Origin of the sequence: Streptococcus sp. NLAE-zl-C503 (assembly GCF_900104285.1) — a bacterium.
Lineage (GTDB): Bacteria > Bacillota > Bacilli > Lactobacillales > Streptococcaceae > Streptococcus.
On the sequence record NZ_FNJT01000002.1, the window covers coordinates 288358 to 403700 of the forward strand.

The following is a 115343-nucleotide window of genomic DNA, read 5'->3' on the forward strand; positions in this document are numbered from 1 at the left end:
GAAATACTCGCACCGAACTGTTCTACCCAATCTTCCACAGTACCTTCAAATCGACCACCCCATAATTTTGTATTTTTCGACATATCCTGTCGTCCCTTTCTATCGCGTCACTACTCAACATTTTTCTGAACTTCTGAATAAACCTTAGTCGGAAGCCCCCAAAGCTTGATAAATCCAACAGCCGCATCTTGGTCAAAGGTGTCCGCACTAGTATAAGTCGCCAAATTTTCATCGTAAAGAGAATTTGGAGATTTCCGAGCCACTACCTGGGCATTCCCCTTATAGAGTTTAACTTTTGCAGTTCCATTGACAACTTTCTGTGTCTCCTTGATATAGGCAATCAAAGCCTGAGTTGCTGGGCTAAACCACAAGGCATTATAGATGAGATTGGACAACTCATTTTCGATAATGGGTTTGAAATGAGCCACTTCTCTCACAAGAGTCAAGTCTTCAATCTCCTTATGAGCTGCCAATAAAGTCACAGCACCTGGGCACTCATAAATCTCTCTTGACTTAATACCGACTAGGCGATTTTCCACATGGTCAATCCGTCCGACACCGTGTTTGCCTGCAATTTCATTTAGCTTTTGAATCAAAGCCGCCACTTTCATCTTCTCACCATTGAGGGAGATGGGCACCCCGCAGCTAAACTCAAGGTCAATAAATTCTGGACTGTCTGGCGCCTCTTCTGGAGAAGATGTGATTCCAAATGCTTCTTCTGGCGCTTGGTTCCAAGGGTTTTCCAAGACACCACATTCATTTGCACGTCCCCAAAGATTTTGGTCAACAGAGTAAGGATTGTCAAGGTCAGCGGGAACTGGGACGCCGTTTTCTTTGGCATATTGGATTTCTTCTTCACGAGACCATTTCCACTCACGAACAGGTGCAACTACTTTTAAATTGGGATCCAAAGCTGCAATAGAGACTTCAAACCGAACTTGGTCGTTTCCTTTACCTGTGCAACCATGGGCAATTGTGGTTGCCCCCGTCTGATGAGCTATTTCAACGAGTTTTTTTGAAATAAGAGGGCGACTCAGAGCGGATACCAAGGGATACTTCTGTTCGTAGTAGGCATGTGCCTGAAGGGCCACTAAAACATAGTCATTAGCAAATTCTTCCTTAACATCAATGACATAAGACTCAACAGCCCCAACCTTGAGAGCTTTATCGTGGATGAACTCCAAATCTTTTCCTTCACCCACATCCATACAAACAGCGATCACATCATAGTCTTTTTTTAACCATGTAATAGCAACTGATGTATCCAATCCACCTGAATAGGCTAAAATAACTTTTTCCTTACTCATTTCTCATCCTTCTTTCTATTTTTCGATAGAGGCTTTAAAAGCATCGTCAATCAATTTGTCCAACTCCCCAGAATCCTTCAACTTCTGGATGGTTTTGTCAACCGCCTCTTTTAATTCTTTACTGTCTTTTTTCATCGCAACAGCGTAGGAATCTTCTTTGTCATTGTCAACATCAAACTCAGCGATGGCTAGGTCTGGATTATTCTCTACAAATCCTTTCGCCACTGGTTCCTCAAAGATAAGAGCATCCAGTTGCCCTGATTTCAAATCTGTTATCAAATTTCCATTTTTAGGAAGTGAAACGAGAGAAGAATTCTGCAAAGTTTCTTTGACCAAAGTCTCCTGGATAGAACCTTTCTGCGCTCCAACCTTTTTCTGAGCCAAATCCTTGACTGATTGGTAATTCGTTAATTCAGATTTTCTTACAATCACCTTATTTTTCGAAGTGTAGTAGGGAATTGAAAAATCGTAAACTTGACTTCTCTCCTCCGTTTTAGAAACACCTGATATGGCAAGATCGGCCTTGCCTGAATCAAGACTAGCTAGTACATTGTCAAAACTCATTGGAGAGAATTCCACTTCCACACCTAGCTCCTTTGCGATGGCTTTGGCTAGCTCAACATCTGAACCTACAATCTGATTTTTTCCATCGACCAATTTCTGGTATTCAAATGGAGCAAACTCTGGATTTAGGGCCACCACCAATTTTCCTTTAGCCTTAATGCCTTCAACACCTTGGGACTGACTGTTACTACAAGCAAATAATAAGGGAAACATAAGCAAACCAAACATCGTCATCAGCACCTTCTTTACTTTATTCATAGAAAACCTCCTCTTATTTTTATACTTTTAAATTGTATAAATAATACACTTATCAACCTCGTTTGTCAAGTCAAAACTGTATTTTATTCCACTTCAATCAAGAAAATTCTTATTATATGATATATTTTTACATATAATAAGCTTATTTATACTATTTGAGTTTTAAGACAATTTAAAACATTGCATTGAATTCATACAAAAAGATCATTCTGAAAAGATATTTACACTTTTTGTTCTAGCAAAACAAAAAAGAGTCCTAAAGGACTCTCAGAACGTAAACAAACCCTATCAGAGTTGCAAAATTGCTCTTTTGAAGGTTGGCTATTATATAGTAGAAACTCTTAGGAATGCTGATATAATGCTATTTTTAAGAGTTTTCTACTTTCTCTAGTAAAAGAAAAAGATTGAAGAAAATTGTCCAAAATGGACTTTTTCTTCAATCTGGACACTTTTCAAATCCAAACTATTCTTTATAGAAAAACTTCCTATAAAATCGAGCAATAGTTAAAATACAAACAAATATAATTCCCAAAATAGATAATACTATGTTCACAAAACTCATTTCAGAACCTATAACATAGATATGAAAAAGAGGGGCTAGTCCTACACATAGAGACAATAGATAACTAATAAATCTTATCTCACCAATTCCTGCAAAAAAATATTTCATGTAACGATTCTCCATTTGCTCCATTAAATCAGTTTTATTTTAGAGTAGCATAAAATAAGCAATCCTTCAATAAAAACCATTGGCGAAATACTATTCTAAAGCATTGATAGCTCAGATTTCTCAGAATAGAGCTGTCCAAACTATCGAACAGCTCAAATACATATATATCCATGCAATTCTAAACTTAGAATTGCTATAAAATAAATGTTTTATGAGTATTCTAGGTCTTTGACTGCTTAAAATTTTACGTTCTGAAGGATTCTAAAGCTAGAATAGCTCAAAAATCACGAGAACTAAGGTATTTGAAGCTTAAGAGTCATACGTTCTCCATAGGATTTCTCCATTCTTATTAAGCCTAATTAAAATGTATTCCTAATAAGTGATCGTCGACTGTGTTTATAGCACTTAGTTCCCTAGATAAGACTATTTCCCTTTATCATATCTGATTTTAAGCTATTCTAAGACTTAACCTATGTTTCTATTAATTACTATTTTTAAATAATTCGTATTCCTTTTCTTTGATAAATGGAACTGAAAAATTAGAGAAAAGAAGTAAAACTGAAAACAAATAGCCTGCTTTTTGAATCACTAAAAGATATCCTAAAAACAAGTAAACTATAACATCCAATGCGAAAAGAAAAAATATTCTCCTCTTCATTAAAGTACTTGTGTCAAATAATCTGATGAATAAAAATTTTATCGTAGTATCTACACAAATTTTTATCAAAAAGATAAGAGTCAGTACATGATTATCAACTGTACCATGAAGAATAAATGGAAATATGGTTAATATGAAACTAGAAATCTCTAAGTATTTTATCCGAGGAGATTGAGACACCTTGCTTTTGAACTGACTAATTTTTTTATATTCGTTAGTCAATTTAGTATCAAAATCTTTACCAATTAAATGAAAGATTGCTAACTCTAGGATAAAAACACTTATTAATACGATATAAGTGAAAAAACTTTCTGGGAAAAATTTATTGATTAAAATTGGGAAACTCATTAACAGAACCGAATTTATGGCTAGACAGATAGATACTATTTTATTTTTCACAGAATATAGAGGCAGTGATACTATTGAGTAGATAAAAGCTAAAAAAATAAGCAAAAAATACTCCGTGTCATTTATAATCCCCTTGAATGATAAAAATATATACATCCAACATACGATAATGTGTATTTTACGAATTTTATCTACACTACTCATCCTTTTTCCTCTTATCTTTGGTTCCATTTTTAAACTATGTCAACCTTTTTCACAGATTTATTTTAGATTTCTTTTTTACTTTTTATACTACTATGATACAATATTTTTAATCAATTTCAATTTATTGTTAACTTTTTTCACAAATAAGGAGGAAATCATGCGCTACGATTTTGGAAAGGTCTATAAAGAAATACGTGAGTCAAAAGGACTGACTCAGGAGGAGGTCTGTGGGGGTATTCTCTCAAGAACCAGCCTATCAAAAATAGAAAGTGGTAAGACAACTCCTAAATATGAGAATATGGAATTTCTTCTCTGGCAAGTCAATATGACCTTTGAAGAGTTTGACTATATCTGCCAACTTTATCAACCAAGTCAACGCACAGAAATTATGCAAACCTATCTCAATATGAGCTCAATCCTAGGGACTAGTGAACTCGAAAAACTATTTCAAAAATGTCAAGACTACCTCAAAACTCACCACGACCTCCCCATCAAAGAGATACGAGATATGCTAGAAATTGTCATTTATATCCGCCAAAATGGGACTAAAAAACTGTCAATCGAAGTTAACAATACTGTAAAGAAGCTATGGAGGAAGATAGAAAAGCAGGACATTTGGTACGAGAATGACTTAAAAATCCTCAATACCATTCTCTTTACCTTTCCTATAGAGCATATCCATCTCATCACTGGAAAAATCTTGCAACGCCTGGAAATCTATAAAAACTATCAACATTTATATGACTTGCGAATGGCAATCCTACTCAACCTTTCCACCTTATACTTGTACAATCAAGATAGAAACATGTGCCAACAAATCTGCTACACTTTACTGGAGGATGCCAAGAAAAAGAAGCACTACGATAGGCTTGCCATCTGCTATGTCCGTATTGGGATTTGTACGGATGATGCTAAACTTATCCAAAAAGGTTTCTCCCTTCTGGAACTAACCGATGAAACCTCCATGCTAGCTCATCTCCAAAAAGAAGTAGAGACCTATTATCAACCGAAGGAAATATAAAAAGTCGAGGAAATTCCTCGACTTTTACATATTATTCTGTTCGTTAGTTCTTAATACCAACCGTTGTTAAGCCAGAAGTTCTTAGCAGCTGTCCATGAACCGTAACGTCCTGCAACGTAGGCATCTGCTACACGTTCTTGGTTTTCTGCTGAGTAGTCACCGTTCAAGTATGAATCTGTCAATTGGTAACGTCCGATGTAACGTCCGTTTGTAGCTGTGTAGCTACCACCTGATTCTTTTTGAGCGATCCATTCTTTGGCTTCTGCTTCAGAACCACTTACAGTTGAAGCTGTGTAGCTTTCTTCTTCATAAGAAGTGCTTGTTGTAGCAGCTGGTGCTTCGTAAGTTGTTGTTTCAGTTATTTCTTCGTAAGTCGTAGTCTCTTCGATTGTTTCTCCTGTTGCAGCTGGTGCTTCATAAGTTGTCGCAGCTGGAGCTGTCCCTTCGATGACCAAAACTTGGTCCACAAAGATCAGATGAATATCCTCTATCTTATTTTTTTCTGCTAATTTTTCAACAGTAGTATTGTACTTCTCAGCGATTTCTGAAAGAGTGTCACCTGGTTTCACTGTATAAGTGACTGTTTCATCCGCAAAAGCAAGTGATGGTGCAAGGAAAGCAAGGAAAGTTGCTGCTCCTGCAAGAGTTAATTTAATTTGTTTAGTTGTTAATGTCATTTCTAAAAATTCTCCTTTTTACTATGCTTCTATCATACCGTTTGAATATTACCGTTTCTTGACGGTTTCGTGTAGAAATATTACAAAAATATTTTATATTTACTGAAACATTGATATTTTTGTCATAAAAGACAAGATTTTATACTATTTTTATCCATTTTTTCAGTTTTATAAGGGAAATAAGCGCAGAGGTCCATTCTTTGATATAATAGATATAAGAATCTTTGTAAGGGGAAACAGATGCACTCACTTCGTTTTCAATCTGTCTTTGATATTATCGGCCCTGTCATGATTGGCCCATCAAGTAGCCATACAGCTGGTGCGGTTCGTATCGGAAAAATCGTGTCTTCTATCTTTGGTGATAGACCGACAGAGGTGGAATTCCAATTATTTAATTCATTTGCCAAAACCTACCGTGGTCATGGAACTGACCTAGCTCTCGTTGCTGGAATTTTAGGTATGGATACGGATGATCCTGACATTCCAAATAGTCTTGAGATTGCCCATAAACGTGGTATCAAGATTGTCTGGATCATTCAGAAAGACAGCAACGCTCCTCACCCTAATACCACTAAAATTACTGTGAAGAATGAACACAAGTCCATCAGTGTGACAGGTATTTCTATCGGTGGGGGAAATATCCAGGTCACGGAACTCAATGGTTTTGCCGTCTCTCTCAACATGAATACCCCGACCATCATCATCGTGCATCAGGATGTTCCAGGTATGATTGCTCATGTTACTGAAGCCCTCTCTCGTTTTGATATCAACATCGCTCAGATGAATGTGACTCGAGAGAAAGCTGGAGAAAAAGCCATTATGATTATCGAAGTCGATAGTCGAAGTTGCGAAGAGGCGATTGAAGAAATCCGAAAAATCCCTCATCTCCACAATGTCAATTTCTTTAAGTAGGAGGAAACATGTTTTATTCTATCAAAGAATTGGTCGAGCAGGCGGATCTAGACTTCCAAGGAAATGTCGCCGAACTCATGATTGCGACAGAATATCAACTAACTGGTCGGGAACGGCCAGAAGTTCTCCTCCTCATGGAACGCAATCTAGAAGTCATGAAAGCCTCTGTCGAGCTCGGTCTCAGTGAAAACAAATCCCGTAGTGGCCTAACGGGTGGCGATGCAGCCAAGCTAGACCGCCATCTCAAAAGTGGCAAGGCCTTGTCTGACTTTACCATCCTATCAGCAGCCCGTAATGCCATCGCGGTCAACGAACACAACGCTAAAATGGGCTTGGTCTGCGCCACTCCAACCGCAGGAAGTGCCGGCTGTCTACCAGCTGTTCTCACTGCTGCTATCCAAAAACTTGACCTCAGCCACGAAGAACAGCTGGATTTCCTCTTTGCCGCGGGTGCCTTTGGATTGGTTATCGCAAACAACGCTTCTATCTCAGGTGCTGAAGGTGGCTGTCAGGCTGAAGTCGGCTCTGCCTCTGCCATGAGTGCCGCAGCCTTGACCTTGGCTGCAGGTGGAAGCCCCTATCAGGCTAGCCAAGCCATTGCCTTTGTCATTAAAAATATGCTGGGCCTCATCTGCGACCCCGTCGCTGGTTTGGTCGAAGTTCCCTGCGTCAAGCGCAATGCCATGGGAGCCAGCTTTGCCTTTATCGCGGCTGATATGGCCTTGGCAGGTATCGAGTCTAAAATCCCTGTCGATGAAGTCATCGATGCCATGTACCAAGTCGGATCGAGCCTCCCAACTGCCTTTCGTGAAACGGCTGAAGGTGGACTCGCAGCCACCCCGACTGGTCGTCGCCTACAAAAAGAAATCTTCGGAGAATAACCTCATCTAATAGGAGAAACTATGTCATCAATCTCAGCCATCTTTTTCGATCTAGACGGAACTCTGGTTGACAGTTCCATCGGGATCCACAATTCCTTTACTCATACCTTTGAACAACTGGGAGTTCCGACTCCTGATGCTAAAACCATTCGTGGTTTCATGGGTCCACCGCTTGAAACTAGTTTTGCAACGTGTCTCCCAAAGGAGCAAATCTCAGAAGCTGTGCAGATCTACCGTTCTTGCTACAAGAAAAAAGGAATCCACGAAGCCCAACTCTTCCCCCGAATGACGGAATTGCTCCAAAAGCTTTCGCAAAACTATCCTCTCTATATCACCACTACAAAGAATACCCCTACTGCTCATGATATGACTAAAAATCTGGGAATCCATCATTTCTTTGATGGCATTTATGGTTCTAGTCCTGAAACGCCGCACAAGGCGGATGTCATCCGTTATGCCTTGCAGACACATCAACTCCCTGCAGATCAAGTCATCATCATCGGAGACACCAAGTTTGATATGATTGGAGCCCAAGAAACTGGCATTAAAAAGTTCGCTGTTACTTGGGGATTTGGAGAAGAGGCTGATTTGCTCGGCTATCAACCTGACTGGATTGCCCATACAATCGATGATATCATCAGTCAGCTATAACAAGCTAATAGCTTCAAACTACAGAGTAAAAAGACCAAGGTTCTGTCTATACAAAACCTTGGTCTTTGATTTATGATTAATTGCATGAGTAACTCTTACTCAATATGAGTTGTTTCATTTGCAAAGGAAATGATCGCTTCTTTAAGCTCATCTCCACTGAGTGAGCGGAACTCCTCAATTTTCTGATTGATGGCTTCTAGTGGCATGATATTTACCTTACCAACGAAAATCTTGTCCATGACTTGGTTATCAACCAATTCGGTCGAAACCAAGAGTTCCTCATAGAGTTTTTCACCCGGACGAATACCGACTTCAACGATTGGAATTTCACTTTCCGTGTGCCCGCTTAGAAGAACCATTTTCTTAGCCAAGTCATAGATCTTAACTGGTTTGCCCATATCGAGGATAAAGACTTCTCCGTCCTTGGCATAAGCGCCAGCATGGATTACCAGACGGCTAGCCTCTGGAATGGTCATGAAGTAACGTGTCATACGGAAGTCTGTCACCGTTACAGGACCACCTTCAGCAATCTGACGTTCAAAGACAGGAATCACGCTACCACGGCTACCGAGAACATTCCCAAAACGGACTGCACAGTAGGTTGATTTGCTACGTTGGTTAAAGCCAGTGACAATCAACTCTGCCACACGCTTGGTTGCGCCCATAACATTCGGTGGATTGACCGCCTTGTCAGTCGAAATCATGACCATCTTAGGTACTTTGGCCTCATCAACAGCCTTGGCAACATTGTAAGTCCCGAGTATATTGTTCTTGAAGGCTTCTTTTGGATTGCGTTCCATCATCGGAACGTGCTTGTGGGCAGCAGCATGGTAGACAATGGCTGGTTTGTACTGCTCAAACACCTGCAAGAGACGATCATAGTCCTGAATATCTGCAATAACAGGAACGTAATCAATCCCTTGGAATGTACGAATCAATTCATGGTAAACGAGGTAGATAGAATTTTCACCATGTCCCAGCAAGATGATACGTTCTGGATTGAAGCGGCTAACCTGACGACAAATCTCTGAACCAATCGAACCACCAGCTCCTGTCACCAAGATAGTCTTGCCTGTAAGCTCTGCACCCAGACGGGATTCGTCAAGACGGATTTCCTGACGCCCCAAAAGGTCTGTGATGTCAATTTTTTGGAAACCACTACCTGGTTGGTGAAGCCCCTGAACAACTGTCTCAACCTTGGGCATCTTGTAACATTTGATACCTAATTTATTACACATCTGCAAGATGCGTTCGTACTCTGATGGGTCAAGCGAAGGGATGGCTACTATGACACGCTCGATTTGGTGACGTTTGGCCAATTCAGGCAGATTATCATAGGAGCCCAAAACTGGGATTCCACCTAGTTTTTGCCCTTTTTTCTTTTCATCGTTGTCCAAAATCCCCACTAACTCGAGGTCACTAGTTGGGTGCTGGTAGCTATTCATAAAGAGGGCACCACCATCACCAGCGCCAATCAAGAAGGTACGACGGTGCTCGCCATCCCCACTACCCTGCTTGCGTTTGGAATAAATCAACTGCCAAGTAATACGAGGAAGCAAGATCAGGAAGGTACTCAACAAGATAAAGAGCACGATGAACCGGATAGAAAATAGAGGAAGAAAGGCGTAGCAAAGTCCGTAAGAGACAATGCTGCTGACGGTTACGCCAAAAAAGATTTTTAAGAAATCTGTGATTTTACTATAGCGACTAATACTCGCATTGAGCCCCCAAAATCCAATCATGATTTGATAGAAGAGGAAAGCCAAACCAGTATAGATAACATAGTCCACAGGCGCAGGATTTATAAGGCCATAAAACAAGATATAAGATACGATGATGGAAACCACCATACTAATAATATCAAATACACCCCAGAACACCTGTTTTTGCTGTTTATTTAAAATTTCAACCAGATCAATCACATAATCTGTTAGTTTTTTATTCATAGGAATTTACTCTTTCTTAAAAGAATGCAAATAAATATACTGTCATTATAACATCTTTTGGCTATTTTATCTTTTACAAGCCTATTTATTTTTTCTTAATAATTTCACAAAAATAAACTGACGTACAAAACCTGGACAAAGTGCGACGACCGCCTGAATGGCAATGCTTTTCGCATATTCCCTGTAGGAAATTTGCCCTCTTTCAAGCATGCGCTGACGAGCTTGACGATAGAGTTTAAGGTAACGCAAGCCACCTCGACGCTCAAACATCCCTGCACCGACACGAACCTTACACAGGATTTGATCCAGGTTCCCAGTCTTGGCACCTGCAGCAATCATATTGAGCCAAAGGAGGTCATCCTCCATGTAAAGGCCATCTTCATAGTTGCCCGCCTTGAGGACCATGTCCTTTTTGAACATCACGGTCATATGGTTAAAGGCGCTTCTCATCCTTTGGTAAGCCACAATGTCTGCGTGCTGAGTAGGAACACGACGGTAAGAAACAATCTCGTCAGGATTGTCAATAAATTCTGCAATATGTCCACCTAAGAGGTCCAGATTTTCCTCTTCCATTAGTTGGATTTGCTTTTCAAAGCGGTCAGCTACCGCTATATCATCTGTATCCATGCGAGCGATGATATCGTACTGACACTGTAAAACACCGTATCGAAGAGCCAAACCTAAACCTTGATTTTGCTCTAAGGGGCAACGCTTAACTGGAATTTCTGACTGAGCTTCCACTTCATCTAGCACCTGATAGAGTTCGGGCGTGAGCGGCCCGTCCTCAACAAGAACAAGCTCACTTGGTTTCAAGGTCTGGTTTTGAATACTCTTGATAGCATCTCTTAAAAACGTCGGATTTTCCTTTACATAGACCGACATTAAGACGCTAATTTTTTGCTTTTCAGACACAGTTTTTCTCCAATTTATAGATTTCCTTCCACTATTTTATCACAAAATTTCCTAGTTTCCTATTTTTATCTCAAATCAAGGAAAATTCTGGTAAAGAAATCTGTCCCCTTTCACTCTATTTTCAGTTAAATCGTTCTAGCTTTCTTAGCAGTCCTCTCCTTGACATTGTAAGAAAAAAACCTTAAAATAAGCTGTTATTAAAATCATCCTATCGAGGTTTTCATGAAAAAACGATCACTCTTTTTTGTTCTAGGAATTGTCTTAATTGGGACCGTTTTACGATCTCCTTTTACTGCTCTTCCAACTATTTTAGGAGATATTGCTCAGGGACTAGGAGTGGAGGTTAGCTCTCTTGGGATTTTAACCAGTCTCCCTCTCTTGATGTTTGCTTTTTTCTCTGCTTTTGCAAGCCGCTTGGCACAAAAAATCGGGTTGGAACATCTCTTTACTTACTGTCTCCTCCTCTTAACTGTTGGCTCTGTCATTCGTATCTTTAATCTTCCCCTTCTCTATCTAGGAACTCTGATCATCGGAGCGAGCATCGCCATTTTTAATGTACTCCTCCCAAGTATGATTCAGGCAAATCAGCCTCAAAAGATTAGTTTCCTAACAACTCTCTATGTCACTGCCATGGGGGTTTCAACGGCCATCGCTTCTTATCTATCCGTCCCTATCACTCAAGCGAGTTCTTGGAAAGGCTTGATCCTCGTGCTCAGCTTTCTCTGTCTAGTCACTCTGCTAGTCTGGTTGCCAAATCATCGCCACAACCACTATCTGGAAGGACAGCAAGAAAAGAAATCAAAAGAAAATATTCTAAAAAGTAAAGATGTCTGGGCTATCATTATCTTTGGCGGTCTTCAGTCCTTGCTCTTTTATACGAGTATGACCTGGTTGCCAACTATGGCTGTTAGTGCTGGTATTTCTAATAGTGATGCGGCTCTCCTTGCTTCTATTTTTTCATTAATCAGCATTCCTTTTTCGATGACCGTTCCAAGTCTGACGACTCGTCTGTCAGATGGTCACCGTCGAATCATGCTGGCAATTATCTCTATCGCTGGGATGACAGGAATTGCCCTGCTCTTGTATCCAACCAATAATTTCCTCTACTGGTTAGTTGTCCATCTCTTGATTGGAACGGCCTGCAGTGCCCTCTTCCCCTACCTCATGGTTTGCTTCTCTCTTAAAACCAGTTCTCCTGAAAAGACGGCCCAGCTATCAGGACTGGCGCAAACAGGTGGATATATCTTGGCGTCCTTTGGTCCTACCTTGTTTGGTTATAGTTTTGACCTTTTCCAATCTTGGATCCCAGCTGTCCTTGCCCTTCTAGTCATCGATATCATCATGACCATCTCACTCTTTATGGTGGATCGAGCGGATAAAATCCTTTAATTATTCTAAAACACTTCTCAGATATAAACAATGCAAAGCCAGACTCTGTCTGGCTTTTTAGGCGTTTCTAGCAACAAAAAGCACCATCCATCTATTAGCAGAAAGATGGCGTTTTTGATATAATAAGATGTATAGAAACTAATTGTCATGCGAAAAATAAATTAGTTTATAAGATAGCTACTATTTCAATCGAGGTACACAGAATGAATGAACAGAAATACAATTTGGAAGAGAGTAAAGCAGAGTTAGATAAACTCGTTGACTTATCAGCCGAGGAAACAGATAAGACTGCCTGTGAAGCTCTAGCAGAAAAGGCAAGAATAATTTATGGGCAACATCCTGAATCGGAATACATTGCGTTACGATACGCCATGATTTTATACAATCTTTCAAACAGGCAAAATGATATCAAAGAGCGTAAAAAATCCATATCAGAAATAGAAACTTTATCCCTAAAGTTTCTACATTCTAAAGACATTGCTTTGCTCTATGCTATGGCTTTAGTCAATTTGTCAGCTGAACAAGGAAATGTTGAGGAACGATTGAATACTGCTAATACAGTTAAACAAATTTTTGAACTCTTCAAGCAGTCTGAAGACATTGCTTTGCACTATGCTATGGCTTTAGTCAATTTGTCAAATAAACAAAGAAATGTAGAAGAACTAGGGAATACCGCCAATTTAGTCAAACAAATTTTTGAGCAATTCATGCAATCTGAAAACATTGCTTTGCTCTGTGCTAAGCTTTTGGTCAATTTGTCAGTTGAACAAGAAAATGTAGAAGATAGAAAGAATACTTCTAATTTAGTCAAACAAATTTTTGAACAGTTCAAGCAATCTGAAGACATTGCATTACAATACGCTATGGTTTTATACAATCTTTCAAACGGACAAAATGATATCAAGGAGCGTAAAGAAACCATATCAAAAATAGAAACTTTATCCCTAAAGTTTCAACATTCTGAAAACATTGTGTTACAATATGCTATGGCTTTAGTCAATTTGTCAAATAAACAAAGAAATGTAGAAGAAATAGGCGAAACTGTAAATTCAGTCAAACAAATTTTTGAGCAGTTCAAGCAATCTGAAGACATTGCGTTACAATACACTATGGTTTTATACAATCTTTCAAACGGACAAAATGATATCAAGGAGCGTAAAAAAACTATATCTGAATTAGAAGCTTTTACCTTAAAATTTCAACATTCTGAATGCGTTGCGTTACAATATGCTAGGGCTTTAGTCAATTTGTCAGTTGAACAAATAAATGTGGAAGAAATAGGCGAAACTGTGAATTCAATTCAACAAATTTTTGAGCAGTTTAAACAGTCTGAAGACATTGCGTTACGATATGCTATGGCTTTAGTCAATTTGTCAGCTAAACAAATAAATGTAGAAGAAATAGGCGAAACTGTAAATTCAGTTAAACAAATTTTTGAGCAGTTCAAGCAATCTGAAGACATTGCGTTACGATACGCCATGGTTTTATACAATCTTTCAAACAGACGAAATGACATTAAAGAGCGTAAAGAAACCATATCAGAAATAGAAACTTTAACCTTAAAGTTTCAACATTCTGAAGACATTGCTTTACAATATTCTATGGCTTTAGTCAATTTGTCAGCTAAACAAATAAATGTAGAAGAAATAGGCGAAACTGTGAATTCAATTCAACAAATTTTTGAGAAGTTTAAACAGCCTGAAAACATTGCTTTACAATATTCTATGGCTTTATTCAATTTATCACTTGAGCAAACCAACTTAGATAAATTGAATGATACGGCTTCTAAACTAAAGAAAATAGCTTTAAATTTTGAAAAAAATGAAGATATCACTTTATACTATGCTGAAGCTCTTGCCAAAATTATCACCAAACAACAAAATGAAGAGGAAAAATTTGAAATTATAGATAAACTAAAAAGATTACACGATAGATTCGTACAATCTGAAGAGATTACTGTTCAATATCTTACAGCTCGGATGGATTTGGTAAAAAATAATCAAATAGATCAATCAAATCTCCTAAACGACATCTATCACTCCTTAGAATCTATTCCGAGTATTAAAATTTTAAATATGCTCATCGAAATACTCGAAAACGAAGAACAATTTAAGCAAGATCAAGTTCAGATTTCCACTACTAATATCGTAAAAGCTCTGGATAAACTTTGTTTTGATTCATCTATTGAAGAAGGGAAAGATGAAAAAGAGAAAAATTTGCTTATTCGTACCTTAAAACTTGATATCATCTCCGATACAAAATACGATATTTTAAAAAACTGGATAGAGCATTACGGAGAAGACTCAAAAAAAATCAATAAGCTAATTAAAATTTACACGCTTGTCCAACAAATTAAGTATGAGCTTGGATTGAAGGCTGAAGACAAAAATAGGAAACTAAAATTCGGTCACTATACTTCAGGAGAAGCACTCCAAAGCATACTAGGAAAAGAGGATAAGGCTCCATTCTCCATCTCAGGAAAGACACGCCTAAATAACGCCAACTATATGAACGATCCTGAAGAAGGGATCATTCTAGAAGATATTTTAAAATTAGAAAAACGCGATCCTTTGGAACCTAGCTCTTGGTTTTTAATGAGTTTCACCAGCAAAACAGATGATCTAGCTATGTGGTCACAATATGGAAATAATGCAGAAGGGGTCTGTATTGTACTAAAGGAGAATGATTTTGCTCGTTATCATTCACTTAGTGACCTTCCTTGGTATCAAAAAAACTCAGATAAACAAATCGGTCATAAAATGAAATCAAGTGTTGAAATCCAAAACGATAACTCTCTAAATGAATCCGACAAAGAGAAGTCAACTAGAAGCAATGCTAATAAACAAAATTCTGAAGACAAACATTCTACACTGAATAATGATATGGATTATTTATATCGCGTAGCTTATGTTCATTACTCCAATGACCAATTCAACATCGAAGAAAGTGAACTATTCACCAATGAAGAAGTAACGCGATTAAAAGGATTGTTAGAGGATTTAAAATCAGAATTAAGGGACTATAAAAATTCCGGGGATCCATTCTATAAAAAAGCCATTGCTGACTGTATAGAAGAAATCCGCTACTTGTTCAAATCGATCGATTACAAGTATGAAGAAGAATTACGTATTCTGCAATACGCTAACCTAATACCAGATAATAACAAAATAAAAATTGATTATTCTCCTGAATTCGGTAAACTTTATCTGGAGAGAAAAGAAAAGATTCAAATCGGTGAAGTCATTTTCGGTCCTAAGTTTCCGAATCCTGAATACGTTACCCCTTTATTAAAACTTTTAGATAAGGAAATTAAGTATAAGAAATCTACGATAAAATTTAGATAAAGGCTGACAACATCCTCTAAACTTCTAGTTTTTACTAGGAGTTTTTTATATGTAAAATTTTTACACATATTTCTTGACAGGGCTTTCAACTTGAGATACAATATATTTGAAAAGAGTATATATAAAATTTTTATATAATATAAAGGAGGTTTCCCCATGTACTTCCCAACATCCTCTGCCTTGATTGAGTTTCTCATCTTGGCTGTACTGGAGCAGGGGGATTCTTATGGTTATGAGATTAGTCAAACCATTAAGCTCATCGCCAATATCAAAGAATCTACGCTCTATCCCATTCTCAAAAAACTGGAAGCCAGTGGCTTTCTGACCACCTACTCTAGAGAGTTTCAGGGGCGTATGCGCAAATACTACTCCTTGACCAATCGGGGCGTAGAGCAGCTCGTTACTCTAAAGGAAGAGTGGACGCTCTATACCGACACCGTCAACGGCATCATAGAAGGGAGTATCCGCCATGACAAGAACTGACTATCTGACTCAGTTAGAAACCTATCTCCATAAACTGCCTGAAGCTGACCGCATCGAAGCTATGGACTACTTTAAGGAACTATTTGACGATGCGGGTTCAGAGGGCGAAGAGGAACTCATTGCCAGTCTGGGAACTCCAAAAGAAGCTGCCCATGATATCCTCTCTGATCTTCTCGATAAAAAAGTCAATGAAGCCCCTGCTCAAAAGAATGACCGTCAACTGCTACACATTGCCCTCTTGGCCCTGCTAGTAGCTCCTATCGGAATTCCGGTCGGGATCGGCATCCTCATGGCCATCATCGGTATTTTTATCGCAGCTGTCTCCGTCATTCTAGCCTTTTTCGCTGTTTCGGTGACGGGTATCCTGCTAGGTGGACTCTTTATCATAGAGAGCTTTAGTGTTCTGGTCGAAGCCAAATCTGCCTTTATCTTGATTTTCGGGGCCGGTTTGCTTTCTATCGGTGCTTCTTCTCTTGTTCTACTAGGTATCTCCTATGTAGCCCGTTTCTTTGGCCTCCTAATCGTCCGCTTGGTGCAATGGATTCTTAAAAAAGGAAAGAGAGGTGACAGACATGCGTAAATTGACGAAAGGATTTCTCATTTTTGGTGTGGTTTCTACAATCCTTGGTTTTATCATGATCATTGTAGGCGCCCAGTCCAATGGTATTCAAAGTTTGCTTGCCATGTCAAAAGACCCCGTCTATGACAGTCGTATCGAAGAAGTGACCTTTGGAAGTGAGGTGGAAAAACTTGATTTGACCCTTGAGGAACACAGCCTAACCATCACAGAATCTGTAGATGACAAGATCCATATCACCTATCATCCTTCCGTGTCTGGTCGTCACGATCTGACTACTGGCATGAGTGACAAAACACTGAGCGTCACTGACAAACAAGCCTCCCAACATCGTTTTCTCGGTTCAGGAATCGAAGGCCTACTTCGTATCGCTAGCAACTATTCTAATCGTTTTGACGAAGTCGTTCTCTCCCTACCTAAAGGAAGAAAGCTGCAAGCTATCACCGTCTCAGCCAATCGTGGACAAACCAATATTCGTCAAGCCAATCTTGAAAACGCAACAATCAAAGCAAAAGGCTATCTCTTAAGACTAACAGAAAGTTCTATCAAAAACAGCACACTAACGACACCTCATATCATCAATATCTTTGATACCGAATTGACAGATAGTCAGGTCAAGACGGAGGGAGCACACATCTATGCTGAGAATATCCAGGTTCACGGCAAGGTTGAGCTAGAAGCCCATTCCACTCTAACACTCATTCTCTCCCAGAAAGAGACTGACCGTATCAATCTAGAAATTTCTTCTCAGCATGGTGGTATCTATCGTCAACCCAAAGAAGAACATCGTGGACAAAAAGAGAATGTACTTGCCAACCCTTATAAAACCGAAAAAGCAGATATCAAGGATTTACTCATTGCAAAAGCCAACCAGGATATCTACCTACCTAAAGAGGAGCATTCTGCTCCATCTAGAAACCATTGACAAAAACGCTTTCATCTGCTAGTCTAAAGATAGAAAACGACCATAAAAAAGGAGGTTCCACCATGACACAAGAATGGTTTGAAAGCGCCGATCTTGAGAAGAAATCAGCTCAGACGAAATCGGAAATCCAGCCCGACCAACCAGAGACTTCGGAAACTGTGGAGACCGAACCACAAGCAAGCCAAGAAACTCCTATCTCACCTAAAGAGTCGGAAACGCATGAGGAGGAAGCTCCCGAAATGGCTGAGGAAACCCAAACCGAGGAAGAGGGAGAAGGGAAAGCTGAAGAGAAAGGCAACCAAGAGAACCCTACAAAAGAAAAAAACATCCTCAGCAAGGCTTTAGATAGTCCCTATATCCCAGATATTGACCCCCGCAAAACTGCTCGATTCAAAGAAGAAATCGCACTATTTTGGACTTGGCTTCTGGACGCTATCCAAGAACCAACTGCCAGCAAGAATACGGACCAAAAGCATCGTTACAGTGTCTTTGCCCTGCTCACCTTGCTGTCATCAATCAACCTTTTCTTTAGTATCTATCATATCAAACACCTCTACTATGGCTATATGATTTCTATTGCTAATGGTTCTCCTAACCAGCTCCCACCTTTGGATCTCTTTGCTGGCCTTTCTATCTTGGTCGCTAGCGCTCTATTTTACTTTTCCATCATTTTGGGAGGCTTTACTGTCCGACGTGTGCTGGACCAGGAGAGCGACTTCACATTCCAAGAAGCCTTTGATCGGTATAGCAGACTCTTTGCTATCCCACTTGTCCTAACAGCTCTAGCAAGTTTCTTTGCACTCTTTGGTGGCTTACGATTTGCTGGTATCCTCACTCTTCTAAGCATGGCCATCTTTGCCCTTGGTAATCTCTTTGTGATTAGCAAGCCAAGTAAGACCAGTAGCCTTGACCCATTTTATCGTTTCTTACTAGCTGTCTTACTTGATGCTGCTATTCTCTTGCCCTTCTTCATTGCAGAGCTTGCGCTGACAGTGGACTACCTTCGCATCCTGACATTCTTTTAACCAAAATCCCTGCCATTTATTAATGACAGGGATTTTTATGCTTACTCTTTTTTGGACAATGGCTACTTGATGGTTACCAATCCTTCAAAGTCTTGTCCTAAGATGGCTTGTACTTCTAATTGATTAGCATCTAATTGCTGGTAAAATGCTTTTGGTAGTGACTCTAGGAATTTTTCATAATCCAAGCGAGCGATGGATTCATAGTCTTCTGCTTTGGACCCATCACCAGAAATCGTCACTAGGTCAATCTCCCAAACAAGCTCCTTGCCTGCCAGCTGATCGGTATAAGGAGCTGGTACAAAGGGTTCCTTTGGCAAAATCGTCTTGACTCCTTGGGCTAGGTGATAGATACCGTGCACCTTGCCTTGAGCATCTGGGTAAAATTTCACACTGGCAAGGTAGGCATCAGAGCCTTGAACCTTCTTGACCAACTCTTCAAAATGTGCCAATCCATCCTCAGCCAAAAAGCTCTCGAGGTATTCCTTATTGAGATAGATAGGGGCCAAGAGCCCTTGGCAATATACTAGACGAGCCGCTTTGTCAGATAGATAATGCTTGACCGTTTCTCGGAAATAAGCTTCAAAATCAAAGCCTTCTAGCCCTTCTACCACTTGCCCCAACTTGTTTGATAGGGCTTGGAGGAGAGCTTCTACAATCTCCCAGTCCGCCCTAGTAAGGAAATCTGGAATCACCACTTGATAGCCTTTTCGACTATCCGCATAGTTCACTTTAAAGAGAAATTGCGACTGACCTACAATCCCACACTCCATGTATTCGAGACGATTGAGGGGCTGACGGAGATAGACTGCATCATAACTATGCGACTCCAAGCCCTCTACCAAGGCTAAGATGGACTTGGCAGTCAAGACCTCCTGTTGCCCTAGGATGCTTTCTTTATTTGGGATAAAAAATGTTTTCGCCATAACTGGCCTCCTTTGAAATCGTTTACACATAGTATACCCTATTTTCCTGAAAGATACAGAAACAAATTTTAGATTTTTAGATAAAAAGCATAGAAAAACAGCCCCTGAGGAGCTGTTTGATGTTATACAGTAGCGACTTGATCCAAGCTTTCACCGATAGCGGCTAGGCGCTCGATCACTTCTGCTTGTGTCAATTCATTTTCTGAGACGTAGCGGTTGCGTGGGTGAACACGGCACTCGTGTGAGCATCCACGAAGGTACTTGTCTTCATTTTCTTCTGATGTTAGGATACGACGGTTACAGAAGGGATTTCCACAGTTGACATAACGTTCACATGGTGTTCCATCAAACCAGTCTTTCCCTACGATGGTTGGGTTGACATGGTTAACATCAACTGCGATACGCTCGTCAAAGACGTACATTTTCCCATCCCAAAGTTCACCTTGGACTTCTGGGTCTTTACCGTAAGTTGCGATTCCTCCGTGCAATTGACCGACGTCTTTGTAGCCTTCACGGACCATCCAACCTGAGAATTTCTCACAGCGAACGCCACCTGTACAGTAAACCACGACACGCTTGTCCATGAATTTTTCCTTGTTGTCACGAACCCATTGTGGCAACTCACGGAAGTTGCGGATGTCTGGGCGGATAGCCCCACGGAAATGTCCTAGGTCGTACTCATAATCGTTACGTGTGTCAAGGACCACTGTATCTTCATCAAGAAGGGCTTCTTTAAACTCTTTTGGAGACAAGTAAGCACCTGTTGTTTCAAGTGGGTTGATATCGTTGTCAAAATCGTTGTCTTCCAAACCAAGGTGGACAATTTCTTTCTTGTAGCGAACAAACATCTTCTTGAAGGCTTGTTCACTTTCTTCGTCAATCTTGAACCAGAGGTCTTCCATGCCTGGGAGGCTGTGAACGTAGTCCATGTATTTTTGAGTTGTTTCGTAGTCACCTGAAACGGTTCCGTTGATTCCCTCGTCAGCGACTAGGATACGACCTTTAAGGCCGATTGATTTACAGAAAGCCAAGTGGTCTGCAGCAAATTGCTCTGCATTTTCAATTGGGGTATAAAGGTAGTAAAGTAAGACACGAATATCTTTTACCATAAGATTTGTTCTCTTTTCTATTCTTAAATTTTCAGAATTTTTCATTCAACTATTCTAGTATACCCACTTGGGAAAACGAATGCAATTTATTTGACCGGAAATTGTATAGAGAGACCTGCCACTGCACTTTATCAGTAACCATAGCGAATCGCAGATAATTCTCTCAATTTTTTGATTTGCTTAGCTTGACTTTCTGACAAACTTAGCTTGTTATCAATCAACACACGTGAGATGTCGACGTTCATTTGGCTCAGAATAAATGGAGTAGAGGTTCCATCATCCTCTAATCGTTTTTGATAAATCACTAACTGATTTTTCAGGGGAGTCAGTTGAGGCGCAGCCTTTATATCTTCCAATAGATAATCTATGATGGTCATGGCTTCACAACGCCTTTCACTTCCTCCTACAAACCATTTTAATGGTGTCATTCTCATTTTCCTCCTGAAATTCGCTTATAAATTGAAACACTATAATCCCAAACTCGCCTGCCAGTATTTTACCCAAACACCCTATGTAAAAAAGTCAGTAAAAATGGTAATGTCGCTACAATATTATTGATCACATGCACTGCATAGGAAGGATAAATGCTCTTGGTATAGCGGGTCAAACCAGCAAAGATGATTCCAACTGTTGCAAAGACGAAGATATCTAACAGACTAGGAAAGTTTGAAAAATGAGGGAGAGCAAATAAAATGGACGGAAGAAGCAAATCAAGAGCAAATCTCGAATCTTTAAAAAAGGCGTGTTGCAGTAATCCTCTATAGATTAACTCTTCCATCAGTGGAATCAGAAAGAACAGGGCTATATAGATACCTAGCTCTGCAAAGTTAGTCCCACTATAACCAATCGATACAGCCCAACCTTCCGCAGTTGACTGGACATGTTTAGCTGTCTGAACGTTAAAAGAGATCTGGAGCACTACCACTAATACTGTCAAAATCGAATACCAAAGCCATTTTTTTCTTGGAATGCGAAAGAGATAACCATGGCCTGTCTTAACCAGAATCCAAATCATGACTCCGCTAAATAGCAAACTCAAGATATTTTGAATCCAGAAGAAATTGCCAATCTGGGAAGAAAATTGCCAATAATTTTGAACAATAGACGTCAGCTGAGAAAGACCAAATACGAAAAATAGGTAAGAGAAGACAGCACTCATTTTGAAAAGAAGACGATATTTTTTCATAATAAATCCCCTATAGATGTATGTGTATCACATCGCCAAAACTCTTAGAACTACTCTTTTCATTTTTACATCCTAAAAATCACTACCTCCCCTAGGAAACTAAGGAAGGCAGTGATCACATTTTTAGGAATTAGGAATGAATACACGAAATCAGTTTGTCTTATGATTTTTTGCTTTTCAAGAATTCGTCGTATTGTTTTTGCATTTCATCCAATACTTTTTGGTATGCACCTTCAGATTTCAATTTTTCCATCAATTCTGGAATAGCTTTATCAGGATCTACAGTACCAGTGTTGATAGCTGTATCGAATTGTTGCATTGTGTTAGTGATTGCAGAGATTTCAGATTTCACGCTATCAGTGTTAAAGATGAATCCAAGCGCTGGAGATTCTTTAGCTTCTGCCAATTGTTTCTTAGAATCTTCGATTTGTTGGTCTGTAACGTTTTCGTTGATGTAAAGGATCCAGTTGTTACCAGTGTTCCATCCACCCATGTGAGTGTTTCCTTTGTATCCTTCAAGGACACGTACACGGTTTTCCTTACCTTCAATTTTCTCCCAGTTCTTGCCTTCTGGACCGTAAACAAGTCCATTCAAGAGTTCAGGGTTAGTGTTCAAGAGATTCAACACTTCCATTGATTTTTCTTTGTTCTTAGAGTTGTTTGAGATGACAAAGTTAGCAACTTGAGTTGTTTGGTTTTTCTTGATGAAGTTAGTGAATGGTTTGATTTGGATGTCTTTGTTAGCTACACGAGAGAGCAAGCTGTTACCGTAGTCAGCTGGTCCTACTGTTTCTTCACGAACGAACCAAGTGTCTTGTTGAAGGTCAAATGAAGTGTCGCTTGTTGCTACGTCTTTTGGAATGTATCCTGCTTCGTAGAATTTGTGAAGAGTCTTCAAGTGTTCTTTGAAACGAGGAACATCGTAACGGTTTACGATCTTAGTAGTATCCCCTTCAAGGTCGATAACGAATGGAAGTCCGTTTGCTACTGGGTAGTCAAAGTTTTCAGAAGGGATGAAGTTCTTAGTAACTGCAAATGGTACTACATCTGGAGCTTTTTCTTTGATTTGTTTCAAGACTGGTTCAAGTGTTTCGTATGAATTTACACCTGAAATGTCGATACCGTATTTAGCAAGAAGAGTTCCGTTGAAGGCAAAGTTTTGTGAAGATGCAACGTTAGCCGCAACTGGAACAGCGTAGATCTTGCCGTTTACAGTGTTTCCTTTGATGTAAGCTGGGTCAAGTGCTTTATAAAGCTCTGCTCCTTCTTTCTTGTACAATTCTGTCAAGTCAGCATAAGCACCTTTTTGAGCGTTTACGATGTAGTTATCTGCAAAAGCGATATCGTAGTTTTCACCTGATGATGTGATAACTGACATTTTCTTACCGTAGTCACCCCATCCAAGATATTGGATATCCAATTTAGCACCAACTTTTTCTTCGATGATTTTGTTTGCATTTTCTAGCAATTCATCCAAGTTGTCTGGTTTGTCACCGATTTGATACATTTTGATAACAGGTTTTTCTCCTGATCCTGAGTCTGCAGCTTTTTTGTTGTTGCCTGAAAGGTTTCCACAAGCAGCAAGACTTGCAGCCAAAGCGACTACGCTAGCAGATGCAAAAGCATATTTTTTCCAGTTTTTCATGATAAAAACTCCTTTTTTTATTTTTAAACTTATAAACGATTTAATGATTGTAACTTCAGTCACTAGGATGAAGTTGGGAAGGGAGAAACGGTGTTTCTCAGTAAGTCCTATTCTTTCACACCACCGATGGTCAAACCTTTTACAAAGTAGCGTTGGAAGAATGGATACAGAATTGCAATCGGAAGGGTTGCAACCACAACCATGGCCATACGTCCTGTTTCCTTTGGAAGAGCAACTCCCAGTTGACCAGAAAGGCCGACTGCTTTGGCAATGTAGTCCATATTTTGCTGGATTTGCATGAGCAAATACTGTAATGGATACAAGTTGTCACTCTTGATGTAAAGAAGGGCGTTGAACCAGTCGTTCCAGAAACCAAGAGCTGTCAAGAGCGTGATGGTGGCGATACCTGGAAGTGACAATGGCAAACAGATCTGGAAGAAGATCCGGGCTTCACTAGCACCATCGATACGAGCAGATTCGAGAATGGCTTCTGGAATGGTCTTCTTGAAGAAAGAACGCATCAAGATGATGTTGAATGGTGAAAGGAGCATAGGAACAATCAAGGCCCAAACTGTATCACCCAGTTGAAGCAAGCGAGTTACCACGATATAACCTGGTACCAAACCAGCATTGAACAACATACTAAGTAGGACGAAAATCGTAAAGAATCTGCGGTACTTAAAGGTTGTCCGTGAAATGGCGTAGGCATAAGTGGTTGTGATAAAGACGTTTGTCAAAGTTCCGACTACTGTTACAAATACTGAGATAAAGAGCGCTTGTAGTATCTTATCTTTAAACTGAGCCAAAAACTCGAAACCATCTAATCCAAACTGTGATGGAAAAAAGCTATATCCATGTTGAAGGATGCTCTTTTCATCTGTGATAGAAATCATGATGACAAAGATAAAGGGCAAGATACAAGAGAGAGCAATCAATCCAGAAATAATACTGAAGAATATATCTGCCTTCTTACTAAAGGAGTGAATGCCGACATTATCAATTTTTGCTTTTTTAATTTTTTCTGCCATGCTTTCCTCCTTTCTAGAATAGTGCTGAATTTGGATCGACTCGTCTTGCAAGTATATTTGAGAAGATAACGAGAATCAAACCGACAACGGACTGATAAAGACCAGCTGCTGATGCCATACCAATATCTGCTGTTTGAGTTAAACCATTATAGACATAGACATCTAGTACGTTGGTTACATTGTAGAGCTGACCAGCATTGTGAGGGATTTGGTAGAAAAGACCGAAGTCTGCACGGAAGATGTTTCCGACTGCAAGGATGGTCAAAACAGTTATAAGCGGTGTCAACTGTGGAATGGTTACGTTGCGAATCCGTTGCCACTTGCTAGCCCCGTCCACTGTTGCTGCTTCGTAGTAAGTTGGGTCAATTCCCATGATCGTCGCATAGTACATGACACTGCTATATCCAAAGCCTTTCCAGATACCTAAGAAAAGGAGAAGATATGGCCAAATACCTAAGTCTGCATAGAAGTTAATCCCTTTCACACCAATGGTTTCCAAGAAACGGTTGATAACCCCTTTGTCAATGTTTAGGAAAGCATCTGTAAAGAAACTGATGATAACCCATGACAAGAAGTAAGGGAATAACATAGACGTTTGGAAAATTTTAACCATTCTCTTAGAACGAAGCTCGCTGAGGATGATGGCAATTCCAACCGACACAATCAAACCAATAAAGATGAATCCAAGGTTGTAAAGAACGGTATTACGAGTGATAATAAAAGCATCTTTAGAACTAAATAAGAACTTAAAGTTATCGAAACCAACCCACTTACTATTCATAATACTGTGGATAAATCCTTCGCCACTCATATGGTAGTCTTTGAAGGCGACCACATTTCCAAATACTGGGATGTAGAAGAATAGAATCAACCAAAGTGCCCCTGGTAAAACCATCAAGAGAAAAATCCAGTTATCTCTCAAGGTCTTTGAAAACTTTTTCATAATTTCCTCCCATTTTATTCCTAAAAACTGATTTCATCGAATTTTTAGGTTTGATAACGATTACATTATTAGTATACTCCTATTTGAAGGCTAGGTTAAACTACTAATTATAGAAAAAACTCCACAAATTATTTTATGTGGAGAAGTTTTTTATATAAGAAGGATGTTTCACGAGAAACGCTTTGCATGCGATAAGTGTATTTCCGCTTTACTAATTGAAAACTTGTTCCAATACTGGATGATGAAACACAACAAAATGAACCTGAGCATTTATGATAGCCCCTGATTCATTTTTATCAATCTCTGGTCTTCCTTCGGTGTGTAAAAGAGCAGGATTGCCATCCTTGTAACCAAAGAGAATCACCTCTGTCCCTGCTTCATTCACATAGCAAGCTAGGATATCGAACCGCCTAGAACCTGAACCTGCAATATAGCCATACCATTTAAAAGTATAATTCATTCCATCCACTTGTCCAAATTGCATTATCTGGTCTGGCACTGCAAGTCCATAGTACTTACCATAGGTAGCCAAATTGGTTGACTTGAATACTTCACCTTTACTATCCGAATAAGATCTCATTGCTTTTTTTATCTTGTCTCTTAGAGACCTATTATCTGCAACTGGCTTATCCTCTATAGTTACACTAGTTTTGGAAAGAAACTCCTTAAAACGCTGCGCTAAATCCGTGTTTTTAGTCTCTTCAAAATTCGCAGCACTGATAGTTTCTAGCGTCTTATCTGTATGCAAGACCTGTGCTTGCCCATCTTTCAGTGTAAATAAGTAGAAATGTTTGTCCTGATTGTCATAGTAGGCATCCAAAATCAAGTAGTCATAGGCATTGTCACTGGATACCCCGAAAAGATTCCATCTGACTCTTTTCTGGGAAACAGTTGTTGTTTCTATTTTTTTGATGAGTTCATTTTTTTCATCAAAGTTTGTATGCTCTAGTCTATGATAGGACTGCCCCATAGAAGAAGCCCAGCTTGCAAACTCTTCCTGCCACTTTTCGGTGTTGTACTGGATTAGCTTCTGAAAATCCGAGTAGTTCTTCATAATCAAGGCTTGGTCAGTCGGATTAGACAACTGAAGCTCTTCCATGGCTACAACCGTAGCAGCCATCGGTGATTGGACGGCTGCATCCTTGGATTCTTTTTCGTGGGAAAGAGCCTTTTGATAGGAGTCCGCTAGGTAGTGAAAATAGTTGGTTACTTCCTTTGTTTGTTGCTCCCTCGGTGTTGATGGATTAGGTGCTCTATCCTCTGTCGATTTATGGCAGGCAGATAAAACTAGCACACTCGCACCTAGAACTAGTAGTAGCTTTTTCATGATCAGACCTCCAAACTATTATCTTTATACCTTCATTATACTCCTACCCTATCTCCAAATCAAAAAAACATCTCCATGTATTTAAAAGGAGATGTTTAACTATCTGTGATAAATTTCTAGGTCGTATAAATCGTCGAAGCTGTCGCAATCGTATGCCACTGGTTGGCTGTTGTGGCTGCGAAATACTTGTCTCCATAAAAATCATTAAATGGAAGGATTTCGACTTCTAATTCTTCGATGCGGTCAATCTGCCCTGCCAGATAAGCCTCGATGCGACTTTCTGCGCGCTTGATCCTTTGTAAGAGTCCGCCCATACGGATATCAACCGTATCCAAACCAAAGACCTTGTTTTCTTTCAGCCATTGTTGACTAAAGAGTTTGTGGAAGGTTTCAATCTCACTTCTGAGTTTTGGTAATTCTTCTCTGGCGATTTGCTGCAAGCTGACTTTGTCACCGACTTTATAAGTTTGACGAATGCGTCTTCCCACATCTACTTTGCTACTTAAAATGCCGTTCAACTGGGCCTGAGTTTCAAATAGATAGGCATAATTCCCAGCTTTTTCTTTGATTTCAGCAAGCGTTTCAGCGGCCTGAGCGAAGTGCGGTTTGTCCTGTTCAGGTGTCATGTGTCTGTCAAGAATCGGGCAAAGAACATCCTGATAAAAGACATAGCGGTTGGGATTGATACCACTGAGATTGCCTGGCAAGTCTGGCAAGAGGTTAGCAAGGTCAATCTGCATGAAATCCTCAACTGATAGACCTGTATTGGTCTGGAAATGAGAAGACAAACGGTCTAGGTCATTGCGGTAGCTAAGTTCTGCCCAGATTTGCAAGCTGGGTAGGATAGAGAACTGGGCTGTTTCACCACCATTATCCCCCCAACCTGTCACGATGACTTCTTTGATGTCATTGGCACGACAGGCTTTGTTGGCCTCCATAGCGATGAGACGGCTGAAATGGTTGTTGGGTGTGAAACCAATCCACTTCCAAGCACCACCTGCAAAGGCGATATCTTGGCTAATCTTGTGGTGATTGCGGAAATTACGATTGTACTTTTCTTCGCTATCTTGATAATAATCCCAGTAAACCAAGGTTACACGGTCTTTGAGACGGTCTAGGTAGACACGAGTTTCCTCGGGAATTTCCACATCACAGTCATACTGGCCATCCGCTGACATGAGTTTAAAGAACATATCACTCCACATCTGGCAGTGAAAAGCATACTTGTCTGCAATATCCAGCACGCGCTCCAAGTGTTGACACATGAGGAGACTACGGTCCACAACACCGTTCAAAATGAGGTAGCGCCCCAAACCAACCAAGTGAGCTTCGTCCATCCCAATATTGACCTTGCGTGTCTGCAGTTTAGACAGAGTGGCAAACATCCCGTCAATCAAATCATAAACTTTTTCTTCACCGATAAGGAGAATGTCCTCTACATCACGGAGTTCTTGCACTTCTTTGACACCCCATTTAACGAAGGCCGACAAATGAGCCAAGGTCTGGATGCAAGGCACAAAGGTCATGTCAAACTGCTGGGCGTAAGCTTCGATTTCCTGTAACTCCTCTGCTGAATAAGCCCCACGGAAGTAACCAAAGTATGGCTGCCCCTCAATCTGATAGGTGTCTTCCATGTAAAGCTCAAATGTTGAGTAGCCCATGAGTGCCAAGACCTCAATCATCTGCTTGGCAGAAGCCACATTGAGCACCGCATTTCGAGAACAGTCTGCCATGTAGGCCAAATCCTCATAAGCTGCCTGTTCCTCAATCTCTACTTTGTCACCTTCTACTAGAGCTGTTGCTAGCACTGACAAGGCGCGGTAAAGTTGATGGGGTTTGCGATAAGTCAGTTGATAGTGACCACCCTCACCCTTGATAGAGATAGAGGCTTGGTCAGACTGAGCGACTGCAACTTCCACATCTGGTAAAGAGATATGCTTTGTTAGCAAGTCGATTGCCTGAGTTTGTTTGAAACTAAGTCCTGTAAAAATTACCATTGGTTTTCCTCCTGCAACCAGTTGACAAGGGCACCATAGAGATTGGCATCTGCATGATAGGTGCAAGCTTGGATAACTGGTGCGACTGTGTATTCTTCGTAGGTTTCGACAAAGTTATCGACAGCCTTCTTGACACCTTGGATAAAGTCTGGATTCTGACTGATGGAGCCTCCCAGACTAATGACATCTGGGTCGATGAGATACTGGATATTGAGCAAACCTTGCGCCAGATTGCGGTTCATACGCTCAATGGCTTCTTGACAAAGAGCATTGCCTGCTGCAGCTTCTTGGTAAACCTTGCGTCCGTCCCAGTCAGTTTGACCAGATTTTTCAATCACGTATCGAACCATGTTCCCTGTAGATGCTAGTTGCGACCAGTTGTTGAGCTTTTCTGCTGGTGCAATGGTTGTCATGTAGCCAAACTCTCCTCCCAAGCCGTGGCGACCTCGGTGAAGCTTGCCATTGATAATCATAGCTCCGCCGATTCCAGTCCCAATCACGATACAAGCTGCATTTTCAATCTCTGGGTGAGCCAGCAGTTCACTCAGCCCAACACAGTTGGCATCATTTTCTAGATGGATAGGGAGCTGATGATGAGCAAGAGCTTCATACCAAGAAAAGCCATGGATGTAAGGTACGGCACTGATTCCCTCAATCACCCCTGTTTCTTGATTGACCGCACCTGGTACACTCATGGCAATGCCCTTATAATCTTTCTCTGCCAAGCATTTGCCTAGCCAAGTCAGTAAATCCTCCAAGTTTTCTGGTGTCGGAGTACTTGTCTTATCTAGTATTTTTCCATCAGGAGTCAGACTGGCAAACTTAATCCCAGTCCCTCCGATATCAATGGTTGCAATCGTCATATTTTCACCAAAAAAGGGGCGAATCAGTAGTCAATCCTTACTCTTTCGCCCCTCCTTTCTATCTCATAATATTAGTTATAGAACACTTTAAAACTGTTAAATGTCTTCTTTTTTGATCAATTCTGTGCGAATTTCTTGTGGAGCCAATAGTCCTGAATGAACTGAATATGGTCGTTCAAGTAAGTCAAGCATGGTTTGTTGGTGTTCTGATATGCGCACATTTTCTTGACTCATATTATAGTAACGGAGGACATATCCTTCTTCATTTTCTGCCACTTTAAATGCTGTTGGGCAAACTTGTGGTAAGCTGAGCGCCGCATGGCTCAAGAGACTGCCCGTCGCTGCAACACTTCCTTCTTGTTTAGTAACCTGAAGACTAGTGAACGGTGTTTGGAAGGCTTTGGCACGACGGAAGGCTGAGAAGCGTTCCCCTGCTTGGTGGCATTCGAGAGCAAACTCGACTTCAAACTCACGCAAGCACTGAGCCTCTGGTGTCGGGAAGTAACCCCAGTCACCTAGCTCACCTGAGGCACGAAGGATGGTCACGGCAATGGTATCGTCGCCAAGGATTTCATACTCGTGCAGTCCTTTATTGGCCACCGTCACTCCTTTTTCATCATCATAAAGACTGACAAAGGCTTGTTGGTGTTGAGGATTTTCAGGATTTTCCCATGAAGCCGCTGGTTTATTTGGTCGTGTCACCACCTCATAGATGCTTTCAGAGTCATTGCTTGGACGTGTGTTATGAGTCTTAACCAAGAGACGGATACGGTGGTCTTTGGCTGTGTTAGTAAAGCGAGTCTTAAATCGGATTTGTGGATTATCAACAAAGACGGTCATCTCTGTTTCAAGAGGTAGGGTTGTCAATTCTTCTGAGCGTCCAGCTTCACGCGTCATAAACTCGATGATGCCTCTTTGTTCCGCATCCAGTTTTTCGTCTGCACTTACTGGAATTGTCAATTCATGCTTGAGCAAGATCTTGGCAAAACGAGCTGTATTTTCCAAAACTTCACAGCCTTTCAGCTCGGCGTAGATAGGTTCTGTTCCTTTTGGTTGGAAGTAGATGTACTCATTTCCGATGTCACCACGGTCTTCAAAGCGAACAACATCTTCATAAGCTTCATGAGTTGTCTTGTCGTAGACTGTGATGTTTTCATCCACACTAACCGTTACAAATGGCGTATCAATCACTCCATTTTGGTAAATACCGTCACGGTGTTCTTGTTCTCCTTCGAGCAATTGGAAGGTTGTCCAAGAAAGTGGTGCCAGGTGAACAGGCACTGTCACGCGCACTTGTCGAGCAATACGAGCTTGGCGGAACTTGTCTTTTGGCAAATCATACTCAAAGTTAGCTCCCAAATCTTCGATTTTCGCTTCTACAGCGTGCCCTTCCAAGTCTTCGACACGGTAGTTTGGTAAAGTCAAGGCGGCCATCTTCTTATAGCCTTCTGTTGGGTGCAATTCCTTGAAATCACAAACCGCCACATCAATCACTGTGCTGACAGTGTCAACCTTATCATGCAAGCCTGTGTTGATGACCGTAAAGAGATGGTCGCTTTGGGCTTCGTGGGTTGCAATTTTACCCTTCCACTCGTTGAGAAGGTTGGTCTTAACGAAGTTTCCGACTTGGTTAACCTTGGCAAAACGTGTTTCCATCTCACGGTGAACCTCGTCCACGCTACAGCCACAGATACTGTCATGGGGTGCATTTTGTAGAAGGACTTTCCAAGCATATGTCAACTGGTCCTTGTGGTTATGTCCGCCAGTGATGACGGTCAATGGTTCCACCACTTGTTCTAGCAGATTGCTATTTTCTTGGAAGGCTTGTTTGAGGTAAATCCGTGATGAAGAAGTATTAGCAAGTGTGTACCAACCGTCTGTTTCTTGACTGGTCAACTCACCCGTAACCGTAGATAGTTGCTCAGGCAGAGCACTTTCTACTGCGTGGATATAGTCATCAAAAGAACTATGCACAAAGGTCACATCTGGGAAGAGTTCATTTGCCACACGAATGGCTTCACTCAGATTTCGCTGTACAGGCTGGTGGTCACATCCGTTCATCATCAACCATTGGTTGGTCGAAGCGTAGTCACGCACGTCTGCCAATTTTTGTTTCCAAAAGGCCAGGGCTTCATCCTTATCAACAGGGATTTCATTCCCATTACTGTACCAGTTGGCAAAGAGGATGCCAAGGACACGACTTCCATCAGCACCCTGCCAGTACATTTCTGAAAACTGGGAAGTAAACTGCTCATCTTCGAGGACTTGGTTGTCAAATCCAATCGGCTTCACACCACGGCCAAAGGCTGCCACGTGAATGCCTGATTTTTGAAGGATTTGGGGAGCTTGTCCCATATTTCCAAAGGTATCTGGGAAATAACCAATCTGGGTTGATTTGCCCCATTTTGCACATTCTGCTTGACCAATCAAGGTATTGCGGACGTTGGCTTCGCTGGAAATCAAGTAATCATCCTGCAAGATGTAAAAGGGACCAATTTTGAGTTTGCCTTGGTCGATGTAACCTTGGACTTTGTCGCGATTTTCAGGACGAATTTCCAAGTAGTCATCGAGGACAATGGTTTGGCCATCCAAGTGGAAACTCTTGAACTCAGGGTCATTTTCAAAGAGATCAAAAAGATTGTCAAATAACTCCACCAACTGCATACGGTGGCTTTCAAAAGGTAAGTACCACTCACGGTCCCAGTGACTATGTGAGATAATATGTACGACAACATTTTCCATGAAGTAAAACCTCATTCTAACTTAAATTTTTATTTTTATCTAACTAAAGAACTGACTAGCGAATATCTAGATAATCCAAGACTAACTCACAGAACATCATATTGGCCCAAGAGAACCATTCGCGAGAGTAGAGCGTTGGATCATCTACGTGGAAGCTTTCATGCATGACACCTGTGCCACCATCGCAGGCAACCAGCTGATCGAGCAAGAATTTCTTCTCCGCCTTATCTCTTGTTGTCAAGCCCTGGATAGAAAGGGCGATTGGCCAGATATAGCGATAGAAGGTATGGGAACTTCCAAGACCACTAGCGTATTCTCCTTGGTAGAAGTATGGATTTTCAGGGCTCAGAATGGTGCGGCGTGTGGCTTGATACACTTCATCGTCAATCGCACAGTAACCAAGATATGGAGCAGCCAGTAGACTTGGTACGTTTGGATCATCCATGATGCTGGCATTTCCTAGACCATCCACTTCAAAGGCATAAATCTTTTCGCCCTTGCTATTCGTGGTGTAGGCATAGTTTTCGATACCTGCTTGGATCTCTGCTTGCAGACGTTTAGCGTCTGCGATGACACTCTCGCTATCAGCTAGATTCAATTCTGCAAAGATTTCTTGCACATACCCCAAGACAACTACGGCAAACATATTGGATGGAATCAAATAGCTATACTGACAGCAGTCATCACTCGGACGGAAGGCTGACCAGGTCATACCTGTCACGGCAAAGTCAGGTCCAAAGCCATCATTTACCAAAGTGTCTTCCTTACGGTCGGTATCCCGAACAAAACGATAAGGAGAATGATTGTGGTCTTGTTCCACTGTCCAAAGATGAAGAATTTCCTTGGTTGCTGCGACAAAAGTCTCATCAAACTGACTGGTCTCACCAGTCTCTTTCCAAAGGAGATAAGCCAACTGCAAAGGATAGCAAAGCGAATCCACCTCATACTTGCGTTCCCAAATCCAGCCGTTAAGGTCTGTGTGGTCAGTCTCATGGTGACCCTTCCAGTTCTCCTCAATGTTGAAGGAATTGGCATAAGGATCCTTGAGTACCAAAGTCATCTGACGCTTGACCAAACCTGCAATGGTCTGACGCAAGAGAGGATCTCTTTTAGCCACATGAAGGTAGGGTCTTAGTTGGGCAGTCGAATCACGAAGCCACATGGCAGGAATATCCCCTGTTAATACAAAGGTTGAACCATCTTCTAGAATCTCGACCGTATTGTCCAAGGTGTCTGTATAGCAACGCTCAAAGACATCCACCCACTCGGGATGGTCCTTAGCCCGCTCCGCTACTTCATCTAGCCATTCTCTAACAATTTCTTTCGAATAAATCATCGTGCAGTTTCCTCTTTCAAACAAGTTTCATGTTCAGTATAAAAAAAAACGCCTCCAAAAGATATACACAAACTAAAGGCGTTTTGAAACAAACTTATGAAAAAATTAAGTAGAGATTCCTATTGTTTCGTTTATTCTAAAAATCATAGTCATCATCTAGCATTGCTTCTGCATTTCCCATTAGATACCCCGCACCCACTTGAGAAAAGAAATCGTGATTAGCAGTTTCAATCGAAATACCATTCATGACAATTGGATTCACATCAGACGCTGTGATATTCGAAAAATAACTTTGAAAACCCATATTTTGTAGCGCTTTATTGGCATTGTATTTAACAAATACCTTTATTTCTTCTGCCAAACCAATAGGTGCATAGACTTCATCTGTATATGCAAACTCATTTTCCAAAAGATCATCTAAAAAACGATACATCCAAGTTGTGAACTCATGTTGTTCTGCCTCTGAGAGCTCATCAAAAGTTAAGCGAAACTTATATCCCAGATAAGTCCCATGTACAGATTCGTCCCTAATTACTAATTTGATTAACTCTGCTAGATTAGCCAGTTTATTTTGTCCACGATACCAAAGCGGTATGAAAAAGTTGCTATAATATAGGATTCCTTCTAAAAACACACTCGCAACCATCACCTGTAGAGGGGTTCCATGCTGATACATCTCATTTATCTTTTGAGCCTTATACTGCATTTTAGGATCCTGATTCATCCAATCATATATTTTCTCAATTTCCTTAAAAGTATTTAACGAAATCAATATGGTACCGTATGTCTTAGCATGGATAGATTCCATAAATGTAAAATCACTCAGAACCGCTCTCTCCTTGCGAGTTCGAACATGCTGTTTAATAGAATACAACCCCTCTTCAGATTGAAGCGTATCAAGCAAAGCCAAGCCCCCTACCGCTTTCTTGACAACCTCTTTCTCCGGATCTGATAGTTGCTTCCAATCAAGCAAATCATTTGATACTGGAACACGAGTATCAATCCAAAATTGTGCCGTGGCTTTATCCCAAACATAGTCGTCTAACTCGTCCTCAACTTCTTTCCAATTCAATGTCCGATGTAACATGTAAATCCTCCTCAAAAATTATAATCATCATCACGCGATTCTTCTATCCTATGGATAGATATCTTCCCGAGAAGCTCGTGCTTTCTCAATCTGTTCAACACTCGATCAAGTGTGGAGGGAATCTCTCTATCAACTGGGTATCTCTCTTCAACCCCGATACTCTCTAACAAACGATTGGCTTCTCTTTGTACAAGGTTCCGCGCCAATTTTTGAATGTCAGCATCTACATAAAGTTCACAAATAATCTTCCCCTCTGTTTCTAATATTCTATCAATCATTTCAACAGCCCAGGTTTGAAATGAGATTTGGTCAGCTCTATCCATTCTTGCCAAAAGAAGATTGACTTTATGTATCAGATAGTCACAATGCAACGACTCATTCAAGAGAATCATTTTCACCATTTCGCCAAGATTAGTAAAGCCCTTTTGAATCCACAATTTCATCAAAAAAGCAAGTTGACTATAAGTCATAATTCCTTCCACACAAGTAGCCATAAAGCGCTTCTGAATCGCATTTTTACTATGATATACCGTATCGACTCTTTCTAGTCGCTCCACTACCAATTTATGCTGATCTACCCACTCAAATAAGGATGCCACCTCCTGCTCGTCCTCATTAAAGGAGTATAAAATAGTATTATAGGCCTTGGTATTTACCATTTCAGTGAACTGTAGATTGTTTACAATAGCAACCTCCTGTTGCGAGCGTTCACTATGCCGTATAAACTCCTCCGCCTCTAACGACTGATAAGTTGATAAATTTGCAAGAAAGATCAGCGAGCGATTTAATTCCTGCTTTTCCTCTGCCGACAAACGATTAAAAGCAGGTTTGTCATTTTCAATTGGAATTCGATTGTCTAGCCAAAATAACGATGTCGCTCTCTCCCACGTAGCGTTATCTAATTCATCCTCAATCTCATTCCAGTTGATTGCTTTGTAATATAGAAATTTTTTTGACATCTTCTCTCCTTAAATCATACAAGATTCACAGCTATTTACACTGTTAAATTCGTCATCCTCTGTATAGGTTCTAACATAATAAAGTGATTTTATCCCTTTTCGCCATGCGTAATTCCGAAGACGATTCAAGTCACGTGTCGTTAGCATTGTATTTCCCTTAGTTTTCCATTCATATAGTCCTTCAGGTAATTGAGAACGCATAAAGAGAGTCAGACTCATTCCCTGATCAATGTGTTTTTGTGCGACTGCATACACATCAATAATTTTACGCTGATCCATGTTATAAGCAGTCTCATAAAATGGTAAGGTATCATTAGACAGATACGGAGCGGGATAAAAGATCGATCCCACCTTCTTTTCCTGCCGATTTTCTACCAACTGAGTAATCGGATGAAGAGAAGCGCTCGTTTCATTGATATAAGAAATAGAACCATTAGGCGCTACTGCTAAACGATTTCGATGGTAGAGACCATCTTTCATGACCTTCTCCCTTAGTACCTTCCAATCTTCTTTCGTTGGAATAGGCATATTCTTAAAAATGGCTGCTATCTTAGGAAATCTAAATACAAAATCCTGCTCTACATATGGTGAAAAGTAACTTCCATCGGCATAGCGTGAATCCGCAAATTCATAGAATGTCTCATGTCGCTCTCTTGCGATTCTATTGCTAGATACTAAAGAATAATAATTCAATGCTAAGAAATAAGCTTCTGTAAATTCTAAAGACTCTTTTGAACCATACTTGATTTGGTGCAAAGCGAGGGCTGTGTGTAATCCCATCGCTCCGAGTCCTATCGTATGGTAGAGACGATTTCCCTTATTTACTGTAGGAACCTCTTCGACAGACTCTAGATCCGTAACAGTCGTTAAGGCACGAACCATTGCATCAACAGAGGCAGCAAAATCTTCAGATTTTAGTAAATTAACAATATTAGTTGATCCAAGGTTACAACTAATATCCGTTCCTACCTCATGATAGGACAAATCATCATTCAATACAGATGGAGTCTGTGGTTGCAAAATCTCCGAGCAAAGGTTACTCATAATGATTTTCCCTTTGACGGGATTCGCACGATTAGCGACATCGATATTTAAAATATAAGGATAGCCAGACTCTTGTTGCAAACGGGAAATTTCCTGTTCCAATTCTCTCGCTTGAACAACCGTCTTTTCGATAGCTGGATTTACAACCAATCGGTCGTATTCAGCCGTGATATCTACATACGAAAAAGGGTTCCCATAGACTTTTTCAACATGATAAGGATTAAACAGATACATGGGTTGATTTGTTTTAATCAGCTCGTAATACTTATCCGGAACGACCAACCCCAGAGAGAGGGTTTTAACACGAATTTTTTCATCTGCATTTTCCTTCTTTGTCGATAAAAAGGCGAGAATATCCTGATGAAAAATGTTTAAGTAAACGACCCCTGCCCCATTTCTCTGTCCTAGTTGATTGCTATAGCTAAAAGAGTCTTCTAGTAGTTTCATTACAGGAAGCACTCCCGAAGAAGCATGTTCAATTCCTTTTATAGGAGAACCACTGGCACGTAGGTTCGATAAATTCACTCCAACCCCACCACCAAGTCTAGAAAGTTGCAAAGCAGAATTGACCCCACGTCCGATAGATAACATAGAATCATCAAGATCTATCAGAAAACAAGAAACCATCTCACCACGCCGTTTTTTCCCTGCATTTAAGAATGTGGGGGTCGCAGGTTGGTACCGTTGGGTGATCATTTCCTCCGCAATTTTTGTCGCTAAGTTCTGATCGCCATTTCCTAGATAGAGGGCATTAAGGAACACCCGGTCCTCGAACGATTCCAAATAGGTCTTTGAATCATCAGTCTTTAGTGCATATTGATTATAAAATTTATAAGCTCCCATAAAACTCTTAAAGGCAAAACCATGTTCCTTGATCTTTTGATATAAATCCTCTAAAAAATTACTATCAATCTCACCAGACTCCCCACGATACAAGCCCACAACCTCTTCATCCACATAATCCTCTTGAATTAAATACTGGAGACGTTCTTTCAAACTTGAAAAATGCATCGTATGAGGTTCAATTTCATTCTTTAAATAGTCCGTTAAGGCTTCTCTATCATAGTAAAGAGGAATTTCACCATCAATTGGAATGTTCACCATATTGTTCAAAACAAAATAATTCTTAGTAGCTGACATCTATTTTTTCCTCCACTTTCTCAAAACTAGCTAAAATATGTTTGGAGATCCTCTCTACATCTTCATCTGTCCCACGTAATTCAAAAACATCTATAACAGGAAAGCCAAACTGCTCTGCATATTGAAAAGCCGTTAGACAGAATTGCTTATTGAAATTTCGATTACCACTTCCTATAATTCCTGAGCAATAACGAAAATTTCCTTGATACTCCAAAAATTTTCGAAGGTTTCCCGTTAGAATTTCTTGGAAACCAGTATCAATTCCATTTCCCCCCTCTAGATAAGTTGGTAAAAAACTGACAAAGGGACCATCTACCGTAATCGCTTTTCCCTTTAAATCTTTTATATTCAAAGACTCAACTTCTCTATGATGCGTCGTCTCTATATATTGACTGACCCGTTGTACAAAAGAACTTGTATTCCCACTTAAACTAATATAATAAAATCTAATTTTTTGCATGACTCCTCCTTTTTTGGTACAATATATTGTGTTTGTTGAATACATATGCGCTATATATTGTGTTTTTATTTTACTGTATCTAAATGATAAAAAAATTGATATTCGTCAAGTTTCTATAAATTTATTCAAAATTAGGAGTTCCTATGTCCCAACCATGCTTTTATACAGTCCCTCTTTTTAGCACACTATCATATGATGAACTTCAGGGCATTCATAGTCTGTTTCACCATAAGAAATTTAAAAAGGGCGAGTTGGTTTTCTCACCCTTTGACGAAGAAACTTTAATCATTGTTAATAGAGGACAATTTAAGGTCTATCGTCTGACTAATGATGGAATCGAACAATGTATCCGTATCGTTGGAAAAGGAAATTACGAAGGAGAAAACTATCTCTTTGGAGAGAATAATCAGGATCTCTACGGGGAAGCCTTGGTCTCTACAGAAATCTGTGTCATCCATAAAAAGGATTTTCAATACCTTCTCCAGAGCTTTCCACATTTTAGTTGGCAACTTCTACGTCTTAATGCCAGAAAAGCAATCCAGACGGAAGAACAAGTCACCTTATTGGCCCTTGAAAAAATAGAACAACGCCTCGCTTGCTATCTTATTCATCTTACCGAAAAAAGTGACAATCCTAAATTCACCTTTACTTTGCCAATTTCAGAAAAGGAACTTGCTAGTTACCTCGGAACAAGGCCCGAAACCATTTCGCGAAAATTTAAGATTTTTGAAAAACATCACTATATTCGAAAGATTCGTCGTACCATTCATATCATAGATGATCAAGCTCTAAGGAATTTATATTGATCTGAAGCTTTTTTGTTCATTTCATGTTATACTATATAAAATATAAAACGTTTACAAAGAGATAATCATGAAACCACTACTTGAAACCATCGATACCCGCTTTGGGACTGCTAGCAAGCATGCCTTTTCTCGAGGAAATACTCTGCCCTACACAGGCGTACCTTTTGGGATGAATTATTTCGTTCCCCAGACCAGTGATCAGGAGGGAGCTTGGTTCTTCGATCCGCATCTACCCATCTTTCAGGGGATTCGATTGACCCACCAGCCCAGCCCTTGGATTGGGGACTACTCTTGGCTCCTTCTGACACCTGTCACAGGTCAGCTTAGGGGAGACAGTCTCTTTCACCGCCAGTCTTCTTATGATATCGAAAAAGCCTCTTTCCAACCTCATTATCTGAAGATTTTCTCCCTGCGCTATCAGATTGAAACCCAGCTAACACCGACTTGCTACGGCGCTTCTATTCGTTTGGAGCAAAAGCAAGGCAAAGCCCTCGCCCTCTACCTTTACGCAGCAGATGAACTGACAGTCAAGCAAGTAGATAAGCGGACTCTGGCCCTAAGACAAGAAGGTAAAACAGAGACCAATAAAAAACCTCTGATACTGTTTACTGCTCTACAAATGAACACGGATATTCTTGCTGTCAACCAAGAAGGTGGAGACTGGCGAATTGACCTGACAGATAGTCATGCTGAAATCCAGCTAGCAACTTCTTTCATCTCGCCTTCTCAAGCGCTGCTTAATCTACCTCAAAAGGACTTTGATAGCTGTAAAGCAAGTGCGAAAGCGGACTGGGAAAATCTCCTCCATCGTTTTGATATTATGGATACAGGAGAGGCTGACCGAACCTTCTTTGATCACTGCCTTTACAGACTCTTTCTCTTCCCGCAGACTTTTTATGAGGTTGATGAATCAGGGCAAGCCATCCACATGGATTTGTCTACTGGCACTGTCAAGCCCGGCGTCCTCTTTAGCAACAATGGCTTCTGGGACACCTTCCGCACCACCTTCCCCCTCTTTGCCCTTATCATACCGAAACACTATCATCGCTTTCTAGAAGGTTTCCTCAATAGCTACCGCGATACTGGTTTTCTGCCTAAATGGCTAGCCCCAGATGAACGTGGCATGATGCCAGGGACTCTATTGGACGGTATTATCGCAGATAGTGCCTGCAAGGAAATGGCTCCTGACTTGGAAGAAAAACTCCTCCAAGCCATGTTGGAGACAGCCACTAAGTCCGACCCTCTCGGCATCAATGGTCGTCACGGTTTGGCACAATACCAAGAATTAGGTTATCTCTCTACCGACCACCACGAAAGTGCCAACCACACGCTTGATTATGCCTATAGCGATTTTTGTATCGCCAGTTGCGCCGAAAAACTAGGGCAAACAGAGATTGCTGACACTTATAGCACTTCTTCTCAAAATTTCCGCCATCTATTTGACTCTGAGACAGGCTATATGCGTGCACGAGATCGTCAAGGAAACTTCCGCCCTGACTTTTCTCCTTATAGTTGGGGACGAGACTACGCCGAATGCTCTGCCATTCAAGCGACTTTAGGCGTCCTCCACGACATCCCAGGTTTAATCCAGCTTATGGGCGGAAAAGAAGCATTTAGCAACTATCTTTTGAAAGCCTGTCAGGACGCTCCTCTTTTTGAAACCACTGGCTATGGTTACGAGATTCATGAAATGAGCGAGATGGCTACCGCTCCTTTTGGGCAAATCGCCATTTCCAACCAGCCTAGCTTCCACATCCCTTATCTCTTCCGCTACAGTGACTACCCTGACTACACTGCCCTTCTCATCAAGACTCTGCGTCAGAAAGCCTTTCACCCAAGCTGGGAAGCCTATCCTGGCGACGAAGACAATGGCAGCCTCTCTGCTTGGTACATCTGGTCGGCTCTTGGATTCTACCCGACCTGTCCAGGCAAACCAAGCTACGACCTCGGAATTCCCCTCTTTGATCATCTCCGTGTCTACCTAGATAAGGAAAATAAATGGCTGGATATCCATGCCGAGCAAAACTACAGCCACTTCAACTTTGTCAAAGAATGTCGATTGGACAATACCCCAGTATCTAGCATTCAACATCAAGACCTCTTGAAAGCTGAGCAACTGACCTTCACTCTCAGCTGGCTACCAAATCACTCATAACCAAAAGAACCTTTGCATCGCACAAAGGTTCTTCTTTTATGAAACTTGGACCTGAAGCTGGTCAACCAGCTGCCCATCTACCGTCAAATTCAGATAAAAGTCCAAGGTTTTATCTCCTGCAAAATACAAGGTTGGTAGCGTTAGCTTTTTTTCAGTCTCGCCAACTTGAAACGCAAGGACTTGAATCTCGTCCCGATAAGCGACACCATGCACACCTGTCCCTGGTTGAATTGAAATCTTAGCTTCTAAAGGACTGCTAGATTCTCTGCGCTTCACTGTAAAGTGGACATTTTCTCCCTTGATCACAGCCAGACTTTTTTCTGAGAACTCTAGTTGCTGAACAGCTTCTTTTTTTGACAAGCTAGGTGTTTTATAAAGTGAAATCTTAGTTAATACTGGCAAATCCTGTGCCTCTGTAATGGTCACACGTATCTTCTGCGCCTCAACGACCGATCCTCGTAAGAGACGTTTGTAGCCAACAGTATAACCAGATCCAAACTCCTGCCAAACACCATCCAACTCTACCTGAACATGGAAAGCAGCGATGCGTTGCCCTAGCTTCAAATCTTCTCTTAACTCAATCACATCAAAAGTTTTAGGTGCCCCTAAATCGAGCTCCAATGGGATTGGCAGTTCTGCATCACTTGCCCAAGAACTGGTCTTCCGTCCATCTGTCAGATGATGACAGGCAAAGTCTGGCGATAGAGCCGGACCAGATACCTTGGCTCCCAGAGCCAAATCTTCTTTATAGATCTCGTTACGGTAGGCAGCAAATTCATAAAGTCGCTGGATATCCCTTTCATCAAAGAGGCCATCTTGGTTCGGTGGGATATTGAGCAAAAGAGGGGTGCCCCGCCCCACTGAGTGAAAGTAGATTTCAACCAATTCCTCAAGAGACTTAGGATCCTGATCCTCATGGTAAAACCAGCCCGGGCGAAGAGAAACATCTGCCTCACCGATTGAAAATAGCGTCCCAGAGGGGTCTCCGTGCTGTAGATAATCTAATTCCGCCTCTGTCCCCAAATGGTCGGGCTTGACCTTTTGCCACAAGGGATCCCCTGCATAGCCCCGTTCGTTTCCAATCCAGCGAATACTAGTTCCCTCAGTTGAGAAAATCAAACAATCGCCCTGCAAGTCACGAATGGTTTCAAACCAAGTCTCAAACTCATAGTTGACCTGCTGGGCCCCTTCGCCTCGAGCACCATCCATCCAAACCTCAGCGAACTTACCGGCATTGCCATAGACAGGATTTGATAAGATTTCCTTCAACTGAGCCAGATAATAGGCATTGTAATCTGCTTCTCGGTCCACATGATAGAGGGAACTGTGGGCATCCCAAGGAGATAAATAAACTCCCATATCCATGTCAAACTCAGTTGCAGCTTGGGAAACCTCAAGGAGCAAGTCCCCCTTTCCATCCTTCCAAGGACTAGCCTTGATCGAATAATCTGTGTGACCTGTCGGGTAGAGGACAAAACCATCGTGGTGCTTAACCACCAAAATCAGCTTTTTAAAACCCGTTTCTTTAAGTACCCGAACCCATTCACGCGCATCCAACTTGGTCGGGTTAAAACGCTTGGGATCCTCCTGCCCACTTCCCCATTCTTGGTCATAAAAGGTATTGGGGCCAAAATGGATAAAGGCAGCTAGTTCATCCTCTAAATAAGCTAGCTGGGCCTGACTTGGTAATGGCCCATGTGGTTTTATTTTTGTCATCATCTCATATCTCTTTCTCTGATTATTTCTCTTGCTCACAAAGTTATCCACAACTTGTGGATAAGAAAACATGCCTAAAAACTAGCTTTTCTAGACTCCGGCTCTTTGACTTTAAACCAAGCACCTTCAGCAAACTCTGCTCAAATCCCCACTGCACTAGGATTTCTACTAGAAAGCTGACCAGTTACTAGTTGCCGGTGCTATTATCAAGAACCCTCTAGGATATTAGCTGAATCTCCTGCTCTCCCCAGACTTATCCACAACTTGTGAATAACTCCTTCTTCCTAGTTCTTACCGCGTTGACTATAACAAAAAATCTAGGTACCGTCAATAAGACAAGGCTGTCTCCCTAAATACTCAGAAAAGATTCTATAATTTGTACAATATACATTTTATGCCATTCAAAAGAAAGGCTTTCAGATAGATTTCATATAATTTTCTAAGTGGCTTTCAATCATTGTTCTTCTCAATTCCTCGTCAGAAATGACTTAAAATCTGGACATTTCTTCTTAAAATGTGAAATTTAGCATAATTTTTTCAAAAAATATTATATTCTTTATAGTAGAAGTTTATACATTTATTTCCTCTAATTCCTTTTGCTATCGTATAATAACATAAAATACTACTAAAACCTTGTTTTGTCCGAATTTTTAATCATTTTTTACTATTGACACGCCTCTGAGAATATGATATAACGTAAATGTAAGCGGTACCAAAAAGGTGCCACCGTGAAAATTTTTAAGGAGGAAAACACATGTCTTCACATCCAATTCAGGTATTCTCAGAAATTGGGAAACTGAAAAAAGTTATGTTGCACCGTCCAGGCAAAGAGTTGGAAAACTTGTTGCCGGACTATCTCGAAAGGCTTCTTTTTGATGACATTCCATTCTTGGAAGATGCTCAAAAAGAACATGACGCATTTGCTCAAGCTCTTCGTGATGAAGGAATTGAGGTCCTTTACCTAGAGCAATTGACTGCTGAATCATTGACTTCCCCAGAAATCCGCGATCAATTTATCGAGGAATATTTAGACGAAGCTAACATCCGTGGTCGTCAAACCAAGGCGGCTATTCGTGAATTGCTTCACGGTATCAAGGACAACCAAGAATTGGTTGAAAAAACTATGGCAGGGGTTCAAAAAGTTGAATTGCCAGAAATTCCTGAAGAAGCAAAAGGCTTAACTGACTTGGTTGAGTCAGACTATCCATTTGCTATTGACCCAATGCCAAACCTCTACTTCACTCGCGACCCATTTGCAACCATTGGTAATGCCGTATCACTTAACCACATGTATGCAGATACTCGTAACCGTGAAACTCTTTATGGTAAATACATTTTCAAACACCATCCACTCTATGGTGGAAAAGTAGAATTAGTCTACAACCGTGAAGAAGATACACGTATTGAAGGTGGAGATGAGCTCGTTCTTTCTAAAGACGTTCTTGCAGTAGGTATCTCTCAACGTACAGATGCAGCTTCGATTGAAAAACTCTTGGTGAACATCTTCAAGAAAAATGTTGGCTTCAAGAAAGTATTGGCATTTGAATTTGCTAACAACCGTAAATTCATGCACTTGGATACTGTCTTCACCATGGTTGACTATGACAAGTTCACAATTCACCCAGAAATCGAAGGCGATCTTCGTGTGTACTCTGTCACTTATGAAAATGAAAAACTCAAGATTGTTGAAGAAAAAGGTGACTTAGCTGAACTTCTTGCGAAGAACCTCGGCGTAGAAAAAGTTCATTTGATCCGTTGCGGTGGTGGCAATATCGTAGCAGCTGCGCGTGAACAATGGAATGACGGCTCCAACACTTTGACCATCGCACCTGGTGTAGTCGTCGTTTATGCCCGCAATACCATTACCAATAAGATCCTAGAAGAATACGGGCTTCGCTTGATTAAGATTCGCGGAAGCGAATTGGTTCGGGGCCGTGGTGGACCTCGTTGTATGTCTATGCCATTTGAACGTGAAGAAGTATAATCGCTGTTCAGTATTTGTCAATAAAAAATGTAAAAAAATAGAAAGAGGAAATAATAGAATGACACATTCAGTATTCCAAGGACGCAGCTTCTTAGCAGAAAAAGACTTTACTCGCGCAGAGTTAGAATACCTTATCGGTCTTTCAGCTCACTTGAAGGATTTGAAAAAACGCAATATCCAACACCACTACCTTGCTGGTAAAAATATCGCCCTCCTGTTTGAAAAAACTTCTACTCGTACACGTGCAGCCTTTACAACTGCAGCTATTGACCTTGGTGCTCATCCAGAATACCTCGGAGCAAATGACATTCAGTTAGGTAAAAAAGAATCTACTGAAGATACTGCAAAAGTTTTGGGTCGTATGTTTGACGGGATTGAATTCCGTGGTTTCAGCCAACGTATGGTTGAAGAACTAGCAGAATTCTCAGGTGTTCCAGTATGGAACGGTCTGACTGACGAATGGCACCCAACTCAAATGTTGGCTGACTACTTGACTGTTCAAGAAAACTTCGGCCGCTTGGAAGGCTTGACATTGGTATACTGTGGTGATGGACGTAACAACGTTGCCAATAGCTTGCTCGTAACAGGTGCTATCCTTGGTGTTAATGTTCACATCTTCTCACCAAAAGAACTCTTCCCAGAAAAAGAAATCGTTGAATTGGCTGAAGGATTTGCTAAAGAAAGTGGTGCACGCATCCTCATCACTGAAGATGCTGACGAAGCTGTCAAAGGTGCAGACGTTCTTTACACAGACGTTTGGGTATCAATGGGTGAAGAGGACAAATTCGCAGAACGCGTTGCACTTTTGAAACCTTACCAAGTCAATATGGACTTAGTGAAAAAAGCAAACAACGAAAACTTGATCTTCCTCCACTGTTTACCAGCATTCCACGACACTCACACTGTTTATGGTAAAGATGTTGCTGAAAAATTTGGCGTAGAAGAAATGGAAGTAACAGACGAGGTCTTCCGCAGCAAGTATGCTCGTCACTTTGACCAAGCAGAAAACCGTATGCACACTATCAAAGCTGTTATGGCTGCTACTCTTGGAAATCTCTACATTCCTAAAGTATAAAACTTACTCGTATACACAACACAGGGGTTGAGACGAAAGCTATGATAGCTTATCAGTTCTAGCGAAAGAAAGCAAGAATCCTCTTTGACAAATTTGCCACCTTACTCTTGTCATCTTCCTGCTTCCTAGTCTCATTCTGATAAACGTCGGCTGTGCGTTCAACCCCTTTTATTAGTAGTAATGACTAATTTGTCTTTTAAAAAGACGCTACCTCCACTTCATATTTTATCATCATACCTGCCTGTAGCTCTTGGAGTTCTGTCAGGTTTACCATATTAAAGGAAGGAGAGCTCATGTCTCATAGAAAAATCGTCGTTGCTTTAGGCGGAAATGCCATCCTCTCCACTGACCCATCTGCCCAAGCTCAACAAGCTGCTCTGGTAGAAACAGCTCGTCATCTGGTCAAGTTGATTCAAAACGGAGATGAACTGATCATCACTCACGGAAATGGTCCTCAGGTGGGTAATCTCTTGCTTCAACACTTGATGGCAGATTCGGAAAAAAATCCTGCCTTCCCCCTTGATTCTTTGGTTGCCATGACCGAGGGTAGTATCGGTTTTTGGCTACAATGTGCTCTTGATAACGCATTGCTCGATGTAGGATTTGATAAAAATGTCGCTTCTGTTGTTACCCAAGTTATAGTAGACAAGGAAGACCCTGCCTTTATCAATCCCACCAAACCAATCGGTCCATTCTACTCAGAAGAGGATGCCAAAGCTGAGAGCGAAAAAACAGGAGCAACCTTCAAAGAAGATGCCGGTCGTGGCTGGCGTAAAGTGGTGGCTTCACCAAAACCAATCGACATTAAAGAAATCAACAGCATCCGCACCTTGCTCGATAATGGTCAAGTTGTCATCGCAGCAGGTGGAGGAGGTATCCCTGTTGTTAAAAATGAAAACGGTTACTTACGTGGGGTCGAAGCCGTTATCGACAAAGACTTTGCGTCTCAACGACTAGCAGAACTCGTCGAAGCTGACCTCTTTATCGTCCTTACTGGCGTAGACTACGTTTATGTCAACTACAATAAACCAGACCAAGAAAAACTTGAACACGTTACCGTCAGTCAACTAAAAGAATACATCAAACAAGGACAATTCGCACCGGGTAGCATGCTACCAAAAGTCGAAGCTGCTATCGATTTTGTAACCAACCGCCCAGAAGGCAAGGCTGTTATCACTTCCCTCAGCAATCTAGGCGCCTTGATCGAGTCCGAAAGCGGAACAATTATTGTTAAAGACTAGCCATTTTAACCCAAGTACAAGCTCTAACTAGAAGTACTCAGGTAAACCAACATCATTCGTTTTTATACTTTGTGGCATAGTTTAGGAGGAAAAACAAATGAGTGAAAAAACAAAAAAAAGGTTCCAAATGCCTTCATCTTACACTGTTTTGATCATTATTATTGCTATCATGGCAATCTTGACTTGGATCATTCCAGCAGGTAAGTATGACACGAACGAAGCAGGTGGCCTCATTGCAGGTACCTATCAAACTGTTGACTCTAATCCCCAAGGGATTTACGATATTCTAATGGCTCCAATCCGGGCGATGCTCGGTCACGAACCAACTAAAGCCGCTATTGACGTAGCCTTCTTCATCCTCATGGTTGGAGGATTTCTAGGTGTCGTCAATGCGACAGGCACATTAGATGTTGGTATTGCCTCTATTGTTAAGAAATACAAAGGGCGCGAAAAAATGCTGATCCTCATCCTCATGCCCCTCTTTGCGCTTGGAGGAACAACTTATGGTATGGGTGAAGAAACCATGGCATTTTATCCACTCCTTGTTCCTGTTATGATGGCTGTTGGTTTTGATAGCATTACTGCCGTTGCCATCATCCTACTAGGTTCTCAAGTTGGCTGTCTTGCCTCTACTCTCAATCCCTTTGCTACTGTTATCGCTTCTGATACCGCAGGTGTGTCATCTATGGACGGGGTTATCCTTCGTATCATCTTCTGGTTTGTTATGACAGGTATTAGTACTTACTTTGTCTACCGCTATGCAGAAAAGATTCAAAAGGATCCCACAAAATCACTTGTCTACTCTCAACGTGAAGAAGACCTTAAACACTTCAATGTCACTGATAACGAAAATGCTCCATCTGTCTTGAACAAGAAACAAAAACATGTTCTTGCCTTGTTCATCTTGACTTTCATCATCATGATCGCCAGCTTTATCCCTTGGGTAGACTTGCATATCACTCTATTTGAAGACTTCAAGAATTGGTTGATTGGTCTCCCTGTTATTGGTGGAGCTATCGGTTCATCTGCTCTACCATTCGGTAGCTGGTACTTCCCAGAAGGGGCTATGCTCTTTGCTGTGATGGGTATTCTTATTGGTGTTGTTTACGGCCTTAAGGAAAGCAAGATTATCTCTACTTTTATGGCTGGTGCAGCAGATCTTCTCACCGTAGCCTTGATTTGTGCAGTGGCTCGTGGTATCCAAGTTATCATGAATGATGGTATGATTACTGCAACTATTCTACACTGGGGTGAAGTCGGACTTCAAGGTCTCTCTTCTCAAGTCTTCATCGTTTTGACTTACCTCTTCTACCTTCCTATGTCATTCCTTATCCCATCTTCATCTGGACTTGCTAGTGCTACAATGGGAATCATGGCACCGCTTGGTGAGTTCGTTAACGTAAAACCTAGTCTCATCATCACTGCCTATCAATCTGCATCTGGTGTACTAAACCTTGTCGCTCCAACTTCTGGTATCGTTATGGGGGCTCTCGCGCTCGGCCGTATCAGTCTAGGAACTTGGTGGAAATTTGTTACTAAACTCATTGTCGTTATTGTCATTGTGAGCATACTTCTTCTTATCCTAGGTACCTTCCTACCATTCCTTTAGAACAAAGTGTGAGGTAAAACGAATGACCGTCTACATCACTGACTCCATTAAACAGAGCTTTATACAGAGTCTGAAGACTCTCATCTCCTACCCATCTGTCCTCCAAGAAGAGGAAAATGGGACACCTTTTGGACAAGCTATCCAAGACGTTCTAGAAAAGACGCTGGAAATCTGCCGTGAACTTGGCTTTAAAACTTATATTGATCCCAAGGGCTATTATGGTTATGCAGAGGTTGGTGAGGGAGAACTCCTTGCCATCCTCTGTCACTTGGATGTTGTGCCTGCAGGAGATTTGTCAGATTGGCAATCTCCTCCATTTGAAGCAACTATCAGAGAAGGCAAACTCTATGGACGAGGGGCACAAGACGACAAAGGTCCTTCAATGGCAGCTCTCTACGCAGTGAAAAGCTTGCTGGACCAAGGAATCCAATTTAAGAAGCGCGTGCGTTTTATCTTTGGTACGGATGAAGAAACTCTTTGGAGATGTATGGCACGCTACAACGCCCTCGAAGAACAAGCCAGCATGGGATTTGCACCGGATTCGTCATTTCCTTTGACATATGCTGAAAAGGGGCTCCTTCAAGTCAAGCTTCATGGCCCCGGTTCTGATCTTCTCAAGCTCGATGTCGGAGGTGCCTTTAATGTCGTACCAGATAAGGCAAATTACCAAGGTCCTCTTTATGAAGCGGTTTGTAGAGGTTTGAAGGAAGCAAATTTTGATCACCAAACCACAGACCAAACCGTGACCGTACTCGGGGTACCTAAACACGCCAAAGATGCTAGTCAAGGTGTCAATGCAGTCATTCGGCTTGCTAGTGTGCTCGCACCTCTCCAGCCCCACCCTGCCCTCCATTTTCTAGCCGACAAAGCAGGACAAGATGGTAGAGGGCTTGGAATCTTTGGAGAGGTTGCTGATGAACCGTCTGGTTCCCTTTCCTTTAATGTTGCAGGGTTGACCATCAATCCCGATCGCTCCGAAATTCGGATCGATATACGCATACCTGTGCTAGCAGATAAGGAGAAACTGGTGACACAGCTCACTCAGTGCGCCAAAGACTACCAACTTGACTACCAAGAATTTGACTATCTAGCACCCCTCTATGTCGCAAGAGATAGCCAACTTGTTACTACCCTTATGCAAGTCTACCAAGAAAAAACTGGAGATGAGACTCCTCCTCTCTCATCAGGTGGTGCTACCTTTGCCCGCACCATGCCAAACTGTGTAGCCTTTGGCGCTCTTTTTCCAGGAGCACAACAAACTGAACATCAGGCAAATGAAGCAGCTGTCCTAGACGATCTTTATCGCGCTATGGACATCTACGCAGAGGCGGTTTACCGTCTCGCAACCTAACCAGATAGTCGTTTCTACCCAAAAAATCCCGCAGATTTGCGGGATTTTCTCTTGCATCAATGCGCCAACATTTCTTGGGCGATTTCTTGACCAGATAGCTTATCTGGATAGTAGGTTGGCCAATTGTCCATCTCCTCAAAGAGAGCTTCTTGGCTGGTGCCTCCAAAGAAGATATGGAAATGTTCTGCCTTGACTGGGGCGATATTGTGATCGCTAAACTGAACATACTCGAACTGTCCAGCGTCCGCATCTGTCGCTTCAAAGAGGAAGCGCACACCACGATTGCCTTTCTTATAAGTCAAGATTTTTTTACCGACATACTTGTAGGTGAATTTCTTGCTTTGACCACCTTGAACAAATTCCATAGTGTTGTCCGTGATGTTGATCTTGGTCACATCTGTCTGATAGCCTTTTCTATAGTAGGCCTTGTACTCATCCTTGGTCATCTTACCAGTCAACTTAGCCTTGTAGTCAAAGACTTGATCAAAGGTCCCATCTTCAAGGAAAGGATAGACCGACTGCCAGTTACCAGCATAGTCACTCAAGGTACGGTCTTTGACATCTGCATCCTCAAAGTAACCATTTTGAACTGTCTTCGTATCCTCTGCTTTTTCAGGTTCGATTTCTGGTCCTTCTTGATCCGTTGTCTGTTTCAAAGCCTTGAGGTTTTTCTCCATCACGGAGATATAGTCCTCACCAGCCTTGGTTGCTTCTTCTGTTAGACTTTCTAGCGGATTGAGCACGTCTAGTTTGACACCTGTTTCTTTTGAGAGTGTATTGGCGAGGGCTTGTGAGGCATTTTCTTCAAAGTAGATATAAGAAATCTTGTTTTTCTTGATATACTCTGTCAATTCTGCCAAACGTGCTGCTGATGGTTCTGCATCTGGTGAGAGACCTGAGATGGATACTTGCTTGAGACCGTAGTCCAAGGCAAGGTAGTTAAAGGCAGCGTGCTGGGTCACAAAGCTCTTTTGTTTGGCTTGAGACAAGCCATCTGTGTAGGCCTTGTCCAAGGCTTGCAATTTTTCGATATAGGCAGCCGCATTCTTCTCAAAAGTCTCTTTTTTATCAGGATAATCTGCTGACAAGCTGTCACGGATATGCTCTACTAGTTTAATGGCGCGTGCTGGTGAAAGCCAAACATGAGGATCGTAGTCGTGATGGTGACCCTCACCGCCATGATCTTGCCCTTCCTCTTCTTCCTCACCACCTGGCAAGAGGAGCATATCACCTGTTGCCTTGATGGTTTTCACTTTTTTCTTATCCAAGGATTCTAGCAATTTTGGAACCCAAGTTTCCATATTTTCATTTTCATAGACAAAGGTATCTGCGTCTTGGATTTTGGCAACTGCCTTGGCAGACGGTTCATACTCATGGGGTTCTGTCCCAGCACCGATTAGAAGTTCTACATTAGCAGTATCTCCTGCGACTTGCTTTGTAAATTCGTAGACAGGGTAAAAGGTTGTCACGATATTTAGCTTCCCATTTGCCTGTTTTTGATTGGAACAAGCCACTAAAAATAGAGCACATAGACTAGCTAGTAGTAAGCTAATTTTTTTCATTTCATTCTCCTATTTGATAAAACGTTTCAGTAGACTGACTAACAAAAAGACAGCTACAAAGATAATGGTGATACTAGCGCTAGCAGGTGTTTCCGCATAGTAGGAAATATAAAGTCCTGCCACCATTCCCAAAAAGCCAATAGCGCTGGCTAGTAACATAACGGATTTGAAGTTTTTCCCCAGACGAAGGGCAATACTAGCTGGCAAGACCATAATGGTCGACACCAAAAGAGCTCCTGCTGCTGGTATCATAAGGGCAATGGCCACCCCTGTCACCATGTTAAAGAGGATGGACATAGTACGAACTGGCAAGCCATCCACAAAGGCCGTGTCCTCATCAAAAGTCAGGATATACATTGGTCGCAAGAACAAGAAAGTCAAGAGTAAAACGACCGCCGCAATGGCAAAGAGGAAAATCACCTGCTCCTGGCTAATGGTCACAATCGAACCAAAGAGATATTGGTCCAAACTCATAGAACTAGAACTTTTACCCTTACTCATCACGATAAGAGACACTGCAAGTCCTGTTGACATGAGGATGGCAGTCCCGATTTCCATAAAGTTCTTATAGACTGTACGGAGATACTCTAGAAAGACCGCAGCGATCAAGACGATAGCAATGGTTGAAATAGTTGGAGAAATTCCCAAAACCAGACCAAAGGCTACCCCTGACAGAGAAACGTGACTGAGGGTATCGCTCATGAGACTCTGACGACGTAAGATAAGGAAGGTCCCAAGAACTGGAGAAAAGAGACTCATGGCAATGACCGCCAAGAAGGCACGTTGCATGAAATCATAAGATAGCAAACTAAGCATGTTCCACCTCCTGGTCGCTTTCGTGAATGTTGAAACAACGCCACGGCGAGTCTTGGTTACGGACTAGATGGATATTGCGATCCGCATAGTCCTTAACCTCCTCAGGGTCATGGGTAATCATCAAAACAGCCTTGCCATGATGGTGGGCACTGTGGTGCATGAGTTCATAAAATTCATTTTTGCTTCCTGCATCCATCCCTGTCGTCGGCTCATCCAAGACAAAAATATCTGGGTCAGAAGCAAACATCCGGGCAATCACTGCTCGTTGCTTTTGCCCTCCCGAAAGGGAACCAATTCGTTTGTCACGGTGTTCCCACATACCAACTGAGTCTAGACTAGCCTTGATGTGCTCCTCATCATGGGCATTCAAGCGACGGAACCAGCCCTTTCTAGGATAGCGACCCGACTTGACAAATTCATAAACTGTACTTGGAAAACCAGCATTAAAACTGGCTATCTGCTGGGGAAGATAAGCGATCCTAAGCTTTTTTCCATGAGTGTTTGTCTTTGAGATGGTTACCTTACCAAATCTTGGTTGCAAGATGCCTAGACTTGCCTTAATCAGCGTCGTCTTGGCAGCCCCATTTTCACCAGTCAAGGTGACAAACTCCCCACTATCAACACTATAGTTGATATGCTCGAGGACGGGTTCCTTGTCATAATAGAAAGACAAGTCCTCTACTGTAATATACCTCATTATTTGATTTCTCCTACTAAAGCAGTTAAAAACCGCTGAATCACTTCTTGTTCATTTGGAGTAAACTGACTTGCCACTTGTTCATAAGCTAAGAGCGTGTGTTCATGATGATGGTGGTGTTCCTCTGCCACTGGTCGAGCTAGTTCTGTCAGTTGGTAAAAAATCACACGCGCATCCTTTGGATCTCTGGATGTCTCTAACATGCCCTCTTTGACCAAAGATTTGATAGCCTTGGTCACTGCTGCCTGACTGACATTGAGGCGACGGGCCAACTCCGAGTTGGTTAGGGATTCTTCTGACAAGAGCATGAGGATGTGTTCCTGAGTGTTGGTCAAGGCAACGTCACTCGTGCAATGCCCGATTAGAATTTCATGCTGGTTCTCAGATCTCAAGATCACCTCGTTTAAAAAGTTATCGATTTCCTGTGCAAGCTGTCTCATGTGTTACTCCTTCCCTAGCTATCTTTTCGTAAAAAACATAGATAGCCACCGATTCTTTACTGGTTAATTATATCATAAACCAAAAAAGAGTCAAGGGAAAAAGGCGTAAAAACGTTTCCCTAGACTCTTCTAGATGTAAAATTTAACCTATTTTTGCTTTGGTTTTCGACTCGATAAGATACCTGCCAAACCAGCTACCATTCCCATCAAGAGCAAGAAGATGGACTGTTCACTTCCTGTATTTGGGAGAGCTTTTTCTGAGACAACTGCCTTCTTGCTAAATTGACCTGCCACCTCATAAGTAAGTGGAACATTCGTAGTCGCATCGCTAGCAGCTGCATTCGTTTGAGGCGTTTCTACTGGTAGACTAAAGTTTTTAGAATCCACAGAAATCGTCCGTGAGTTCGGATTGATCTTTTCATACTGGGTCAAATCAGCTGTTTTCAGATACTCTTCAAAGGCTGCATCCATAGAAGGACCTTCTTCTCGCACACCACCTAACATCGTGTAGCCATCACCACCTGCAGCAAGGAAATCATTGGTTGCAAGATAGTAGGTTTTTGCGAGGTCTAGGAGATCATAACGACCAGTCGTGCGGTTTTTGACCTGGATGGCCAAGACACGTTTACCTGATGGTAAGTTGGTATCATAATAGACCTTCACACCTGAAACTTGCAAGAAGCCACCACTTGGTTCTAGCAATGGTTGTCCGTTCTCATCCAAGACCTTCTTGCCATCCTTATCGACCTGCAAGATAGAACCGAGTGACTTTTCAAACATATCCAAGACTTGTTGCCCAGTCACTTGGATTTGTGAAATCGTGTTTCCAAATGGAAGAACCGCAATGACATTCCCTTTAGTGATTGGTTTGCCTTTTGCAATGGTTTCACGCAAGCCACCGCCATTTGTCACAGCAATGTCAGTCGGATGGCTAAATCCTGTCTGACCATACTGATAGAGGGAGTCCGCTACGACGTTTCCGAGGTTGGTTTCACGAACCCGAACATTTTCACGATCGCCGTTGAGTTCTACAGGGCTGTTTGAAACGACTTCAACAGCATTTTCAGCATCGTATTTTTGTTTAATGTCTTTGACTAGTTTTTCAACTGTTGGATTGGCTGGTAATTTTTTAGCATCAGCAGCCGGAATCTGAGTTGGATTGCCCAAAAGCTGACGTGATTTGTAGGTGATTTTCCCAACATTATGAAGGTAGCTTCCTGTCTGGTTATAGGTAACATTGTCTCCATAAGTCGTTGATTCTACTGTATGAGAGTGACCGTCGATTACTGTTACGCGTTTCCCTTTCAAACGAGGATTTTTAGACAAGGCTTCTGCCAAGGTTGAACCACGCCATTCGACTGGGGTTGTAGTATCAACACCCAAGTGAGCAAGTACGACATAGTGTTTGTAGTTCTTGCCTTCTGCACGCGCCTTGGCTTGAACTTCTTCGATGACCTTATTGACTTCAGAGATTGGATCAGTAAAAGTTACCCCTTTAATGTTTTTAGGGTGGGTTTTTGTAGCTGTTTCAGGTGTTGTTACACCGATTACAACAAACTCATCACCTTCCACAGTCTTATCCTTATCAACGATTGTGGAAGCTTCAAAAAGACGAGCTCCATTGACATAAGTATTTGAGCTAAGTAATGGGAATTTCAGAATTTCCTTGTATTTTTTAACTTCATCAAGACCAAAGTCAAACTCATGGTTTCCTACTGCCATAGCATCATACTGCATCTGATTGAGAATTTCAGCGCGCGCTTCACCCTTAGTAGAGTTGGAAATCGGCAAACCTTGGAAGGCATCTCCAGCATCTACGACGAGAGTAGTTTGATTTGTTTTCGCGCGTTCCTGCTCGATGACAGTCGCTAGCTTAGCATCTCCAATTACTCCCTTTTCCTCTACGATACGACCGTGGACATCATTGGTGTGTAAGATAACGGTGTCTTTTTCTTCTTTAAGAGATTCAACAGGAGCTTCCTTTGCTTCCGCCGATTCAGCACTTGCGGGACTTGCCGCCTCTGTTTTTGGAGCTACAGGAGTTTCTGAAGTTGCAGGATTTGTTACTACTGCTGGACTTTCTGCAGGGGCAGCTGCTTCTTCAGCATAGACCTGTCCAGCTAAAAAAGCTGGGGCCAGTAGGGCTGTCGACAAGACAGGTAATAAGAAACGTTTATTCATTTTAAAATCCTTTTCTTTTCTTTTTCCCTTTATATTATACGATATTTCTAAAAAAAATGAAACTTTTGACCTGTTTTTCTCTTGAATATTCGCCATTTAACCAAAAAACCTGAACCAAAAAGTTCAAGTTTTTTTATCAATTTATTGAAAATCTTTGATATTTCCATCATAGATCGCCCAGTCCTTGCTAAAGAAGCGGTCATTCATCTTATAGTCTGGAGCTGGTTTCGGATCCGTCAAGAAGGGATTGACAACCTTATCAAAAGCCAGCCACCCCAACCAACCCAAGTGAATGGTGTCCTTGATAAAGTAAGGCTCTCCTCCTTTTTTTGAAAAGTCAGCAATATTGGTAAAGCCTTGACTTTCTAACTGATAACGAATTTTCTCCACTGCGTGTTGGTACATTTCTTCACTGAGTTCTGTATATTCCATCCATTTCTTGTTGACGGGCTGGATGACAAAGAGGACATTAACCTTTGATTTTGCAAATTGATTAAGAACCAACTGCAAATCATTATACTCCGATGATTTTAGGAAGTTATGATTTTTTTGATATCCTTCCCATTTTTTTAAGTCTTTTTTGACCTCTTGCGTGTAGAAGTGATTCTCCATCCCCATATCGTTATTGGTCGTATTTGCTTCTGCATCCTTACGAGCAATTTCTTCTAAAGCGTCATAGGAAAACTGATCAGGAAGATCTTTTAAATAGTTTTCCACATGTTCTTTGTACTTGAGTTTCCCCCGAATGGAAAATTGACCAAAAAGAGAGGACTGCTTTTCATTGAATCGTGCAAAGAGGTTGATGATAAGTCGATCAGCATCTGACAATTCCTCTCCTTTTGAAAGCTTTTGAAGGATGCCTTTCAAGGCCACACTCGGATTCTGCTTCAACAAACGCGTCGCAGCATGCTTAGCCGAAATGTCCCCAGATTGATTTTCCAAAAAAGCTGTCAACTGATCGCTATTAAAGAATCTCTGAAACGCTGCGGGCTCGTAATCTGTCTCTGTAAACCACTGAGGAGAGATGACAAACACCGCCTGCTTTTCCTCAATTTCTGGCAGAATCTGTTGCAAACCGAAATATTGGTTAAGCGAGGCCGCTCCTGCCTGGCCTAGAAAATAAGGGCGGTAGGGGCGATTGTATTTTTCTGCTAAAACAGCTGGATGGACACTATCAAATCGAATCCATTCACTTGACCCTAAAAAAGGGACAAAACGCATATTGGGATCCGTAAGCGCCCTCACTTTTTGGCTTCTCTCTTTAAAACTTTCCCTACTGATGGAAGCAGCAGAGTACTTCTCCTCCGTCAGATTATGGCTTGTTGTACTTGGATAAAAAAAGATAAGTAGAAGAACCAAAAATCCAGCAATGAAGATAGGCCCGAAGATCAGCCACAAGCGTTTAAGCATTCTTTAACTCCGTAATACCTTCTACGATTTTATTAGCTGTATTCCAGTCATCACGACCGAACTCCGTTACTGGAACACGAATGTCAAAACGGTTTTCAATCTCAACAATCAATTCAACAGTCCCCATGCTATCCAAGACACCGGCATCAAAAAGATCTTCATCCATCATGTCAGAAACATCTTCCATAAACAACTCATCAATAATTTCAATAACTTCTGATTTGATATCCATTTTTTATTTCCTTTTATTTTTTAAACCATAAATCATTCAAAAATCCAGAAAAGATTAAGAATGAAACCATCACGACATGGAAGGTGACAACCATGCCAAGCAACTGAATCCAGCGATTCTCAGGTAAGGAACCCTTCCCAGCTTTTTTCCGTTCTTTATTGAGCGCTTTTTTCTTACGAAGCCAAGCATCATTGATGACCAGCCCAATCCCATGAAAAAGTCCATAGGCGATGTAGTACCAGGTTACACCATGCCAAAAGCCCATAATCAGCATATTGAGAATATAGGCAACACTTGAAGTCACATTGCGATTTTTAAAGACCTTCTTTCTGGTCAACACCATCACCATTCGCATAAAGACAAAGTCACGGAACCAGAAAGACAGACTCATGTGCCAGCGATTCCAAAACTCTTTTAAATCCCTTGATAAAAAGGGCTTATTAAAGTTGATAGTACTATGAATACCCATCAAATTGGAGATGGCTAAAGCAAACATAGAGTAGCCCGCAAAGTCAAAGAACAGTTCTAAACCGAAGGTATACATCACCGCCAAAGCATAATGATTAAAGAAACCACCTGTCTGCAAGGCTAAATTTTTCAGTGGAGGCAATAACGTCTCTCCTAAAATGTGAGCCAAGATAAACTTGTAAAGGAAGCCAAGCATGATATATTTGACAGCCTCTTCTAGCATATCCATCAGCTCACTCCTCTCAGGAATGGTCTCATAATTTTCATTGAAGCGTTTAAAACGATCAATGGGACCACTTGAGAAAGTCGGCATAAAGAGAAGAAATCGCAAGAATTGCCAGACCGTTACATCCTTGATGACACCATCTCTCAACTCAACGATGACCCCAACTGCACGAAAGGTCAAGTAAGAAATCCCTAAAAAGCCAAACAAAGATTGAGATCCATGAATAGCGGGAGATACTTTCACAAAGACGATTGGCAATAGGGACAAAAAGCTAACCAGGTAAAATATCCATTTACTATCCCGTTGTTTCCTGTACCTTTTGTAGAAAGATACAAGCAGTACTTGCCAGATAACATAAAGGATAAGAGCGCTTATTTGATTCGTCTTTCCACCGACCAACATGGTGACGATAAAGAAGAGACTAACAAGCACCTCGTACAAGGCAAAACGTTTCTTGAAAAAGAGCCCGATAAATATCGGTAGGGTCGCAGCAATCACATACAAAAAATAATAAAGATTGCCATAAGGTTCCAAATGAGGTAGCTGTTTGTAAAGCTCCATCATCTATTGTTTACCTCATTAATCAAGCCCTTGATATCAATTTTACCATTAGGCGTTAGTGGCAAACTGTCTCGATAGAGAAACTTGGATGGCATCATATAAGACATCATGATATCTGCTAGGTCTTCCTTAATAGCCTTGGTAATATCGATATCACGTTCAAACTGCTCGCGGACACCGTCCTTTAGGATAACATAGGCCAGTAGATTTTGTACCTTGTGATCCTTGTTATAGCGTGGAACAGCAACAGCCGACTCGATATAGCGAGATTTGTTGAGGTTTTGAGAAACATCTTCAAGCTCAATACGATAACCGTTAAACTTAATCTGGAAATCCATTCGTCCACCGTAGAGAAGCAAGCCCTCATCTGTCATGGTTCCCACATCTCCTGTGTGGTAGGCTGGAAGACCTTCGAACTCAAAGAAGGCCTCTGCCGTTTTTTCAGGATTATTCATATAGCCTTTTGAAACAGCGGGTCCTGAGACAATGATTTCTCCCTGTTCGCCATTTGGCAGTTTATTGCCTTCCTCATCAATGATAAAGGTTGGAGAATCCGCCTTGGTATAGCCGATTGGTAGGCGTTTGAGAGTCGACAACATCTCGTCCGTCACGGCAACAGCTGACAGAGCTACTGTCGCTTCTGTTGGGCCGTAAGCATTGATGATACGGGCATTTGGGAAACGCTCTCGCAGTTTTTGAGCTGTTTTGACCGTCAATTCTTCACCATCAAAGTAGAAATGCGTGATTCTAGGCATTTTCTCACTATTAAAGTCTTCTGACAACATGGCCATATCTGCAAAGGAAGGCGTTGATGTCCAGATAGCGATTGGCAATGAAAAGATCGTCGCAAAGAGTTTTTTGAAATCTTGAGTAATAGCTGAAGGAAGAGCGAAAAGCGTACCACCAAGTGCCAAGGTTGGTGCCCAATACATGACAGATAGGTCAAAAGAATAAGGGGGCTGGGCCAGCATTTGTGGACGACTTGGCGTCGCAAATTCTTTGTCTGTAATCATCCAGTTGGTAAAACTGAGGAGATTGTCGTGGGAAATCTGCACTCCCTTTGGCTTACCAGTCGTACCAGAAGTAAAGATGATGTAGTAGTTATCATCTCCCTTGACTGGATGCGTCATCTCGTAGCTAGAAGCTTGAGCAAATGCTTCATGAACTTGCTCTAAATTCAGCATCGGTGTGCTAGTTTGCTCTAATGGAAAATCCGAGATGGCAATAATCAAACTTGGCTCTGCAACTTCTACGATAGCAGAAACTCGTTCCAAGGCCGAATGACTGTCAATTGGAATGTAGGCATGACCCGACTTAGTTAGCGCTACAAAGGTAGCCAACATCTCATATTCCTGACCACCAAAAACGACGACTGGAGATTTCTCAGGCAAGCCAAGTCGATCGATAGCTGCAGCCAAACTATCCGAATCAGCCTTTAGATCACCATAAGTATGCTCCTGACCTAAAACGTTGTAGACAGGATATGTTGGTTGTGTTTGAGCAAAGTGCTCAATCGTTTCAATCATATCTTTTATCGGTTTATTAGACACAGTTCTTCTTCTCCTTTAAACTAGAACTCATTATAAATAAAGGTTCCTTGACTCTGACCAAGGTAACTAAAAAAATAAAGCAAACCAAGTAAGATTACAAAATATAGGACGGTCTGTCCCAAAAACATATACAATTTTCTGTGTTTTCCCATAGTTAGTGTGTTCAATTTTCTATGATTTTTCAAAAAAGCTATGCAACTATGCATTTACTATCTTATCTTCCTAACATTTTACCATTTTATCAACCTTTTTTTCAACTGTTTACCATAACTTAAAAGTTTGTTTTAGCTTATTTTAAGATAAATTAAAATGTTAACAGTAAACGTAAACAAAAATTTCCATTTCTATAAATCTCCTATACCAGTCATCAGAAATTAAACAGTTTAAAAAATGACAGCAAACACACGGCTCCCCCTTTGAGCATTTTTATGCTAAAATAGTAGCTATGGATAAAATTATTAAAACTATATCAGAAAGCGGAGCCTTTCGTGCTTTTGTCCTTGATAGCACTGAAACTGTCCGCACTGCTCAAGAAAAACATCAAACTCAAGCCAGTTCAACTGTTGCACTTGGTCGTACCCTTATCGCTAGCCAGATTCTCGTAGCCAATGAAAAAGGAAATACCAAGCTAACGGTTAAAGTTCTTGGAACAAGCTCTCTCGGTGCCATCATCACGGTCGCAGATACCAAGGGCAACGTCAAAGGTTACGTTCAAAATCCAGGCGTTGACATCAAAAAGACCGCAACAGGTGAAGTCCTTGTTGGACCTTTTGTTGGAAACGGTCAATTCCTCGTTATCACAGACTACGGTACTGGAAATCCTTACAACTCCATGACTCCTCTCATCTCTGGAGAAATCGGTGAAGACTTGGCCTATTACCTGACAGAAAGTCAACAGACCCCTTCTGCAGTCGGCCTCAATGTTCTTTTGGATAAAGACGACAAGGTCAAAGTTGCCGGCGGTTTCCTTCTCCAAGTATTGCCAGGGGCCAAGGAAGAAGAGATTGCTCGCTTTGAGAAACGCATCCAAGAAATGCCAGCTATCTCAACCCTTCTAGAAAGCGATGACCATATCGAAGCCCTCCTCAAGGCTATCTATGGTGACGAATCTTACAAACGTCTATCTGAAGAAGAAATTCGTTTCCAATGTGACTGCAGCAAAGACCGTTTTATGAACGCTCTTGCCAGCCTTCCAAACTCAGACCTTGAGGAAATGAAAGAGGAAGACCACGGGGCAGAAATCACTTGTCAATTCTGCCAAACAACTTATAACTTTGACGAAAACGACCTGGAGGAACTCATTCGTGACAAATCTTAATACACCTTTTATGATTGGAAATGTTGAGATTCCCAATCGTACTGTTTTAGCACCCATGGCTGGTGTCACCAACTCAGCCTTTCGTACCATCGCAAAAGAGCTCGGAGCTGGACTCGTTGTGATGGAAATGGTCTCTGACAAGGGCATCCAGTACAACAACGAAAAAACACTGCACATGCTTCATATCGATGAAGGCGAAAATCCCGTTTCTATCCAACTCTTTGGTAGTGATGAAGACAGCCTCGCACGCGCAGCAGAATTCATCCAAAAAAACACCAAGACCGATATCGTCGATATCAACATGGGCTGCCCAGTTAACAAAATCGTGAAAAACGAAGCTGGCGCTATGTGGCTCAAGGACCCAGACAAGATCTACTCTATTATCAACAAGGTCCAATCTGTCCTTGACATCCCCCTCACCGTCAAAATGCGTACTGGATGGTCTGATCCATCCCTAGCCGTGGAGAATGCCCTCGCAGCTGAAGCTGCTGGTGTCTCTGCTCTCGCCATGCATGGCCGTACCCGCGAACAAATGTACACAGGCCACGCAGACCTCGAGACCTTGCACGATGTAGCCCAAGCACTGACTAAGATCCCATTTATCGCCAACGGTGACATCCGTACAGTTCAAGATGCTAAACAACGCATCGAAGAAGTTGGTGCTGACGCAGTTATGATTGGCCGAGCAGCCATGGGAAATCCCTACCTCTTCAATCAAATCAACCACTACTTTGAAACAGGAGAAATCCTTCCTGATTTGACCTTTGAAGATAAGATGAAAATCGCCTACGAACACTTAAAACGCTTAATTAGCCTCAAAGGAGAAAACGTAGCCGTTCGTGAATTCCGTGGACTCGCTCCTCACTACCTCCGTGGAACATCTGGCGCAGCCAAACTCCGTGGAGCTATCTCACAAGCTAGCACCCTAGCAGAGATTGAAGCCCTCTTGCAATTAGACAAAGCATAGTCTCACATCTACAACTCACAAAAACGGCAAAGCTCAAAAATGAGTTTTGCCGTTTTTATATATTTTCATCTTGTAAATCTAATTGCTTCACTCTAGCTATATAATAGGACATAATTAAAAACAAATTGAGGCTGACAATCCATATAGACCATTCATGAAGAAAATGCATCAATACAGCCAAGCTGATTGCGCCCACTACGAAACTTCCCACAACAATCCCATAATTTAAGGCCTGACGACGGTATTCTTGGAAATTTCCTTCTCTTCTAGCAATGCGATACAAAGCGGTCAGCATCTTTCGGTAATTTCCAGACGTCATAAAAATGACATAGGGATGATCTTCAATCAAACTGCCCGTAAATGTTAGCATCATCATTCCTGTTCCAAAAGCGATGAAAGGAACTTCTAATAGAGGAAATCGTGAAAAGAAAGGTAGAATAAGAGTTCCAATAAATAAAGGGAGCAGCATCTTAACCCGCCAGTAGGCCGTTTTGCGGTATTCTTTCATGTGCAATGCAAACAGAAATCCTAGAGAAAAGAAAATAATGGAGCAGAATCGTAGCATTGTATTGATAACATTTGAGTCGTGCCAATCAGATATAAGTAGGAGAATATTCCCTGTCTGTGTCGCTACCAAACTATGGTATTGAATATGGCAAAACACATCCAAAGAACCACCTACAAATCCAAGAAATACTCCCATCAATCGTGTGTTTTGAGGTAAGATTAATTTATCCGCCATGTATTATCACTCGTTTTCCTTTGATTTTTTTATTATACCACTTTCTCTTGGAGAAACTAAGTGAAAAACAGTTGACTCACTCTTTTACAGAACGATTTCTAGTAAGAGTTAAAACACCAAATTTTATTATTGAAACAAGGCAACGCTTGAAACTTTACCATCCGCACCTGTTATAATTTGGATGATTTTTCCTCCACCGATTTTAGCATTATACTTGCCATCATCAAGAGTGTAAGAGTAGCCTCTGATAGAATAGTTTTCTTTCTTTCCATCTGCAGTTTCTACTGTAAATTGGCCCCCTGATGAAACCGTAATGGTTTCGCCATTCGCTCCCTTCCAGTTGCCTGCAGCTGCTGAGAAGTCACCATCTACCATGGTTAAAACTCCCTTATAGCGTTTGTTGTGTTCAGCTTGCTTGTCCTGAAGTTTGCGGTCAGTTGTTGGATCATAGCCTGACTGGTTAGACTGAGCTTGAGAGCCTTGCTGAGTTGATGGAGCCTGAGAAGGGGCTTGTTGACTGGGAGCTGCTTGCTCTTGTCTTGATTCAGGTGCCGGTTTCGCTTGTGACTGATCTGGCGTTGTAGAAGACTGACCAGAAGATGCCTGAGCCTTTTCAGATGAAGCGGAGCTTGAAGATTTTTGAGTCTTGCTTTCTTTGCTAGAAGAAGCCGCTTTAGAACTTGATGATTGACTTGTTTTTGCAGAGCTACTAGTTTGAGTGGTTTCGTTTTTATTTCCACAAGCTCCCAGTAGCAAGGTAGAAGCCAACACAGTCGCTGCCATCAATTTGATATAGATTTTCTTTTTCATTTTTCTACTCCTTTGTAACATTTTTGAAATGTTAAGAAATGTTTTTGTAATATAATTGTAACATTAGAGCTTAAATCTGTCAACTTTTTAGAGAAACTATTTTAAAAATTGTTCCTTCTACTATTTCTATTCGTAATCGAAACGAAAAAATAGAAAAATTTCCTAGATTAGAGTCATTTTTTACCCCTACTTTTATAATCGCTTGCATTGTTCTAAAATAAAAACAGTCGCAACAGCAAAGTAACTTAATAAGGGCAAACAAAGAGGTCGGGATTTTGATCCCGACCTCGCTTTTTATTTCAATCGATAGGTTTTTCTTGGTTTCTTTTTGGGTACTCGTTTGAGTCCGACTTCTTCTACATATTCGCCGTATTTTACTAAAAAATTATTGCTGACGATAGGGCGACCTGGGGTGATGAGATTGACCAGTTCGGTTCCCTCGTAGACAGTGAACTCCTCCTCCAGCAGGTAGAGGAAGGTCGGGTTCCAGTCGAGACGGCCTTGGATTCGTTTGATGGATTCTTGGATAATGGCATAATGGTCAAAGGCGAAGGCTTGCTCCTCCAGCTCGACTCCCTCAAGGTAGCATTTGCCTGTCTGGAAATCGACATCTACAAAAACGACATCCTTGGCATCGTCACCTGCCTGAACCAGTTCTAATGCACGACTAGGTAGGTACACTAAGTGGGCAATGGTCACTGTCCAGCCTCGCGGATCACGCCCAGGGGTTGATACGGTCATTAATTGCTCGATTTTTTCCAAAGGTAGATCGAGATTGACTTCTTCTCTCACTTCGCGCTGACAGGCATGTGTAGCATCTTCTCCCTTGTCCATAAAGCCTCCAACCAGAGCCAAACAGTTTTGATAAGGGTGGGCCTTGCGACGGATCAGTAAGAGCTTGATCTTTCCTTCGACAAAGCAGTAAGCCACCATATCCACTGTCACACTTGGTTTTTCATATTGAGGGAGTTCCTGCTTGTAGTACCAGTCTAAAAACTCCTCCTGACTGGCATGGATTTCATAATATTCTTTTTCCGTCATTCCGGCTGGAATCATCGTATCTGCCATCTTATGCCTCCTTTCGAACTGCCTTGGTCCATTGGTACCAACCCACTAGACTGTTCAGTGTGTAAACCCAGTACATCCCTTGGATATGGATATTTTCACCCCACCAAAGGTATATACTAAAGAGATTGGTTGCAATCCAGAAAATCCATTGCTCGCGGTAAAGACGTGTCATCAAGAGCTGACCAACACCATTGGTCGCATCGGTAACACTATCACGGAAAGGGCGAGCACTATGGATACTTTGGTAAGCCAAGCCCATACCAATCCAGATAATGGCAGTCAAGGCCAAGTACTTGAGCCAGTCAATCACAGATAATTTCTTAGCTTCAAAGTGGGATTCTTCTGGTTTTCCTTGGTCATTGATACGATTAGACAGCCAAGCATAGAGACCAATCGGCTGCATGACAAAGAAGTAAACGGTCGTCAAAACTTCGCCATAAAAAGTCGCATTCATGGCCAAAATCAAATAGATAGCTGAGTTAATAGCCCCAAAGAGATAATTGCTTGCACGCCCTTCTGCTACCAAGATGACACAGACAATCCCAGTCCAAGATGCAAACAAGCTCAGCCAGTCATGACTTTCCGTATTTTGTGTGAACTCTAAGATCAAGGGAACACTCGACAAGGCGATGAGATACAACCACTGAAAAAGACTACGGTCGACAAAGAGATCCTTCCAGAGCAGGCGCATGATCCCTGCAAAACCGATCTTGCGGGCTTCCGCATGGACGTTTTTAAAGTTTTCGATAAATTGTGTGATTTTTTTAGTTACTGTTTTCATAATTTTCTCCTAATCTGCTTGGTAAATGGCATCGATAGCCACTTTTGCTGCTTCATAATTGCCTAGATAATCCTCCGCTAGATAAACTAGTGGAATGGTGGTTAAGTATCGCTCTCTCATCTGGTCCAAATGCTGGGAAAAACTGTGACGAACATGGTCTTCTGCCATGGTCATATCTCTAAATCCGTCATTGACATAGGAACCGACAGGCTGCACAAAGAGAATCAAGTCCCATTTTTCCTTAGCCAAGATTGAAACAAAGAGATTGTCAAAGGTTTCTCCTGATAAGTCCCCTTGATCCTCAGCCTCCATGTAGTAGTCATAATAACCCTTGGTTACCAAGGAGTTGGTATCAGCTATCACTAGGCCTCGATTGGCATTGCTATCAATTAATTTTGAGGTCTGGTCATACTGTCCCAACAGGAGATAATAGTAATCCTTTGGAGTCAATTCATCGTCGCGGACATTGTTTTTGATCTGGTACTCACGCGCGTATTCCAGACTAACGGGCACATCGTAATACCTTGCCAAATCCTTTGCTAAAGTGGTCTTCCCATTGCTGGCACTTCCCATAATCAACACTTTCTTTGTAAACTGACGACGGAAGGGTTGAGCGATGTATTTCCAATATTTGCTTGGATTTTCTCGAATCATAGTCGCTGAGATACCAAACTTTCTTTCTTGCAAAACGGTCTCAAAGCCACGATTAGATAATTCTTGCTGGTAGCCACGTTCTCCCACAAAAAAGATCAGTTCTTGCTGGGCTTCATCGTAGGAAATCTCCGATAACATCTGATCCAGCCACTCCTGCCAGCCCATAGGGTAACGAGGAAGCTTAGTTTCATCTAACTTGCAGACAGAGGTCAACTCGTCATCACGAAAAGCCTCTCTGATATAGCGAAATCGTTTTTGAAGCGTTAAGCCTATCTGCTCCCCTCGGTCTCCCTCATAGCCTGAAACGACTACCCAGACCTGATTACACTGACGCTTTGCTCGCTGGATTAAATCGATATGCCCCTGATGGAGAGGGGCAAAGGTCCCAAATACCACTGCAGTTTTCTTTTTCATAAATGTTTTACCTTTTTATAGTTTTTGATATTTTTGTTTTCTATGTTTTTATTATATCTTATATTTTTATTTTGTCAATAGTTTTTTATCATTTTTTATAAAAAAGTAGAAAAAAGAATCAGGATTGCTCCTGATTCTCCATTTTTAAGCAATATCAAATTTTAATTGACCAGCTTTGACACCAATCTTGAGAGTCTTACCTGCTACCAGTTCTCCCTTGAGGAGGAGCTCTGCCAACTTGTCTTCCACCTCTGTTTGCAGTGTTCTGCGAAGTGGGCGAGCTCCCATTTCTGGATTGTAACCGTGACTAGCTAGCAACTTCAGTGCCGAAGCTTGTAGTTTCAAGTCGATGCCCTTCTCTGCCAGGCTAGCAATCAATGGTTTAACCATGATCTTGACAATTTCCTGCATGTGTTCGCTATCCAAACTATGGAAGACCACCTTTTCATCAATACGGTTGATAAACTCTGGTCGATAAGCTTTTTTCAACTCTTCAAAGATCCGTTTTTCCATATTTTCTTGGTCAAAACGAATGTCCTTGACCCCAAATCCGACAGTCTTATCATCACGAAGGGCTGTCGCACCAAGGTTTGACGTCATGATGATAATAGTATTTGAAAAGTCCACCTTGCGTCCCTTGCTATCTGTCAAGACACCGTCGTCCAAGACTTGCAAGAGAACATTAAAGATGTCTGGGTGGGCCTTTTCTACCTCGTCAAAGAGGAGCACTGAGTAGGGTTTGTTGCGAACCTTCTCGGTCAACTCCCCACCTTCTTCGTAGCCCACATAGCCCGGAGGAGCTCCATTGAGACGGCTAGCTGCAAATTTCTCCATATATTCACTCATATCAAAGCGGATAAGGGCTGATTCGTCGTCAAAAAGAACTTCTGCCAGAGCCTTGGCTAATTCAGTTTTTCCGACACCCGTCGGTCCTAGGAACATAAAGGAACCAATCGGACGCTTGTGACTGCGAATCCCTGACTGATTGCGGCGAATGGCACGGCTAATGCTTGAAACTGCTTGATCTTGACCGATGACACGTTTATGCAATTCAGCTTCCAGGTTCAGGTATTTCTTAGCGTCAATCTGAGTCAGTTTTTGGACTGGGATACCTGACAAGCGACTCAAGGTGGTCAAAATATCAGACTCTGTAACCAAGTCTTTATAGACAGGCACTTCCTGCTCTTTTGCGATTAGCTGGCCTGCTTGTTTCCACTTACCATCCATCAAGGCCTTGTCAGCTGGACTCAAGTCGGATTCGTCCATTCTCACATGCTTGGATTTGTTTTGCACAGTTGCTGCCGCCTCATCCAAGAGGTCGATAGCAGAGTCTGGCAAGTGACGACTAGTCAAGTAACGATGCGCCATCTTAACAGCCGTTTCGACAGCATCATCTGTAATTTGCACACGGTGGTGTTTCTCATAAGTCGCCTTCAAACCTTGCAAAATGGTCATGCTGTCAGCTAAACTTGGCTCTTCAATTGTCACTTTGGCAAAACGACGAGAAAGGGCCGCATCTTTTTCGATGTGCTTTTGGTATTCTTCCTGAGTGGTTGCACCAACCGTTCTCAAAGTTCCACGAGCCAAGGCTGGTTTCAAGATATTGGCCGCATCCAGAGTCGAGTCAATACCACTCCCAGATCCCATGATGGTGTGAAGTTCATCAATAAAGAGAATCACTTTGCCATCTTCCTCGATATCCTTGATGATGTTGTTCATACGCTCTTCAAAATCTCCACGGAAACGTGTTCCCGCAACGACATTCATCAAATCAAGCTCCAAAACGCGCATCTTGGCCATTTCCGCAGGTACATCCCCACTAGCAATACGCTGAGCAAGGCCAAGGGCTAGAGCTGTTTTCCCGACACCAGCATCTCCAACCAAGACAGGATTGTTCTTGGTCTTTCGACTCAAAATCTGAATCATACGTGAGATTTCCTTGTCACGACCGATAACTGGCTCTAACTTGCCAGAGCGCGCTTGCTCCGTCAGGTCATGCGTGTAGTCCTCGAGACCGCCACTTGGATTCTGAGGCATACCCATCATATTTGCCATGGAATTTTGCTTGTCAGATACCGTGCGATGGCGTTGACGTAAAGCCTTAAGATCTTCTCTAGTCCAGCCAGCACGCTCCTCTAAATTGCGACGAAGAGCAGCAATTCTGACCTGATCTTTCTGGTCTTCATAAGAAAATCCTGCTCTCTCCAAGATGCGAGTTGCCAAGGCATTGCCGTCATGCAAAATCGCATAGAGGACATGCTCTGTCCCTAGCACCTTTGCGTGGACCGCTGAGGCCACATACTCTGCTTCTGCAAAGAGAAGCTCCAAACGATGAGAAAAAGGCAATTCCGTAAAGGTTTCGTCTTGGCTATAGTCCGTTTCAGTCAGTTCCAACGCAACCTCTTCTAAACGGTCCATTTCATAAGGATAATCATTTAGAGTCGCACCTGCCACACTGTAACTGTGATTGGACATGGCAATCAATAAATGCCAAGACTCCAGGTAACGGGCTCCAAAATGGCTTGCAACCATGTAGGCACTCTCGATACATTCATTCAATGCTTTTGAATAGTTCATCTTACTTCTCTTTTCTATCTACCTCTTGTAATAGCTGTCGGAGCATATTGGCACGGACAACTGAGGATTCTTCCCCTAGGACACGATCCGTTGCTACTGAAGTCAGCAAGGTCATCTCCTGCTTGGTCATCAAGTCCTGCTCCACCAAAAGCTGGAGAATATCCTCGTAAATCTCCTGACTAACTCGCTCACCAATCGAGTAAAGCAAATCGCGGAGCATCTCATGATGATTGGAAAACTCAATCCGGCCTATGCGAATGTAGCCTCCGCCACCCCGCTTGCTCTCAACCAAGTAACCTCTGCTTTCAGTAAAACGTGTCTTGATGACATAGTTGATCTGACTCGGCACAACCTGAAAGGTATCTGCCAACTGGCTCCGCTGCAATTCCACGATACCAGATTGGTCTAAAATCGCCTTGATATAGGCTTCGATATGATCTGATGTATTTTTAAATCTCATAGTAAATCAAACTCCTTCTTTGAACCTTGACTATCTTTGACTATTATACCGAAATTTTTGATTTTTTTAAAGGAAAAGGGAGCAAGTAAAGAATAATCTTCACCAACTCCCTATTTTTCTAAGTATTTAATCCCAATTCCGCTAAGATTTGACGCTTATAGGCAATTTTTTGGACTTCCTTGTCTTCGCTCTGGGACCAATCTAGTTTAACTTCAGAAACAATCTGTCCAGGCCGATTTTTTAGAATATAGATGCGGTCACTGAGGTTGAGGGCTTCCTCGATACTGTGTGTGATGATCAAAGTAGTCAGCTGCAGTTGCTTGTGAATCTCCAGATACCAAGCGTGAAGTTCCATCTTGGTCATCTCATCCAAGGCACTAAAGGCCTCGTCTAAGAGAAAGAGTTTGTGCCCGAAAAGGTAGGTGCGGAGTAAGGCCACACGCTGACGCATCCCTCCGCTGAGTTCATGAGGATACTTGTCCCTTACGGCTGTCAACTGGAAGGTCGCAAGAATTTCATCCGCTCGGGCAATGGCTTCTACCTTATTCACCTTTTGAATCAAGAGGGGCAAGATGATATTGCCAAGTACCGTCTTATGTTCTAAGAGCAAATCCTTTTGCAACATATAACTAACGCGCCCCTTGGGATTTTCCTCGCCATCAAGGACAATTCGCCCTGACTGAACTTCTAAAATCCCAGCGATCAGATTAAAGAGGGTGGTTTTTCCAACACCACTTGGACCTAGGATAGAAACCACTTCACCTGAAGTCACTTTCAGATTGATATCCTCTAAAATCCTCTCTTGACCATAGGCATAACTGACGTGTTCTAGTCTAATTTCTGTCATTATTTCACAAATTCATTGGTAAAGCCTTTGCCTGTCAAGTCTTCTTTAAGGATACCATTTTCTTTATCCCATTTGTAGAAGGCATTCCAGCGAGCTACGTCAAATTGTCCCCATTTTTCCTTGTCGCTTGCGTATTCTTTCGACAAGTATTTTTGAGATTCGATAACGAAATCACGTTTTTCCTTGAGTTCGGGAGCATTCTTGATGAGGATATCTGCAGCTTCTTCTGGATGTTCCATGGCATATTGGTAGCCTTTTTTGATAGCTTGGATAACTTTGCGAGCTTCTTCTTTGTTGTCTTTGAGATAGTCGTTGTTTGCGATGATGACTGGTGAGTAGTAGTCAAACTCCTTGACATAGTCTTTCAAGTACATGAAGTTAGCATCTACGCCTTGAGATTTGGCAAGGATACCATCCCAACCGTAGTAGATCCAAGCAGTGTCAAAGACGCCATTGGCAATCGGTGTGATGGAGTTTGAGTCGTTGTTTGGTACTTTTTCGACCTTCTCAAAGTCTCCGCCTTGAGATTCTACCAAGGTTTTCAACATAGCAAGCTCAGTCGGGTCATTCCAGGTTCCATATTTCTTGCCAACCAAGTCTTTTGGACTAGTGACATTGTCAGATTTACGTGAGATGATTCCTGATGTATTGTGCTCTACGATAGCGGCAACGGCAGTGATTCCTGCCCCTTTTTCCAATTTTTTAGCCATGTAGTCTTGGAAATAGATAGCAAATGGTGCCTTGCCATTGATTACCAAGTCAGATGAGCTTTCTTCTGGTGGCAATTTCAAGTCAACATCCACTCCAGCTTCTTTGAAATAACCTTTTTCTTTGGCTACATAAAGCCCTGTATGGTTGGTATTCGGTGTCCAATCTAGGATAAAGTCAATTTTTTTGAGTTCTGCTTCTTTATTGTCCTTAGAAGCAGTTCCTTGCCCACAAGCCACCAGCACGACAGCTACAAGAGCTGTCACAAGCGTTAAAAACACTTTCCATGTTTTCTTCATTTTCATTTCCTCTTTTCTTTTTCAAAAACGCTCTATTTTAAGTACGTTTCCATTTAATCACATATTTTTCACTAATATCGACCAACTTCATACCGAGAAGGCTGATAATCGACACCAGAATAATAATGGCAAACATGGTATCATACTGAAACAGTTTTTTAGACTGAATCATATAAACACCTAGTCCTTCAAAGCCTCCCAACCACTCAGATACCACTGTTGTGATAAAGGCGTAGGAGACACTAACCCTCAGACCTGCATAAAAGTAAGGCAGACTGACAGGGATTTTAAAATGCCACAGGATTTGCCAAGGCTTGGCTCGCATCAGACTAAACAAGGTCAGCATATCCTTGTCACAATGCCTAAAACCGTCCAAGATACTAACAATTATAGGGAAGGTTGTCGTCAGGATAATCAAGACAATCTTGGGCAATATCCCATAGCCTAGCCACAAGACCAAGATAGGCGCTATGGCAATGGTCGGAATGGTCTGGATAACCACCATCATAGGGTAGATAAGATCATTGAGCCAAGTCATACTATCCATAAGCACCGCCATGAGACAGGCAATCAAGACTCCCAAGACTAGACCCAGCAAAGCCACTCTCAAGGTCGCCCAGCTATGGTGCCAGAGAAATTCTCTGTCACGAACAAAGGCCTGAAGAATTTCAAAAGGGGTTGGCAGGATAAACTTGGGTAAAAGTTTGAATATTCCCGCTAACTGCCAGATTGACAAGACTCCTAGAAAACCCAATAGACTAATCTGTCGTCTCATCATACTTTTCAAGTTTCTCATCAATACTTAAAATCTCTCCTACATTTATTTTAACATTGGCAAAGACATTATCTGCCTCCTGCCCTGCCACTTCTAGCGCGTCTTTGAGAATACGCATGAGCTCATCCAACTCCCCTTCCAGGACCGTTTCAAAAGGTGTCACCACCATGGTCACGGACTGAGCTTGCAGATAAGCAATCACTTGATCGATAATAGCAATTCGATCAATCCCCTGTGATAGGGGTAAGACTTGCAAGGCAATGCTTGCTTTCATAAAAACCTCCTCTTCTCAGGTTTCCTTTTGACAAAAAGAAAAACCTTTACCATATATACGGAAAAGGTGCAGAATTCGACTAAGTATCCTTCCCTACGCTGGCATTACCCAGATCAGGTGCGGTCGAAGTTTAACACTTCCTCTCAGACTGTACACAGACTCCCGTATCTTATATGGACATATGATAACGCAAAAGCAAGGATAAGTCAAGGAAACTGCTTACAGAAAATCTTGAAAAAGAGTTTGAAGACAAATGCTTCAAACTCTATCATATCTTTCTTATTTAGCCTCGTACCAAGTTGCTCCTTCATTCTCATCAGCGATGAGTGGAACACTGAGCTGGATGGCTTCTTCCATGGTTTGTTTCACTAGTACTTTGACAGCTGCTAGTTCTGATTTCGGAACTTCAAGGACGATTTCATCATGCACTTGCAAGAGCATCTTGGTCTGATAACCACCCTCAACTAGAGCTTTGTCTAGCTGGATCATCGCAATCTTGAGAATATCTGCTGCAGATCCCTGGATAGGGGAGTTGATGGCTGTACGCTCTGCAAAACCACGAATGTTAAAGTTGCGCGAATTGATATCTGGTAGCTCTCGACGACGCTTGAAGAGGGTCTCTACATAGCCCTTATCACGCGCCTCACGCACCACCTCATCCATGTAGTTTTTAATACCTGGGAAGCGTTCAAAGTAAGTGTCGATGTAGGCTTTTGCTTCCTTACGGCTGATGCCCAGATTATTAGACAAACCAAAGTCTGAAATCCCGTAAACCACTCCGAAGTTAACCGCCTTGGCATTGCGACGGTCGTTTGCAGTCACATCCTCTGGACGTTCAATTCCAAAGACCCGCATGGCCGTCGAGGTATGGATATCTGCTCCCTCTTGAAAAGCCTTAATTAAGTGCTCATCCTTAGAGATATGCGCCAAAACGCGCAACTCAATCTGTGAATAGTCCGAGCTAAGCAGTACACTATCCTCCCATTCAGGTACGAAAGCCTTACGAATGAGGCGACCTTGTTCCAAACGAACAGGGATATTTTGCAAGTTTGGATCTACACTGGACAGACGCCCCGTCTGAGTCAAATCCTGCACATAGCGCGTGTGGATCTTGCCATCATCTAAAATCCAGTCCTGTAAGCCAATCACATAGGTAGATTGGATCTTAGCAATCTGACGGTAGTCTAGGATTTTCTTAACAATTGGCGCAATAGGAGCTAAGCGCTCTAGCACATCCACGGCTGTTGAGTAACCTGTCTTGGTTTTCTTGGTGTATTCTAGAGGAAGACCGAGTTTTTCAAAGAGAAGGATGCCCAACTGCTTAGGCGAGTTGATATTAAACTCCTCACCAGCCAGTTCGTAAATCTCTTGAGTGAGTTGCTCAATGACGACCTCATTTTCAGCTTGCATCTCAAGCAGGGTCTCTTTTTTGACCTTGATACCAGCAATTTCCATCTTGGCAAGGACAAAAGACAGAGGTTGCTCCATGTCATAGAGGAGGTCTAACTGTCCATGTTCACTGAGTTTTTCAAGTAAAACCGGCTCAGTCTCAACCAATACAGCAACCTTGCGAGCCAAATGCTCCAAGAATTTCTCTCTCTCAGGGATAGCTTTCTTGACCCCCTTGCCGTAAAAGGTCTCATCATCGACTAAATAAGTCTGACCATAGAGACTCGCAATGGTTGAAATTTCATTATTCTCAACAGTAGAGAGGAGGTATTTGGCCAAGCGACTGTCAAAAGCAGGGGCCTGCAGGTTCAAGCCCAAGCGATTTAAAAGAACCTTCGCTTTCTTAAAGTCATACACTTTCAGAGGTGTTTTTTCTAGAAATTCCTTGAGAATCGGCTCCTGCAAGAGCTCAAGCTTATCTGTAGTGTAAAGTTTATCCCCACAGGACCAGGCAACACCAACCAAGTCATCTGTATGGTAGTTCTCACCAAAGAGTTCAAAGTGGAAGATAGAGTCGGCACTCAGCATGTCTTGACTGACTTGGTCAACGATAGTGAAATTCAAGCTCTCAGGCGCATCCGTCGATGACACATTTAAAGCTTGTTTAAGCTGTTTGAAGCCCATCTCATCGTAGAATTTACCTAAGCTTTCCACATTTGGACCACTGTAGACCAAATCATCTAGTCTAATCTCAATCGGTGCCTGAGTCTCAATGGTCGCTAAGGTTTTAGATAAAAAGGCTTGTTCCTTATCATTGATGAGATTTTCCTTCATCTTAGAAGCCTTCATCCCATCGATATTTTCATAAATACCCTCGAGCGAACCATGCTCCAGCAAGAGCTTGATACCCGTCTTTTCACCGATTTTCGTGACACCAGGGATATTATCAGACTTATCCCCCATGAGGGCCTTAAGATCAATGAACTGAGCTGGTGTGAGACCCATCTTTTCCATGAGATAGTCTGGCGTAAAGGCCTCAAACTCAGCCACACCTTTCTTGGAAATCTCGACCACCGTATGCTCATCCGTCAACTGGATCAAGTCCTTATCTCCGCTAACGATTGTCACATCAAAAGAATCCTTCTCAGCCAAACGGCCTAGAGTTCCGATGATATCATCGGCTTCATACTGGGCCAACTCATAATGGCGAATCCCAAGATGGTCTAACAACTCACGAATGAAGGGAAATTGCTCACGAAACTCATCTGGAGTTTTAGCACGGCCACCCTTGTAGTCTGCATACATCTCTGTTCGGAAAGTCGTCTTGCCTGCATCAAAAGCTACCAAAACATGGCTGGGCTCAACCCGCTCCAAGACATGATTCAACATGAGTTGAAAGCCGTAGATTGCATTGGTATGAAGGCCATTAGCATTTTTAAACCGATCCAACTGCTGATAGAGCGCAAAAAAAGCTCGAAAAGCAACAGAAGATCCATCAATTAATAATAATTTTTTCTTGTCCATACACCCATTATAAAGGAAAGAGGGGAAAAATACCATCGGAAAGAATAGGCAAATGGTAGTGAAGTCCTCTTTTTTATATTCTTTCTAGATTCTAGCTCCATTACTATCCACTCGATAGCCATCCACAGTGGTATTCACTGCTAAAGCCCCTGAAGCATTGACGTAGTAATACTTTCCTCCTACTTGGAACCACTGGCTAGACTTCATAGCCCCTGAACTCTCCAGATAATACCATGTTCCATTTTCCTTGAGCCAACCTGTCTGCATCTCCCCTGATGCCTTTAGATAATACCAATGCGAGCCATCCTTCACCCAACCTGTTGACATGGTTCCATTTTCTTTGAAGTGATACCAACTGCCATTTATTTTCTTCCAACCAGTTGCGAGTTTCCCGTTCTCACGGTAATTCCAAATACCGTTTTGCTTCTTCCAACCATTCTCCACCGATTCTGTTTCCATATACTGGACGTATCTCCTCATTCCACTATAGGACAGGTAACTAAGCCACTTATAACCGTCCTTTTCTACGATTTGGTCGTAGCTAACATTTTCACCAGGATAGTAGTAGTCGATAACTTGTGCTGTACTTGACGGCTGGTTTCGAATGGCAGACTTTTGAGTAAACGTATGAGTCCCACTAGACGCCAACCCTGACCTGATAGGATTTCCAGTTCTACCACCACTCCCTACCAAGTCCTTAAAATGGATAAAGCCTGTCATAGAGCTAGCTTTTACGCTTCGGCGATTGTATTTCTCCCTAACACCATAGTTATACTCTTCGATCTCAATCGTGTCCCCTGATACATTAGATACCCAGGCCACATGCCCATAGTAACCTTCCGTAGACCAGGCGATAGATCCAACTTCTGGCTTGCTATCAACACGGTAACCTTCTCTTCTTGCGCGGTGTCCCCATTCATTCGCATTACCATAGGCAGGCGGAATCTCAAAGTCATTTACACTACTCAAACGAAAGGCTGCAAAAGAGGTACACTGGCGAGAATACATCCGCCACTGGTCGATTTCAACACTACCATTTTTGTAGTGAAGCGGGTAGTCATCACCACGCGCTACACTGTCAGCCTGAACCGATTCACCACCAAACAAAAAAGCACTCGTAACCAACAATGTAGCCAGCCCTACACCCAACTGAGTATATCCACTCTTCTTAACTTCTGATTTTAAAAACGTCATTCATTCTCCTTAATAATATAAATTTCCGAGGTTACCCTCCTTTATACTATTCGGGAGAAAAAGAAAAAAGTGAGCAAAGCTCACTTCATTTTAGGATTCTTGGTCTAGATAGCGAATCAAATTCTTCTCTGTTAAGATATCTGAGTAGGTGAAGGATTCAACATAGACGTTAGCTTGTTTGTCTCCCTCAACATCCCCAAATTCAACGATAAATAGAGACGGATAAACTTCAATTAGCTTACCCAGTCTATTTTTTTGGCGCTTACGGCCATTCTCCAAAGTCATTTCAACGACTTGTCCCTCATGCGCCTTGATCTCTTCTTTGATTTTTTTCATCTTGGCTACATCTGTAAATGCATCTGACATCTTATGCCTCCCTCTTTGAGATACTTGAAAATTTATTGTATTCTTTTTGGAAAATCAATTCCACCGTTCCACGAGCTCCACTACGGTTTTTCTCAATGATAACCTCAACCTTGTTATTTGGAATTCCTTCCTCTTCTTCACCCGCACGATCATAGTAGTCGTCACGGTATAGAAAGGCTACGATATCCGCATCCTGCTCGATAGAACCCGATTCACGAATATCAGACAAGACTGGTCTCTTATCCTGACGCTGTTCTACACTACGAGAAAGCTGACTGAGAGCGATTACTGGAACCTTTAGTTCCTTTGCTAGGATTTTCAACTGACGAGAAATTTCAGAGACTTCTTGTTGGCGGTTCTCACGACCAGTTCCTGTGATAAGCTGTAGGTAGTCGATCAAAATCAAACCAAGATTTCCAGTTTCTTGAGCCAGTTTACGTGAGCGCGAACGAATTTCCGTAATCCGAATCCCTGGAGTATCATCGATATAGATACTCGCGTTGGCTAAATTTCCTTGGGCAATCGTGTACTTTTGCCACTCCTCATCGGTCAATTGACCAGTACGGATAGAATGTGACTCCACCAAACCTTCTGCTGCCAACATACGGTCTACCAGGCTTTCTGCACCCATTTCCAGTGAAAAGATAGCTACCGTCTTGTCCAACTTGGTTCCGATATTCTGAGCAATATTCAAGGCAAAGGCTGTCTTACCAACCGCTGGACGCGCCGCTAGGATAATCAACTCCTCCTCGTGGAGACCTGTCGTCATATGGTCCAAATCACGGTAGCCCGTCGCAATACCTGTGATATCCGTTGTTTGTTGTGACCGAACTTCTAGGTTCCCAAAGTTGATATTTAGAATATCTCGGATGTTCTTGAAACCACTACGATTGGCGTTTTCACTAACATCAATGAGGCCCTTTTCAGCTTGAGCAATGATCTCATCTGCAGGCTTAGAAGCTTCATAGGCTTGGTTGACAGACTCTGTCAACTTGGAAATCAAGCGACGTAGCATAGCCTTTTCGGCTACAATTTTAGCATAATACTCTGCATTGGCAGAAGTTGGTACAGAGTTGACAATTTCAACAAGATAGGATAAGCCACCAATATTTTGGAGATCCCCTTGGCTATCCAAAATCGTCCGAACCGTTGTCGCATCAATCGCTTCTCCACGATCCGACAAATCTACCATCGCTTGGAAAATCAACCGATGGGCATACTTAAAGAAGTCACGAGAATCAATGTATTCTCGGACAAAAACGAGCTTGCTCTCATCTATAAAAATAGCCCCCAGAACAGATTGTTCGGCCAAAATATCCTGAGGTTGAACTCGTAGTTCCTCTACTTCTGCCATCCGACTTTCCTTCCTTTTACAATCTTGTCAAGATGTTGTAAACTTAACCTTCTTTTACACGAAGATTGATGACACTTGTAACATCTTGGTAGATTTTTACTGGTACATCAATCAAACCTACTGCTCGAATTGGTGCTTTTACTTGAATGTGACGTTTGTCAATATTGATTCCGAATTGCTTTTGCAATTCTTCTGCAATTTTCTTGTTGGTGATGGAGCCAAATGTACGGCCATCTGGTCCAACTTTTTCAACAAACTCTACAACAGTCTCTTCTGCTTCAAGCTTGGCTTTGATGGCTTTTGCTTCAGCAATCATTTCAGCATGAGCCTTTTCTTCTGATTTTTGTTTTCCACGCAACTCCCCCACTGCTTGAGCAGTCGCTTCCTTGGCCAAATTCTTTTTAATCAGGAAGTTTTGAGCGTAGCCAGTTGGCACTTCCTTGATTTCGCCTTTTTTCCCTTTTCCTTTGACATCTGCTAAAAAGATTACTTTCATTCTTCTTTCTCCTTTTCTTTTAGTTCATCCAAGATAAGTTGAGTCAATTTTTCTCCTGCTTCTGACAGACTCATATTCTCGATTTGCGCAGCTGCTAGATTAAAGTGACCTCCACCACCCAGCTCTTCCATAATGCGTTGCACATTGATTTTACTACGACTTCGAGCCGAGATAGAGATAAATCCTTGTGTATTTTTTGCCAGAACGAAGCTAGCCTCAATACCAGACATAGCCAACATAGCATCGGCAGCCTTACTGATAACAACTGTGTCATAAGTCGTTGAGTCCTTAGCTTGGGCAATCAAGATATCTGACCCCAACTTACGACCTTGTAAAATGAGTTCATTTACCTCGCGGTATTCTTCGAAATCTGTCGCAGCAATCTCCTGAATAGCAATACTATCGCTTCCACGTGTTCTGAGGTAGCTAGCTACATCAAAGGTTCTACTCGTTACTCGTGACGTAAAGTTTTTGGTATCCAACATCATTCCAGCCATTAGTACACTGGCCTGCATACGACTTAAACGATTTTTCTTAGAATTTTGGAACTGAATCAATTCTGTGACCAACTCACTCGCACTACTTGCTCCACTTTCGATATAGGTGATTACTGCATTCTCTGGAAAATCCTGATCACGTCGATGATGGTCAATAACAATGGTTTGAGTAAACAGTTCGTAAAAATCTTTCGATAAAGTCAAAGCTGTCTTCGAATGATCCACTAAAATCAACAACGAACGATTTGTGACTAACTTCATCGCATCTGTAAGAGGCAAGAGTTTAGTGACTCCTTCTTTCCCCAAGAAGTTGACGGCGCGCTCAATGTCTGGCGACATTTGTTCTGCATCATAAACAGCATAGCTATTTTCAGTGATATTGTTAGCAAACAACTGCATGCCAACCGCAGACCCCAAGGCATCCATATCCAGATTCTTATGACCAACTACAAAGACCTGATCCACACTGCGAATCTTATCTGAAATAGCTGTCATCATAGCTCTCGTACGTGTTCTCGTTCTCTTAACAGAGGCTGCGGAACCACCACCAAAATAGATTGGGTTCTTGGTTTCATCATTTTCCTTGACAACCACTTGGTCCCCACCACGAACCTCAGCTAAGTTCAAGTTCCTTAAAGCAACTTTCCCTATCTCATCATGATTTCCATCACCATAAGAAAAGCCCATGCTCAAGGTCAATGGCAGCTGTCTCTGTTTTGACTCCTCACGAAAGGCATCAATCACAGAGAATTTATCATTCATCAAGCCCTCAAGAACTGTGTAATCAGTAAATAAATAAAAGCGGTCCATCCCCACACGCCGAGAAAACATAGCGTATTTACTAGCAAATTCTGAAACAAAATTTGCCACAAAACTATTGATATGACTGATATCCGAGTCGGAAGTTGCATCTTCTAGATCATCGTAGTTATCTACCGAGATAACCCCAATCACTGGTCGACTGGTTACCAATTCGACAGTTGCTTCGTATTCCCCTGAAACGTCAAAAAAATACAGGACACCTGAAGCCTTGTCCATATGAACGGCATAGCGTGTTTCGCCCAAGTTAGCATAAGAACCAGGGTTCCCCACAGAAGCCTTGATAATGGTTTGAATCAAGTCAACATCAATTTCGCCTTCTTCAGTCGTCAAAATCAACTCAGCATAAGGATTAAACCATTCGACTTCGCCACTAGATAAGTCTAATTTCAGAACACCAACTGGCATTTGATCAAGCAGCGTGTTCAAGCTATCTTCCGCTTGATGGTTTACGTATTGGATTTGTTCAATTTCGCTCTTTTCATACTGTTTTTTTTGCCAGATGAATAAAAGCAGATAAAGAAGTACAAATAAAAACAAGGCACTGATTGTTACAACATTATTTTGTGAAAAAATAATCAGCATTGTTAAGGTTCCGAAAGTCGCAATCCCTAGTAGAACCGCAGAAATCGAAGTTAAATTATTTTTTTTCATTCTAAACCTCTTGCGCATTATTATATCACAAAAGCCCTTAAAAAGCGACCTTTAAAAAGTGGTAAGCCCCCTTTTCCTTATTGATTTTTTTATGATTTGACTGCAAAAAGGAGAATAAGCTCATTATCCTCCTGCACATCTATATACTCTGGTTACTGTCACTTAACGTTCCACGATAAGGGCTGTTCCCATCCCTCCCCCGATACAGAGAGTTGCTAACCCAGTTTTAGCATCACGTTTCATCATCTCATGTACCAGAGTCACTAAGATACGGCAGCCTGAAGCTCCAATTGGGTGACCAAGAGCAATCGCACCACCATTGACATTGACAATATCGGTGTTGAAACCAAGTGTTTTCCCAACCGCACAAGCCTGAGCTGCAAAGGCTTCATTTGACTCGACCAAGTCAAGATCATCAACTGTCAAATTGCCTTTTTCAAGAGCTTTGTGAGTCGCATAAATCGGTCCACATCCCATCATCTTAGGATCCAAACCTGCACTTGCATACGAATGAATGCGAGCAATGACTGGAAGTCCCAATTCTTCAGCTTTTTCAGCACTCATGACCAAGACAGCCGCCGCTCCGTCATTGATACCTGAGGCATTTCCCGCTGTAACAGAACCGTCTTTTTTGAAAACAGGACCTAGCTTAGACAAACTCTCCAAGCTAGCATCTTTTCTAGGAAATTCATCTGTATCAAAGACGATAGGATCGCCTTTACGTTGAGGAATGACCACCGGAACAATCTCTTCCTTAAAGCGTCCAGATTCTATAGCCGCAACTGCTCGTTTTTGTGATTCCAAAGCAAGAGCATCTTGATCATCCCGGCTAATACCATATTCTTCGGCCACATTTTCGGCTGTAATCCCCATATGGTATTCATTAAAGGCATCATTCAAACCGTCCTTAATCATGGTATCTACAACTTTCGAATCGCCCATACGGCCACCCCAACGGAAGTTTGGCAAAACATATGGAGCCTGACTCATGTTTTCTGCACCACCAGCTACGATAATATCTGCATCGCCGCACTGAATCGCTTGAGCAGCCAACTGCACTGCCTTCAACCCAGAACCACAAACCTTATTAATAGTAAAGGATGGTGTAAATTCAGAAAGTCCCGCATGAATACTCATTTGGCGAGCCACATTTTGTCCCAAACCAGCGCCAAGGACATTCCCCATAATCACTTCATCTACCTGCTCTGGTTTAATATTCGCTTTTTCCAAAGCACTCTTAATGACCAAAGATCCCAAATCAACAGCAGAAACATTCTTTAAGCTCCCTCCAAAGGAGCCTATAGGAGTTCGCACTGCTGAAACAATTACTACATCTTTCATAACTACCTCCATTTATACCTTGTATAATGATGCAATACAAAAGTGGTTTACAAATCAGTAAACCACTCTTATTAGTTATTTCAATTTTATGATTCTTTTACTTCGAGCAAACCAACTTCACCATCTTCACGACGATACAAAACATTTGTTGTTTGATCTTCTACGTCTACATAGATAAAGAAATCATGTCCCAACAAATCCATTTGAAGAAGCGCTTCTTCTAAATCCATTGGTTTCAAATCAATTTGTTTTGAACGAACCACTTTTGGCTGCACAACATTTGCATCTTCAACTAGAGCATCTGTAAAGAGTTGGCTTGTTGCAACTTTATTTTTATTCTTGCGTTCGATTTTTGTTTTATTTTTACGAATCTGACGTTCAATTTTATCAGTTACAAGATCGATAGAACCATACATATCTTGAGAAATATCTTCTGCACGAAGAGTAATTGACCCAAGTGGAATTGTTACTTCAACTTTTGCTGTTTTTTCACGGTAAACTTTCAAGTTGACACGTGCGTCCAACTCTTGTTCAGGTTGAAAATATTTTTCGATCTTTTCGAGTTTAGAAACTACATAATTGCGAATTGCTTCTGTTACTTCTAGGTTTTCACCACGGATACTATATTTAATCATATAAGTACCTTCTTTCTAAACATTTTTATTTTTCTAACTATATTATAACGCTTTCATTTTCATTTTGCAAATTTTTCCTCATCTTACAAGAGAAAAAGTTTTGACTTCCAAAACACCTGCTTCTTCCAGAAGCCTTTTCACACGATTAATAGTCGCCCCTGTCGTATAGATGTCATCAATAACCAAAATCTTCTTAGGAAGAGGGGCTTCCGTTTTAATATAAAAGGGAATTTCAGTAGCTAATCTTTCTAAGCGATTCTTAGAAGAACTAGCCTTCTCTTCTCTTTTCCCTAGTAAGTCTTGAAAGGAAAATCCTGCCGCCTCAACCAAACCTTCAACCTGATTAAATCCCCTCTCAAGCAATCTTTCAGGACTTAAGGGAATCACCACAAATTCATAGTCTCTATACTTTTTCAATTCCTCAGCAAGAACAGGAGCAAAAACCTTTCTAAGCAGAAAATCCCCATCAAACTTATATCGACTAAAGAAGTCTTTCATAGCTTGATTATAGATGAATATCGCTTTATGATTAACTTCGATTCCTTCTTTACACCAAAATTTACAATCTTGACAATATGTTGACAACCCTCTTTTCATGCAGTTTGGACAATGGTCTTCACCAATCTTCTCAAAAGTAGAATCACAAGCTGAGCAAAGATAGTTGTGCTTATTTTTAAACAGTAAGAGGTGACTAAATGTCAAGTCACTCTTTGTTGACTGGCCACATAATAAACAATTCATAATCCCGCCTCCTTGTTCATCTGCTTGATTTCCTTGATTGCCTTTTTGATGGAAGTATTTAATCCATCATGAAAGAAGAGCAACTCACCAGTTGGTCTGTCCATACTACGCCCAACTCGCCCACCAATCTGAATCAAGCTAGACTTGGTAAAGAGACGATGATTGGCCTCCACTACAAAAACATCCACACAAGGGAAGGTAACCCCGCGTTCCAATATTGTCGTACTGATCAGTATTGTTAGTTCTCCATCTCGAAAAGCTTGCACCTGCTCTAATCGATTTTCTGTGACAGAGGACACAAAGCCGATATCTTCATTTGGAAACTGTTCCTGCAATATTTCTTTTAGTTTCTCGCCTTTTTTAATTTCTGATGCAAAGATTAACAACGGATAACCTGTTCTTCTCTGCATCTCAATAGAGGTCTTTAACTTAGGTGACAACTGACTCTTATCTAAATAACGATTAAAATCTGATAACCAAACTGGCTTTGGAATGATCAATGGATTTCCATGAAATCGTCTTGGCAAGCTCAACCTTTTTAATTCTCCTGTGCGAACCATCTTATCTAACTCATCTGTAGAAGTCGCTGTAAGGAATATCTTTAACCCCTCCTCCTTTACACATTGGTTTACAGCGTAATAAAGCACAGGATTGTCAACATAAGGAAAGGCATCTACTTCATCCACTATCAACAAATCAAAAGCATGATAAAATTTTAACAGCTGGTGAGTTGTTGCAACTACTAGGGGGGTTCGAAAATAGGGCTCTGATTCGCCATGGAGCAGTGCTATATCGCAAGCAAAGTCATTCTGCAGTCGCTTATACAGTTCCAAACATACATCAATTCGAGGACTTGCCAAACAAACTGCACCACCATCATCAATCACTTTGGCTACAACTTGATAAATCATCTCTGTCTTTCCAGCTCCCGTGACAGCATGAACTAAGGTCGGTTCTCTCTTTTCAATTGCTCGAATCAATCCCTCGGACACCTTCTCCTGAAAAGGGGTTAACTGACCACGCCATTTGAGAACATCTTGCTTCGGAAAATCCTCCTGCGGAAAATAGTATAAAGCTTGATCACTCCTGACTCGCTTCATCAGTAAACACTCCCTACAATAGTAAGCACCGATAGGCAAATACCATTCTTCTAGAATACTACTATTACAACGTTGACAGAAAAGTTTCCCCTTCTCTTTTCTCATTGCTGGCAGTTTCACGCCCATCTGACGTTCTTCTTCAGTTAATTCTTTCTCAGTAAACAAGCGACCGAGATAATTTGGATTTACTTTCATACTTCTTTATTCGTAAAAATCTAGCGCTTTAGGTGTTTTTTTAGTACAATTAAATCATGGAATTTAGAACAATTAAAGAGGACGGGCAAGTCCAAGAAGAAATCAAAAAATCCCGCTTTATCTGTCACGCCAAGCGTGTCTACAGTGAAGAAGAGGCTCGTGACTTTATCACTGCTATCAAAAAAGAACACTACAAAGCCACCCATAACTGCTCTGCTTTTATTGTAGGGGAACGCAGTGAGATCAAGCGTACGAGTGATGATGGCGAGCCTAGTGGTACCGCTGGAGTCCCAATGCTTGGCGTCTTAGAAAATCATAATCTTACTAATGTCTGCGTAGTGGTTACTCGCTACTTTGGGGGGATTAAGTTAGGTGCTGGTGGTTTGATTCGTGCTTATGCAGGAAGCGTAGCCTTGGCAGTCAAAGAAATTGGCATTATTGAAATCAAAGAGCAGGTTGGCATAGCTATTCAGATGTCTTACGCTCAATACCAAGAGTACAGTAACTTCCTTAAAGAACATAATCTTATGGAACTTGAAACAAACTTTACAGATCAAGTCGATACGATGATTTATGTTGATAAGGAAGAGAAAGAAAATATCAAGTCTGCTCTTGTGGAGTTTTTTAATGGAAAGGTTACTTTAACAGATCAAGGTTTACGAGAAGTTGAAGTTCCTGTAAACTTAGTGTAAACAAAGGAGAAATACATGGCGTTTGGGAAATTTATTCAAGGACTTGCTGGTAACTTCAGCGAGCAAAACAAAGAAGCTCTTATCAAAGAATACGGTCAATACCTACTAGAGAATGAAGAAATCCAAAGTGGATATAAGCTCATTCGCGACGCAATCATCTTTACAAATATCCGTATCATCTTTACAGATAAGCAAGGCGCTACTGGTCGCAAGATGTCTGTGAAATCTATCTTTTTGATGAACATTGTCAATGTTGAAACGGAAACTGCTGGAGCAGGTATAGACGATAGTGAGATTACGATCACTTATTTAGAGAATGTCTTTCTAAAAGCACATAATGAGCATTTTAGTTACCACAAATTTGAATTTCCTAAGAAAACGGATATCCTTCCTCTTTACACCTATTTACTAGAACTAGCTTATCACAATCGATTAAAAATTAACGGCTTAGAGCTTTGATATAAAAAAATCCTATCGCTTCGATAGGATTTCTATATTTTACAAATAGCCGAGAGCACGTTATACTAGTATCATCTTATACAAAGAGGTACATCTATGACTATTTATAACAATATCACTGAACTAATCGGACAAACACCAATTGTTAAACTCAACAATATCGTTCCAGAGGGTGCTGCAGATGTTTATGTAAAACTTGAAGCTTTTAACCCTGGATCGTCAGTAAAAGACCGTATTGCCCTTAGCATGATTGAAAAAGCGGAACAAGATGGTATTCTAAAACCGGGTGCTACCATTGTTGAAGCAACGAGTGGAAATACTGGTATCGGACTTTCTTGGGTAGGTGCTGCTAAGGGATATAAAGTTGTTATCGTCATGCCCGAAACGATGAGTGTGGAACGACGTAAGATTATCCAAGCCTATGGTGCTGAACTCGTCCTTACTCCTGGTAGCGAAGGAATGAAAGGGGCTATTGCTAAAGCTCAGGAAATCGCTGCTGAACGTGACGGCTTCCTTCCGCTCCAATTTAATAATCCAGCTAATCCTGAAGTACACGAAAGGACAACAGGAGCTGAAATTCTAGCTGCTTTCGGTTCTGATGGTTTAGATGCCTTTGTAGGTGGTGTTGGTACCGGTGGAACGATCTCCGGTGTTTCTCACGCTCTTAAAGCAGCAAATCCAAATATTCAAGTTTATGCAGTAGAAGCAGATGAATCTGCGATCTTATCTGGTGAAAAACCAGGGCCTCACAAAATTCAAGGCATCTCAGCTGGATTTATTCCTGAAACACTTGACACAAAGGCCTATGATGGTATCGTCCGTGTAACATCAGATGATGCACTTACGCTTGGTCGTGAGATTGGCGGAAAAGAAGGCTTCCTTGTTGGGATTTCCTCAGCTGCAGCAATTTATGGAGCAATTGAAGTTGCCAAAAAATTAGGTACAGGTAAGAAAGTACTTGCTTTAGCACCGGATAACGGCGAACGTTATTTGTCTACAGCACTCTATGAATTTGAAGTGTAGTCTCCTAAATGCACTTAGCCCTTATTAAAGGGCTTTTTGTTTACTCATAACAGAGTCTACTCTCTAGACCAAAAGAAAAAGGAAGCAAATCACTTCCTTTTCTATTAATTATTCAAGGCTGCTGCCATTGTAGCTGCAACTTCAGCTTCGAAGTCATTTGCAGCTTTCTCAATTCCTTCACCAACTTCAAAGCGAGCGAACTCAACTACTGAAGCATTTACTGATTCAAGATAAGCTTCAACTGTCTTGCTGTCATCCATGATGTAGACTTGTGCAAGAAGTGTGTATGCCTGGTCAACTTTAGTATTGTCAAGCATGAAGCGGTCCATTTTACCTGGGATGATTTTGTCCCAGATTTTTTCTGGTTTGCCTTCTGCAGCCAACTCAGCTTTGATGTCAGCTTCAGCTTGAGCGATTACTTCATCAGTCAATTGTGCTTTTGATCCATATTTCAAGTGTGGAAGAGCTGGTTTGTTAACCATTGCACGGCTTTCGTTGTCTTGATCAATTACGTGGTTCAATTGTGCCAACTCATCTTTAACGAATTGAGCGTCCAATTCTTTGTATGAAAGAACTGTTGGTTTCATCGCTGCGATGTGCATAGAGATTTGCTTAGCAAGAGCTTCGTCTCCACCTTCAATAACTGAGATAACACCGATACGACCACCGTTGTGTTGGTAAGCTCCAAAGTGTTGTGCATCTGTTTTTTCGATTAAAGCAAAACGACGGAATGAGATTTTTTCTCCGATAGTTGCTGTTGCAGATACATACGCTGCTTCAAGAGTTTCACCTGAAGGCATTGTCAAAGCAAGAGCTTCTTCATTGTTAGCTGGCTTTCCTTCAGCAATTACTTTAGCTGTAGCGTTTACCAAGTCAACGAATTGAGCATTTTTAGCAACGAAGTCAGTTTCAGCGTTTACTTCAATTACTGCTGCAACGTTACCGTTAACATAAACACCAGTCAAACCTTCTGCAGCAACACGATCAGCTTTCTTAGCAGCTTTCGCCATACCTTTTTCACGAAGCAATTCAATCGCTTTTTCGATGTCACCGTCTGTTTCTACAAGCGCTTTTTTAGCGTCCATAACACCAGCACCAGATTTTTCACGCAACTCTTTTACGAGTTTAGCTGTAATTTCTGCCATTTTGATTCTCCTATATTTTTTAAAAATAGGAGAGCCGGGCTAAGCCCCGCCCTCCTAGGTAATTACTATTTATATGAATTAAGCGTTGTCGCCTTCTACAACTTCAACGATTTCTTCGATTGAGTCTGCTTGAGCTTCTGAAGCTGCAAATTCTGCTTCAACTGCTGCTGCATCTTCACCTTGACGTCCTTCAATGATAGCGTCAGCCAATTTAGCTGTGATCAATTTAACCGCGCGGATAGCGTCATCGTTAGCTGGGATGATTACATCGATATCGTCTGGATCAGTGTTTGTGTCAACCATCGCTACAACTGGGATACCCAATTTTTTAGCTTCTTTAACAGCGATTTGCTCTTTATGTGGGTCAACTACGTACATTACATCTGGGATACGAGGCATGTCTTCGATACCACCCAAGAATTTTTCAAGACGTGCACGTTGTTTATTAAGAAGTGCAACTTCTTTCTTAGGAAGAACGTCGAAGATTCCTTCTTCTTCCATACGTTTGATTTCTTTCAAACGAGCAATACGTTTTTGGATAGTCCCCCAGTTAGTAAGAGTTCCACCCAACCAACGGTGGTTGATGTAGTATTGACCTGAACGTACAGCTTCTTCAGCAACAGCGTCAGCAGCTTGTTTCTTAGTACCAACAAACAATACAACTGCATCGTTAGCTGCTGCATCACGCATAAAGTCATATGCTTGATCAGCGTATTTTACAGTTTGTTGCAAGTCGATAACGTGGATTCCGTTACGCTCAGTGAAGATGTACTTAGCCATCTTAGGGTTCCAGCGACGAGTTTGGTGACCAAAGTGTACACCAGCCTCAAGAAGTTGTTTCATTGAAATTACTGCCATGAGTATTTCTCCTTTTTGTTTTTTCCTCTTCTAGATTTCAGCTTGCAAAACGACCCAAGGGCAACAGTTTCACAATTCATCAAGAATGAGTATTATCGTTTACACGACAAGTTTTATTCTATCATATTTTATCAATATTTTCAAGTGATTTTGCTAGTTTTTGACCTAACTTAAGACTAAAAAATGAAAAGAGACTCAAATCGAGCCTCTTTATTTGGTTCATTAGTTTGGATAGATGTATGTTACGTAACCTTCAGAAGTTGTAGTTGGGTTGAACCATCCACGTTTGTTTCCGATTGTACGATCTCCACCGTAGTTTGATTCTGATACTTGAATACGAGTTGATGATGAAACTGCTGTAACAACCGCTACGTGTCCATAACCACCATCATTCCAACATGCAATCGCACCAACTTGTGGAGTTGAACCTGTATGGAATCCTGCTGCAGCTGCACTTGTTGCCCACTGAGCTCCGTTGCCCCAGTAATCTCCAGCCCAAGGTGCCAATGTTTTAGCTCCCCAAGTACATTCACCAGTTGGATAACTTGAAGCATTTGAGCTGTAAGTTGGGCGTTGTCTAGCAGGCGCTGGCGCAGGTGCTGGAGTGTAGCTTGAATCCTCATCGTCAGTTGTTGATGTTGCCTGTACTTGAGCTGAGAAACTTGTGTTTCCAGAAGCAACAACCGACTGCTGTTGGCTTGTTTGACGTGCTCTGTAAGCTGCTTCTGCTTCTGCAGCAGCACGTGCTTCTGCCTCTGCTGTTGCTTTCTTCTCTAGCAAACTAGCTTTTTCACCTTCTGCAGTAGCTTTTTCAGCAGCAAGATTCAACTCTGCAACCTTCAACTCGGCTTGCTTAGTTGTCAATGCCTGCGCATCATCAGCCAGTTTTTGTTGGTTAGCAATAACTGTATTGATTGCTTCATTATTGGCTACTTGTTTATCAGAAATTGCTTTTTTATCAGCCTTTTGTTGCTCCAACATTTTGTTGTTAGCCGATACAATCTCGCTCATTGCAGCAACACGCGAAATGGCTTCTGTGATTGATTTTGAGTTTACAATTGTATTAATGTAGCTAGTCGCAGCTCCATTTGTCTGTGCGCTACGTGCTTGTTTTTCTAAAGAAGCATTACGAGCCACGATATTTTTAGAAAGCTCTGTAATTTCTCCCTCAAGTTTTTTAGATTCAGCTTGTAATTTTTCGTTTTCGGCTTGCAAGCTTGCTTGCTCTGCTTGAATTGTTGAAACCTGACCTTGGATTTGATCCACTTGCTTTTGAGCTTCTTGTTGTTGTGCTGTTAAACTGCTAATTTTATTATCTTGAGCAGCAATTTTTTCATCAGTTGTTTCTGCACGAACAGTTGTCAATACTGCCGTTTGTGAGACCAATACTGTACTTAACAAAAGTGACGCTAAGATTTTTTTCTTCATATTCTGTCGATACTCCTTCTATTTGAGACATTACTAGTATACCAAAAAAAGACATAATAAATATTACGCCTTTGTTACATTTATATTTCTTTCTCATAGATAATATTTTTCAAAAATATATTGGAAAATCACCATCCATAAGAAGTTCAGAATCATTGATGGGACAAGGCTATAGACGATGAAAACTGGCATCGATTCTACTGTCAATCCCATAGCAAGAGCAAGGAGGTAGCTCCCCATATCAAATAGGAAACTCATTACAACTATTGTTAACATTCTTGTCCAACGGTTTAGCAAAATTACACTATTAAATTTATGGAGCGAAGCTCCTATCAAGATAAATAGAAGTGTCGCAATTCCTATCAAGTGGAAAAAATAGATATCGTACACCAAACCCACTATACCGCAATAAGCTAGATAGAGGTATTCTGAAACCTCAATTGTCTCAAACAAGAGAAATAAAAACAGAAAATGACTTGCTAAATGAAAGTGAGGGAAGAAGGATCCCGCTAATTGTCCAATATGTGCATCAATTAGTACGACAAAAGGGAGTAAAAAGAAAATACCAATTTGTTTTAACAGTCTCATTGCTAATTCCCCACTAACTCTACCACGTGAAGATTTTTGGTGTCAGCACTTAACTTTACTGTTACTTCCTTTGTTAGATAATCACTGCTGTGTGTTGTAGCAACAACCTCTCCAACAGGGATATCCTTAACATTAAAGTTTCCAAGCCCCCCTGTAGTCACCTTGTCTCCCGCGCTAATGTCGCTGTTGCTGTTTAATTGACTAATTTTAAGCAGTTCAGATTCCTTATCATAACCAACGATAATCCCGTAAATTTCAGTAGAACCATGCAGGATTTTAACAGAAATTTTGTCTGAATTTTCGGTGTTTGTCAATAGGTTGATCGTTGTTGAATGATCCTCCACCTTTGAAACACTACCAATCAAACCCCCGTTTGCAATGGCCAACATATTTTCAGAAGCTCCTTTTGAACTTCCCACATCAATTGTTAACTCTTGTTTCCAAGATACTGGAGCTCGCATAATCACATCTGCTGCAATGGTTTTTGTAGCCTGCAATTTTGACTTCATATCCAGCAACTGACGTAATTGTTCATTTTCATTTTTTAAACTTTCTGATTGATTAGACTCCACCTCTAGTTGATAAAGCTGTTTCTTTAGACTCTCATTTTCATTGTAAGTCTGCGTCAAATGTCCCAAATCCGATTTGAAAGTATCAAACCACTGAAAGGGTTTTTGAACAATTCTATCTACTAAAGAAATCCCATCTCCTAGTTTCGTCACAATAGCGCTTGAATAGGTTGTCACTAATAGAACAGAAACTGCCAGAACTGTGACAAAAACGATGATTAGATATTTTGATTTTTTAAAACGGTTCATATTCCTACCTTTATACTAAAAACCTGCTACTGTGAGCTTCTTATCAATCCTACAAACCTGCTAAGATTTTAAGAAAAACAAGAAACATCCCAGTACCAAAATCACAAGAATTGCCAGTGTATCCTTTTGACTCCATCTCAACTGTCTATACTGACTTCTACCCTTTCCTCCCTGATAACCACGTGCTTCCATGGCAATTGCCAATGAATCTGCACGCTTTAAGCTCGTCGCAAAAAGAGGAATTAAAATCGGAATCATAGCCTTTACTTTTTGAACGATGCTACCTTCGCCAAAGTCAACTCCACGCGCTTTTTGAGCATTCATAATTCTCGTTGTGTCATCCATCAAGGTTGGAACAAAACGCAAACTCATTGATAACATGAGACCAATTTCATGAACGGGAACTTTCACGCGTTTCAGAGGTGCTAAAAGAGATTCAACTGCAGCTGCCAGACTCAAAGGCATGGTCGTTAACGTTAGCAAAGTTGAAAAGAAAATAATCAACACAAAACGACAGAAAATAATCCCTGCTTGCTGCAAAGCATAATCCGTTATTCTTATAAAAGAAAACTCAAATAAGACATTTCCACTTGAAATAAAAAAGAGTTGAAATAGAGTCGTAAAAGCAATCAAGAAAAACATGGATTTTAATCCCTGAACAAAAAATGAGAGGGAAACGCCCGACAAAGCGATAAATATACCTGTTGCTACAAAAAGAATGAGATTGGCGAGGGGATTATTGGCCCAAAATACAACCAAAATCAACAGGATCATAGCGAGCAATTTACTACGGGGATCCAAGCGATGAATGATGGAATCTCCTGGTATATAACGCCCTAAAATCATACTATCCATTTAGCGACTCCTTAAACTCCTCTATCTTGATTGGTAGTTTTTTAAAAGCTACACCTCTATCTGCCAAACGTTTACAAAAGGCTGTGATTTTAGGCACACCTAACTGCACATTTTCCATAAAGGCTACATCTTGAAAAACTTCACTCGGTTTGCCACTTTTGACTAAACGCCCCTTTTCCATAACGTAAACCTGATCAGCATACTCAGCTACGTCATCCATCAAATGCGTTACCAGAACGATTGTCATTCCAGAAAGGTGAAGTTTTTTAAACAGGGTCATCAATTCTTTTCTGCCCAGAGGATCTAGCCCTGCTGTCGGCTCATCCAAAACCAAGACAGTTGGCTCCATGGCTAGCATACCCGCTATAGCCACACGTCTCATCTGGCCACCCGAAAGTTCAAAAGGACTGCGCTCAAAGAGTGACTCATTGATGCCTACCAAGGCTAACTTTTCACGCGCAATTTTCTTGGCCTCTTCCTCAGAAACTCCAAAATTTTGCGGCCCAAAAGCCACATCTTTCAAAACAGTCTCTTCAAAAATTTGGTTTTCAGCAAATTGAAACACTAGACCAACTTGCTTTCGAATCTGACGAATTTCTTTATTGGTTGATGTAGGGGTAATGACGGTATCAAAAACTCGAACAGAACCCTTACTTGGTACCAATAGGCCATTTAAAAGCTGTAAAATCGTTGATTTCCCACTACCTGTGTGCCCTACTAAAGCTGTGTAGGAACCATCCTCAATCATCAAAGAAACATCAGTCAAGGCTGATGAAGATAGGGGAGTCCCCTCTTGATAAGTAAAGCTCACATTTTCTAGAGTAATTCCCATAGCTTGTCCTCTAGCTCTCCTTCTGTCAAATAGCCATCCGGCAACTGATAGCCAGCCTCTCTCAAAGATTCTCTCAATTGATTAGTAAAAGGCTCATCTAGCCCTATCTGGTCAAGGTCATCCCGAGAAAAAAGTTCTCTTGGGCTGCTGGTTGACTCCACTTGACCTTTTTTCATGACCAAGACACGTTCACTCATCGCAACTTCTTCTAAGTCATGTGTAATGGAGACGACTGTCATCTGGTGGTCTTTTCGAATCTCTTGAACTGTCTGAATCAGTTCTCTTCGTCCCTCGGGGTCCAACATACTTGTAGCCTCATCTAGAATTAAAATAGCTGGTCTCAAGGCAACAACTCCTGCAATAGCCACACGTTGTTTTTGTCCACCAGACAAACGAGCTGGTTCTCTCTTCTTAAAGTCCAGCATCCCTACCAACTCCAAAGATTCAGCCACTCTTTTCTTCATTTCTTCACGAGGAAGTCCCTGATTTTCTAGACCGAAGGCAACATCATCTTCAACAGTTGCACCTACAAATTGATTATCTGGATTTTGAAAAACCATACCAATTTGACGACGCAAGTCCCAAACGTTCTCAGAGGACAGCAGTTGCCCATCTATCCAGATTTCCCCAGACTCTGCTTCAAGCAAGCCATCAATCAAACGGATAGTTGTCGATTTCCCACTCCCATTATGACCTACAATCGAAAGCCATTCTCCCCGTTTCACGTGAAACGAGACATTATTAACGTCATAGTGTTCCTGGTCTTCTTTGTAACGAAAAGACAGATTTTTTACTTCAATAATCGATTTCATTTCGAACCAAATGTCCCTTTGAATACATAAGCGCTACCCTTGAAATAATCATAACCAGAGTAGATAGTGAAAAACAAAGCTATATAAAGCAACAGTTGACCAATTAAATTCCAATGTAAGAGCAAAAAGATAATGGCAAACATCTGACTAAAGGTCTTGATTTTCCCTGGCATCGCTGCTGCTAGAACCGTTCCTCCCGTCTCAACGAGCAACAGCCGTAGGCCGGTCACCGCAAGTTCACGACAGATGATAATAGCAACAACCCAAGCTGGAGCCATACCTAACTCAATCAACATGATAAAAGCTGACATAACCAGCAACTTATCCGCCATCGGATCTGCAAACTTTCCAAAGTTGCTGACTACATTCCATTTACGAGCAAGATAGCCATCGAGATAATCCGTTATACTAGCAACTGCAAAGATGATCGCTGCCAGCAAATGACTGCCTTGTGAATGGTCCAAAGTCAAAATAAAAATAAAGAGAGGTATAAAGAGAATTCTACCAATAGTTAATACATTAGGAATTTGTTCTTTCTTCATTGGTTTTTCCTTAATCTGTAGTGAATGTAAGTGTTACAGTTCCAGTCTGAGTTGTCAGCTTCGAGGTGTCGATCGTTTGATTGTCCACAGTTAAAGTAACTCCCTTCACTACACCCAAAGTAATAGTCACAGGTTCTTTCGTCGAAACTGTTGTTTTTGCATTTTTATTGTCTGCGGATAGTGTCACACCACCTTCCAGCTCACTCCCTGAAACACTAACCCAGCTAGTTGCATCTGAAACTGTCAGCTGAACCGTAGCTGTTTCCTTACTCGTTTTATAGCGAGCTTCAATGCGGTTTCCTTCGCCTGACACTGTAATAGTTGATTCCGTAGTAGAAGACGAGCTAGACGTCTGACTACTAGAAGATGAACTAGTTGAAGTTGTTGAACTAGTTGAGCTCACAATACTATAATTAGGCGAAGAAGGACGCGTTGGTTGAGTCTGGATATAATTCCAAACATAATAAGTCACAAAAATTAAAATCGACAAAGCAAATAGAACGAAATAAAACAAGGGGAGATAAGACGTTTTTTTCTTATTTGATCGTCTACGACCAGACAAGTCTTCTTCATCAACATCTACCTCTTCGTAGGTAATCATGCTTCCCGAATCATAGGCATCCAAAATGATTCGCTCGTCCAATTCAACCGCCCAGGCATATTTTCTCAAAAAAGAACGAGCATAAAATGGACTAGGAAGTTGATCAAAATCATCAGCCTCCATAGCCTCTAATAAATTCATCTGAATATCCGTTTTTGCCTGCAGTTCTTCTATACTCAATCCCTGGTTAATTCTAGCTAAACGTAGAACCTCGCCAATTGTTTTTTTTCTCATACGTACCATTCCTTCTTTCTAGTATTAGTTATCTTTTAAGCTGGAAAGATTGTAAAATCAACTAGATCACCATCATCTATCAAACGATGACCTGCTTCAAGAACATCGTCTAAAGTAATTTCTTGTAAAATTTTTGGTAAATCAAAAATAGTTTCTCCTCTGTCGACTGGTTCATACTGTGTCGCAATAAACTCCAAGGAGTTCATACTACTGAAAAATTCCCCAAACATCTCACTCTTAACAAGATCGAGATGTTCCTCTGTAAGATCTGAATCTTTCGTAAAGTTGAGAATAGCCTTTCGAAATTGATGCGACAACGAAACAGGTTCTTTTGTTTCCATCGTCAACATTACAAAATGAAAGCGGCTATTCACTTCCACCTCTAAGGACAGCGAGGCATCCAACTTCCCTGTCTCATATAACTTTTGAAATCGTTCAGAAGTCCAACCAAACATCATCGTAAACAATAATCTTAGCAAAACATTATAACGGTAGCAAGCTTCTTCTGCTACCTCACCTGCTCCCCTAATTCCAACAGCAAGCTTTGGAGAAGAAACCTCCATCCGGAGACTGTCTGTTTCTTTGACAGCTTGTAAAGTAAGCTTCTCCTTCCTTACTACCATTTCTTCCAAGTTTCTAAGTTTTTTTTGCGAAAAATACTTCTCAACCGTATCTACATCAAAATTGCCAACTAAAAACAAAGACATATTGACAGGTTTGTAAAAGGCTGTAAAGTTATCTTTTAAGTCATTTAGCTGGATATTGTTAATTGATTTTTCACTTCCAACAATATCTGCCGCCAGAGGAGTATTAGGATAAAGATTTGCTAATGTTGCAAAAAACAGGCGCGAATCTGGATCATCTTGGTACATCTCACGTTCCTGTTGGATAATTTCCCTCTCTCTCTCAACTGACTCTTCTGTAAAATGAGCAACTGTTACCAACTCCTCAAGCAAATCCAAATTTTCTGATAAATGATCTATTGTTGAAAACAAATAGCTCGTCTTTGTAAAACTCGTAAAAGCATTGCTATCAGCTCCCAAGTGTGTAAAAGACTCCATAATATCTTCAGCATTTTCTCTCTCAAATAGTTTATGTTCAAGAAAATGTGCAATTCCAGCTGGATAACACTGTAAACCTTTTTCAGATAGTGTAAAGCTTGTGTCTACTGATCCAAATCGAACTGTTACAACTCCGTAAACTTCATTAAATTGTTTCTTAGGAAGGAGAGACACTGTCAATCCATTTGATAGACGAGTCTGATAAACCGTCTCCTTTACAGCAGGATAGTATTTTTCTTCAAAGGTAACTGGTGTCATTCTATTCCTTCCATAAAGTATATCGCTTGTAACCGAACACTATTTGCTGCTTTGCAGATAGCTTCTTTATCAACTTGATTTAATTTTTCAATCCAATTGTCAAAATCTGATGTAGATTTCCCTAACAAACTATTCAAGTAAACTCGCTCGATTAGTGAGCTCTGACTATCTTGCGAAAGCAATAAGGTTCTGCGAATCATCTCCTTAGTCTGTTCAATCTCCAAATCTGTAAAATTACCTTTCTTTAGTTCAAGTAATTGATGATTCATCAATTTTCTGGCTTGATTGCGCTTTTCCCGATCAATGCCAGCATACATCCTCAATTGACCACTAAATAAATCCAATTGACTGGAGATAGTGTAGGCTAGACCAGCATTTTCCCGAACATTTGTAAAAAGCTTAGAGTGAGCAAAACCACCTAACAGACCATTCATTACTACCATGGCCAAATGATGCTTGTCTCCATAGCTCGTAGAACAATGGTAAGCCAATTCCAAAACGGATTGGCCCACATTCTTACGAACCATTCCTTCCCGAAGGACATTTGAATATGGTTGTTTGTACTGAGGCTTGACATCGATTTGACGCCCAGTAAAGGAGAATGACCTCAACCACTCCTTCACTTCTACTTCATTAAAATCACCCAAGAAAAAGAAATCAATTCGATCTTTGTTCAGAGCATCTTGAAAGCAAGTGTAGCTACTTTCCGGAGACTCATTTGAAATGCGATTTCGTAAATCACTGTATCTCAATTGAAGACGCTCATCACGGAAGAACAAGCTATCCAACTCCTTATGAGCAAAATAAAATGAATCATCCATATCAGTAGCCAAACTAGCCAATAACTGTTTTCTTTCAATTTCAAATAAGGCTGGCTCAAAAGCACCATCTTGAGCTAAGGGGGAAAATAAAGTCTGTTTCACCAATTCAAATATTTGAGAAGTCAAGACATTCTTTTTACTTAAAAAATCATCCCTCACATAGGTAAATGTTAGGTCAAGAATATGTACCTGTCCCCTACGATAAGCACTCGTAGAAATATCTGTTCCATATAAACTTGCCAAGTATCTGCGAAAAGCTTGAGATGTTGGGTGAGCTTTATTGGCAGTTTCCAACATACTTGCACTTAACATGCGTCCCGCTATTGTCTCAAGAGATAAGGGAGCAGTAAAACGAATAGTGATTTTATTTGTTTTAAACTTTTTGGATTGAATAAAATTTGCTGAAATTCCAGACACCAACTCCATACCTTACCTCCTTACATATAGAGTTCTATTATACCACGAAAATCAAAATTTTTCTTGTTCTCTTTATAGCTTTCAAAAGTAAAATCGTTTTCATTTCGACTGACTTTCCTTCAGCTATTTCAGGGAAAATATGGTATAATACCAAAGATTGAGGTGAATTATGGAATACAAATTATTTGAAGAATTTATTACGCTCCAAGCCCTCCTAAAAGAGATTGGAATTATACAAAGCGGTGGTGCTATTAAATCCTTTTTAATGGAGCATCAAGTTTACTTTAATGGTGAATTAGAAAGTAGACGTGGGAAAAAAATCCGTGTTGGAGATGCGATTGACATTCCTGATTTAAAGATTGACATCACCTTGACAAAACCAAGTTTAAAAGAGCAAGAAGAATACCAAGCAGATAAGATTGAAAAAGAGCGGATTGCTAAACTTGTCAAAGAGATGAATAAAGGTGTCAAGAAAGAAAAACAAAAAACTACTTCATCACCTAAAGCCAAACAAGCTCCACGTTTTCCAGGAAGATAATCATGTGGCTCCAACATTTAATAATAAAAAACTTTCGAAACTACAAAGAGGCAAAAATTGATTTTAATCCAAAATTAAACGTCTTTTTAGGCCAAAATGCGCAAGGAAAGACCAATATGCTAGAAGCAATCTATTTCTTGGCCTTAACACGCAGCCATCGTACTCGGACAGATAGAAATCTTATTCATTTTGATGAAGAACAACTCCATCTTTCTGGCTTACTACAGAAAAAAACAGGTTCTATCCCTCTAGAAATTGATTTAACACCAAAAGGGCGTGTGACTAAAGTCAATCACTTAAAACAAGCTCGCTTATCAGACTACATCGGACATATGAATGTTGTTCTCTTCGCACCTGAAGATCTCCAGATAATTAAAGGAGCACCTTCCATTCGCCGAAAGTTTATAGATATCGAACTTGGACAAATTAAACCAATCTACTTGTCAGACCTGTCAAACTACAACCATATACTCAAGCAAAGAAATACTTACCTAAAATCCAGTCAAAAGATTGACGAAACATTTCTGTCAGTCTTAGATGATCAGTTGGTAGAATACGGTTGTCGCGTCATAAAGCATCGGATAAAATTCGTTAAAGATTTAGAAAAATTTGGTCAAAAAAAACACTTAGAAATTTCAAATCAATTAGAAGAACTGTCAATATCTTATCAATCATCTGTCAACTTTACTGATGAAGAACTGTTAATGGATTCTTTTAAAATGGCTTTAGAAAAAAGTAGATCAAGAGACTTATTTAAAAAGAATACTGGTGTTGGCCCTCATCGAGATGACATTTCTTTCTATATCAATGGTATGGACGCTAGTTTTGGAAGTCAGGGTCAACATCGTAGTCTTGTACTCTCTATAAAATTAGCAGAAATAGAGTTAATGGAAAGTATTACTAAAGAATCTCCAATATTACTACTTGACGATGTTATGAGCGAACTTGACAACACTAGACAACTAAAATTATTAGAAACGATTTCACAATCTATCCAAACCTTTATCACAACAACAAGTTTAGACCACTTGCAAAATTTGCCAGAAAATCTTAGTATCTTCAATATCCAAAATGGCAAAATATCTGTAAATCAAACTTGACACTTTTGTAAACAAAAAGAACTCCTGATTTTCAGGAGTTCTTTTTTTACTTCTTACATAGAGTAGTTTGGTGCTTCATTAGTGATTTGTACATCATGAGGATGGCTTTCTTTCAAACCTGCACCAGACATTTCAATAAATTGAGCGTTGTCATGCAATTCTTTAAGGTTAGCTGCACCACAGTAACCCATACCAGAGCGAATACCACCAATCATTTGGAAGACGATATCAGCTGCTGCGCCTTTATAGGCAACACGACCTTCAATTCCTTCTGGAACAAGTTTGTTCGCTTCATTGACAGAACCTTGGAAGTAACGGTCACTCGAACCTTTTTTCATTGCAGCGATTGACCCCATACCACGGTAAGTCTTAAACTTACGTCCTTGGAAGATTTCTGTTTCACCTGGCGCTTCATCTGTTCCAGCAAACATTGATCCAAGCATCACTGCATTTCCACCTGCAGCAAGGGCTTTTACAATATCTCCAGAGTACTTGATTCCACCATCTGCAATGATTGTTTTTCCATATTCACGCGCAACTGCAGCTGCATTGTAGATTGCTGTTACTTGTGGTACACCGACACCTGCAATCACACGAGTTGTACAGATAGAACCTGGTCCAATACCAACCTTAACAACGTCTACACCCGCTTCATAAAGTGCACGTGCACCCTCAGCTGTTGCAATATTTCCAGCAATCAAAGTACGATCTGGGAAGTGAGCACGAATCTCAGCAATTTTACGCAAGACACCTGCAGAGTGACCATGAGCAGTATCAATAACAATTGCGTCAGCTCCTGCTTCAAAAAGGGCTTCGGCACGTTCAAATGTATCTGAAGTGACACCTACCGCACCAGCAACTAAGAGACGACCAAACTCATCTTTTGCTGCATTTGGAAATTCAATCACTTTTTCAATATCTTTAATAGTAATCAAGCCAGAAAGACGACCTTCTTCATCAACTAAAGGAAGTTTTTCAATACGGTGTTCTTGAAGAATACTCTCAGCTGTTGCAAGATCTGTACCAACAGGGGCAGTAACAAGATTTTCACTAGTCATATGGTTTGAGATTGGCTGATTGTAATCTGAAATAAAGCGAAGATCTCGATTTGTTAGAATACCAACCAATTTACGATTTTCAAGTGTTTCCACAACTGGAACACCACTGATACGGTAGCGTCCCATCAGTTCGTCCGCTTCAGCAATAGTGTGTTCTGGAGTCAAGAAGAATGGATCAATAATAACACCATTTTCAGAACGTTTTACCTTGCGAACTTCATCTGCCTGTTGCGCAATAGACATATTTTTATGGATTACTCCAAGACCACCTGCACGAGCAATAGCAATGGCCATTTGACTTTCTGTGACTGTATCCATGGCGGCTGTTATAATTGGGATATTTAAAGTCAGATTATCTGCCAATTTTGTTGTTAAATCTGCATCATTAGGCAACACATGACTTTCTGCTGGAATGAGCAATACATCATCAAAGGTAAAACCTTTTTTTAAAAATTTAGTATCCCAATTAGACATTGAAGTTTCCTCTTTTCTTTCTTTTTGAGCTTGACTCTTTTTGTATTGTATCTATCATACCATTCTATGAAAATTTGTCAATTATATTTATGGTAGAAATCATAAAAAAACTATCCCTGTGATTCTATGGAAGAGATAGTTTTACGATTCATATTTTATCTATTATTTAAAATAATTTAGTCCCATTGCTCCCTTAACTTCAGATAGAGTTTGCCCCGCAACCTCACGCGCTTTCTCACTACCTTTTTGAAGCATATTGTACACTTCTCCCATATCCTTAGCAAATTCGATACGGCTCTCACGAATAGGACCAAGTTCGCGTTCTAATATTTCAAGTAGATAACGTTTCGTCTTCACATCACCAAGACCACCACGTTGATAATGTTCTTTCATATCCGCAATTTCTTGAGCATCTTCTGGACGACCAAACACATCTAGATAATGGAAAACCATGTTTCCTTCAATCTTACCTGGATCCTCGACTCGAATATGATCCGGATCAGTATACATGCTCATAACTTTTTTACGCAACGTATCCGCATCATCAGCTAGATAAATACCATTATTAAGGGATTTAGACATCTTGGCATTTCCATCTAAACCAGGCAAACGCCCTGCTCTCTCATTTTCTGGATAAATACCTTCCGGTTCCACCAAGACATCACAGTTATAAGCATTATTGAAGGAACGAACAATTTCGCGAGTTTGCTCAATCATTGGTTTCTGATCTGTCCCAACAGGAACATAATTAGCCTTAAAGGCAGTAATATCTGCTGCTTGCGCAATCGGATAAACCAAAAATCCTGTCGGAATACTTTCTCCAAACCCTTTCTGAGCAATCTCTGTTTTCACTGTAGGATTGCGCTCTAAACGTGCTAGTGACACCAAATTCATATAGTACATAGACAGTTCAGCTAACTCTGGAATCTGACTTTGAATAAAGATGGTTGATTTACTTGGATCCAATCCAACTGCTAGGTAATCCAAGGCAACATTCCCAATCGATTCTACAATCGTTTGAGGGTCTTTGGCGTGATCTGTCAAGGCTTGTTGGTCCGCCAAAAAAACAAACATATCATACTTGTCTTCTTCCTGCAGTAATACTCTATTTTTTAGACTACCAACATAATGTCCAATATGCAGTTTACCTGTTGGACGGTCTCCTGTTAAAATAATGGGTTTCGTCATTTTTTTCTCCTTCGAAATGGTCTCTTCAATTATAGCATTTTTTTGTTAAAATAACAGAAAATTATTTAAATCAAAGAGCCGATTCGTTGTAAATATAACTGTAAACTTAGTTGACATAAAATTGACAAAGAAAAATTTGAATATTTCTCTCTTTTCTAGTAGAATAAATGTATTACATATTATAGGAGAAAAACATTGCTTACAGTATCTGATGTTTCACTACGTTTTAGTGATCGCAAACTTTTTGATGATGTCAACATCAAATTTACAGAAGGAAATACATACGGATTAATTGGTGCTAATGGTGCTGGGAAGTCTACATTCTTAAAAATTTTAGCTGGTGATATCGAACCTACAACTGGTCACATTTCTCTTGGTCCAGATGAACGTCTCTCTGTTCTTCGTCAAAATCACTTTGACTATGAAGATGAACGTGCAATTGACGTCGTTATCATGGGAAATGAGAAGCTTTATAGCATTATGAAAGAGAAAGATGCTATTTACATGAAGGAAGATTTTTCCGATGAAGATGGAGTTCGTGCTGCTGAACTTGAAGGCGAATTTGCTGAACTTGGAGGTTGGGAAGCAGAGAGTGAAGCATCTCAACTACTTCAAAACCTAAATATTCCAGAAGAATTGCACTACCAAAACATGAGCGAATTGGCAAATGGTGAAAAAGTAAAAGTTCTCCTTGCCAAAGCACTTTTCGGTAAACCAGATGTTCTGCTCTTGGACGAGCCAACCAACGGTTTGGATATCCAATCAATTACATGGCTAGAAGACTTCTTGATTGACTTTGATAACACTGTCATCGTTGTATCCCATGACCGTCACTTCTTAAACAAAGTATGTACTCACATGGCTGACCTTGACTTTGGAAAGATTAAACTCTATGTCGGAAACTATGACTTCTGGAAGGAATCTTCTGAGCTTGCTGCTAAATTGTTAGCAGACCGTAATGCCAAAGCGGAAGAAAAGATTAAGCAATTGCAAGAATTCGTTGCTCGATTCTCTGCCAATGCTTCTAAGTCAAGACAGGCAACGTCTCGTAAAAAAATGCTTGACAAGATTGAACTAGAAGAAATTGTGCCATCTAGTCGTAAATATCCATTTATCAACTTTAAAGCAGAGCGTGAAATTGGTAATGATCTCTTGACAGTAGAAAATCTAACTATAAAGATTGATGGTGAAACTATCTTGGACAATATTAGTTTCATCTTGCGTCCAGGTGATAAGACTGCTCTTATTGGACAGAATGACATCCAAACTACTGCATTAATTCGTGCAATCATGGGTAACATTGACTATGAAGGAACTGTCAAGTGGGGAGTTACTACTAGCCGTTCTTACTTGCCAAAAGATAACTCTGCTGATTTTGCAGGGAACGAGTCAATTCTTGACTGGTTGCGTCAATTTGCAAGTAAAGAAGAAGATGACAATACCTTCCTACGTGGTTTCCTTGGTCGTATGCTCTTCTCTGGTGATGAGGTTAACAAACCTGTAAACGTCTTGTCAGGGGGAGAAAAAGTGCGTGTCATGCTTTCAAAACTCATGCTCTTAAAATCAAATGTCCTTGTACTTGATGATCCAACAAATCACTTGGATTTGGAATCTATTTCAAGCTTGAACGATGGATTGAAAAACTTTAAAGAATCAATCATCTTTGCCAGCCATGACCACGAGTTCATTCAAACTTTGGCAAATCATATCATTGTTTTATCTAAGAATGGCGTCATTGATCGTATCGATGAAACCTATGATGAATTCCTAGAAAATGCAGAAGTACAAGCAAAAGTCAAAGAACTTTGGAAAGACTAAATAAGACTTCAAAACTCAGTTGGGGTAGCCAACTGAGTTTTCTATCATTCTACGAGGTAACATGAAATCATTTTTAAAAACATATCGAACCTATTTTATTTCTTTCATTATTCCTGTAGTGATTATATCTGGAGTATATCTATCTCAAGGTATCTACTGGAATAGCGATACATCCCCACTATTAGGAGACGGTTTTCATCAATACGTTATTTTTGATGTAGCTTTACGAAATATTCTACATGGAAATGGTAGTTTGTTTTACACCTTTACAAGTGGCCTCGGACTAAATTTCTATGCTCTATCTAGTTATTACTTGGGTAGTTTTCTCTCACCCCTAGTTTACTTTTTTAATCTGTCGAATATGCCAGATGCTGTTTATCTGACCACTCTATTAAAATTTGGATTGATTAGTCTGTCAACCTTCTTTAGTCTAAATAAATTATTTCGATCTATCCCTCAGCCTTTAAAACTGGCTTTATCAACTTCCTATGCTTTAATGAGCTTTACCGTTAGTCAGTTAGAGATAAAAACCTGGCTAGATGTTTTTATCTTGATTCCTTTAATTATAACTGGTTTACACCTACTTATAACACAAAAGAAGCGCCTACTATACTTTACAAGTCTGTCAATCTTGTTTATTCAAAACTATTATTTTGGGTATATGACAGCATTGTTTCTTATTTTCTGGTATCTCTGCCAAATTTCATGGGACTTTAAAAATCGAAGATCATCTTTTCTTGATTTTGTTGTTACCTCCTTTTTAGCAGGAATGGCTAGTTTGATCATGACTCTTCCTACACTGTTTGATTTACAAACTCATGGGGAGAAGTTAACTACCATCACAAAATTAAAGACAGACAGTAGCTGGTATCTGGATATTTTCGCAAAACAATTCATTGGATCTTTTGATACAACTAAGTATGGATCTATACCAATGATTTTTGTTGGATTGCTTCCTTTTATTTTAACCATTCTATTTTTCACAATAAAATACATAAGGTTTCACGTGAAACTTACCTATGCAATTTTTTTCACTTTTTTAATAACAAGCTTTTACATAGAAGCACTTGATTTATTTTGGCAAGGGATGCATACCCCAAATATGTTTTTGCATCGCTATGCTTGGATTTTTTCTACTCTGTTAATTTATACTGCAGCAGAAGTCTTAAATCGCTTGAAAGAACTTAAGCTCTGGAATCTATTTGTCTCACTTTTTCTTGTACTAACAGGATTTTTGGCTACTATCTATTTCAAATCACACTATTCTTTTTTAACATATTTGAATATCCTACTCACCCTTGAATTTCTACTAGTTTATGCTCTTTTACTCCTTGCAGTCATCAGAAAATTTATCTCTGTAAATCTATTTGCAATTCTTTTGTCTTTATTTATAACAGCTGAGTTAAGCTTAAATGCTTCATCTCAAATGGAAGGAATAGCTAAAGAATGGGCCTTTGCTTCTCGTAGTGCCTATAATAGAGATGTAACCGCCATGGAATCCATTCTAAACCAAATTGACGATCCATTTACACGTACTGAGAAACTGCAAATTCAGACAGGAAATGACAGTATGAAATTTAACTATAATGGAATCTCTCAATTTTCATCTGTACGAAATCGTTCAGCTAGCACTAGTTTGGATAAACTTGGATTCAAATCCTCTGGAACCAATCTAAATCTTCGTTATGCAAATAACAGTCTTTTAGCAGACAGTTTATTTGGAATTCAGTACAATATTTCTGAAACTTCACTTGATAAGTATGGCTTTCAAGAGATTTATCAAAAGGATCATTTAACCTTATATAAAAATCAACTCTCTTTACCCATTGCCTTTGCCACTCAATCTATTTACACTGATGTAAACTTTAACAATCACACTCTAGATAATCAGGCTTTATTTATAAACCAGCTTGCTAATCTCAACTTAGATTACTTCTCCCAAATAACATATGATAAAACGAATAATTCTGAAGGTTTAACGAGCATCACAGGTTCTGCGAATGAAGATGCAAAGATTGATTGTCAAATTGAGGTTCCTCAAAATAGTCAAGTATATCTCTCTTTTTCAAATCTTTATTTTACAAACGATAAGCAAAAGAAAGTTGACATCCTTGTCAACGGTGAAAAGAAGACCTTTACAACTGACAATGCATTTAATTTCTTTAATTTGGGTTATACTGAAGAACAAAAAACTTTCAATATCAGTGTTAGTTTCTCTGGAAATTCTCAGGTGTCATTTAAATCTCCAACCTTCTATCGTTTAGATACTCAGGCTCTTACTGAGGCAATCCAAAAGATTAAAGAACAACCTGTAGAAGTATCCACCTCTAAAAATAAAGTATTTGCTACATATGAAGTAAAACAAGATACCTCTATTTTCTTCACTATTCCTTATGACAAAGGTTGGTCTGCTTATCAAAATGGAGAAAAACTTGAAATCAAGCAGGCTCAAACTGGTTTTATGAAAGTTGATGTTCCAAAGGGAAAAGGCACCATTACACTTTCCTTTATCCCAAATGGTTTTGTTATTGGAGCAGCCTGCTCACTAACTGCCCTTCTACTTTTTGGAATCTATAATCACAAACGAAGCTCATCTATGACATAAAAAATCGACCACTTACTTGGTCGATTTTTTTAATCTTCTTGCATCTTCTTAGGCTGATAAGCCAGCATGCCTAGAGCAGTAAAGAAAGCTAGTGTTATAATAAGGAAAATCACTTGGTGATGAATATTTCCTGTCATAGAGATTGTTTGTCGTAAACCTGATACAGAGTAACTCATTGGTAACCATGGATTGACACCTTTGAAGAAATCATTTGTCAAAGCAAGGGGATAAGTCCCTGCACTTGATGCTAACTGTAATAAAAGTAAAATAAGAGAGAAGAAGGCTCCTAAACGGCTATTCCAAGTTGTTAAAGCTGTCACCATAGACATAAAAGCTAAACTTGTGATTATAATTAGAAGCAAAGTTCTCATCTCATGGTTAGCAGTCAATCCAATAAGATGAACACCTCCATAAACTAAAACACCTGCTAAGACAGCTATAATCCCATTTATTTCAGAACGAGACTTCAACCAAGCCCAACGACTCTCTGGGTGACGTCCAGAAGGCAACTTCGCAAAAATCATATTAGTAGATATAGCAGCAACAAAAAGAGCAACTGATATCATATAAGGAGCCATGGCAATCCCATTTACAGGAACTTGGTCATTATCTGTTTTTGAGAGAACTAGAGGATTAGATAATGTTTCTGCATTTTCAGATTCTGTTGATGCTGATTTAAGTTGATTATTAGCATTGCCTAATCCTTGTCCTAATGAATCAACTCCTGTCTGTAAATTTTCAAGACCAGAGATTAAGCTTGTTCCACCTTCTGCTAGTTTTCCAGTACCATCTGCAACCTTCATAGCGCCACTTCCTAGTTGAGATGCTGCAGAAAGTAACTGTGTTGATTTATCTGTCAATTGACCAGAGCCAAATTGTAATTTAGTAAGACCTGCTATCAGCTCTGGACTCTTATTATTCAATTGAGTAGAACCAGATGACAAACTTTCTATACCTGATACTAATTCTGGAACTTTTCCAGCTAACATATCTACTCCAGCTGTCAAGGTTGATGTATTTTGTGTCAACTTACTTGATCCAGAAACTAATTGATCTAGACTAGTTGTTAAGTTTGCATTCTTTTCACTTAGTTGATTAGCACCTATAGAAATAGCATCCAGTCCTTTAGTATAGTTTACAACTCCTTTTTCAATTGACTGACTTCCAGGAACTAACTGATTGTCTACAGTAGTTTGCAATTTTGTAAATCCATTTGACAATGTTGTCAAGGAGCTAGATGCTACAGGTAAGAGTTGATTTGCTTTCGTCTGTACATCAGATAGATTGGTTACTTGTTGTTCTGAATTCTCTATACTTTCTTTCAATCCTCCTACTGTCGTTAAAATTGTTTTTGCTGACTCAATAGTAGAATTAGAATTTTTAGAAATGGCTTCTGTCAGTTCTTTCTTTTGTTCCTCTGTGAGAGATTGATAAGTAGCTGTTGATTGAAGGTTCGCAATAGTTTTCTCTTGTTCTGTCTGACTTTTGGTCACAATATCCTGAGCAAGAGTTGTTAGATTTTGCAAAGCTTCTGACAATGTACCTTTCAGTTGAGTATTATCTGACATTGTAAGAGCTTGTAGTGTTTTATTTAGTTCTCCTAGACTAGTTGCCAATTGAGTTATTTGTTCATTCTGTTGAGATGAGGAATTCAGTTGATTTGAAATTTCTTTAATACCAGTATTTAATTGCTCCATTCCATCTCTTAGTGCATCTGATTGATTTGATAATTGACTTGTTCCGTTAGAAAGTTCTTTCACACTACTTGTATATGCATTTACACCAACTGAAAATTGATTGAGACCTATATCCAATTGTGAAACCCCACCTGTATAGGACTTTATACCTGTATTTAGCTGATTTATACCTGTCACCAACTCAGGAGTTTTTGAAGCCAATTGACCAAGTCCAGTGTCAACCTGTGAAACTGCATTTGTATAACTTTGTAAACCACTATTAAAAGTTCCTAAACCAAGATGTAATTGCTCTATGGCAGATACATAGGCAGACAATCCCTTTGTAAATTGATTAGCTCCATTTGAAAAAGTTACACTTGAGTTAGCTAGAGTATTGAGATTTGTCGTCAATGTTTGACTTCCTTTTGCTAACTGATTAGTCCCATCAGCCAGTTGTTCACTTCCATCAGCTGCTTTATTTATCCCAGACTTCAAGTCACTCATTTTTTGAAATAGTGCCTTGGTATATGTTTCAGTTACATTCGTAGAGACGGTTTGTTTTAATTGTGTCATTGCAGAATCACTCATCTTACTTGCAATAAAACTACGGCCACTTGAAGTTTGATAATCAATTTGCATCTGTTCAGGGTGATTTGTTAGGATCGAAGTAGCTTTTTCAGATAGATCACTTGGTAAAGTCACTACCATATAATATTCGCCATCCTCTAGCCCCTTTTCCCCCTCTTCTTCATTGACAAAATGAAAATCTAAAGTCTTATTTTCTTTTAAATTAGACACCATGTCTTTTCCTATAGCCATTGTATTTCCATTATAAGAAGCTTCCTTGTCATTATTAACAACTGCTACAGGTAACTCCGATACTTGACCATATGGATCCCACATTGACGATAAAAATATGATATTGTATAAAGCTGGAATGAGAGAAATTCCTATCATTACAATAATGAATGTCGGTTTTTTAAAAATTGCTTTCCATTCTTTAAACATATTTCCTCCTTTTTTAAACATATTGTCTAAATTTTTGATATAATAGATTATACATCAAAAAATCCAAATTACAAGGTAAAAAATACTTTTTTAGACATATAGTCTATTTTTGTTTACAGGGAGGAATTATGAAAGAAAGCAACAAACGTTTAAAAACAAAACGAATTATTGAAAATGCCATGGTTCAATTATTGATGGACCAACCCTTTGATCAAATTTCTACTGTCAAGCTAGCAGAAAAAGCCGGAATTAGCCGTTCCAGCTTTTACACTCACTACAAGGATAAGTATGATATGATTGAACATTACCAAAGTAAGCTGTTTCATACCTTTGAGTATATTTTCCAAAAACATGCTCATCATAAAAGAGATGCTATTTTAGAAGTATTTGAATATTTAGAGTCTGAGCCACTTTTGGCTGCACTCTTATCTGAAAATGGTACAAAAGAAATCCAAAATTTCTTGAGAAATAAGCTTCACATTATGCTTAGCACAGACCTTCAGAAACGCTTTATGAAACTACAACTCAATCCAATTGAATTAGAATATAGTAGCATTTATCTAACAAATGCCCTATTTGGTGTTTGCCAGACTTGGATTGCTCACGGAAAAAAAGAAAGTCCGCAAGAAATGACAGACTTCCTTATGAAAATGTTAGGTGATGTAAACTAAAAAAAGAACACCAATGGTGTTCTTTTTATCTGACTCCGCCAGTAGGACTCGAACCTACGACATCATGATTAACAGTCATGCGCTACTACCAACTGAGCTATGGCGGATAAAATAGTCCGTACGGGATTCGAACCCGTGTTACCGCCGTGAAAAGGCGGTGTCTTAACCCCTTGACCAACGGACCATCTATCTGTAGCAGATATAACCATTATATCAATTTCTTACTAATTGTCAATCACTTTTTAGTTTTTTTCTCTAGAATATCTTTTAATTTGCGAACTTTCAAACGAGTAATCGGACAACGATGATCTTCATAAAAGACAACTTCTAAATTCTTTCGATCAATTTCTCTCACATTTCCCACATTGACAAGGAAAGATTTATGAGGAGAATAAAATCGCTGGGTATGTTTGTCCTTCTCCTGAATATCTGTCATGGTTCCATAGAACTCTTTGGCAAAATTCTTACCAATAATCCGCAACTTATGAGAAACACCTGTTGTTTCGATATACAAAATATCATGGTAAGGGATTTTCAAATCATTTCCCTTATAGTTGTAATCAAAATAGTCTACAACATCTTCGTTTTCAAGCAGCATGCTCTTAGTGTAAAAAATACTCTGCTCGATACGTTTTTTGAACAATTCATCATTGATGTCTTTGTCTACAAAATCTAGAGCTGATACCTGGTATTTATAAGTTAAAGTAGCAAATTCAGATCGACTAGTAATAAAGACAATAATAGCATAGGGATTGTGATGACGGATAAACTGTGCCACTTCAAATCCCTTTTTCTCAATCCCGTGAATATCGATATCTAGGAAATAAAGCTGATTTACTTCATCATTTTCGATATATTCCTTAAACTCACGAACTTTTCCTGTTGTCTTGTAAGAAATAGGAATATTTGATTCCTCAGAGATTTCATTCAATATTCTCTCAAGTCTCACTTGATGCTCAATAACATCTTCTAAAATTAATACTTTCATTCAAATTCCCTCTTAAATCTAATAATTTGTCTAAATGTGCTGTCTTCCATCTCTGTTTCCAAAATAATGTTGTCATACTTATCTAAAATCTCTTTGACACTATTAAGTCCTAGACCTCTATTTTTTCCCTTAGTAGAGAAACCTAAGGCAAATAGGTCCTCTGAAGGCGTCATAGTGATTTTACATGAATTCTGGATAACTATAACTGTTTCAAAATCCATTTTAATGACTGCAACTTCCATTTGTTTCAAGTAACTATCCGCAGCACCTTCAACAGCATTGTTTAAGAGAATACTCATGATGCGAACAAGATCAAGTAAATCCATTGACAATTTCGTAATAACATCCTTTACTTCCAATGTAAACTCTACATCATTGTTTCGTGCATAGACAATGGATTGAGCAATCAAACTACGTAAAGCTGAATCTTCTATATTATTCAAATCAAAGTAAGTATATTTTTCTGAACGCAGTTTTTGATTCGCTTTTACTAAAACTTCATTGTAAACTCTGTCAATTTCCTGTAAATTTCCACTGTCAATTGCCATTTGCATGCTAACAAGCATACCTGCATAGTCATGACGAAAACCTCGAATTTCATTATACAGCTCTACAATTTCATCAGTATAAGTCTGTAAATGCTTTTGTTCAAATTTCTTTTGTTTTAGAGCAATCTCTTTTTCAACTTGAACTTTATGAGAGTTCATTGCAAAGAAGCACAATAACATACATATAAAAATAATTGCTGCTAAAATACTCCCAAAGCTATTTAAATGAGGAAAAGTACTAACAATATCTGAAATAAACAGTACAATATGTAAAGTGAAGAAAGCAACGATAACTTTTTTTAAAAAAGGATAGAGATAATCTTTGTCAAAATATTTAAGTTCTAGATTAAAATAGGTAATAATTTTTTTAATAACAAAATATGTTAGTAATAATACTCCTAAATAAAACATCCCTTCATGTTCTATGACAAAACCATCACCTGTTATAGAGGATAGGGTTACGGATATAAAAGTATGGGTACTGTGATATAAGAGAGAAAATAGGAAACTCAGGAATATTCCCTTATACTTATCAAACTTTTTAAACCATATAAAATAAGCGTATAAAATAAATGGATATAAAAGTTTTTCAATCCCAAATCCACTTAAATATATAGAATAAAAGAAAAATTCAACTACCAATTCTACTACTACTGTATAAAGAATAAAGAAGTATTGTTCTTTTCTAGTTGTGTTACAAATCAAATTATAACTTTTACTAGTAATAAAAATATGTAATACAACGCTTATTATTGCGAAAAAATCCATTCTTTTCTCCCTTTACTTTCTTTTAAAAAAATAAAATAAAAAATTATTTTCCTTTCTAACTTCCCCACCTTGAATCTCCTGCAATTCTGCCTCTGTTACTTCTTTAAATTGTTCCAATTTAACTGTGTTTTTCATAATAAAATCTCCTGTATTGTTTTTCTTGTAAGTTAACTTACACACCTATTATACAAAATGAAGACCATGTAAGAAAAAATTCTTCCCAACTGTACATTTTTGTACCTGAAATGCACTTTTTTAAGAAAAAAGCTGGGAGTAATCCCAGCTTCTTCTCTAATGTACTGATCCCAGCAGGATTCGAACCTGCGACCGTTCGCTTAGAAGGCGAATGCTCTATCCAGCTGAGCTATGAGACCTAACATGACCATTCTATCAAAAAACAAGAAGTAAGTCAATCTTCTATTTGTGGTAAGGAGAACCCTGCTGAATTGTAAAAGCACGATAAATTTGTTCAACAAGGACTAATCTCATTAACTGATGTGGTAAAGTTAAACGCCCAAAACTAACAGAGAGATTAGCTCGATGCTTCACAGAAGGGGATAGTCCAAGACTTCCACCAATAATAAATGTAAGGGTAGAAAATCCCCTTATAGAAGCCTGTTCCAGCTTTCTACTGAATTCTTCTGAAGAGAGAGTTTTTCCTTCAATGGCTAGTACAACAACAAAATCTCTTTCTCCAACTTTAGAAAGAATTCGATTTCCCTCTATTTCTAATATTTTGTGATTTTCTGACTCACTTGCCTTATCTGGAGTTTTTTCATCAGCTAGCTCAATAATTTCTACAGTGGCGAAACGTGAAATTCGTTTAGTATATTCAGCAATACCATCTTTAAGGTATTTTTCCTTCAGTTTTCCAACTGCTACAATTTTTATTTTCATTCTTCTATTCTAACATATTCACACTTCATTTCACATCTTATTCACAAAAAATTATATAGGAAAACAAGCAAATTCACAGAATAACGTAAGTTATCCACAACTTGTGTAAAACTTCTACCTTTAAGCTTGAATTAAGTTAATAGATTTATACTTTAATCAAATAAAAAAACAAACGGAGGCGTTTATGAAACACTTACAAAAATTTTACAAAAAAGGAGTTACCTTTCTTATCATCATTCTGATAGGATTTTTGAGTGGTGCCCTGGGAAGTTTTGTGACACTGCAACTTTATCAAAAACAAGTAAGTCAAGCCGCAAATAACACTACAAACACTGTTACTCAGACTTCCTACAAAAATGAAAATGCAACAACTCAGGCCGTTAACAAGGTAAAAGATGCCGTTGTGTCGGTCATCACTTATTCAGCAAATCGGCAAAATAGTGTTTTTGGAAATGACGAGACAGATACGGATACCGACTCTCAGCAAGTAGCAAGTGAAGGTTCCGGTGTTATTTACAAAAAGAATGGGAAAGATGCCTATCTTGTGACAAATACCCACGTTATTAAAGGAGCTTCAAAAGTTGATATCCGTTTAGCAGACGGTACAAAAGTTCCTGGTGAAATTGTCGGTTCTGATACGTTCTCTGATATTGCTGTCGTAAAAATTTCTTCAGAAAAAGTCACAACTGTAGCGGAGTTCGGGGACTCTAGCAAGCTAAATGTCGGGGAAACAGCAATTGCAATTGGTAGTCCTCTAGGATCCGAATATGCCAATACAGTTACCCAAGGAATCATTTCAAGTCTCAATCGAAATGTCTCTCTAAAATCTCAAGATGGTCAAGCCATTTCTACAAAAGCTATTCAGACAGATACTGCCATTAACCCTGGTAACTCTGGTGGTCCACTTATAAACATCCAAGGACAAGTTATCGGGATTACATC

The 115343-nt window shown here is 40.5% G+C and carries 103 protein-coding genes, 3 tRNA genes and 1 riboswitch (2 of these 107 only partly in view); of the genes, 28 read left to right on the forward strand and 78 right to left on the reverse strand.

What is annotated here, in order from left to right:
* The 5 genes from argH to BLS46_RS05645 all read right to left on the reverse strand — a co-directional run.
* Window positions 1–83, reverse strand: partial view of an argininosuccinate lyase gene (gene argH, locus BLS46_RS05625; protein ID WP_093586164.1) — the 5' end (the start) only. 1309 nt of this gene lie to the left of the window's left edge; 83 of the gene's 1392 nt are visible here — the first part of the coding sequence; the start codon lies at window positions 81–83; its stop codon lies off the left edge, out of view.
* Window positions 84–110: 27 nt separating this feature from the next.
* Complete coding sequence (locus BLS46_RS05630; protein WP_093586166.1) at window positions 111–1307, reverse strand: argininosuccinate synthase; 1197 nt, start codon at window positions 1305–1307, stop codon at window positions 111–113.
* Window positions 1308–1322: 15 nt separating this feature from the next.
* Window positions 1323–2129, reverse strand: coding sequence for an ABC transporter substrate-binding protein (locus BLS46_RS05635; protein ID WP_093586168.1), 807 nt, complete (start codon window positions 2127–2129; stop codon window positions 1323–1325).
* Between the two features lie 463 nt (window positions 2130–2592).
* Complete coding sequence (locus tag BLS46_RS10025; protein ID WP_084925431.1) at window positions 2593–2799, reverse strand: hypothetical protein; 207 nt, start codon at window positions 2797–2799, stop codon at window positions 2593–2595.
* Window positions 2800–3280: 481 nt separating this feature from the next.
* Entirely contained in the window at window positions 3281–4009 is a 729-nt protein-coding gene (locus tag BLS46_RS05645; RefSeq protein ID WP_084925429.1) for a hypothetical protein, read from the reverse strand.
* Between the two features lie 157 nt (window positions 4010–4166).
* Here BLS46_RS05645 and BLS46_RS05650 point away from each other — a divergent pair, with 157 nt between their 5' ends.
* Window positions 4167–5030, forward strand: a complete 864-nt coding sequence (locus tag BLS46_RS05650) for a helix-turn-helix domain-containing protein (RefSeq protein WP_093586172.1) — start codon at window positions 4167–4169, stop codon at window positions 5028–5030.
* Window positions 5031–5080: 50 nt separating this feature from the next.
* Here BLS46_RS05650 and BLS46_RS05655 read toward each other — a convergent pair whose 3' ends face one another.
* Window positions 5081–5707, reverse strand: a complete 627-nt coding sequence (locus BLS46_RS05655; RefSeq protein ID WP_000176936.1) for an aggregation-promoting factor — start codon at window positions 5705–5707, stop codon at window positions 5081–5083.
* Window positions 5708–5947: 240 nt separating this feature from the next.
* Here BLS46_RS05655 and sdaAB point away from each other — a divergent pair, with 240 nt between their 5' ends.
* The 3 genes from sdaAB to BLS46_RS05670 are packed head-to-tail and all read left to right on the forward strand — an operon-like array spanning window position 5948 to window position 8151.
* On the forward strand, window positions 5948–6619 hold the full coding sequence (gene sdaAB, locus BLS46_RS05660) for an L-serine ammonia-lyase, iron-sulfur-dependent subunit beta (RefSeq protein ID WP_093586174.1): 672 nt from the start codon (window positions 5948–5950) through the stop codon (window positions 6617–6619).
* 8 nt (window positions 6620–6627) lie between these two features.
* The gene (sdaAA, locus tag BLS46_RS05665; RefSeq protein WP_000500029.1) at window positions 6628–7500 is read left to right on the forward strand and encodes an L-serine ammonia-lyase, iron-sulfur-dependent, subunit alpha; all 873 of its coding nucleotides are present in this window, start codon (window positions 6628–6630) and stop codon (window positions 7498–7500) included.
* Window positions 7501–7521: 21 nt separating this feature from the next.
* Window positions 7522–8151 (forward strand): HAD hydrolase-like protein, encoded by a 630-nt coding sequence (locus tag BLS46_RS05670; protein ID WP_093586176.1) that lies wholly within the window; start codon window positions 7522–7524, stop codon window positions 8149–8151.
* 95 nt (window positions 8152–8246) lie between these two features.
* Here the strand turns inward: BLS46_RS05670 and BLS46_RS05675 are convergent, their stop codons facing one another.
* Both BLS46_RS05675 and BLS46_RS05680 read right to left on the reverse strand, forming a co-directional pair.
* The gene (locus tag BLS46_RS05675) at window positions 8247–10097 is read right to left on the reverse strand and encodes a nucleoside-diphosphate sugar epimerase/dehydratase (RefSeq protein WP_093586178.1); all 1851 of its coding nucleotides are present in this window, start codon (window positions 10095–10097) and stop codon (window positions 8247–8249) included.
* Between the two features lie 81 nt (window positions 10098–10178).
* The gene (locus tag BLS46_RS05680; protein ID WP_093586180.1) at window positions 10179–11009 is read right to left on the reverse strand and encodes a glycosyltransferase; all 831 of its coding nucleotides are present in this window, start codon (window positions 11007–11009) and stop codon (window positions 10179–10181) included.
* Between the two features lie 222 nt (window positions 11010–11231).
* Between BLS46_RS05680 and BLS46_RS05685 the strand changes: the two genes are divergently transcribed.
* From BLS46_RS05685 to BLS46_RS05710, 6 genes are all read left to right on the forward strand, one after another.
* Complete coding sequence (locus tag BLS46_RS05685; protein ID WP_093586182.1) at window positions 11232–12398, forward strand: CynX/NimT family MFS transporter; 1167 nt, start codon at window positions 11232–11234, stop codon at window positions 12396–12398.
* A gap of 203 nt (window positions 12399–12601) precedes the next feature.
* Complete coding sequence (locus BLS46_RS05690; RefSeq protein ID WP_257367095.1) at window positions 12602–15742, forward strand: DUF2971 domain-containing protein; 3141 nt, start codon at window positions 12602–12604, stop codon at window positions 15740–15742.
* Between the two features lie 156 nt (window positions 15743–15898).
* Entirely contained in the window at window positions 15899–16225 is a 327-nt protein-coding gene (locus BLS46_RS05695; RefSeq protein WP_000273860.1) for a PadR family transcriptional regulator, read from the forward strand.
* A complete protein-coding gene (locus tag BLS46_RS05700) occupies window positions 16212–16805 on the forward strand; it encodes a DUF1700 domain-containing protein (RefSeq protein ID WP_093586184.1) in 594 nt (197 codons plus the stop codon). Before BLS46_RS05695 ends, BLS46_RS05700 begins: the two co-directional genes overlap by 14 nt.
* Window positions 16798–17727: a DUF4097 family beta strand repeat-containing protein gene (locus BLS46_RS05705; RefSeq protein ID WP_093586186.1), complete on the forward strand. Its 930-nt coding sequence runs from the start codon at window positions 16798–16800 to the stop codon at window positions 17725–17727. The genes BLS46_RS05700 and BLS46_RS05705 overlap by 8 nt, the downstream gene beginning before the upstream one ends.
* A 62-nt stretch (window positions 17728–17789) precedes the next feature.
* Window positions 17790–18752 (forward strand): DUF6574 domain-containing protein, encoded by a 963-nt coding sequence (locus BLS46_RS05710; RefSeq protein WP_093586188.1) that lies wholly within the window; start codon window positions 17790–17792, stop codon window positions 18750–18752.
* A 62-nt stretch (window positions 18753–18814) separates the two neighbouring features.
* Here BLS46_RS05710 and BLS46_RS05715 read toward each other — a convergent pair whose 3' ends face one another.
* The 16 genes from BLS46_RS05715 to nrdI form a co-directional block, all read right to left on the reverse strand.
* Window positions 18815–19675, reverse strand: coding sequence for a DUF4299 family protein (locus tag BLS46_RS05715; RefSeq protein WP_093586189.1), 861 nt, complete (start codon window positions 19673–19675; stop codon window positions 18815–18817).
* 122 nt (window positions 19676–19797) lie between these two features.
* Window positions 19798–20784 (reverse strand): oxygen-dependent tRNA uridine(34) hydroxylase TrhO, encoded by a 987-nt coding sequence (locus BLS46_RS05720; RefSeq protein WP_093586191.1) that lies wholly within the window; start codon window positions 20782–20784, stop codon window positions 19798–19800.
* Window positions 20785–20915: 131 nt separating this feature from the next.
* On the reverse strand, window positions 20916–21212 hold the full coding sequence (locus BLS46_RS05725; RefSeq protein ID WP_180364056.1) for a bacteriocin immunity protein: 297 nt from the start codon (window positions 21210–21212) through the stop codon (window positions 20916–20918).
* 68 nt (window positions 21213–21280) lie between these two features.
* Complete coding sequence (locus BLS46_RS05730; protein WP_093586195.1) at window positions 21281–21970, reverse strand: CPBP family intramembrane glutamic endopeptidase; 690 nt, start codon at window positions 21968–21970, stop codon at window positions 21281–21283.
* Between the two features lie 160 nt (window positions 21971–22130).
* Window positions 22131–23615, reverse strand: a complete 1485-nt coding sequence (locus BLS46_RS05735; RefSeq protein WP_000800425.1) for an ABC transporter substrate-binding protein — start codon at window positions 23613–23615, stop codon at window positions 22131–22133.
* Between the two features lie 107 nt (window positions 23616–23722).
* Entirely contained in the window at window positions 23723–24643 is a 921-nt protein-coding gene (locus BLS46_RS05740; protein ID WP_000818290.1) for a carbohydrate ABC transporter permease, read from the reverse strand.
* Between the two features lie 13 nt (window positions 24644–24656).
* Entirely contained in the window at window positions 24657–25586 is a 930-nt protein-coding gene (locus BLS46_RS05745) for an ABC transporter permease (RefSeq protein ID WP_000714573.1), read from the reverse strand.
* A 211-nt stretch (window positions 25587–25797) separates the two neighbouring features.
* Window positions 25798–26913: a DUF4767 domain-containing protein gene (locus BLS46_RS05750; protein WP_093586197.1), complete on the reverse strand. Its 1116-nt coding sequence runs from the start codon at window positions 26911–26913 to the stop codon at window positions 25798–25800.
* Window positions 26914–27029: 116 nt separating this feature from the next.
* On the reverse strand, window positions 27030–28910 hold the full coding sequence (locus BLS46_RS05755; protein WP_093586199.1) for a beta-N-acetylhexosaminidase: 1881 nt from the start codon (window positions 28908–28910) through the stop codon (window positions 27030–27032).
* Window positions 28904–29773 carry an ROK family protein gene (locus BLS46_RS05760; RefSeq protein ID WP_093586201.1) on the reverse strand — a complete coding sequence of 290 codons (870 nt, stop codon included), beginning with the start codon at window positions 29771–29773 and terminating at the stop codon, window positions 28904–28906. The genes BLS46_RS05755 and BLS46_RS05760 overlap by 7 nt, the downstream gene beginning before the upstream one ends.
* A 96-nt stretch (window positions 29774–29869) precedes the next feature.
* Window positions 29870–32515 carry an alpha-mannosidase gene (locus BLS46_RS05765; RefSeq protein ID WP_093586203.1) on the reverse strand — a complete coding sequence of 882 codons (2646 nt, stop codon included), beginning with the start codon at window positions 32513–32515 and terminating at the stop codon, window positions 29870–29872.
* 55 nt (window positions 32516–32570) lie between these two features.
* On the reverse strand, window positions 32571–33851 hold the full coding sequence (locus BLS46_RS05770; RefSeq protein ID WP_093586205.1) for a glycoside hydrolase family 125 protein: 1281 nt from the start codon (window positions 33849–33851) through the stop codon (window positions 32571–32573).
* A 136-nt stretch (window positions 33852–33987) separates the two neighbouring features.
* The gene (gene nrdF / locus BLS46_RS05775; RefSeq protein WP_093586207.1) at window positions 33988–34938 is read right to left on the reverse strand and encodes a class 1b ribonucleoside-diphosphate reductase subunit beta; all 951 of its coding nucleotides are present in this window, start codon (window positions 34936–34938) and stop codon (window positions 33988–33990) included.
* An 11-nt stretch (window positions 34939–34949) separates the two neighbouring features.
* Entirely contained in the window at window positions 34950–35897 is a 948-nt protein-coding gene (locus tag BLS46_RS05780) for a ribonucleotide-diphosphate reductase subunit beta (RefSeq protein WP_093586209.1), read from the reverse strand.
* Window positions 35898–35906: 9 nt separating this feature from the next.
* Entirely contained in the window at window positions 35907–38081 is a 2175-nt protein-coding gene (gene nrdE / locus BLS46_RS05785) for a class 1b ribonucleoside-diphosphate reductase subunit alpha (protein WP_093586211.1), read from the reverse strand.
* On the reverse strand, window positions 38068–38541 hold the full coding sequence (gene nrdI / locus BLS46_RS05790) for a class Ib ribonucleoside-diphosphate reductase assembly flavoprotein NrdI (RefSeq protein WP_093586213.1): 474 nt from the start codon (window positions 38539–38541) through the stop codon (window positions 38068–38070). The genes nrdE and nrdI overlap by 14 nt, the downstream gene beginning before the upstream one ends.
* A gap of 143 nt (window positions 38542–38684) precedes the next feature.
* Between nrdI and BLS46_RS05795 the strand changes: the two genes are divergently transcribed.
* Entirely contained in the window at window positions 38685–39347 is a 663-nt protein-coding gene (locus tag BLS46_RS05795) for a Crp/Fnr family transcriptional regulator (RefSeq protein ID WP_093586215.1), read from the forward strand.
* A 67-nt stretch (window positions 39348–39414) separates the two neighbouring features.
* A complete protein-coding gene (locus BLS46_RS05800) occupies window positions 39415–41502 on the forward strand; it encodes a GH92 family glycosyl hydrolase (RefSeq protein ID WP_093586217.1) in 2088 nt (695 codons plus the stop codon).
* A 36-nt stretch (window positions 41503–41538) separates the two neighbouring features.
* Here BLS46_RS05800 and BLS46_RS05805 read toward each other — a convergent pair whose 3' ends face one another.
* A complete protein-coding gene (locus BLS46_RS05805) occupies window positions 41539–43218 on the reverse strand; it encodes an alpha-L-fucosidase (protein ID WP_180364059.1) in 1680 nt (559 codons plus the stop codon).
* A gap of 754 nt (window positions 43219–43972) precedes the next feature.
* On the opposite strand from BLS46_RS05805, the gene arcA reads away from it, so the two are divergent.
* From arcA to BLS46_RS05830, 5 genes are all read left to right on the forward strand, one after another.
* Window positions 43973–45202: an arginine deiminase gene (gene arcA / locus BLS46_RS05810; protein WP_093586221.1), complete on the forward strand. Its 1230-nt coding sequence runs from the start codon at window positions 43973–43975 to the stop codon at window positions 45200–45202.
* A 58-nt stretch (window positions 45203–45260) separates the two neighbouring features.
* A complete protein-coding gene (argF, locus tag BLS46_RS05815) occupies window positions 45261–46277 on the forward strand; it encodes an ornithine carbamoyltransferase (protein ID WP_093586223.1) in 1017 nt (338 codons plus the stop codon).
* A gap of 293 nt (window positions 46278–46570) precedes the next feature.
* Window positions 46571–47518 carry a carbamate kinase gene (gene arcC / locus BLS46_RS05820; protein ID WP_093586225.1) on the forward strand — a complete coding sequence of 316 codons (948 nt, stop codon included), beginning with the start codon at window positions 46571–46573 and terminating at the stop codon, window positions 47516–47518.
* A 97-nt stretch (window positions 47519–47615) separates the two neighbouring features.
* Window positions 47616–49127: a YfcC family protein gene (locus tag BLS46_RS05825; protein WP_001291839.1), complete on the forward strand. Its 1512-nt coding sequence runs from the start codon at window positions 47616–47618 to the stop codon at window positions 49125–49127.
* A 22-nt stretch (window positions 49128–49149) separates the two neighbouring features.
* Window positions 49150–50478: a dipeptidase gene (locus BLS46_RS05830; RefSeq protein WP_093586227.1), complete on the forward strand. Its 1329-nt coding sequence runs from the start codon at window positions 49150–49152 to the stop codon at window positions 50476–50478.
* Window positions 50479–50534: 56 nt separating this feature from the next.
* On the opposite strand, the gene adcA is transcribed toward BLS46_RS05830, so the two are convergent.
* From adcA to BLS46_RS05880, 10 genes are all read right to left on the reverse strand, one after another.
* Window positions 50535–52040: a zinc ABC transporter substrate-binding lipoprotein AdcA gene (gene adcA / locus BLS46_RS05835; RefSeq protein ID WP_093586228.1), complete on the reverse strand. Its 1506-nt coding sequence runs from the start codon at window positions 52038–52040 to the stop codon at window positions 50535–50537.
* Window positions 52041–52049: 9 nt separating this feature from the next.
* The gene (locus tag BLS46_RS05840; RefSeq protein WP_000950023.1) at window positions 52050–52856 is read right to left on the reverse strand and encodes a metal ABC transporter permease; all 807 of its coding nucleotides are present in this window, start codon (window positions 52854–52856) and stop codon (window positions 52050–52052) included.
* Window positions 52849–53553, reverse strand: coding sequence for a metal ABC transporter ATP-binding protein (locus tag BLS46_RS05845; protein WP_093586230.1), 705 nt, complete (start codon window positions 53551–53553; stop codon window positions 52849–52851). The genes BLS46_RS05840 and BLS46_RS05845 overlap by 8 nt, the downstream gene beginning before the upstream one ends.
* On the reverse strand, window positions 53553–53993 hold the full coding sequence (gene adcR, locus BLS46_RS05850) for a zinc-dependent transcriptional regulator AdcR (protein WP_001249328.1): 441 nt from the start codon (window positions 53991–53993) through the stop codon (window positions 53553–53555). The genes BLS46_RS05845 and adcR overlap by 1 nt, the downstream gene beginning before the upstream one ends.
* A 147-nt stretch (window positions 53994–54140) precedes the next feature.
* Window positions 54141–56174 carry a cell surface ecto-5'-nucleotidase Nt5e gene (gene nt5e, locus BLS46_RS05855; protein WP_093586232.1) on the reverse strand — a complete coding sequence of 678 codons (2034 nt, stop codon included), beginning with the start codon at window positions 56172–56174 and terminating at the stop codon, window positions 54141–54143.
* 141 nt (window positions 56175–56315) lie between these two features.
* The gene (gene dltD / locus BLS46_RS05860) at window positions 56316–57584 is read right to left on the reverse strand and encodes a D-alanyl-lipoteichoic acid biosynthesis protein DltD (protein ID WP_093586234.1); all 1269 of its coding nucleotides are present in this window, start codon (window positions 57582–57584) and stop codon (window positions 56316–56318) included.
* The gene (gene dltC, locus BLS46_RS05865; RefSeq protein WP_000351972.1) at window positions 57577–57816 is read right to left on the reverse strand and encodes a D-alanine--poly(phosphoribitol) ligase subunit DltC; all 240 of its coding nucleotides are present in this window, start codon (window positions 57814–57816) and stop codon (window positions 57577–57579) included. The genes dltD and dltC overlap by 8 nt, the downstream gene beginning before the upstream one ends.
* A 13-nt stretch (window positions 57817–57829) precedes the next feature.
* Complete coding sequence (gene dltB / locus BLS46_RS05870; protein WP_093586236.1) at window positions 57830–59074, reverse strand: D-alanyl-lipoteichoic acid biosynthesis protein DltB; 1245 nt, start codon at window positions 59072–59074, stop codon at window positions 57830–57832.
* A complete protein-coding gene (gene dltA / locus BLS46_RS05875; protein ID WP_093586238.1) occupies window positions 59071–60621 on the reverse strand; it encodes a D-alanine--poly(phosphoribitol) ligase subunit DltA in 1551 nt (516 codons plus the stop codon). The genes dltB and dltA overlap by 4 nt, the downstream gene beginning before the upstream one ends.
* A 20-nt stretch (window positions 60622–60641) precedes the next feature.
* Entirely contained in the window at window positions 60642–60773 is a 132-nt protein-coding gene (locus tag BLS46_RS05880) for a teichoic acid D-Ala incorporation-associated protein DltX (RefSeq protein WP_025168981.1), read from the reverse strand.
* Window positions 60774–61066: 293 nt separating this feature from the next.
* On the opposite strand from BLS46_RS05880, the gene hslO reads away from it, so the two are divergent.
* Both hslO and dusB read left to right on the forward strand, forming a co-directional pair.
* Complete coding sequence (gene hslO, locus BLS46_RS05885) at window positions 61067–61939, forward strand: Hsp33 family molecular chaperone HslO (protein WP_000357866.1); 873 nt, start codon at window positions 61067–61069, stop codon at window positions 61937–61939.
* Window positions 61926–62906 carry a tRNA dihydrouridine synthase DusB gene (gene dusB, locus BLS46_RS05890; protein WP_180364057.1) on the forward strand — a complete coding sequence of 327 codons (981 nt, stop codon included), beginning with the start codon at window positions 61926–61928 and terminating at the stop codon, window positions 62904–62906. Before hslO ends, dusB begins: the two co-directional genes overlap by 14 nt.
* Before the next feature lie 55 nt (window positions 62907–62961).
* On the opposite strand, the gene BLS46_RS05895 is transcribed toward dusB, so the two are convergent.
* The 21 genes from BLS46_RS05895 to BLS46_RS05995 all read right to left on the reverse strand — a co-directional run bounded on the left by BLS46_RS05895 (window position 62962) and on the right by BLS46_RS05995 (window position 85620).
* Window positions 62962–63648 carry a YoaK family protein gene (locus BLS46_RS05895; protein ID WP_093586242.1) on the reverse strand — a complete coding sequence of 229 codons (687 nt, stop codon included), beginning with the start codon at window positions 63646–63648 and terminating at the stop codon, window positions 62962–62964.
* A 126-nt stretch (window positions 63649–63774) separates the two neighbouring features.
* The gene (locus BLS46_RS05900) at window positions 63775–64458 is read right to left on the reverse strand and encodes a hypothetical protein (RefSeq protein ID WP_093586244.1); all 684 of its coding nucleotides are present in this window, start codon (window positions 64456–64458) and stop codon (window positions 63775–63777) included.
* A 294-nt stretch (window positions 64459–64752) separates the two neighbouring features.
* Window positions 64753–65526, reverse strand: a complete 774-nt coding sequence (locus BLS46_RS05905; protein WP_093586246.1) for an NUDIX domain-containing protein — start codon at window positions 65524–65526, stop codon at window positions 64753–64755.
* Between the two features lies 1 nt (window position 65527).
* Window positions 65528–66307: a nicotinamide riboside transporter PnuC gene (gene pnuC / locus BLS46_RS05910; protein WP_093586248.1), complete on the reverse strand. Its 780-nt coding sequence runs from the start codon at window positions 66305–66307 to the stop codon at window positions 65528–65530.
* Window positions 66308–66316: 9 nt separating this feature from the next.
* Window positions 66317–67375, reverse strand: coding sequence for an AAA family ATPase (locus BLS46_RS05915; RefSeq protein WP_093586250.1), 1059 nt, complete (start codon window positions 67373–67375; stop codon window positions 66317–66319).
* 144 nt (window positions 67376–67519) lie between these two features.
* The gene (locus BLS46_RS05920; RefSeq protein ID WP_093586252.1) at window positions 67520–69952 is read right to left on the reverse strand and encodes an ATP-dependent Clp protease ATP-binding subunit; all 2433 of its coding nucleotides are present in this window, start codon (window positions 69950–69952) and stop codon (window positions 67520–67522) included.
* A 1-nt stretch (window position 69953) separates the two neighbouring features.
* Window positions 69954–70412 carry a CtsR family transcriptional regulator gene (locus tag BLS46_RS05925; RefSeq protein ID WP_001211258.1) on the reverse strand — a complete coding sequence of 153 codons (459 nt, stop codon included), beginning with the start codon at window positions 70410–70412 and terminating at the stop codon, window positions 69954–69956.
* A gap of 118 nt (window positions 70413–70530) precedes the next feature.
* Window positions 70531–71259: an ABC transporter ATP-binding protein gene (locus BLS46_RS05930; protein WP_093586254.1), complete on the reverse strand. Its 729-nt coding sequence runs from the start codon at window positions 71257–71259 to the stop codon at window positions 70531–70533.
* Window positions 71259–72266, reverse strand: a complete 1008-nt coding sequence (locus tag BLS46_RS05935) for an ABC transporter substrate-binding protein (protein WP_093586256.1) — start codon at window positions 72264–72266, stop codon at window positions 71259–71261. Before BLS46_RS05935 ends, BLS46_RS05930 begins: the two co-directional genes overlap by 1 nt.
* A gap of 37 nt (window positions 72267–72303) precedes the next feature.
* Window positions 72304–73062: an ABC transporter permease gene (locus tag BLS46_RS05940; protein ID WP_180364058.1), complete on the reverse strand. Its 759-nt coding sequence runs from the start codon at window positions 73060–73062 to the stop codon at window positions 72304–72306.
* Window positions 73025–73315 (reverse strand): thiamine-binding protein, encoded by a 291-nt coding sequence (locus tag BLS46_RS05945; protein ID WP_093586260.1) that lies wholly within the window; start codon window positions 73313–73315, stop codon window positions 73025–73027. Before BLS46_RS05945 ends, BLS46_RS05940 begins: the two co-directional genes overlap by 38 nt.
* A gap of 73 nt (window positions 73316–73388) precedes the next feature.
* Window positions 73389–73491: riboswitch (TPP riboswitch) on the reverse strand.
* A gap of 103 nt (window positions 73492–73594) precedes the next feature.
* The gene (gene polA / locus BLS46_RS05950; RefSeq protein ID WP_093586344.1) at window positions 73595–76228 is read right to left on the reverse strand and encodes a DNA polymerase I; all 2634 of its coding nucleotides are present in this window, start codon (window positions 76226–76228) and stop codon (window positions 73595–73597) included.
* A gap of 84 nt (window positions 76229–76312) precedes the next feature.
* Window positions 76313–77422 carry an SH3 domain-containing protein gene (locus tag BLS46_RS05955; protein ID WP_093586262.1) on the reverse strand — a complete coding sequence of 370 codons (1110 nt, stop codon included), beginning with the start codon at window positions 77420–77422 and terminating at the stop codon, window positions 76313–76315.
* 90 nt (window positions 77423–77512) lie between these two features.
* Window positions 77513–77788 carry a Veg family protein gene (locus BLS46_RS05960; RefSeq protein ID WP_001278166.1) on the reverse strand — a complete coding sequence of 92 codons (276 nt, stop codon included), beginning with the start codon at window positions 77786–77788 and terminating at the stop codon, window positions 77513–77515.
* A 1-nt stretch (window position 77789) separates the two neighbouring features.
* Window positions 77790–79142 carry a replicative DNA helicase gene (gene dnaB, locus BLS46_RS05965; RefSeq protein ID WP_084975923.1) on the reverse strand — a complete coding sequence of 451 codons (1353 nt, stop codon included), beginning with the start codon at window positions 79140–79142 and terminating at the stop codon, window positions 77790–77792.
* Between the two features lie 43 nt (window positions 79143–79185).
* Window positions 79186–79638, reverse strand: coding sequence for a 50S ribosomal protein L9 (rplI, locus tag BLS46_RS05970; RefSeq protein WP_000864212.1), 453 nt, complete (start codon window positions 79636–79638; stop codon window positions 79186–79188).
* On the reverse strand, window positions 79635–81608 hold the full coding sequence (locus tag BLS46_RS05975; protein ID WP_093586264.1) for a DHH family phosphoesterase: 1974 nt from the start codon (window positions 81606–81608) through the stop codon (window positions 79635–79637). Before BLS46_RS05975 ends, rplI begins: the two co-directional genes overlap by 4 nt.
* A 162-nt stretch (window positions 81609–81770) precedes the next feature.
* A complete protein-coding gene (locus tag BLS46_RS05980) occupies window positions 81771–82949 on the reverse strand; it encodes an acetyl-CoA C-acetyltransferase (protein ID WP_093586266.1) in 1179 nt (392 codons plus the stop codon).
* Window positions 82950–83035: 86 nt separating this feature from the next.
* The gene (gene hpf / locus BLS46_RS05985) at window positions 83036–83584 is read right to left on the reverse strand and encodes a ribosome hibernation-promoting factor, HPF/YfiA family (protein WP_000599119.1); all 549 of its coding nucleotides are present in this window, start codon (window positions 83582–83584) and stop codon (window positions 83036–83038) included.
* Between the two features lie 78 nt (window positions 83585–83662).
* Window positions 83663–84325 carry a ComF family protein gene (locus BLS46_RS05990; RefSeq protein ID WP_093586268.1) on the reverse strand — a complete coding sequence of 221 codons (663 nt, stop codon included), beginning with the start codon at window positions 84323–84325 and terminating at the stop codon, window positions 83663–83665.
* The gene (locus tag BLS46_RS05995) at window positions 84322–85620 is read right to left on the reverse strand and encodes an ATP-dependent helicase ComFA (protein ID WP_093586270.1); all 1299 of its coding nucleotides are present in this window, start codon (window positions 85618–85620) and stop codon (window positions 84322–84324) included. The genes BLS46_RS05990 and BLS46_RS05995 overlap by 4 nt, the downstream gene beginning before the upstream one ends.
* 56 nt (window positions 85621–85676) lie before the next feature.
* On the opposite strand from BLS46_RS05995, the gene BLS46_RS06000 reads away from it, so the two are divergent.
* The 3 genes from BLS46_RS06000 (at window position 85677) to cysK (ending at window position 87794) form a co-directional block, all read left to right on the forward strand.
* A complete protein-coding gene (locus BLS46_RS06000; protein WP_093586272.1) occupies window positions 85677–86312 on the forward strand; it encodes a YigZ family protein in 636 nt (211 codons plus the stop codon).
* Between the two features lie 15 nt (window positions 86313–86327).
* Window positions 86328–86771, forward strand: coding sequence for a PH domain-containing protein (locus BLS46_RS06005; RefSeq protein WP_093586274.1), 444 nt, complete (start codon window positions 86328–86330; stop codon window positions 86769–86771).
* A gap of 96 nt (window positions 86772–86867) precedes the next feature.
* Window positions 86868–87794, forward strand: coding sequence for a cysteine synthase A (gene cysK / locus BLS46_RS06010; RefSeq protein ID WP_093586276.1), 927 nt, complete (start codon window positions 86868–86870; stop codon window positions 87792–87794).
* A gap of 104 nt (window positions 87795–87898) precedes the next feature.
* Here cysK and tsf read toward each other — a convergent pair whose 3' ends face one another.
* From tsf to yfmF, 12 genes are all read right to left on the reverse strand, one after another.
* Window positions 87899–88939, reverse strand: coding sequence for a translation elongation factor Ts (gene tsf / locus BLS46_RS06015; protein WP_093586278.1), 1041 nt, complete (start codon window positions 88937–88939; stop codon window positions 87899–87901).
* A gap of 78 nt (window positions 88940–89017) precedes the next feature.
* Window positions 89018–89797 (reverse strand): 30S ribosomal protein S2, encoded by a 780-nt coding sequence (rpsB, locus tag BLS46_RS06020; RefSeq protein ID WP_002876048.1) that lies wholly within the window; start codon window positions 89795–89797, stop codon window positions 89018–89020.
* A 222-nt stretch (window positions 89798–90019) separates the two neighbouring features.
* On the reverse strand, window positions 90020–91225 hold the full coding sequence (gene pcsB, locus BLS46_RS06025; RefSeq protein WP_093586280.1) for a peptidoglycan hydrolase PcsB: 1206 nt from the start codon (window positions 91223–91225) through the stop codon (window positions 90020–90022).
* A 93-nt stretch (window positions 91226–91318) separates the two neighbouring features.
* Window positions 91319–91813, reverse strand: a complete 495-nt coding sequence (mreD, locus tag BLS46_RS06030) for a rod shape-determining protein MreD (RefSeq protein ID WP_093586282.1) — start codon at window positions 91811–91813, stop codon at window positions 91319–91321.
* A 2-nt stretch (window positions 91814–91815) separates the two neighbouring features.
* Window positions 91816–92631, reverse strand: coding sequence for a rod shape-determining protein MreC (gene mreC, locus BLS46_RS06035; protein WP_042903074.1), 816 nt, complete (start codon window positions 92629–92631; stop codon window positions 91816–91818).
* 60 nt (window positions 92632–92691) lie between these two features.
* A complete protein-coding gene (locus tag BLS46_RS06040; RefSeq protein WP_093586284.1) occupies window positions 92692–93486 on the reverse strand; it encodes an energy-coupling factor transporter transmembrane component T family protein in 795 nt (264 codons plus the stop codon).
* Window positions 93479–94318, reverse strand: coding sequence for an energy-coupling factor transporter ATPase (locus BLS46_RS06045; RefSeq protein ID WP_093586286.1), 840 nt, complete (start codon window positions 94316–94318; stop codon window positions 93479–93481). Before BLS46_RS06045 ends, BLS46_RS06040 begins: the two co-directional genes overlap by 8 nt.
* Window positions 94303–95130 (reverse strand): energy-coupling factor ABC transporter ATP-binding protein, encoded by an 828-nt coding sequence (locus BLS46_RS06050; RefSeq protein ID WP_084974715.1) that lies wholly within the window; start codon window positions 95128–95130, stop codon window positions 94303–94305. The genes BLS46_RS06045 and BLS46_RS06050 overlap by 16 nt, the downstream gene beginning before the upstream one ends.
* Window positions 95127–95672, reverse strand: a complete 546-nt coding sequence (gene pgsA, locus BLS46_RS06055; RefSeq protein WP_084974717.1) for a CDP-diacylglycerol--glycerol-3-phosphate 3-phosphatidyltransferase — start codon at window positions 95670–95672, stop codon at window positions 95127–95129. The genes BLS46_RS06050 and pgsA overlap by 4 nt, the downstream gene beginning before the upstream one ends.
* A 10-nt stretch (window positions 95673–95682) precedes the next feature.
* Window positions 95683–96507 carry a cytoskeleton protein RodZ gene (gene rodZ, locus BLS46_RS06060; RefSeq protein ID WP_084974719.1) on the reverse strand — a complete coding sequence of 275 codons (825 nt, stop codon included), beginning with the start codon at window positions 96505–96507 and terminating at the stop codon, window positions 95683–95685.
* Between the two features lie 35 nt (window positions 96508–96542).
* Entirely contained in the window at window positions 96543–97826 is a 1284-nt protein-coding gene (yfmH, locus tag BLS46_RS06065; RefSeq protein WP_093586290.1) for an EF-P 5-aminopentanol modification-associated protein YfmH, read from the reverse strand.
* Window positions 97823–99073: an EF-P 5-aminopentanol modification-associated protein YfmF gene (gene yfmF / locus BLS46_RS06070; protein ID WP_084974723.1), complete on the reverse strand. Its 1251-nt coding sequence runs from the start codon at window positions 99071–99073 to the stop codon at window positions 97823–97825. The genes yfmH and yfmF overlap by 4 nt, the downstream gene beginning before the upstream one ends.
* Window positions 99074–99233: 160 nt before the next feature.
* Here yfmF and yaaA point away from each other — a divergent pair, with 160 nt between their 5' ends.
* Together yaaA and recF are read left to right on the forward strand one after the other, a co-directional pair.
* Window positions 99234–99602, forward strand: a complete 369-nt coding sequence (yaaA, locus tag BLS46_RS06075; protein ID WP_084974725.1) for a S4 domain-containing protein YaaA — start codon at window positions 99234–99236, stop codon at window positions 99600–99602.
* Window positions 99603–99604: 2 nt separating this feature from the next.
* Window positions 99605–100702, forward strand: a complete 1098-nt coding sequence (recF, locus tag BLS46_RS06080; RefSeq protein ID WP_084974727.1) for a DNA replication/repair protein RecF — start codon at window positions 99605–99607, stop codon at window positions 100700–100702.
* Window positions 100703–100755: 53 nt separating this feature from the next.
* Here the strand turns inward: recF and guaB are convergent, their stop codons facing one another.
* On the reverse strand, window positions 100756–102234 hold the full coding sequence (gene guaB, locus BLS46_RS06085) for an IMP dehydrogenase (protein ID WP_093586292.1): 1479 nt from the start codon (window positions 102232–102234) through the stop codon (window positions 100756–100758).
* 162 nt (window positions 102235–102396) lie between these two features.
* The gene (gene trpS / locus BLS46_RS06090; RefSeq protein WP_093586294.1) at window positions 102397–103422 is read right to left on the reverse strand and encodes a tryptophan--tRNA ligase; all 1026 of its coding nucleotides are present in this window, start codon (window positions 103420–103422) and stop codon (window positions 102397–102399) included.
* Between the two features lie 195 nt (window positions 103423–103617).
* Between trpS and BLS46_RS06095 the strand changes: the two genes are divergently transcribed.
* Both BLS46_RS06095 and BLS46_RS06100 read left to right on the forward strand, forming a co-directional pair.
* Complete coding sequence (locus tag BLS46_RS06095) at window positions 103618–105240, forward strand: ATP-binding cassette domain-containing protein (RefSeq protein WP_093586296.1); 1623 nt, start codon at window positions 103618–103620, stop codon at window positions 105238–105240.
* A 61-nt stretch (window positions 105241–105301) separates the two neighbouring features.
* Entirely contained in the window at window positions 105302–107845 is a 2544-nt protein-coding gene (locus BLS46_RS06100; RefSeq protein WP_093586298.1) for a YfhO family protein, read from the forward strand.
* A 29-nt stretch (window positions 107846–107874) separates the two neighbouring features.
* Here the strand turns inward: BLS46_RS06100 and BLS46_RS06105 are convergent, their stop codons facing one another.
* Window positions 107875–110529, reverse strand: coding sequence for a YhgE/Pip domain-containing protein (locus BLS46_RS06105; RefSeq protein WP_093586300.1), 2655 nt, complete (start codon window positions 110527–110529; stop codon window positions 107875–107877).
* A gap of 128 nt (window positions 110530–110657) precedes the next feature.
* Between BLS46_RS06105 and BLS46_RS06110 the strand changes: the two genes are divergently transcribed.
* Window positions 110658–111200, forward strand: a complete 543-nt coding sequence (locus BLS46_RS06110; protein WP_038804778.1) for a TetR/AcrR family transcriptional regulator — start codon at window positions 110658–110660, stop codon at window positions 111198–111200.
* A gap of 33 nt (window positions 111201–111233) precedes the next feature.
* Here the strand turns inward: BLS46_RS06110 and BLS46_RS06115 are convergent.
* The 7 genes from BLS46_RS06115 to rlmH form a co-directional block, all read right to left on the reverse strand.
* Window positions 111234–111307 (reverse strand) — tRNA-Asn (locus BLS46_RS06115).
* Window positions 111308–111312: 5 nt separating this feature from the next.
* Window positions 111313–111384 (reverse strand) — tRNA-Glu (locus tag BLS46_RS06120).
* 51 nt (window positions 111385–111435) lie between these two features.
* Complete coding sequence (gene comE, locus BLS46_RS06125) at window positions 111436–112188, reverse strand: competence system response regulator transcription factor ComE (RefSeq protein ID WP_093586302.1); 753 nt, start codon at window positions 112186–112188, stop codon at window positions 111436–111438.
* A complete protein-coding gene (comD, locus tag BLS46_RS06130; protein WP_093586304.1) occupies window positions 112185–113504 on the reverse strand; it encodes a competence system sensor histidine kinase ComD in 1320 nt (439 codons plus the stop codon). The genes comE and comD overlap by 4 nt, the downstream gene beginning before the upstream one ends.
* Before the next feature lie 12 nt (window positions 113505–113516).
* On the reverse strand, window positions 113517–113639 hold the full coding sequence (comC, locus tag BLS46_RS06135) for a competence-stimulating peptide ComC (protein WP_093586306.1): 123 nt from the start codon (window positions 113637–113639) through the stop codon (window positions 113517–113519).
* Between the two features lie 165 nt (window positions 113640–113804).
* A tRNA-Arg gene (locus tag BLS46_RS06140) sits at window positions 113805–113878 on the reverse strand.
* Between the two features lie 43 nt (window positions 113879–113921).
* The gene (rlmH, locus tag BLS46_RS06145; RefSeq protein WP_093586308.1) at window positions 113922–114401 is read right to left on the reverse strand and encodes a 23S rRNA (pseudouridine(1915)-N(3))-methyltransferase RlmH; all 480 of its coding nucleotides are present in this window, start codon (window positions 114399–114401) and stop codon (window positions 113922–113924) included.
* A gap of 184 nt (window positions 114402–114585) precedes the next feature.
* On the opposite strand from rlmH, the gene BLS46_RS06150 reads away from it, so the two are divergent.
* Window positions 114586–115343, forward strand: partial view of a serine protease HtrA gene (locus tag BLS46_RS06150; protein ID WP_093586310.1) — the 5' portion only. The gene runs 433 nt beyond the window's last position; 758 of the gene's 1191 nt are visible here — the first part of the coding sequence; the start codon lies at window positions 114586–114588; its stop codon lies beyond the right edge, outside the window.

What these genes read in the sequence shown, in the direction of transcription:
- BLS46_RS05630 (WP_093586166.1), bottom strand. Translation starts at nt 1,307, where the DNA reads ATGAGTAAGGAAAAAGTTATTTTAGCCTATTCAGGTGGATTGGATACA.
- BLS46_RS05635 (WP_093586168.1), bottom strand. Translation starts at nt 2,129, where the DNA reads ATGAATAAAGTAAAGAAGGTGCTGATGACGATGTTTGGTTTGCTTATG.
- BLS46_RS10025 (WP_084925431.1), bottom strand. Translation starts at nt 2,799, where the DNA reads ATGAAATATTTTTTTGCAGGAATTGGTGAGATAAGATTTATTAGTTAT.
- BLS46_RS05645 (WP_084925429.1), bottom strand. Translation starts at nt 4,009, where the DNA reads ATGAGTAGTGTAGATAAAATTCGTAAAATACACATTATCGTATGTTGG.
- BLS46_RS05650 (WP_093586172.1), top strand. Translation starts at nt 4,167, where the DNA reads ATGCGCTACGATTTTGGAAAGGTCTATAAAGAAATACGTGAGTCAAAA.
- BLS46_RS05655 (WP_000176936.1), bottom strand. Translation starts at nt 5,707, where the DNA reads ATGACATTAACAACTAAACAAATTAAATTAACTCTTGCAGGAGCAGCA.
- sdaAB (WP_093586174.1), top strand. Translation starts at nt 5,948, where the DNA reads ATGCACTCACTTCGTTTTCAATCTGTCTTTGATATTATCGGCCCTGTC.
- sdaAA (WP_000500029.1), top strand. Translation starts at nt 6,628, where the DNA reads ATGTTTTATTCTATCAAAGAATTGGTCGAGCAGGCGGATCTAGACTTC.
- BLS46_RS05670 (WP_093586176.1), top strand. Translation starts at nt 7,522, where the DNA reads ATGTCATCAATCTCAGCCATCTTTTTCGATCTAGACGGAACTCTGGTT.
- BLS46_RS05675 (WP_093586178.1), bottom strand. Translation starts at nt 10,097, where the DNA reads ATGAATAAAAAACTAACAGATTATGTGATTGATCTGGTTGAAATTTTA.
- BLS46_RS05685 (WP_093586182.1), top strand. Translation starts at nt 11,232, where the DNA reads ATGAAAAAACGATCACTCTTTTTTGTTCTAGGAATTGTCTTAATTGGG.
- BLS46_RS05690 (WP_257367095.1), top strand. Translation starts at nt 12,602, where the DNA reads ATGAATGAACAGAAATACAATTTGGAAGAGAGTAAAGCAGAGTTAGAT.
- BLS46_RS05695 (WP_000273860.1), top strand. Translation starts at nt 15,899, where the DNA reads ATGTACTTCCCAACATCCTCTGCCTTGATTGAGTTTCTCATCTTGGCT.
- BLS46_RS05700 (WP_093586184.1), top strand. Translation starts at nt 16,212, where the DNA reads ATGACAAGAACTGACTATCTGACTCAGTTAGAAACCTATCTCCATAAA.
- BLS46_RS05705 (WP_093586186.1), top strand. Translation starts at nt 16,798, where the DNA reads ATGCGTAAATTGACGAAAGGATTTCTCATTTTTGGTGTGGTTTCTACA.
- BLS46_RS05710 (WP_093586188.1), top strand. Translation starts at nt 17,790, where the DNA reads ATGACACAAGAATGGTTTGAAAGCGCCGATCTTGAGAAGAAATCAGCT.
- BLS46_RS05715 (WP_093586189.1), bottom strand. Translation starts at nt 19,675, where the DNA reads ATGGCGAAAACATTTTTTATCCCAAATAAAGAAAGCATCCTAGGGCAA.
- BLS46_RS05720 (WP_093586191.1), bottom strand. Translation starts at nt 20,784, where the DNA reads ATGGTAAAAGATATTCGTGTCTTACTTTACTACCTTTATACCCCAATT.
- BLS46_RS05725 (WP_180364056.1), bottom strand. Translation starts at nt 21,212, where the DNA reads ATGACACCATTAAAATGGTTTGTAGGAGGAAGTGAAAGGCGTTGTGAA.
- BLS46_RS05730 (WP_093586195.1), bottom strand. Translation starts at nt 21,970, where the DNA reads ATGAAAAAATATCGTCTTCTTTTCAAAATGAGTGCTGTCTTCTCTTAC.
- BLS46_RS05735 (WP_000800425.1), bottom strand. Translation starts at nt 23,615, where the DNA reads ATGAAAAACTGGAAAAAATATGCTTTTGCATCTGCTAGCGTAGTCGCT.
- BLS46_RS05740 (WP_000818290.1), bottom strand. Translation starts at nt 24,643, where the DNA reads ATGGCAGAAAAAATTAAAAAAGCAAAAATTGATAATGTCGGCATTCAC.
- BLS46_RS05745 (WP_000714573.1), bottom strand. Translation starts at nt 25,586, where the DNA reads ATGAAAAAGTTTTCAAAGACCTTGAGAGATAACTGGATTTTTCTCTTG.
- BLS46_RS05750 (WP_093586197.1), bottom strand. Translation starts at nt 26,913, where the DNA reads ATGAAAAAGCTACTACTAGTTCTAGGTGCGAGTGTGCTAGTTTTATCT.
- BLS46_RS05755 (WP_093586199.1), bottom strand. Translation starts at nt 28,910, where the DNA reads ATGGTAATTTTTACAGGACTTAGTTTCAAACAAACTCAGGCAATCGAC.
- BLS46_RS05760 (WP_093586201.1), bottom strand. Translation starts at nt 29,773, where the DNA reads ATGACGATTGCAACCATTGATATCGGAGGGACTGGGATTAAGTTTGCC.
- BLS46_RS05765 (WP_093586203.1), bottom strand. Translation starts at nt 32,515, where the DNA reads ATGGAAAATGTTGTCGTACATATTATCTCACATAGTCACTGGGACCGT.
- BLS46_RS05770 (WP_093586205.1), bottom strand. Translation starts at nt 33,851, where the DNA reads ATGATTTATTCGAAAGAAATTGTTAGAGAATGGCTAGATGAAGTAGCG.
- nrdF (WP_093586207.1), bottom strand. Translation starts at nt 34,938, where the DNA reads ATGTTACATCGGACATTGAATTGGAAAGAAGTTGAGGACGAGTTAGAC.
- BLS46_RS05780 (WP_093586209.1), bottom strand. Translation starts at nt 35,897, where the DNA reads ATGTCAAAAAAATTTCTATATTACAAAGCAATCAACTGGAATGAGATT.
- nrdE (WP_093586211.1), bottom strand. Translation starts at nt 38,081, where the DNA reads ATGTCAGCTACTAAGAATTATTTTGTTTTGAACAATATGGTGAACATT.
- nrdI (WP_093586213.1), bottom strand. Translation starts at nt 38,541, where the DNA reads ATGCAAAAAATTAGATTTTATTATATTAGTTTAAGTGGGAATACAAGT.
- BLS46_RS05795 (WP_093586215.1), top strand. Translation starts at nt 38,685, where the DNA reads ATGTCCCAACCATGCTTTTATACAGTCCCTCTTTTTAGCACACTATCA.
- BLS46_RS05800 (WP_093586217.1), top strand. Translation starts at nt 39,415, where the DNA reads ATGAAACCACTACTTGAAACCATCGATACCCGCTTTGGGACTGCTAGC.
- BLS46_RS05805 (WP_180364059.1), bottom strand. Translation starts at nt 43,218, where the DNA reads ATGACAAAAATAAAACCACATGGGCCATTACCAAGTCAGGCCCAGCTA.
- arcA (WP_093586221.1), top strand. Translation starts at nt 43,973, where the DNA reads ATGTCTTCACATCCAATTCAGGTATTCTCAGAAATTGGGAAACTGAAA.
- argF (WP_093586223.1), top strand. Translation starts at nt 45,261, where the DNA reads ATGACACATTCAGTATTCCAAGGACGCAGCTTCTTAGCAGAAAAAGAC.
- arcC (WP_093586225.1), top strand. Translation starts at nt 46,571, where the DNA reads ATGTCTCATAGAAAAATCGTCGTTGCTTTAGGCGGAAATGCCATCCTC.
- BLS46_RS05825 (WP_001291839.1), top strand. Translation starts at nt 47,616, where the DNA reads ATGAGTGAAAAAACAAAAAAAAGGTTCCAAATGCCTTCATCTTACACT.
- BLS46_RS05830 (WP_093586227.1), top strand. Translation starts at nt 49,150, where the DNA reads ATGACCGTCTACATCACTGACTCCATTAAACAGAGCTTTATACAGAGT.
- adcA (WP_093586228.1), bottom strand. Translation starts at nt 52,040, where the DNA reads ATGAAAAAAATTAGCTTACTACTAGCTAGTCTATGTGCTCTATTTTTA.
- BLS46_RS05840 (WP_000950023.1), bottom strand. Translation starts at nt 52,856, where the DNA reads ATGCTTAGTTTGCTATCTTATGATTTCATGCAACGTGCCTTCTTGGCG.
- BLS46_RS05845 (WP_093586230.1), bottom strand. Translation starts at nt 53,553, where the DNA reads ATGAGGTATATTACAGTAGAGGACTTGTCTTTCTATTATGACAAGGAA.
- adcR (WP_001249328.1), bottom strand. Translation starts at nt 53,993, where the DNA reads ATGAGACAGCTTGCACAGGAAATCGATAACTTTTTAAACGAGGTGATC.
- nt5e (WP_093586232.1), bottom strand. Translation starts at nt 56,174, where the DNA reads ATGAATAAACGTTTCTTATTACCTGTCTTGTCGACAGCCCTACTGGCC.
- dltD (WP_093586234.1), bottom strand. Translation starts at nt 57,584, where the DNA reads ATGCTTAAACGCTTGTGGCTGATCTTCGGGCCTATCTTCATTGCTGGA.
- dltC (WP_000351972.1), bottom strand. Translation starts at nt 57,816, where the DNA reads ATGGATATCAAATCAGAAGTTATTGAAATTATTGATGAGTTGTTTATG.
- dltB (WP_093586236.1), bottom strand. Translation starts at nt 59,074, where the DNA reads ATGATGGAGCTTTACAAACAGCTACCTCATTTGGAACCTTATGGCAAT.
- BLS46_RS05880 (WP_025168981.1), bottom strand. Translation starts at nt 60,773, where the DNA reads ATGGGAAAACACAGAAAATTGTATATGTTTTTGGGACAGACCGTCCTA.
- hslO (WP_000357866.1), top strand. Translation starts at nt 61,067, where the DNA reads ATGGATAAAATTATTAAAACTATATCAGAAAGCGGAGCCTTTCGTGCT.
- BLS46_RS05895 (WP_093586242.1), bottom strand. Translation starts at nt 63,648, where the DNA reads ATGGCGGATAAATTAATCTTACCTCAAAACACACGATTGATGGGAGTA.
- BLS46_RS05900 (WP_093586244.1), bottom strand. Translation starts at nt 64,458, where the DNA reads ATGAAAAAGAAAATCTATATCAAATTGATGGCAGCGACTGTGTTGGCT.
- BLS46_RS05905 (WP_093586246.1), bottom strand. Translation starts at nt 65,526, where the DNA reads ATGGCAGATACGATGATTCCAGCCGGAATGACGGAAAAAGAATATTAT.
- pnuC (WP_093586248.1), bottom strand. Translation starts at nt 66,307, where the DNA reads ATGAAAACAGTAACTAAAAAAATCACACAATTTATCGAAAACTTTAAA.
- BLS46_RS05915 (WP_093586250.1), bottom strand. Translation starts at nt 67,375, where the DNA reads ATGAAAAAGAAAACTGCAGTGGTATTTGGGACCTTTGCCCCTCTCCAT.
- BLS46_RS05920 (WP_093586252.1), bottom strand. Translation starts at nt 69,952, where the DNA reads ATGAACTATTCAAAAGCATTGAATGAATGTATCGAGAGTGCCTACATG.
- BLS46_RS05925 (WP_001211258.1), bottom strand. Translation starts at nt 70,412, where the DNA reads ATGAGATTTAAAAATACATCAGATCATATCGAAGCCTATATCAAGGCG.
- BLS46_RS05930 (WP_093586254.1), bottom strand. Translation starts at nt 71,259, where the DNA reads ATGACAGAAATTAGACTAGAACACGTCAGTTATGCCTATGGTCAAGAG.
- BLS46_RS05935 (WP_093586256.1), bottom strand. Translation starts at nt 72,266, where the DNA reads ATGAAGAAAACATGGAAAGTGTTTTTAACGCTTGTGACAGCTCTTGTA.
- BLS46_RS05940 (WP_180364058.1), bottom strand. Translation starts at nt 73,062, where the DNA reads ATGAGAAACTTGAAAAGTATGATGAGACGACAGATTAGTCTATTGGGT.
- BLS46_RS05945 (WP_093586260.1), bottom strand. Translation starts at nt 73,315, where the DNA reads ATGAAAGCAAGCATTGCCTTGCAAGTCTTACCCCTATCACAGGGGATT.
- polA (WP_093586344.1), bottom strand. Translation starts at nt 76,228, where the DNA reads ATGGACAAGAAAAAATTATTATTAATTGATGGATCTTCTGTTGCTTTT.
- BLS46_RS05955 (WP_093586262.1), bottom strand. Translation starts at nt 77,422, where the DNA reads ATGACGTTTTTAAAATCAGAAGTTAAGAAGAGTGGATATACTCAGTTG.
- BLS46_RS05960 (WP_001278166.1), bottom strand. Translation starts at nt 77,788, where the DNA reads ATGTCAGATGCATTTACAGATGTAGCCAAGATGAAAAAAATCAAAGAA.
- dnaB (WP_084975923.1), bottom strand. Translation starts at nt 79,142, where the DNA reads ATGGCAGAAGTAGAGGAACTACGAGTTCAACCTCAGGATATTTTGGCC.
- rplI (WP_000864212.1), bottom strand. Translation starts at nt 79,638, where the DNA reads ATGAAAGTAATCTTTTTAGCAGATGTCAAAGGAAAAGGGAAAAAAGGC.
- BLS46_RS05975 (WP_093586264.1), bottom strand. Translation starts at nt 81,608, where the DNA reads ATGAAAAAAAATAATTTAACTTCGATTTCTGCGGTTCTACTAGGGATT.
- BLS46_RS05980 (WP_093586266.1), bottom strand. Translation starts at nt 82,949, where the DNA reads ATGAAAGATGTAGTAATTGTTTCAGCAGTGCGAACTCCTATAGGCTCC.
- hpf (WP_000599119.1), bottom strand. Translation starts at nt 83,584, where the DNA reads ATGATTAAATATAGTATCCGTGGTGAAAACCTAGAAGTAACAGAAGCA.
- BLS46_RS05990 (WP_093586268.1), bottom strand. Translation starts at nt 84,325, where the DNA reads ATGAATTGTTTATTATGTGGCCAGTCAACAAAGAGTGACTTGACATTT.
- BLS46_RS05995 (WP_093586270.1), bottom strand. Translation starts at nt 85,620, where the DNA reads ATGAAAGTAAATCCAAATTATCTCGGTCGCTTGTTTACTGAGAAAGAA.
- BLS46_RS06000 (WP_093586272.1), top strand. Translation starts at nt 85,677, where the DNA reads ATGGAATTTAGAACAATTAAAGAGGACGGGCAAGTCCAAGAAGAAATC.
- BLS46_RS06005 (WP_093586274.1), top strand. Translation starts at nt 86,328, where the DNA reads ATGGCGTTTGGGAAATTTATTCAAGGACTTGCTGGTAACTTCAGCGAG.
- cysK (WP_093586276.1), top strand. Translation starts at nt 86,868, where the DNA reads ATGACTATTTATAACAATATCACTGAACTAATCGGACAAACACCAATT.
- tsf (WP_093586278.1), bottom strand. Translation starts at nt 88,939, where the DNA reads ATGGCAGAAATTACAGCTAAACTCGTAAAAGAGTTGCGTGAAAAATCT.
- rpsB (WP_002876048.1), bottom strand. Translation starts at nt 89,797, where the DNA reads ATGGCAGTAATTTCAATGAAACAACTTCTTGAGGCTGGTGTACACTTT.
- pcsB (WP_093586280.1), bottom strand. Translation starts at nt 91,225, where the DNA reads ATGAAGAAAAAAATCTTAGCGTCACTTTTGTTAAGTACAGTATTGGTC.
- mreD (WP_093586282.1), bottom strand. Translation starts at nt 91,813, where the DNA reads ATGAGACTGTTAAAACAAATTGGTATTTTCTTTTTACTCCCTTTTGTC.
- mreC (WP_042903074.1), bottom strand. Translation starts at nt 92,631, where the DNA reads ATGAACCGTTTTAAAAAATCAAAATATCTAATCATCGTTTTTGTCACA.
- BLS46_RS06040 (WP_093586284.1), bottom strand. Translation starts at nt 93,486, where the DNA reads ATGGATAGTATGATTTTAGGGCGTTATATACCAGGAGATTCCATCATT.
- BLS46_RS06045 (WP_093586286.1), bottom strand. Translation starts at nt 94,318, where the DNA reads ATGGGAATTACTCTAGAAAATGTGAGCTTTACTTATCAAGAGGGGACT.
- BLS46_RS06050 (WP_084974715.1), bottom strand. Translation starts at nt 95,130, where the DNA reads ATGAAATCGATTATTGAAGTAAAAAATCTGTCTTTTCGTTACAAAGAA.
- pgsA (WP_084974717.1), bottom strand. Translation starts at nt 95,672, where the DNA reads ATGAAGAAAGAACAAATTCCTAATGTATTAACTATTGGTAGAATTCTC.
- rodZ (WP_084974719.1), bottom strand. Translation starts at nt 96,507, where the DNA reads ATGAGAAAAAAAACAATTGGCGAGGTTCTACGTTTAGCTAGAATTAAC.
- yfmH (WP_093586290.1), bottom strand. Translation starts at nt 97,826, where the DNA reads ATGACACCAGTTACCTTTGAAGAAAAATACTATCCTGCTGTAAAGGAG.
- yfmF (WP_084974723.1), bottom strand. Translation starts at nt 99,073, where the DNA reads ATGGAGTTGGTGTCTGGAATTTCAGCAAATTTTATTCAATCCAAAAAG.
- yaaA (WP_084974725.1), top strand. Translation starts at nt 99,234, where the DNA reads ATGGAATACAAATTATTTGAAGAATTTATTACGCTCCAAGCCCTCCTA.
- recF (WP_084974727.1), top strand. Translation starts at nt 99,605, where the DNA reads ATGTGGCTCCAACATTTAATAATAAAAAACTTTCGAAACTACAAAGAG.
- guaB (WP_093586292.1), bottom strand. Translation starts at nt 102,234, where the DNA reads ATGTCTAATTGGGATACTAAATTTTTAAAAAAAGGTTTTACCTTTGAT.
- trpS (WP_093586294.1), bottom strand. Translation starts at nt 103,422, where the DNA reads ATGACGAAACCCATTATTTTAACAGGAGACCGTCCAACAGGTAAACTG.
- BLS46_RS06100 (WP_093586298.1), top strand. Translation starts at nt 105,302, where the DNA reads ATGAAATCATTTTTAAAAACATATCGAACCTATTTTATTTCTTTCATT.
- BLS46_RS06105 (WP_093586300.1), bottom strand. Translation starts at nt 110,529, where the DNA reads ATGTTTAAAGAATGGAAAGCAATTTTTAAAAAACCGACATTCATTATT.
- BLS46_RS06110 (WP_038804778.1), top strand. Translation starts at nt 110,658, where the DNA reads ATGAAAGAAAGCAACAAACGTTTAAAAACAAAACGAATTATTGAAAAT.
- comE (WP_093586302.1), bottom strand. Translation starts at nt 112,188, where the DNA reads ATGAAAGTATTAATTTTAGAAGATGTTATTGAGCATCAAGTGAGACTT.
- comD (WP_093586304.1), bottom strand. Translation starts at nt 113,504, where the DNA reads ATGGATTTTTTCGCAATAATAAGCGTTGTATTACATATTTTTATTACT.
- comC (WP_093586306.1), bottom strand. Translation starts at nt 113,639, where the DNA reads ATGAAAAACACAGTTAAATTGGAACAATTTAAAGAAGTAACAGAGGCA.
- rlmH (WP_093586308.1), bottom strand. Translation starts at nt 114,401, where the DNA reads ATGAAAATAAAAATTGTAGCAGTTGGAAAACTGAAGGAAAAATACCTT.